We start from the raw sequence: 100917 nt of genomic DNA on the forward strand, positions 1-100917 counted from the left end.
CCGCGTCGTCCCGCACGACGGTGACGGGACGGGCGATGTGGAAACGCGCCGAGGCGTTCTCCCGGTACCGCCACAGGATCCGCGCCCCGGGGGTCCAGTACGCCGGGGGTGCCGGTTCCGATGCCGGTGCCGGCACCGCTCGTCTCGTCGCTCCGTCGTCCGCCATGGACAGATATTAGGTGCCGTAGGCACACGACGCTGCGGCGCCCGTCACGGTCCGCGCCCGTGCCGTCGTCACGGGCGGGTCATCCGCAGCACGTCCAGCGCCTCGTCGAGCTGCTCCAGGGTGAGGTCACCGCGCTCCACGTACCCGCCCTCCAGGACCACGTCGCGGATCGTCCTGCGCTCGGCCAGCGACCTCTTGGCGACCTTCGCGGCCTCCTCGTAGCCGATGTACTTGTTCAGCGGGGTCACCACCGAGGGCGACGACTCGGCGTACTCGCGGGCCCGTTCGCGGTCGGCGGTGATGCCGTCGACGGTCCGGTCGGCCAGCAGCCGGGAGACGGACGCGAGCAGCCGGACGGACTCCAGCACGTTCTTGGCGATGACCGGGAGCATGACGTTCAGCTCGAAGTTCCCGGAGGCGCCGGCGGTGGCGATGGTGGCGTCGTTGCCGATCACCTGGGCGGCCACCATGAGCACCGCCTCGGGGATCACCGGGTTGACCTTGCCGGGCATGATGGACGAGCCCGGCTGCAGGTCGGGCAGCCGGATCTCGGCCAGTCCGGTGCGCGGCCCGGACGCCATCCACCGCAGGTCGTTGGCGATCTTCGTCAGGCCCACCGCGATGGTCCTGAGCTGCCCGCTGGTCTCCACGATGCCGTCCCGGGCGCCCTGGGCCTCGAAGTGGTCCCGGGCCTCGGTGAGCGGCAGCCCCGTGGTCCGCGCGACCTCACGGATCACCGCGGCCGAGAACCCGGGCGGCGTGTTGATCCCGGTCCCCACGGCCGTCCCGCCCAGCGGCAGCTCGGCCAGCCGCGGCAGCGAGGCGCGCAGCCGCTCGACGCCGTGCCGCACCTGGGCGGCGTACCCGCCGAACTCCTGCCCCAGCGTCACCGGGGTGGCGTCCATCAGGTGCGTCCGCCCGGACTTCACCACGTCCGCGAACTCCTCAGCCTTGCGGCCGAGGGCGGCGGCGAGATGCTCGAGCGCCGGGATCAGGTCGTGGGTGACGGCGGCGGTCGCGGCGATGTGGATGGACGACGGGAAGACGTCGTTGGACGACTGCGAGGCGTTGACGTGGTCGTTGGGGTGCACGTCACGGCCGAGCCGCTCACCGGCGAGGGTCGCGACGACCTCGTTGGTGTTCATGTTGGACGAGGTCCCGGACCCGGTCTGGAACACGTCCACCGGGAAGTGCTCGTCCCACCTGCCCTCGGCGACCTCCCCGGCCGCCTCCTGGATCGCCTCGGCGACGTCCTTGTCCAGCACGCCCAGCTCGGCGTTCACCTTCGCGGCGGCCGCCTTGATCCGGGCCAGGGCCTCGATGTGGGCCCGCTCCAGCCGCTGCCCGGACACCGGGAAGTTCTCGACGGCACGCTGTGTCTGCGCCCGCCACTTGGCATGGGCGGGCACCCGCACCTCGCCCATGGAGTCGTGCTCGATCCGGTACCCGGCGCCGGTCTGGTCGTCTGTCATCTGCGACACCTCCCTGAAGGACAGCATCGCCGAGGCCCCGGGTGTTCCCGCGGCAGGCCGGATGCGCGAGTCGGGTGCGCGGGGGCCTGACGCCCGGTCACCTGCCCACCCGCCAAGGCCGGTTCGACGACCCCTCAGGCCGGTTCGACGACCCCTCAGGGCGGCTCGACGGCCGCTCAGGGCGGCTCCACGGCCCCTCAGGCCGGTTCGACAGCCCTTCAGGACGTCTCGGGCCGGTGGGCGAGGAAGAAGGCCTGCCGGCCCTGCCGCGGCCGCTCGTGCGCGTCGGGCTCACGGACGAGCCGCGCGTCCACGACGAGGCCGGCCTCGCCCAGCAGTCCTGCGACCAGCTCGGGGGGCGTCCAGTAGACGTCGAGCGAGACCTCGTGTCCGTACGCCCGCTCCAGGTGCCGGTGCCGTTCCCCGGCCTTGAAGGCCAGGAGCAGGTGACCGCCCGGGGCCAGCACCCGGTGGCACTCGGCGAACACGGCCGGCAGCGACTCCGGCGGGGTGTGCACGGTCGAGTACCAGGCGACGATCCCGCCGAGCGTGCCGCCCTCCAGGTCGAGGGCGGTCATCGACCCGACGCCGAACCGGAGACCCGGGTGCGTCCGGCGGGCCACCGCGATCATCTCCGGGGAGAGGTCGACGCCGAACACGTCCACCCCGAGCGCGTGCAGGTGCGCGGTGACGCGCCCGGGCCCGCACCCGAGGTCGGCGACCGGCCCGCCGCCCGGCGCCCGCACGAGCTCGGCGAACGCGGCGAGCATGGCGCGGTCCAGCGGCTTGCCGTCGAGGTCGTCGCGCGCGAGCTTCTCGTAGTCGACGGCGACGGTGTCGTAGGCGGTACGGACGCCGCGCAGGCGGTCGGCTTCGGTCATGGACGAGGACCCCGGCCCCGCGATCCGCTCCCTCGTGTCAGCAGGTCAGCCCAGGCCCGGGCCACGGACCGGGATGGACGTGAAGGTCGGCTGCGGCGCGGGATCCTGGAAGAAGTCGTTTCCCTTGTCGTCGACGACGATGAACGCCGGGAAGTCCTCGACCTCGATCTTCCAGACCGCCTCCATGCCGAGCTCCTCGTACTCGACGACCTCGACCTTCTTGATGCAGTCCTGGGCGAGGCGGGCGGCGGGGCCGCCGATGGAGCCGAGGTAGAAGCCGCCGTGCGCGTCGCACGCGTCGGTGACCTGCTTGGAGCGGTTGCCCTTGGCGAGCATCACCTTGGAGCCGCCCGCCGCCTGGAACTGCTCCACGTAGGAGTCCATGCGGCCGGCCGTCGTCGGGCCGAAGGAGCCGGAGGCGTAGCCCTCGGGGGTCTTCGCCGGGCCCGCGTAGTACACCGGATGGTCCTTCAGGTACTGCGGCATCTCCTCGCCCGCGTCCAGCCGCTCCTTGATCTTGGCGTGCGCGATGTCGCGGGCCACGACCAGCGGGCCGGTCAGCGACAGGCGGGTCTTGACCGGGTACTTCGTCAGCTCGGCCAGGATCGTGTCCATCGGCTGGTTCAGGTCGATCTTCACCACGTCGGACGCCTCGTCCAGGTGCTCGTCCGTGGTCTCCGGCAGGAACCGCGCCGGGTCCTTCTCCAGCTGCTCCAGGAAGACGCCCTCGGCCGTGATCTTCGCGACGGCCTGGCGGTCGGCCGAGCAGGAGACGGCGATGGCGACCGGGCAGGAGGCGCCGTGCCGGGGCAGGCGGACCACCCGCACGTCGTGGCAGAAGTACTTGCCGCCGAACTGGGCGCCGATGCCGATCTTCTGGGTCAGCTCGAAGACCTTCTCCTCCAGCTCCTTGTCCCGGAAGCCGTGGCCGAGCTCCGAGCCCTCGGCCGGGATCTCGTCAAGGTAGTGCGCGGAGGCGTACTTCGCGGTCTTCAGCGCGAACTCGGCGCTCGTGCCGCCGACGACGATCGCCAGGTGGTACGGCGGGCAGGCGGCCGTGCCGAGCGAACGGATCTTCTCCTCCAGGAACTTCATCATGGAGGCCTCGTTCAGGACGGCCTTCGTCTCCTGGTACAGGAAGGACTTGTTGGCCGAGCCGCCGCCCTTGGCCATGAACAGGAACTTGTAGGCGCCGCCGTCGGTGGCGTACAGCTCGATCTGGGCCGGCAGGTTGGAGCCGGTGTTCTTCTCCTCCCACATGGTGAGCGGAGCCATCTGCGAGTAGCGCAGGTTGAGGTTCAGGTACGCGTCGTAGATGCCGCGGCTCAGCGCCGCCTCGTCGCCGCCCTCGGTCAGCACGTTCTGGCCGCGCTTGCCCATGACGATCGCGGTGCCGGTGTCCTGGCACATGGGGAGCACGCCGGCGGCCGCGATGTTCGCGTTCTTCAGCAGGTCGAGCGCGACGAACTTGTCGTTGCTCGACGCCTCCGGGTCGTCGATGATCCGGCGGAGCTGGGCGAGGTGGGCGGGCCGCAGGTAGTGCTGGATGTCGTGGATGGCCTCCTCGGCCAGCTTGCGCAGCGCCTCCGGCTCCACCTTGAGGAACGTCCGGCCGTCCGGTCCCTCGACGGTGGACACGCCCTCCGAGGTCACCAGCCGGTACGGGGTGGTGTCCTCGCCCTGGGGGAGCAGATCGGTGTACGCGAACTCAGGCATCTCAGCCCATTCCTCACTCTGACGGACGGCTGCCCGTCGACGTCGGCGGGCCTCACCAGCCTAGAACCTGCCGTCGGCGCGGAACCTGTGAGGTAAGGCTCAGTTCCGGACGCATCGGTGACCGGGGGCGGGAGGGGGCGGGGCGGGGCTGCGGCGCGTGGCGGAAACGTGCGGTGGGGACACGCGGTTCACCCGGACCCCTAGTCGCGATCTATCGCGTTTCGGTACGCTGCTGTCGTGGACCTTCAGAAGCACGCCCCAGCCCAGGACACGGCACCGCGTCTCGCCGAGCTGCGCGCCTCCGACGCCGACCGCGACCGCGTCGCCGACATCCTCCGCGAGGCCCTGGCCGAGGGCCGGCTGACCGCCGACGAGCACGCCGAGCGGGTCGAGGCGGTGCTGCACGCCAAGACGGTCGGCGAGCTGGAGGTCTTCATCCGCGACCTGCCCGCGGCCCACCAGCGGGCCGCCGCCCCCGCGTACACGCCGGTGCCGGCGCGGCCCACGCCCGGCGCCGTCCCGGCCGAGGCCGACGCGAACGTGGTGGCCGTGCTCAGCGCGGCCTCGCGGCGGGGCCGCTGGCGTGCGGGGCGCCGGCTGCACGCCTACGCGGTGTTCGGCAGCGTCGAGATCGACCTCAGCGAGGCGATCTTCGAGTACCAGCAGGTGGTGATCAAGGCGGTCTCGGTCTTCGGGGACGTGCAGATCCGGGTCCCGGAGAACGTGTCGCTGCGCGGCACCGGCGGCGGGGTGCTGGGCAACTTCGAGGTGGACACGCTGGACTCGGTCGAGTCCGACGCGCCGGTGGTCTACGTCGACGGGTGGGCCGTGCTGGGCAACGTCGAGGCGCGTCCCCGGCGCGGCAAGCGGGTGGCGGACATCCTCGACCGGGTCCAGGACAAGGTCGACCGGAAGCTGCGCAAACACCTGGGCCGTTGACGGTCGCGAATCCGCCGGTGGCCGTGCGGGCCGCGCTCGGCGGCCACGAGCGCGCGGGGGCGTGAACAAGCCGCCGCGCGCCTGCGGTTGGGAACGCAGTGCATAGGCGCGCGCACAGCGGGTAGGCCTTGCTGCATCGTCGCTCACTCGCGAAGCCGTCGTCAGGAGTAGACCGTGCTGCAACCGCCGCATTCGTCCCTGCAGGTAGCTGCTGTTCCAGCCCAGCGGGTGCCAGCGCGCGACCGGGACCAAGACGCGCCCTGGCACACCGAGGCGGTGTGCCGGCGTGACGAGGCCGGATTGTTCTTCGCTCCGTCGAAGGAGCCGACGGCGGCCCGGCTGTCGCGTGAGGAGGCGGCCAAGCGCGTCTGCGCGCGCTGTCCCGTGATGGTCGAGTGCCGCGAGCACGCCCTGCTGCAGCCCGAGCCCTACGGGGTCTGGGGCGGTCTGACGGCGGCGGAGCGCCGGGTGGTCCTGGCGCGGCGGCGCAGGCGCGAGGTGGAGCTGAAGAAGGCGGCGCGGGCGACGGCGAACCGCATAGCCGGCTAGAGGCGACGGTGGGCGCCCTCCCCGCACGGAGGGCGCCCATCGGTCTGTCCGGGCCCGGCCCGGAGCCGGGTCCGGGTGCTACTTGGCCCGGTCGAAGTCGATCGCGCTGTAGGCCCGCAGCTTGCTCAGGCGGTGCTCGGAGTCGATGCGCCGTACCGTGCCGGACTTCGAGCGCATCACGATCGAGTCGGTGGTGGCGGTCTCGGACCGGTAGCGGACCCCACGCATCAGCTCGCCGTCCGTGATGCCGGTGGCGACGAAGAACACGTTCTCCCCGGTGACCAGGTCCTCCGTGGTCAGGACCTTGTCCAGGTCGTGCCCGGCGTCGACGGCCCGGGCGCGCTCCTCCTCGTCCTTCGGCCAGAGTTTGCCCTGGATGGTGCCGCCGAGGCACTTGACCGCGCAGGCCGAGATGATGCCCTCGGGCGTGCCGCCGATGCCGAGCAGCAGGTCGATGCCGGTGCCCTCGCGCAGCGCCAGGATGGAGCCGGCGACGTCGCCGTCGGAGATCAGCTTGATGCGGGCGCCGGTCTCCCGGATCTCCTTGATGATGCCCTCGTGCCGGGGGCGGTCGAGGATGACGACCGTGACGTCCTCGGGCGTGCGGCGCTTGGCCTTGGCGACCCGGCGGATGTTGACCGACACGGGGGCGTTGATGTCGACGAAGTCCGCGGCCTCGGGACCGGTGACCAGCTTGTCCATGTAGAACACGGCGGACGGGTCGAACATGGCGCCGCGCTCGGCGGCGGCCAGGACGGCGATGGCGTTGGGCATGCCCTTGGCGGTCAGGGTGGTGCCGTCGATCGGGTCGACGGCGATGTCCACCTCGGGGCCGGTGCCGTCGCCCACCTGCTCTCCGTTGAAGAGCATCGGGGCCTCGTCCTTCTCGCCTTCGCCGATGACGACGACGCCGTTCATCGAGACGGTGGAGACGAGGGTCCGCATGGCGCGCACGGCGGCGCCGTCGGCGCCGTTCTTGTCACCGCGCCCGACCCAGCGGCCTGCGGCCATCGCCGCGGCTTCGGTCACCCGGACGAGTTCCAGAGCGAGGTTGCGATCGGGGGCCTCGGAGGGGACGTCAAGCTCGGACGGCAAGTGATGATGCTCGGTCATCGGAGCGCACCTTTCTGATACGACGACGGCCGGATGAGGGTGTTGAGGCCGACTCTATCGCTGGGCAGACAAAATGAGCAGGGGACCCCACGGATGAGCGCTCTGGACACCTGCGACCATAGAGGGCGTGGCAGGTTCGAACGGCAGGCAGAAGACGGTCCGGGACATGATCCTTTCCCTGGCCCTCATCGGGTTGGCGGCGGGGTTCATCTATCTCCTCGTCCCGCACGACGATCACGCTCCCGACATCAAGCGGGTCGACTACCGGGTCGAGCTGCTCACGGCACGGCGTGCCGCGAGTTATCCGGTGGCGGCACCGGAAGGTCTGCCGAGTACCTGGAAAGCGACCTCCGTACGCTTCCAGGGCGAGGAGTCCGACCGCTGGCACCTGGGCTTCCAGGATCCCGAGGGTCAGTACGTGCAGGTCGAGCAGTCCGCTCAGAAGCGGTCCGACTTCATCGACCAGGCCAGCCAGGGCGGCTCGGCCACCGAGCGGACCGAGCGGATCGGCGGCCGCACCTGGACGCGCTGGACCGGCGGCCGGTACGACGCGCTGGTGCTGGAGGGCACCCCCGGTTCCACGACGGTGGTGTCCGGCACCGCCTCCTTCGACCGGCTGACGAAGATGGCGGCCGCGCTGAAGATGGGCTGACGCCCACGGACGACACGAAGAGGCCCCCGGCGGTGCCGGGGGCCTCTTCGTGTGCGCGGGGGGCTCAGACGGTCGTGACGACGTCGTCGTAGGCCAGGCGCGGGGAGCGTGCGTGCCAGGCGTCCGGGCCCGGACGGCCGATGTTGACGACCATCAGCGGGGTGTGGTCGTCGTCCAGGAACTCCTTCTGGACGCCGGCGAAGTCGAGACCGGTCATGGGGCCCGCGGCGAGGCCGGCGGCGCGGACGCCGATGATGAAGTACGCGGCCTGGAGGGCGGCGTTCATGCCGGCGGCGCTCTCCCGGACCGGACGCTCGGAGAAGAAGAGGTCCTTGGCGGCTGGGAAGTGCGGGAGCAGGGCCGGCAGCTCCTCGTGGAACTCGTTGTCCGCGGAGAGGATCGCGACCAGCGGGGCGGTGGCGGTCTTGGGCCGGTTGCCCTCGGCCATGTGCCGCACCAGGCGCTCGCGGGCCTCGGCGGAACGGACCAGGGTGATGCGCAGCGGCGACTGGTTGAAGGCGGTCGGGCCGTACTTGACCAGGTCGTAGATCGCCTGGACCTGCTCGTCGGTCACCGGCTCGTCGGTGAAGGTGTTCGCGGTGCGGGCCTCGCGGAACAGCAGGTCCTGGGCGGTGGGGTCAAGAACGAGAGACATGCGGGACTTCCTCGTACGCGCGGGGGGTCCGGGCAGCGCCGGACCGGCTTACGGCGACGACCTTACGCCAAGAATGTTCAACCTTCAACAAACACCCTCCGTGGCGGCTCACTCCCTCTTCTCGCCGGACTCCTCCTCGGCGAGCGCCGCGTCCAGCCGGGCCCGGGCACCCTCCAGCCACCGCCGGCACACCTTGGCCAGCTCCTCGCCGCGCTCCCACAGCGCCAAGGACTCCTCCAGCGTCGTACCGCCGGCCTCCAGCCGCCGCACGACCTCGATCAACTCGTCCCGCGCCTGCTCGTACGAGAGCGCCTCATCCACCTTGCTGGTCATTCGTCCCACCCTAGACATCAACGGCATCAACGGCACCGACGGCATCGGCGGCATCGACACGGACAGTGAACTCGCCCTCGGCGACCCGCGCGCGCAGCGTCTCGCCGGCCGCCACCCCGGCCGGGTCGCGCACCACGTGCCCGTCCGCCTGCTGCAGCACCGCGTAGCCGCGCCGCAGTGTGGCGGCGGGCGAGAGGGCCACCACGCGCGCGTGCGTGTGCGTCAGCTCCGAGTCGGCGCGGTCCAGCAGGTGCCCCAAGGTGCGCCGGCCACGGTCCAGCAGCGAGGCCACGTGGTCCGCGCGCTCGTCGAGCATCCGGTGCGGGTCCTCCATGGACGGCCGCGCCAGCGCGTGCGCCAGACCCCGCTCCTCCCGCTCCACGGCCGCGTGCACACACCGCCGGGCCCGGTCCCGGAGCATCCGCACCCGCTCGAACTCCTCGCCGACGTCCGGCACCACCTTCTTGGCCGCGTCGGTCGGCGTGGAGGCGCGCAGGTCGGCGACATGGTCGAGCAGCGGGTTGTCCGGTTCGTGCCCGATGGCCGAGACCACCGGCGTACGGCACTGCGCCACGGCCCGCACGAGCTGCTCGTCGGAGAAGGGCAGCAGATCCTCCACGCTGCCGCCGCCCCGGGCGACGACGATGACGTCCACGTCCTCCCGCGCGTCCAGCTCCTTGACTGCCTGGACGACCTGCGGGACGGCGTGCACGCCCTGCACGGCCACGTTGCGCACCTCGAAGCGGACGGCGGGCCAGCGGTGCCGGGCGTTCTCCAGCACGTCCCGCTCGGCCGCCGAGGCACGGCCGCACACCAGCCCGATGAGCTGCGGAAGGAACGGCAGCGGCTTCTTGCGCTCCGGCGCGAACAGCCCCTCGGCCGCCAGCGCCTTCTTGAGCTGCTCCAGGCGGGCCAGCAGCTCACCGACGCCCACCGGCCTTATCTCCGCGGCCCGCAGCGAGAGCTGCCCGCGCGGGGCGTACCACTCCGGTTTGGCCAGCACCACGACCCGGGCACCCTCGCCGACGACGTCGGCGACGGCGTCGAACACCTGCCGGTAACAGGTCACGCCGACGGAGATGTCGTGCGACGGGTCCCGCAGGGTCAGGAACACCACCCCCGCGCCCGGCCGCCGCGACAACTGCGTGATCTGCCCCTCGACCCACACCGCGCCGAGCCGGTCGATCCAGCCCCCGATCATCCGGGAGACCTCACCGACGGGCAGAGGTGTGTCGGGCGACGTGTTCACAGCCATGCCGCGAGCGTAGTGGGCGGTACCGACAAACGCCGGTGTCCTCAGCCGTCCGACGGGGCCGGGCGCCCGCGCTGTCCCAGCGGCACCAGCAGCCCCGCGGCCTGCCCGCCGCCCCCGCCGGCCGCGCGGCGCCGGACGCCGGTGCCGGGCCTGCGCACCGGACTCCCCACCCCCGCGGGGGCACGCGATCCGGAGGCCGCGCAGGCACCCTTACGATGGGTGGCATGACCGCTTCGTCTGGCCGCCGTGTCCTGCTCGCCGCCCCCCGGGGCTACTGCGCCGGTGTGGACCGCGCCGTGATCGCCGTCGAGAAGGCCCTGGAGCAGTACGGGGCCCCGATCTACGTCCGGCACGAGATCGTCCACAACAAGTACGTCGTGCAGACCCTGGAGAAGAAGGGCGCCGTCTTCGTCGAGCGGACGGAGGAGGTGCCGCCGGGGAACATCGTGATGTTCTCGGCGCACGGCGTCGCACCGGTGGTCCACGAGGAGGCCCGCCAGGGCCGGCTCGCCACCATCGACGCCACCTGCCCGCTGGTCACCAAGGTCCACAAGGAAGCCGTCCGGTACGCCGATGACGACTACGACATCCTGCTGATCGGGCACGAGGGTCACGAGGAGGTCATCGGCACCTCCGGCGAGGCCCCCGACCACATCCAGCTCGTGGACGGCCCCGAGGACGTCGCCAAGGTCGAGGTGCGCGACCCCTCGAAGGTCGTCTGGCTGTCCCAGACCACCCTGTCCGTGGACGAGACCATGGAGACCGTCGACGCCCTGAAGACGAAGTTCCCCGGCCTCGTCTCCCCGCCCAGCGACGACATCTGCTACGCCACCCAGAACCGCCAGCTCGCCGTGAAGCAGATGGGCGCCGAGGCCGAGCTGGTCATCGTGGTCGGCTCGCGCAACTCCTCCAACTCCAAGCGGCTGGTCGAGGTCGCCAAGCTCGCCGGTGCCCGCGCGGCCTACCTGGTGGACTTCGCCGACGAGATCGACGAGGCCTGGCTGGAGGGCGTCACCACGGTCGGCGTCACCTCCGGCGCCTCCGTCCCCGAGGTCCTGGTCGAGCAGGTCCTTCAGTGGCTCACCGAGCGCGGCTACGGCGACGTCGAGATCGTCAAGGCGGCCGAGGAGTCCATCACCTTCTCGCTGCCCAAGGAGCTCCGCCGCGACCTGCGCGACGAGGCCGCCGCCCTGGTCGCCGAGCGCGGCGGCTCGGGCGCCCGGGACACCGCCGCCGGCTGACCCGCGGGCGCCCGGGCTCCCGTACGCCGTAGTGACCGTCAGTCGTCCGTCGTAACGTGGGGCCATGCAGATCTTCGGCGTGGACATCGGTGGATCCGGGATCAAGGGCGCCCCTGTGGACCTGGACAAGGGCGACCTGGCCCAGGAGCGGTGCAAGGTGCTCACCCCGCACCCGGCGACGCCCGACGGCGTGGCCGACGGCGTGAAGCAGGTCGTGGACCATTTCGGCTGGTCGGGCCCGGTGGGCCTGACCTTCCCCGGCGTGGTCACCGGCGGCTCCACGGTCCGTACGGCGGCCAATGTCGACAAGAGCTGGATCGACACGGACGCGGCTGCCCTGTTCAGCGGCCGGCTGGGCGGCCTGCCGGTGACCGTGGTCAACGACGCGGACGCGGCGGGCGTCGCCGAGATGGAGTTCGGCGCCGGGCGCGGCCGCCGGGGCACGGTCGTCCTGCTCACCTTCGGCACCGGCATCGGCAGCGCCGTCTTCGTGGACGGCGTCCTGGTGCCCAACACCGAGCTGGGCCACCTGGAGCTGGACGGGCACGACGCGGAGAAGCGCGCCTCCAGCAAGGCCAAGGAGGACCACGACCTGAGCTGGGAGCGCTGGGCCCGGCGGGTCCAGAAGTACCTCGCCCACGTCGAGATGCTCTTCTCGCCCGAGCTGTTCATCGTCGGCGGCGGGGTCAGCCGCAAGGCGGACAAGTTCCTCCACCTCGTCGACGGCGTCCGGGCCGAGATCGTCCCGGCCCAGCTGCAGAACAACGCCGGGATCGTGGGAGCGGCGATGCGGGCGGCGCAGACCCGCCACGGCTAGGTCGTGTCCGCGAAGTTCCGTCGTCCGCCCGGAGGGGGGCGGGACTTCGCGGACACGACCCGGCGGAGCCCGTTCAGGCGCGGCGCCGGGCGCGCACCCACCGCACCCGGCGCGCGAGCACGATGGCCCCCGCGACCAGCGTCCCCCCGTAGAGCCAGCCCGCCTGGGTGGCGAGCCCGGTCACCAGCCCCATCATCCGTCCGGTCAGGCCGCCCCGGCCGTCGGCGACGGGGAAGAGGCCCGCCAGGAAGGCGATCGGCACCACGACGGGCGCGGTGAGCAGGTCGCCGCCGCGCACCCACAGGGCGGTCAGCACGCACACCGGCAGGAACAGCACGCCGTACAGCGTCAGGGACGCGCCGAACAGGAGCTGGTCCACGAAGCCGAGCAGCAGCATCGCGGCCGCGCAGAACAGCCCGCCGCCGAGCCCGGTCAGCCGGGGTCCCGGCACTCCGTCCCCGGCGGCCGGCCGGCTGCCGCGCACCGCCCGGGCGGTGCCGTCGGTGTCTTTGGCGTACCTGCCGTCCCTGCCCTCGCCCGCCCGCCAACGGGCCTGCGCCGGCAGCGACGCGGACCGGTCGCGGCGTCGCCGTGCGTCGTGCGGGGGTCGCCTCCTGTGTTGCTCCATTGGGCCAACTTAGGTCTGTTTATGTGTCGAATCGGCCCTCAGACACGCCGGTGAACACGGCTCGACCGGCCGTTCGACGCTCCCGGGACCCGGCCGCCGCGGACGCCGTAGACTGGTGGATCGGCCAGTGTCTCTGGCCCCTGGCAGCCCCTGGCCCCTCTCATCTACGGGAAGTCGCAACGTGTCGCTCACGATCGGAATCGTCGGCCTGCCGAATGTCGGCAAGTCGACCCTGTTCAACGCCCTGACCAAGAACGACGTGCTGGCGGCCAACTACCCGTTCGCCACGATCGAGCCGAACGTCGGCGTGGTCGGCGTCCCCGACGGCCGGCTGGCCAAGCTGGCCTCGATCTTCAGCTCCGAGCGCATCCTCCCGGCCACGGTGGACTTCGTCGACATCGCCGGCATCGTGCGCGGCGCCTCCGAGGGCGAGGGCCTGGGCAACAAGTTCCTCGCGAACATCCGTGAGTCCGACGCGATCTGCCAGGTCATCCGCGCCTTCAAGGACGAGAACGTCGTCCACGTCGACGGCAAGGTCTCGCCCAAGGACGACATCGAGACGATCAACACCGAGCTGATCCTCGCCGACCTCCAGACCATCGAGAAGGTCCTGCCGCGCCTCCAGAAGGAGTCGCGCATCAAGAAGGACATCGCGCCCAAGGTCAAGGCCGTCGAGGAGGCCAAGGAGATCCTGGAGAAGGGCGACACGCTCTTCGCGCACGGCATCGTCCAGGGCACCGAGCGCAACGAGCTGCTGCACGACCTGCACCTGCTCACCACCAAGCCCTTCCTCTACGTCTTCAACGTCGACGAGGACGAGCTGGTCGACGAGGACTTCAAGAACGAGCAGCGCGCCCTGGTCGCCCCGGCCGAGGCGATCTTCCTCAACGCCAAGCTGGAGCAGGACCTCGCCGAGCTGGACGAGGAGGAGGCCCTGGAGCTGCTGGAGTCCGTCGGGCAGCACGAGCCGGGCCTCGCCACGCTGGCCCGCGTCGGCTTCGACACCCTGGGCCTGCAGACCTACCTGACGGCGGGCCCCAAGGAGTCCCGCGCCTGGACGATCAAGAAGGGCGCCACGGCCCCCGAGGCGGCCGGTGTGATCCACACCGACTTCCAGAAGGGCTTCATCAAGGCCGAGGTCATCTCCTTCGGCGATCTCGTCGAGACCGGCTCGGTCACCGAGGCCCGCGCCAAGGGCAAGGCCCGCATGGAGGGCAAGGACTACGTGATGCAGGACGGCGACGTCGTGGAGTTCCGCTTCAACGTGTGACCGGTTAGTTACTGCATGTGAGGCGGTGCGTCAAGCGTGCAGGTCAGAAGGGGTCGACTCCTCCGGGAGTCGACCCCTTCGTCGTCACCGTGTTGGATGGGTGCTGGATATCCTGACGCCAGATCAGCTGGCGTCAGGTGTCATGAACGGTGGAGCGATGCCCGACGTGCACGACCCACACCACGAGCTCCCCGTTGTCGATCGTGTAGACGACGCGGTAGTCGCCGACTCGCAGCCGACGGCGTTCTGGCTGCGACACGAGCGCGGTGGTGTTGAAGCCGAGGGGGTCGCTCTCCAGCTCGGTCAGCTTGGCCAGGATGCGCAGCGCCATGTCACGAGGAATCTTCCGGAGCTCGGCCTGCGCCTCGGGTCGGAAGGTGGTGCGGTACTCACTCACTGCGCGCCAGCGTCTCCCTCATGATGTCCTCGATCGGGATGCCGGGTGCCGGATTGGCCATGCGCTCGTCGATGATCCGGTTGATCTCGCGCTCTTCCCACTCCTGGTACTTGCGCAGAACCTCGATGGAGACGACCGCGGCCACTTCCTTGCCTCGGCGCGTGATCACCGTGGGCACGTCGTCCCGATCGGCTCGCTCGACGACCTCGGCCAGGTGTGCGCGCACATCGCGGATGGACTCTATGGGCAGTGGCTGCGTCATGTGCCCAAGCGTACCGAGTGTGCCATGTGTACACCACCTTGGTCGGCCGCCTGGTGCTGGATGTGCTGGATGAACTCGCACTGTGCTGAATAGGTGCTGGATAGCCACTTCTGGAACCGTGTTCGCGCAGGTCGGAGCTCTGCACTGAACATTCCGCTTCAACGTCTGACCGGACGCGCGATCGGCCGCGCGGCCGAGGGGCCTGGCTCGGCCGAGCCAGGCCCCTTCGTCGGTTCATGCCGCTCCCCAGCGGGTCGGTCGTCAACTCGGTCAGCTTGGCCAGAATGCGCGGGGCCGTGTCCCGCGGGATCTCGCCGAACTCGGAAGCCGGTGCGGTCCGGTCGATCTCGTGCTCTTCCCACTCCTGGTACTTGCGCAGCGCCTCGATGGACACGACGGCGGCCCTACTTGATTTCGCGTGGACGTCATCGGGCACTCCGTGCCGCACTGCTGTGCGTAAGTGAACGCGTGTACGACAACGTCCGGCGGGTCAAGTGGTGGCACGGGGGAACCTGTGAGCGGGGTACGCACGTTCTGACAATGCGAGCCGAGTGGGGCGGGCGGAATCGAAACGGGGGAGGCAAGGGCGTGCGAATTCGCATTCCAGAAATCACTGCTCAGCACACATAAAAGGGGAATCGCAGATTTCGCAATGGGCGCACTCCGGGAAAGACGTGCGCGTCGGAAATCTGTGGGGGGCATGTTGGCTTTCTCGGGTATTGTCATCCGTTGGGCCACCTGGCGGGACGTAGGGATGGAAGTTCTGGGGGGAACATCCGTGGGCGAGCGGCTCAGGTTCGAGGTACTCGGGCCCGTGACGGTGACGTCGCAGGGCCGAAGTCTTCCGGTCGGCGGTGCGCGTCAGCGAACGGTGCTCGCTCTGCTGCTGCTCAACTCGGGCCGGATCGTCCCGGTCGACACCCTCGTCGACGCCGTGTGGAACGACCGGCCGCCGGCCACCGCGCGCACCCAGATCGCGATCGTGATCGCCGCGCTGCGCAAGACGTTCAAGAGCCAAGGCGCGGCCGAGGACATCATCCTCACCGCCCACCCCGGCTACGTGCTCAGACCCGACGGCCACTCGGTGGACGTGCTGGAGTTCACCCGCCTGGTGAAGACCGCCGAGACCGCCGTGCAGCAGGCCCGGCTCCCCGAGGCGGCCGGGGCCTACACCCAGGCCCTCGGGCTGTGGCGGGGCCCCGCCTTCGCCGGGATCTCCAGCGCCCTGGTCGAGGACGAGGCGGCCCGTCTCGAGGGCCACCGGCTCAACGCCTACGACGACGCCACCGCCGTCCAGCTGGAACTGGGCAACCACCACGACCTGGTGCCCGAACTCGTCTCCGTGGTCCGTGAGCACCCGCTGCGCGAGCGGACCCGGCACCATCTGATGCTCGCCCAGTACCGGTCGGGCCGGCGGGCCGAGGCGATGGCCACCTTCCGCGAGGCCCGCACCCAGTTCATCGAGGAACTGGGCATGGAGCCGGGCCCGGACCTGCAGGGACTGCACGACGCGATCCTGCGCGACGACCCCTCGCTGGCCCCCGCCCCGGCGGTGCCCGCCACCGACGCCCCGCGCGCCGACACCCTCGTCGTCCCCTCCGAACTCCCGCCGGACGTCCCCGGGTTCACCGGCCGCGCGCCCGAGCTCGCGTTACTGGACACGCTGGTCGCGAGCCGAGACCGGCAGCACGGGCCCGCCATCGGGCTGATCACCGGGATCGCCGGGGTCGGCAAGACCGGTCTCGCGGTGCGCTGGTCGCACCGGGCCGCCCAGCACTTCCCGGACGGCCGTCTCTTCGCGGACCTGCGCGGATACGACGAGAACCACGAGCCCACCCCGGCCTGGGAGGCGATGAGCAGGTTCCTGCGCTCGCTCGGGGTCTCCAGCGACCAGATCCCCACCCAGACGGAGGACCTGGTCGCGCTCTACCGCAGCGTGCTCGCGGAACGGCGGGTGCTGCTGGTCCTGGACAACGTTCGCTCCTTCGCCCAGATCCACCCCCTGCTGCCCGGCAGCGGCGGCTGCGCCGTGCTGGTCACCAGCCGGGAGCAGCTGGAGGAGCTGGTCACCTGGCCGCAGGACGCCCGGGTGCACCTCGGGGTGCTGCCCGGCGCCGACGCCGTGGAGCTGCTCGGGCGGATCGTCGGCGAGGAGCGCATCGACTCCGCCCGCGCCGACACCCGCCGCCTCGCCGACCTGTGCGACCGGCTGCCGCTGGCGCTGCGGATCGCCGCCGCCAGGCTCGCCTCCAAGCCGCACTGGACGGTGCGGCACCTGGTGACCCGGCTGGGCGACGAGCGGCGCCGGCTGGACGAGCTGAGCCAGGGCGCCGCACAGGTGCGGGCCAGCTTCGAGCTGTCGTACCGCTATCTGCCGGACGACGCGGCCCGGCTCTACCGGCGCCTGGGCCTGCTGGACGCGCCGGACTTCGCCGCCTGGGTGGGCGGCGCGCTGCTCGACGTCGACGTGCTGGACGCCGAACGGCTCATGGAGGACCTCGTCGACGCGCAGTTCCTGGAGGTCGTCGGCGTCGACGCGACCGGCCGGCTGCGCTACCGGCTGCAGAACCTGATGCGGCTCTACGCGCGCGAGCGCGCCCAGGCCGAGGAGCCCGAGCCGGACCAGCGGGCCGCCCGGGAGCGGGCCCTGCGGACCTGGCTGTCCCTCGCCGAGGAGGCCCACCGGCGGGAGTACGGCGGCCACTTCAGCGTGGTGCACAGCCCGGCCCCTCGCCGCCCCCTGGACCGCATCCACACCGACGAGCTGCTCTCCTCGCCGCTGGAGTGGCTGGAGGCCGAGCGGCTGTCGCTGGTGGCGGCCGTGGCGCAGGCGGCCGAACTGGGCCTGGACGACCTCGCGTGGGACCTGACGGTGTCCGCGGCCGTGCTCTTCGAGACCCGGCACTACCTGGAGGACTGGCGCGAGTGCGCCGAGGTGGCCCTCGAGGCGTCCCGGCGCTGCGGCAACCTGCGCGGCCAGGCGGCGATGCTGCACCAGCTCGGCGGGATCGCCCAGTCCTACCAGCGGCTGCCGGAGGCGCACGCCCGGTACAGCGAGGCGATGGAGCTGTTCGAGCGGGCCGGTGAGCCGCACGGACTGGCGCTGAACCTGCGCAACCTGTCCATCCTGGAGCGGTTCAGCGGCGACCTGGACCTCGCCATGGCCCGGCTGGAGCGGGCGGGCGAGATCTTCCGCACCGTGGGCGACGTCTCCTCCGAGGCGCACGCGCTGGACAACATGGCCCAGATCGAGCTGGAGCGGGGCAACACCGAGCTGGCGATGAAGCTGGGCGTCGAGGCCGTGCAGGTCATGGAGTCGATCGACCGCGGGAGCAAGCGGGGCGTCGCGCAGACCATCCACCGGCTGGGCCGGGTGCATCTGGCGCGGTCCGACTACCCGAAAGCGGAGGAAGCGTTTCTGCAGGTGATCGACCTGGTCCAGGCCAAATCCGACCTGGTCGGGCTCGCCTACGCCCTGCTGGGTCTGGGGGAGGCCCGGCTCGGCGCCGGTGACGTGGACGCCGCCGAGGCCACCCTGACGGAGGCCCTGGACGTCGTCGAACGCATCGACAGCCCCCTCGTCGACGGCCAGATCAACCTCGTCCTCGGCGAGGCCCGCAGCCGCCAGGGCCGGCTCGACTCCGCCCGCGAGCGGGCGAGCGCGGCCCACGCGGTATTCCTGCGGACCGGCTCACCCCGGTGGCGCGCGCAGGCCGAGGGCCTGCTGTCCCGGCTCGACGAGCGGCCGGCCCCGGGCACCGACGCCTCCGGCTGACCGCCGCCCCCACCCGGCACCTCCCGCACACCGCACCTCCCGCACGTCGCACGGCTCGCACCGCGCACGCCCGCACACCGCACGTCCCGTACCGCAGCACGCGATGTAGACGCCCAATACCCGGCCGATAAGGCACCTGCCTACTTTCGGCTGGGACAAACGTCAGCCCGAAGTGTGGAGTACAAGATGCCGCCCGTTCCCAAGGCGCCTTCCTTTGCGGTGATTTCCGGGGCTCAGGTCCACCGGGTGCTCGACGGCCGGCACCGGGAGGTGGTGGACCTCATCGAGCGGGCGTACCGCGTCCACGGCGCCGGTGACACCGTCAACCCGCCGTCCTACTTCCTGCGTTTCCCCGACCGTCCGTCCTCCCGCATCATCGCGCTGCCCGCGTCCGCCGGCGGCGACATCCGGGTCGACGGGCTGAAGTGGATCTCCAGCTTCCCCGAGAACGTGGCCGCCGGACTGCCGCGCGCCTCCGCCGTGCTGATCCTCAACGACCACGACACCGGCTATCCGCTGGCCTGCCTGGAGAGCTCCATCATCAGCGCGGCCCGCACGGCGGCCTCGGCGGCGCTGGCCGCGGACACACTGAGCCGGGGGCGCGGGGAACGGCCCCGACGGATCGGGTTCGTCGGCACCGGGCTCATCGCCCGCTACGTCCACCAGTACCTGGCCGGGACCGGCTGGGAGTTCGACGAGACCGGGGTGCACGACCTGTCGGCCGAGCACGCGGCGGGGTTCGCCGGCTACCTGGAGCGGGCGGGCGGCGGCGGGCGCGTCACCGTGCACGAGAAGGCCGAGGACCTGGTCCGCGGCAGCGACCTCGTCGTCTTCGCCACCATCGCCGGCACCCCGCACATCACCGACCCCGGCTGGTTCGGTCACCACCCGCTGGTGCTGCACGTCTCGCTGCGCGACCTGGCACCCGAGGTGATCCTCACCGGCGCCAACTTCGTCGACGACATCGAGCACTGCCTGAAGGCCGACACCTCCCCGCACCTGGCCGAACAGCTCACCGGCGGCCGGGACTTCATCGACGGCACGCTGTACGACGTGCTCACCGGCGCCCGCGCGGTGCCCGCCGACCGGCCCGTGTTCTTCTCCCCGTTCGGCCTCGGCGTCCTGGACCTCGCGCTCGGCAAGCACGTGTACGACGCCCTCGGCGCCTCGGGCGAACTCGCCGTCCAGCCCGACTTCTTCCATGAGCTGCGCCGCTACGGCTGAGCGCACACCCGACCGGTCCACCCCGAGGAAGGGGCCCCACCCGTGACCACCCTGCTCGACCCACCGCCTCCCGCGGCCGGCGCCCCGCGCCGGCCCGTTTCCGTCCGCGTCGACGAGACCCCGCTGCCCCCGCACGACCCGCTCGCCCTCTACGACGCCCTGCGCCGGCGCCTCGGCGACGCGGAGGTGTTCCTCCTGGAGAGCCTGGAGGCGCCCGAACACGAGGGCGGCGACTCCCTCGTCGGCCACGGCCGGCTCGCCGAACTCCAGGTGCACGCCGACCGGGTCACCGTCGAGGGCATCGCGCCGGTGGCGGCCGCGCTGCACACCGCCGCCGACGCCCTGGGCCTGGCCGCGCTGCCGGACGGGGCGCGCGCGCTCACCTCCGGCGACCAGGTGTGGGAGCTGCTGCGCGCCGCGCAGCGGGCGTTCTCCGTGGAGACCGCGGTGCCCGCGGACACCTACGCCTTCGGGTTCCTGGCCACCGTCGGCTACGGCGCAGCCTGGCACATGGAGCGGCTGCCGCGGCGAACCGCCGACGGCGGCCCCGACCTGGTGCTCGGTCTGTTCCGGGAGGTCGTCCACTACGACGGCGCCACCGGCACGGTCCGGCTGCGCACCGCGCACAGCGCGGACTTCCCGCCCGCCGGCGCCGGAACGGTCCCGGCGGCCGTGGCCCGGCTGAGCCCGTCGTCCCGCGCCGTGCCGGAGGCGCCGGTGCCGCGCGCGGTGCACGACAGCACCGACGAGGAAACGTTTCTGGGGCACGTCGAGCGCTGCCTCGGGCACATCGGGGTCGGCGACATCTACCAGATCCAGATCGGCCACCGCATCGACGTCACCACGGACCTCGCCCCGCTCGACGTCTACCGTCGGCTGCGGCACCGCAACCCCTCGCCGCACATGTACCTCGTGCCGCGCGCCGGGACCACGCTGATCGGCGCCAGCCCCGAGGTGCTGTTCGCCGCCCACGGGGACCGGATCGTGATGCGGCCCATCGCCGGCACCACCCCGAGGAGCGGGGAGGCGGCCGTCGACGGCCCCCGGATCGCGGCACTGCGGGCCAGCGAGAAGGAGCGCGCCGAGCACGTGATGCTGGTCGACCTGTGCCGCAACGACATCGGCCGCGTGTGCCGGCCCGGCACGCTGGCCGTCGAGCGGCTGATGACCGTCGAGACGTACTCGCACGTCTTCCACCTGGTCTCCGCCGTCGAGGGGCGGCTCGCGGCCGGTGAGGACACCTGGTCCGCGCTGCGCGCCACCTTCCCGGCGGGCACCGTCACCGGTGCGCCGAAGATCCGCGCCATGGAGATCATCGAGGAGCTGGAGAGCGAACCGCGCCGGATGTACGCCGGTGCCGTCGGCCTGGTGGACATGCGCGGCTGGTCCCGGCTCGCGCTGTGCATCCGCACCGTCTCCCACGACGGGACGACGTACTCCACCCAGGCGTGCGCGGGCATCGTCGCCGACTCCGACCCGCACGCCGAGTGGCGCGAGACGCTGCACAAGATGGGCGCCGCCTACTGGGCGCTGACCGGTGAGGAGCTGCTGTGAACGTCCTGCTCGTCGACGCCTATGACAGTTTCACCCACATCATCGACCAGTACCTGCGCACCCTCGGGGCGCGTACCGAGGTGGTGCGCTCGGGCACCCGGACCCCCGGGCAACTGCTGGCCGGGGAGCCGGACGCGGTGGTGCTCGGCCCCGGACCCGGACACCCGGCCGAATCCGGGCACGTGGAGCTGGTGCACGCCTTCGCCGGGCGCGTGCCGCTGCTCGGCATCTGCCTGGGCCACCAGGCCATCGGGCTCGCCTACGGGGCCGAGGTGGCCGTCGCCGGCCGGCTCAAGCACGGCAAGACCAGCCCGGTCTCGCACGACGGGACCGGGGTGTTCGCCGGGCTCGGCACCGAGGTGGTGGCCACCCGCTACCACTCGCTGATCGTCGCCGAACCGCTGCCCGAGGAGCTGGCGGTGACCGCGCGCGCGGTGGACGACGGCTACGTCATGGGGCTCCGGCACCGCGAACTGGCCGTGGAGGGCGTCCAGTTCCATCCGGAGTCGGTGACCACGGCCGGCGGCATGCGGCTGCTGGAGAACTTTCTGGCGGGCGCGGCGGCGATGGAGCGGGTCGCTTGAGCGGAATTGGTGGCACCGGGTGCGGAATTAACCGTACCGGTGCCGATTCGCCTCCCGGGGATATCGGAATTCATTGGTCCATATCCTCGAAAACACCCTCTGACCTGCAAGTATATCGTCGTTATCGTGGACGGTCGCAGGGCGAAGTTGGAGCGATAATAAAGCGAAGCGGCACCCCCATAGATTTCTTGCTGTCGGAACGAAACGCAGCAACGAAAAGCCAACGGGAGACGAAAATGCAGCTCGTCAGCACCGCTCGCCGCAACAAGCTCCAGGCTCTCGTCCTCGCCGCCCTGACCGCCGGGGCCGTGTTCACCGCCGTGGCGGGTGCCGACCACGCCGAGGCGCAGCCGCGGCCGGCCGCGGTGGCCGACGGGCCCGTCCAGGCCGGTGTCGTGGTCTCCGGCGACGGAGTGACCGTGACGCTGGGCACCGACGGTGTCGACCCCTGGAGCTAGGCCGCGGCGCGGCCGGCCACGGACCGAAGGAGAGCACCTGTGAAGACAGGCACCGAACGGGAGCGTACGGAGCGCTCCTGGCCCGTACTGCTCGGCTCCGTACTGAACGGCCGTGACCTCTCCGGTGCGGACACCGCGTGGGTCATGGACCAGGTGATGCGGGGCAACGCCCCGGACGCCCTGATCGCCGGCTTCCTGGTCGCCCTGCGCGCCAAGGGGGAGACCGTCGGCGAACTGGAGGGGCTGGTCAGGGGAATGATGGCGCACGCCGTGCGCATCGACGTGCCGGGGAGGACCGTCGATGTGGTGGGCACCGGAGGAGACGGGGCCAACACGGTCAACATCTCCACCATGGCCGCCGTCGTGGCGGCGGGCGCCGGAGCGCGGGTCGTCAAGCACGGCAACCGCGCGGCGAGTTCGGCCTCGGGCTCGGCCGACGTGCTGGAGCGGCTCGGGGTGAACCTCAGGATCCCGCCGGGGCAGGTCGCCGCGGTGGCCGAGGAGGCCGGCATCACCTTCTGCTTCGCCCCCGACTTCCACCCGGCGATGCGGCACGCGGCGGGGGCGCGCCGAGCACTGGGTATCCCGACCGTGTTCAACGCCCTGGGACCGCTGACCAATCCGGCGGCGCCCTCGGCGCACGCGGTCGGCGTCTCCGACCCGCGGCTGCTGCCGCTGGTCGCCGGGGTACTTGCGCGGCGGGGGGCCACCGCGCTGGTGTTCCGGGGCGACGACGGGCTGGACGAGCTGACCGTGACGACCACGTCCACCGTGTTCACGGTGGCCGGGGGCCAGCTCCGCCAGGAGACCTTCGACCCGCGGGACGTCGGTGTCGCCCTCGCGCCCGTCGAGGCGCTGCGCGGCGGCGACGCCGAGCACAACGCGGAGGTGGCGCGCCGGATGCTCGACGGCGAGCGGGGCCCGGTGCGCGACGCGGTGCTGCTGTCGGCGGCGGCGGCCCTGGCCGCCGAGAGCGCCGGCGGCCGCACGGTCACCGAGCGCATCGGCGCCGCGCTGGGCCGGGCCGCCGAGGCCGTCGACTCGGGAGCGGCCCGGGCGACGCTGGAGCGGTGGGTGGAGGTGACCACGGAGCGGGCACTGGCACCGGCCGCGTGAACGAGCGGGCCCCCGGAGGTGGAGGTGATCCGCCCCGGGGGCCGCGCCCCGTACTCGCCGCCGGCCCCGCGCGGGCCCCGGCCTCACACGCCGGACGGGCTGGGTTCGGTGGACCGCTGGACGGCGTCCGCCGTCTCCTGCGGGGGTTCGGCACGGGCCGGGGACGCGGGCAGCGGCTCCCGGCGGAACCAGGTGAGGGCGGGGGAGGTGACGGCGGTCGTGACGAGGGCCATGAGGACCAGGATGGTGAACAGCGACGGGCCGATCACCCCCAGCTGGAGGCCGAGGTTGAGGACGACCAGCTCGGTCAGGCCGCGGCAGTTCATCAGCGCGCCGATGGACATCGCCTCCCGCCACGGCTCGCCGGCCAGGCGGGCCACCGCCGTGCTGCCGCCCCACTTGCCGAAGGCGGCCACCACGAGCACCGCGCCCGCCCACAGCCACTGCGTCGGATCGCCGCCCAGCAGCCCGATGTCGGTCTTCAGGCCCGTGCTGACGAAGAACAGGGGCAGCAGCACCGGCACGGTGAACGCCCGCAGGCGTGCCGCGGAGATCTCGACCGTGCGGGAGCCGCGCGGGGTCATCACGCCGAACAGGAACGCGCCGAACAGCGCGTGGATTCCGATCCGGTCGGTGACGAAGGCCGACAGGCACAGACCGCAGAACAGAGCCACCAGCACGGTGGACTCCACCACCCGCCCCGCCCGTGCGGCGGCCCGGGCGAGCAGCGGCCGCACCACCCACAGCATCACCGCGAGGAACACCGCCGACCACAGCGCCGTGAACGCCGCGTCCTGCAGCGAGCCGCTCGCGCCGACCGCCGCGACCACCGCGAGCAGGCACCAGGCGGTCACGTCGTCGACGGCCGCGCAGGCCATCGCCAGCGAGCCGAGCCGGGTGGTGTACATGCCGCGGTCGGTGAGGATGCGGGCCAGCACCGGGAACGCGGTGATGCTCATGGACACCGCGATGAACAGGACGAACGGCAGCCGGCCCACGCCCTCGGGAGCGAACGTGCCGTACATGCCGAGCGCCAGCAGCGAGCCGAGCACCAGCGGCAGGGCGATGCTGACCTGAGAGACGGCCACCGCGGTACGGCTGTGCCCGCGCAGCGCCGACAGGTCCAGTTCGAGGCCGACCAAGAACATGAAGGCCAGCAGCCCCAGGTTGCCCAGCGCGCCGATGTACGGCAGCACCTCGGGCGGGAAGAGCCAGTGCTGGAGCGAGGGCGAGACCCAGCCGAGCAGGGACGGGCCGAGCAGGATGCCCAGGGTCATCTCGCCGATCACGGGCGGCTGGCCCATCCGCCGGAACAGGCCGGCGCCCGCGCGGCAGGCGGCGATCACCACCGGGACCGCGATCAGCAGGTCGGGCAACGGGTCAAAGGCGGGAGCCGACACGGGTGTCTCCTTCGAGTGCGGTGGACAGGGGGACCTCGGCGGCGGCCTCGGCCAGCGGGCTCGTCGCCACCGACCAGCGGGCGTACCGCCGGCGGCCGTACAGCAGGGGCTCTCCCGCGTCGGCCAGCGTGACGCCGGTGACCCGGCCGAAGACGGCCGTGTGGTCGCCGACCTCGACCGCCTGCGTGACCTCGCAGTCCGCCACGGCCAGCGCCGCCCCGGTGAGGTGGGGGCCGCCGGCGCCCAGCGGGAGCCGCCACTCGGCGCGCTCGAAGCGGTCGGTGGCGCCGGAGGCGAACAGGTCCGAGACGGCGCGGGCCCGCTCGTCCAGCAGGTTGACGGCGAACCGGCCGCTGTCCAGGGCCGCCCGCAGGGTGGGGCCCGCGGTGCGCAGGCAGACCACGAGGGTGGCCGGGTCGAGGGCCACGCTCGCCAGGGAGCTGCAGGTCATCCCGCGCGGCGCGGAGTCGGTGCCGAGTGCGGTCACGACGGAGACCCCGGACGGGAAGCAGGACATCAGCGGGCGTATGTCGGTGTTGTCGGACGACGTGCTCAGGGATGTGCTCATGCAGGAGGACTCCTGTCGGTGAGAGGCCGGCGGTGCCGCGCCGCGGGGAGCGGCGGGCACCGCCGTGCGGTGCTGTGCCGAGGGCCTACTTGCCGTGCAGTTGGCGCAGGTAGTCGTGGGCGCTGGGCAGCGTCTGCAGCAGGTGCTCCTGCTGCTGGCGCACCTGCTCGAAGAGCGGCTGGGCACCCGCCACGGACTCCGGCTTGTGGGCGAGCGCGGGCAGCGGGGTGTCCGGTTCCAGACCGAGGCCGGCGAAGATGCAGTAGTAACTTCCGTTGGTCCAGAAGTTGCGGAACTCCGCCTCGAAGTTGCCGTAGTACGTCGACTCGTCGGCGATCGGCGAATTGATCGGGAGGCCCGCCTTGTAGGCCTCGATCTTCTTCTGGATGTTCTCCGGGAGGACCAGTTCCTTCTGTGCGCGCCAGAACGGGCTGTCGTTCCGCGGGGCGTAGTAGAAGTGGGCCTGGATGAAGTCGCGGGTGTCGTCGAACATCACCTCGATCTCGTTGTTGAAGCTGTCGGCGAGCGCCGGGTTGAAAGAGCGGTCCGGGAAATGCTTCGCGAGCTGGTAGATGGCGGCCGTGATGAAGTAGATGCCGGTCGACTCCAGCGGCTCCAGGAAGCAGGAGGCGAGGCCGATGCTCACCACGTTGTTGACCCAGGCGCGACGGTTGCGGCCGACCCGGAAACGGACGTGGTTGAATTGCGTCTCGTTCGGGTCGAGACCCCACATCTCGCAGAATTCCGCGGTGGCCTCCTCCTGCGTGGTGAATTTGCTGGAGTAGACGTAACCGGAGCCGAAGCGGCCCGGCATCGGGATCTTCCAGCTCCAGCCGGACGACATCGCGATGGCCGAGGTGTACGGCTCCACGCCGTTCGCCTCGTCGTCGTGCGGGACGGCGGTGGCGACCGCGCGGTCGCACATGAGGTGGTCGCTCATGTCCAGGAACGGCTCGCCCAGGGCCTTGTTGATGAGCAGCCCGCGGAAGCCCGAGCAGTCCACGAACAGGTCGGCGTCCATGACCCGGCCGGACTTGCAGTGCAGCGCGGTCACGTATCCGCGTTCGTCCTGCTCGACCCGCACCATCTCGTCCTGGACGTGCTCCACACCCTGCTTCTCGACGGCGAACCGGCGCAGGAAGTCGGCGACCAGCGCGGCGTCGAAGTGCCAGGCGTAGCGGGTGGAGGGGGTGCCGTCGAGCCACTTCGGGGAGAGCTTCGCGTCCATCACCGGCGGCTCGCGGAAAACGGCGTAGTCGAACGGCTGGTCCGTGCGGCCCTCGTACTTGTTCTTGAACCAGTACTGCGACAGCGGGGTGTTGTCGTGGTCGGGCAGGATGCCGAACGGGTGGTAGAAGTGGTCCGGCCGGCCGTCCTCGAGCGTACGGGCCCCGGGCTCACCGCGGCCCGGCGTGCGCCAGTTGACGAATCGCACCGCCATCTTGAAACTGGCGTTGCACTCGCGCATCCACTCCTCCTCGGGTATCCCGAGGTAGTCGAAGAGCACGCGGTGCAGGTTCGGCACGGTCGCCTCGCCGACGCCGATTCTCGGAATGGCGGGCGCCTCGAGCACCTGGATGTCCACGGTGCCCTGAAGAGCCTTGCCGAGGTAGGCGGCGGTCATCCAGCCGGCCGTACCGCCGCCGAGAATGACTACCTTGCGGATACGCGAGTCGTTGTCGGTCATGTGCGGGGCTCTCTCTTCTGGTCGGGTGGGTCGGGAGCACATTCGTCCCGATGCTGTCGAGCGATTCCACGCCAGATTCGGAGGGCCGGCTATGCCGTTTCTATAGATGGCTGGAATCTCGGCTTGAGCAGCCTTGTATGGGTGAGGTATAGGCGGCCCGGCGATTGTCGGTGCGCATGGAAAACCGCCCCGCAACTCCCAGCAGAGGATGGCTGCATCAGATGCCGTACGAAGACGGGAATGCCGTTGTCCAGGGGCCGGGCGGACTCCCCGGAACTCCGCCGGCCGGACTCAAGGGAATCCTTTCCACGGTGGGGAGAACCCCGCTGATCGAGCTGGAACGCCTCGTCCCGGGATTCCCCGGCAGGCTGCTGGCCAAGGCCGAACGGTTCAACCCCGGCGGCAGTGTCAAGGACCGCTCCGCGCTCGGCATGGTGCTGGGCCGGATCCGTTCCGGGGAGCTCGTGCCCGGCCGCTCCACGGTGATCGAGTCCAGCTCCGGCAACCTCGCCATCGGGCTCGCCCAGATCTGCGGGTACTTCGGACTGCGCCTCGTCTGCGTGGTCGACGCCCGCACCACCCAGCAGAACATCGCGATCCTGCGCGCCTACGGCGCCGAGGTCGAGGTGGTCCGCGAACCGGACCCGGTCACCGGCGAACTGCTGCCCGCGCGGCTGCGCCGGGTGGCCGAGCTGCTGGCCACGACACCCGACTCGTACTGGCCCGACCAGTACGCCAACCCGCTCAACCGGCAGGCCCATCTGACCACCATGCGGGAGATCGCCGAGGAGCTCGACGGCCGGGTGGACCACCTGGTGCTGGCCGCCGGCACCGGCGGCACCCTCGGGGGCTGCGCCGAGTACATCCGGCAGGCCGGCCTGAGCACCACCGTGCACGCCGTCGACGCCGTCGGCAGCGTGCTGTTCGGCCCGACCGCGAGCTGCAAGCGGCTGGTGCCCGGGCACGGCGCCTCGGTACGGCCCAAACTGCTGCGTCCCGCGGACGCCGCGCACGTCGTCCACGTCACCGACCTGGACTGCGTGGTGGGCTGCCGGCGGCTGGTGCGGCGCGAGGCGATCCTCGCGGGCGGCTCCTCCGGAGCGGTCGTGTCCGCGCTGGACCGCGTCCTGCCGCGGGTCGAGCCGGGCGCCACCGTCGTGCTGATCCTGCCCGACGGCGGCGACCGCTACCTCGACACCATCTACGACGACGCCTGGGTCCGCCGGCACTTCGGTGCCGTCGCCCACCTCTGGGCGGAGACCGGAGACGCCGTATTCCCTCAACAGGTCGCGCACAGCGTCGAGTTGGCGGATATAGGCCATCGATAGCAAGTCCGCCCAGCATGGTCGGCATCGACCACGGAACCCCACCCGACCCTTTTCACGGAGGCACCCCATGACCACGCAGATCCCCGCCCTGGACGACGCGGCGCGCACCCAGATCAAGGACATCGTCTGCGACATCCTGGAGCTGGAGCTCGACGAGGTCTCCAACACCAGCCTGTTCAAGGAGGAGCACGACGCCGACTCGCTGCGCACCATCGAGATCCTCGCCTCCCTGGAGCGCACCTTCGGCATCACCCTGAAGCAGTCCGAGCTGAGCCGCATGGTCAACCTCGCCGGCGTCTACGCCGTGGTCGCCGAGGCCAAGGCCCAGTGACCGGCGCCCGGCACCGGGTGGTCGTCACCGGCCTCGGGGTGGTGACCAGCATCGGCACCGGAGTGGACGCGTTCGCCGCGGGCCTCAGGGCCGGGCGCAGCGGGGCGAAGCCGATCACCGCCTTCGACACCACCGGCTTCGCCTACTCCAACGCCTGCGAGATCACCGACTTCGACCCCGAGGCCTGGATCACCGAGCAGTCCCCGGACGACCTCGGCCGGGCCGCCCAGTTCGCGGTGGCCGCGAGCCGGATGGCGGTGGCCGACGCCGGCCTCACCGAGGAGCAGGTGCGCGCGGTCCGGTCGCTGGTCTCCGTCGGCACCACCGACGGGGAGTCCCGCGACCTGGACCACCTCACCGCACTCCAGGTCTCCGGCGGCGACGACGTGCTCGACGCCGTGGTGGCCCGCCGGGTCTGGCCGGGCCGGCTGTCCGCGGGGATCGTGCGCGAACTCGCCCTGGAGGACGTCGAGACGGTCACCGTCCCCACCGCGTGCGCGGCCGGCAACTACGCGGTCGGCTACGGCTACGACGCCATCAGCTCCGGCGACGTCGAGATGGCGCTGTGCGGCGGCGCGGACGCGCTGTGCCGCAAGACCTTCACCGGCTTCTACCGGCTCGGCACCATCGCACCCGACGTGTGCCGCCCCTTCGACGCCGACCGGCAGGGCATCCTGACCGGCGAGGGCGCCGGCATCCTGCTCATGGAGTCGCTGGAGTCGGCCCTGGCCCGCGGCGCCCGCATCTACGCCGAGGTGCTCGGCTACGGGCTGTCCTGCGACGCGAGCCACCCGGTCGCCCCGGACCGCGACTCGATCGCCCGCTGCATCACCGCGGCCCACCGCAACGCCGGGATCGAGGCGGCCGACGTCGACTTCATCTCGGCGCACGGCACCGGCACCAGGGCCAACGACGTCACCGAGGTCGGCGCGATCCGGCAGGTGTTCGGCGAGGAGCTGCCGCGCACCGTGTCGATCAAGTCGATGATCGGGCACACCATGGGCGCCGCCAGCGCCCTCGCCTCGGCGGCCTGCGCGCTCGCCCTGCGCGACGGCTTCATCCCGCCGACCGTCAACCACCGCACCACCGACCCCGAGTGCGCCGTCGACTGCGTGCCCAACGAGGCGGTCGAGGCCGAGCTGAAGGTCGTGCAGAACAACGGCCTCGCCTTCGGCGGGAACAACGCGGTACTGGTGCTCGGCCGGTGGGACACCGCGGCCTGACGACACCGCGGCCCGCGACGAAGACAACACACGAGTCACAGAGGGGAGTGGGACGCCATGGCAGCCGAAACGGGCGCGCCGCCGGCGGAGCTGGTGATATCGGGCTGGGCCGTGTCCTCGCCGTACGGACTGGGCAGGACCGCCTTCGCCGGGGGCCTCGCGTCCGGGCGGCGCGCGATCGCCCCGCTGGACGGCGCCGACTGGCCGGTGCCGTACGAGGAGGCCGGGCTGATCCCCGGCTTCGACATCAAGGCGGTGCTCGGCCGCAAGGGCACCCGTTCCATGGACCGGGTCACCGGCATCGCGGCCGCCACGGTCGGGATGCTCCTTCAGGAGTACGGGGCCGGCCTGGCCGCCGACGCGGAGTCGACCGGGCTGGTGCTCGGCACCTCCGGCAGCGTGCAGTCGATCATGGACTTCACCCGGGACGCGCTCACCGGCGACAAGCCCTACCTCGTGGACCCGGCGCGCTTCCCCAACACCGTCATGAACTGCCCCACCGGGCAGAGTGCCATCCGGCACACCCTCAAGGGCCCCAACGTCACCGTCTCCGGCGGCGCGGCGACCGCGCTGCTCTCCCTGCAGTACGCCTCCCGGCTGCTGCGCGGCGGGCACGGCAGGGCGCTGCTGGCCGGCGCCGCCGAGGAGTTCTCCGTGCAGCGCGCCCGCCTGGAGCGGGTGGCCGACCACGGCGGGGCGGCGCCGCAGCCGCTCGGCGAGGGTGCCGCGCTGTTCCTGCTGGAGGGTGCGGCCGACGCCCGCGAGTCCGGCCGCCCGGTGCTCGCCACCGTCCTCGGCTCCCGCTTCCGCGCCTTCCAGGACACCGCGCTGGCCGGTACCACGCTGGAGCGCTGCGTCGCCGACGTGCTGGCCGCCGCCGGCGCCGCGCCGGACGACGTGGAGCTGATCGCGCCCGGTACCCCGCCCGGACTGCTCGGCAAGCAGGAGGAGTCCGCCCTGGACGGACTCACCGGCAACCGGCTTCCGGTGCGCTCCCTGGTCGGCGACGCCGGGGCGGCCTCCGCCGCCTTCCAGCTCGCCGCCGTCCTCGCCGAGGCCGAGGCCGACCCGCGCCTGGTGGACCGGCTGACCCTGGTCACCGCCGTCGACCGGGACGGCACGGCGGGCGCGCTGCTGCTGCGGCCGGCCTGACCGACGTACCCGGTCCGTACCCCGCACCCCGTACCCCTCACCCAGCCCGTTTCCCACCGGTCGCGCTCCGGGCGGCCGGCGGTCCGAACGTCCAACGTCCCTAGGAGAGAGGCAAGTCCATGTCCGACACACCGAGGCCGGTGGCACTCGTCACCGGTGGATCGCGCGGGATCGGGCGGGCCGTCGTGGAGACGCTGGCCCGGGACGGTCACGACGTGGCGCTGTGTTTCCAGTCCAACGAGCAGGCCGGCGAGATCGCCGCCAAGGCGGCCGCCGCGCACGGCGCGCGGACCCTCGCCCGGCGGGTCGACGTCACCGACCGCGCCGCCGTGGCGGGCTTCGTACGGGAGACCGAGGACACGCTCGGCCCGGTGGAGGTGCTGGTCACCGCGGCCGGGATCGTCCGCGACGGCCACCTGGCGATGATGGCCGACGAGGACTGGGACGCCGTGCTGCGCACCAACCTCGACGGCACGTACAACTTCGTCAAGGCGCTCGCCTTCCCCATGATGAAGCAGCGCCGCGGCACCGTGATCACCCTCTCCTCGGTCGCGGCCGAGGGCCACGCCACCCAGACCAACTACTCCGCGTCCAAGGCCGGGATCATCGGCCTGACCAAGGCCTTCGCCAAGGAGGCGGGCCGGGCCGGCATCCGCGCCAACGTGGTCGCCCCCGGCTTCATCGGCACCGACATGACCGGCGGGCTCTCCGAGAAGCACGTCAGGGAGATGACCCGGCGCATCCCGCTGGCCCGCTTCGGCGAGCCGCAGGAGGTCGCCGAACTGGTGTCCTTCCTCGCGGGCCCGCGTGCCTCCTACATCACCGGACAGGTCTTCGCCATCGACGGCGGACTGGTCGTCTGACCCGGGCACCACGGAAGGAATCAGCCATGCCACGCGCCGCCCGGCCGCCGCGGTTCTACTTCAACCTGCGCAGCCCCTACAACTTCTTCGCCCTGCGCGCGCTGCGCGCCCACCGCCCCGAACTGCTCGACCGGCTCGAGTGGCGGCCCTTCTGGGAGCCCGACGAGACCAGCGGCAAGCTGCTCGCCGAGGCCGGGGCCGAGTTCCCGTACACGCCCATGTCCCGGGCCAAGCAGTTCTACATCCTGCGCGACGTGCGCCGGCTGGCCACCGCCCGCGGCCTCGACCTGACCTGGCCCGTGGACGCCACGCCCTGGTGGGAGCCGGCGCACCTGACCTGGTTCGTCGCCGAGCGGCACGGGCTCGGCCAGGCCTGGGTGGAACGGGCCGGCCGCGCCCGCTGGCTGGAGGGCCGCGACCTGTGCGACCCGGCCACCGTCGCGGAACTCGCCGCCGAACTCGGCTTCGAGGCCGCCGACACCGACGACCCCGACCTGCGCGCCCAGGGCGCCCGGGCCCTGCTGGACGTCGTGCGCGACGGCGTGTTCGGGGTGCCGTACTTCATCAACGGCTCGGAGCCCTACTGGGGCCTGGACCGGGTGGCCGACTTCGTCGCCTCCTTCGACGAGCCGGCCGACGGCTCGGGCGAGGGCCCCGGCCCCGACGCAGCCGACCTGTCCGTCGTCGCCGGCCGCGCCTCCGACCTGAGCCACGCGGGAGGCTGCGGATGAGCACCGCCGTACGAGCGCTGCCGCTCACCGCGATCCAGGAGTCGATGTGGACGGCGTACCGCATCGCGCCGGACAGCGCCGCCTACAACATCGTCATGCCGCTCAGGCTGCGCGGCCGGATCGACCCCGCCGCCATGGACGCGGCCGTCGCCTCGGTCGGCGAGCGCCAGGAGCTGCTGCGCTCCGTCTTCACCGAGCAGGACGGCCGCCCGGTCCGGGTGGTCTCCGAACAGCCGCTGGTGCGCCTGGAGTTCCGGGACCTCGACGGCACCGACGAGAGCCGGCTGTTCCAGGCCGCCGAGGAGGCCGGGGCGCGGCCGTTCCGCCTGGAGGCGGGCACCTTCCGGGTCGTCCTGCTGCGGCGCGCCGACGACGACTGGGCGCTGGTCACCTCCGCCCACCACATCGTCAGCGACTTCACCTCGCGCTGGCTGCTGGTCCGCGACGTCCTGGACGCCTACGCCGGGCACGCCGCCGGCACCGCGCCCGGCTGGCGCCCGCTGACCTCCTCGTACAGCGAGTACGCGGCCGAGGAACTGCGCTACACCGCCTCCGACGAGGGCCTGCGGGCCGCCGAGGAGTGGCGGGCCGCGATGAGCGGCTCGGCCCCCGCCGAACTGCCGCTGGACCGGCCCAGGCCGCGGGTGCGGTCGCTGCGCGGCGCCACCGTGGTGCGACGTCTCGCGGCGGAGTCGGCCGACGGGCTCGGCCCGGCCGCGCACACCGCGGGCGTGACCCCGTTCGCCTACCTGCTGTCCGTGTTCCAGGCCCTCACCCACCGCTGGAGCGGCCAGGACGACTTCCTGCTCGGCGTGCCCGCCTCCGCGCGCTCCGGGCGCGGGCAGCGGGACCTGATCGGCTGCTTCCTCAACACCATGCCGGTGCGCGCCGAGTTCGGCCCCGACACCACGTTCCGGTCGGCGGCCGCGCAGGCCGGCGAGCGGGTCATGCGGGGCATGCTCGGGGTGCGCCACCCCTGCGGGCTCGCCTTCCCGGACACCGTCCTGTTCCGGGCCGCGCTGTTCCTGGTCCAGATGGACCGGATGCAGCCGCCCGTGCCCAACGTGCCGCCGGGCGAGGCCGTCGGCCCGTCCGTCCCCTACGCCGGGCTCGACATCGCCCTGATCGACGTGCCCCAGCAGGAGGGACAGCTCGACCTGCTGCTGCGCATCGAGCAGACCCCGGACGGTGTCACCGCCGTCTTCTCCTACGACACCGACGTGCTGGACCGCGCGAGCGTGGAGCGGTTCGCGGACGGCTACGAGCGGCTGCTCGCGGCCGCCGTGCGGGACCCGGACACCCGCGTCGCGGACGTGGAACTGGCCGGCGCCGCCGACCTGGACGCCCTCCTCGCGCTCGGCGACTCCGGCACCTACGGCGACTTCGCCTTCGACGAGTCGTACGACGCCTTCGAATCCTTCGAGAACGCCTGGGACCACCGATGATGACGACCAACACGATCGCGGTGACCGGCGCCGGCATCGGCGGCCTGGCCGCCGCCGCGGCCCTGCACCGGCGGGGCATCGACGTACACGTCTACGAGCGCGGCGACAGCCTGCGCGAACAGGGCGTCGGCATGCACCTGGGGCCCAACGGCACCCGGCTGCTGCACCGGCTCGGCCTGGCCGATGAGCTGGAGCGGGTCGCGGTGCGGCCCGAGGCGCTGGAGGTGCGGGCCTTCCACGACGGCTCGCTGGTGACGCGGCAGGAGATGGGCGCGGCCTGGGAGCGGGCGTTCGGCGCGCCCTACCTCACCGTGCACCGCGGTGACCTGCACCGGATGCTGGCCGCCCTGCTGCCCGCCGCCCGGGTGCACACCGGGCGCGAACTGGTGGCGTACGAGGAGAGCCGCAAGGGCGTCACCCTGCGCTTCGCCGACGGCACCGCGACCCGGGCCTCGGCGCTGGTGGGCGCGGACGGCGTGCACTCGGTGGTGCGGCGCTCGCTCACCGGGGACGAGCGGCCGGTCTACTCGGGCAACAGCGCGCTGCGCGGCCTCGTGGACGCCGCCGACGTGCCCGAGCTGGACCCGACGGTGATGTACATGTTCGCCGGACCGGCGGCCCGGGTGCTGGTGTACCCGGTCAGCGGCGGACGGCAGTTCACCTACGTCGTGGTCGCGCCGGCGCCCGAGGGGATCGCCGAGTCCTGGACCAGCACGGCCGGCCGCGCCGACCTGGACGCCGCGCTCGGCGGCTGGGCGCCGCAGGTGCGCGCGCTCGTCGGGGCGGCCCGCGAGGTACGGCGCTGGGCGCTGTACGACCGGGCCCCGCTGCGGCGCTGGAGCACCGCCCGCACCACGCTGCTGGGCGACGCGGCCCACCCGATGCTGCCGCACCACGGCCAGGGCGCCAACCAGGCCGTCGAGGACGGCGTCGCGCTCGCCGTCTGCCTCGCCGAGGCCGGGCCGGGCGGCGACGGGATCGCCGCCGCGCTGGACCGGTACGAGGCGGTGCGCCGGCCGCACACCACACGGGTGCAGCTCGGTTCACGGGACGGGAAGGCCCCAGGCAAGGGCGTGCGGGAGCAGGCGGCCGACGTGTCCTGGATCCTCGCGCACGACGTCGAACGGAGCCTGTACGAGGAGGTGGCGGTGTCCGGGGACACCGCGGCCTGACCGCGTTCCCGCCCGACCGCGTTCCCCCCCCCGGGCCCTTTCCGTGCCGTTCGCCGTGCCCTCGCCGCGCCCGGGTCCGAGCCGCGCAAGGGGGCGTGCGCGCGGGCGTATAGAGGCCCGATACGTCACTGATAGCGCCGAGTTCAACCATGGGCCACACCTGACCGCACAGAAGGGACGTCCCATGGCCGAACAGACGACCGACGAGGCCGTGTACCGCGTGGTGCTCAACGACGAGGAGCAGTACTCGACCTGGTGGGCCGACCGTCCGCTGCCGGCCGGCTGGCACGCCGAGGGCACCGAGGGCTCCCGCGAGGACTGCCTGGCGCGGATCGACACCGTGTGGACCGACATGCGCCCGCTGAGCCTGCGCCTGCGGATGGCGCAGACCGGCCCCACGGCGGCCTGATCCGGCCGCCGGCCCCGCCGGGCCCCGTCCGCCCCTCCCGCGTGCTCCGCGCGCCCCCACCCCCGCACCGCACCACCCCGCACCATCCCGCCCCACACCGCACAGCCCCCGCACCCCGCCCCCGATGCCACCCCGGGTGCCCGGCCCCCAACCGACCGCCGATCCGGAAGATCCCGATGGAGGAGAGATCGTGAACGAGCCTGCGAAGTCGGGACGCGTCCCCGGCCGTCTGCTGCTCCCCGCGCTGTTCACGGCCCAGGCCGGGCGCACCCCCGACGCGCCCGCCCTGCTGCGCGCCGACGGCAGCGCCGTCCGTTACGCCGAACTGGCCGAGCTGGCCGGGCGCATCGCCGCCCGGCTGCGCGCGGCCGGGGTGCGGCCCGGCGACTTCGTCGGGGTGTGCCTGCGGCGCGGGCCCGAGCTGGTCGCCGCGTTCCTCGGGGTGTGGCAGGCGGGCGGCGCGTACGTGCCGCTGGACCCGCAGCACCCGGCGGCCCGCCTCGAAGCCGTGCTGGAGGACACCGCGCACCCCGTGGTGCTCACCGAGCGGGCCACCGAGGACCGGCTGCCCGGCAGCGCCCGGCACCGCATCACCGTGGAGTCCGTGGACCGTGAAGGGCCGTACGAGGAGGTCGAGTTCGCCGCCGACGGCGACCGCCCCGCCTACGTCCTGCACACCTCGGGATCCACCGGCCGCCCCAAGGGCGTCCTGGTGCCGCACGGCGGCATCGCCAACCGGGTGCGCTGGCTGGCCCACCGCCACCGGCTGGACGCCGGCGACCGCATGCTGCTCAAGACCACGGTCGGCTTCGACGCGGCCGGACTCGAACTGTTCGCCCCGCTGATCTCGGGTGGCGCGGTCGTGCTGGCCCCCGAGGGCGCCGAGCGCGACCCGGCGGCCCTGCTGCGCACCGCGGCCGACCGGGGCGTGACGATTCTGCAGGGCGTGCCCTCGCTGTACCGGCGGCTCGTCGAGGAGCCGGGCTGGGAGCGGGCCGGGGGTCTGCGCCTGCTGTTCAGCGCGGGCGAGCCGCTGCACGCCGACCTGTGCCGGGCGCTCGCCGAGCGCGCCCCCGGCGCCGAGATCTGGAACACCTACGGGCCCACCGAGGCGTCCGTCGACATCACCGAGCACCGCTGGGACCCCGCCCAGGACACCGGCGCGGTGCCGATCGGCCGCCCCATCGGCAACATGCGGGTGGTCGTGCTGGACACGGCGGGCCGCCCCGCCCCGGTCGGCGTCCCCGGCGAACTGCACGCCGGCGGCGTCGGGCTCGCCCTCGGCTACCTGGGCCGCCCCGGCCAGAGCGCCGAGCGCTTCGTGCCCGACCCGCACCGCCCCGGCGAACGCCTCTACCGCACCGGCGACCGGGTGCGCTGGCGGGCCGACGGCACCCTGGAGTACCTCGGCCGCCTCGACCACCAGGTCAAGGTCAACGGCGTGCGCATCGAGCCCGGCGAGGTCGAGGCCGCGCTCGCCGCCCACCCCTGGGTGCGGGCCGCCGTCGCCGCCGCCGTACCGGACGGCAGCGGCGGGTACCGACTTGTCGCCTGGGTGCAGTCCCGCGGCGAGGCGCTGCGCCCGCAGGAGCTGCGCGCCTTCCTGCGCGGCGCGCTGCCCGACCCGCTGGTGCCGACCGCCTACGTCCCGGTCACCGAGTTCCCGCTGACCCCCAACGGCAAGATCGACCGGTCCGCGCTGCCCGACCCCGCCGACGCCGGCGCCGACAGCGCGCACGTACCCGTGCGCACCCCCGCCGAGCGCGCGGTGGCCGAGGAGTGGGCCCGGCTGACCGGCACCCCGGCCGACGAGATCGGCGCCCTGCACGACTTCTTCCAGCTCGGCGGCTCCTCGCTGATGCTCAACAAGCTCGCCGCCGGACTGTCCCAGGCCGCGGGGCGCACCATCGCGGCGACGGCCCTGCTCACCGCCACCACCGTGGAGCAGCAGGCCGAGCTGCTCACCGCACGCGGCGCGGACACCGCACCGCCCGCCGACGAGCCCGTGGGCCCGGTGCCGCGCGACCCGCGCGGGCTGCCCCTGTCCCCGGGCCAGCAGGGCATGTGGCTGCTGGACCGGCTGCGCCCGGGCAGCGCCGAGTGGAACGCGCCGGTCTTCCTCACGCTGCCCGCCGTCTACACCGACGCCACCCTGCGCGGCGCCCTGACCGCGCTCGCCGAACGCCACGAGATCCTGCGCACCCGCTACGCCCTGCGAGGCGCCGAGCCGGTGCAGATCGCCGACCTGCCCGCCGAGTGGGAGCTGCGCACCGCGCGCGCCGACACCGCCGCGGAACTGAACGCCCTGGTCGCCGAGGAGTTCGCGCTCCCCTTCGACCTGGCGTACGGGCCGGTGCGCCGGGCCCTCGCGGTCCGCGGGCGCGGCACCCTCACCGTCGTCCTGAGCATCCACCACATCGCCTGCGACGGCTGGACCTCCGTGGTCCTCGAACGCGACCTCAAAGCACTCGCCGAGGCGGTCCACACCGGCACCGACGCCCGGCTGCCCGAGCTGCCCGTGCAGTACGCCGACCACGCCGCGCACCGGCGCCGCCGCCTCACCGACGCGTACGTGGCGACCGAACTGGACTACTGGAAGCGGAAGCTGGACGGCCTGGTGCCGGTCGAGCTGCCCGCCGACCGGCCCCGCCCCGCCACCCGGGACGCGGCCGGTGCCGCCCACGTGTTCACCGTGCCCGCCCCGCTCGCCGAGCGGGCCGCCGCCCTGGGCCGCAGCTGCGGGGCCACCCTCCAGCAGACGCTGCTCACCGCCTTCGCCGCGCTGGTCGCCCGGTTCACCGGAAGCTGGGACATCCCGGTCGGGGTGCCCGTCGCCGGCCGCTCGGGGGCCGAGGTCGCCGACGTGGCGGGCTACTTCCTCAACACGCTGGTGCTGCGCTGCGACGCGGGCCCCGGCACGCCGTTCCGGGACGCGCTGGTCCGGGTCCGGGACACCGCCCGCGAGGCGTTCGCCCACCAGGAACTGCCCTTCGACCGGCTCGTGGAGGAGCTGGACGACACCCGCGACCCGGCCCGCACCCCGCTGTACCAGGTGATGTTCGACGTGCACGAGGAGGGCCGCACCGGCACCGCGGTCGGCGCCGCCGACGCGGACGCCTTCCGCGACGCCTGGCGCACCGCACGCACCGACCTCACCCTGGTGCTCCAGCGCCAGGGCGACGGCTCCCTGCTCGGCCTCGCCGAGTACGCCACCTCGCTGTTCGACGCGGCCACCGTCGAGCGCCTGACCGCCTGCTGGGTCCGGCTGCTGGACTCGGTCACCGACGACCCGGCCCGGCGCCTGGAGGAGGCCGACATCCTGCCCCCGGCGCTGCGCGCCGAGCTCCTGGCGAGCGGTCTGGGCAGGCCGGAACCCGGCACCGGCACGGGCGCCGGCACCCCCGACGACACCACCGTGCACGCCGCGATCACGGCCGCCGCCCGCCGGGCACCCGACGACACCGCGCTGGTCTGCGGTGACGAGAACTGGAGCTACGCCCGACTGGAGCGCCGCGCCGGGCAGTTCGCCGCCCGGCTGCGCGGCCTCGGCGCCGGGCCCGGAGCGGTCGTCGCCGTCCAGCTCGGCCGTGGCCCCGATCTGCTCGCCGCGTTCCTGGGCGTGTGGCGGGCGGGCGCCGCCTATGTGCCGCTGGACCCGGCCGCGCCCGTCGAGCGCAGCACCCATGTGCTGGCCGACTCCGGGGCGCTGGCCCTGGTCACCGACGACGCGGGCGTGGAACGCCTCGCCGGCCGGTTCTCCGGCGCCGTGCTGACCACCGGCTTCGCCGAGGACCCGGCCGGGTCCGCGTCCGTGCCGGCGGCGCACGACGACCCCGACCGCCTCGCCTACGTGATGTACACCTCGGGCTCCACCGGCCGCCCCAAGGGCGTCGCCGTCGCCCACCGCTCGCTGCTCGCCATGCTGCGCGCCTCCCAGGCCCACCTGGACTTCGGGCAGGGGCCGGACGACGCCTGGCTGGCGCTCGCCCAGGTCACCTTCGACATCTCCGCCACCGAGCTGTTCATGCCGCTGGTGGCGGGCGGCCGGGTCGTGCTGGCCCGGGAGGCCGAGCAGCGGGACCACGCGGCGCAGCTGCGGCTCATGGACCTGCACGAGGTCAGCCACCTCCAGGTGGCCCCGCCGCACTGGCAGATGCTGATCGACGCGGGCCTCGGCCACCGCCCGGTGGTGGGCCAGACCGGCGGCGAGCCCTGCCCGCCCGTGCTCGCCCGCGACCTGTCCCGCCGTCTGATGCGGTTCATCAACGAGTACGGGCTCACCGAGACCACCATCGCCGCGACCCGCTGGGACGCCGACGACACGGCCGCCGCGGTGCCGGTCGGCCACCCCTATCCGCACGTCACCGCACGCGTCCTCGACGAGCGGCTGCGGCCCGTGCCGTACGGCGTCACCGGCGAGCTGTGCGTGGGCGGCACCGGGCTCGCCGTCGGCTACCACGGCAGGCCCGGCCAGACCGCCGCCGCGTTCGTGCCCGACCCGTACGGCGGTCCGGGCGCCCGGCTCTACCGCACCGGCGACCGGGCCCGGATGCGGCCCGACGGCACCCTGGAGTTCGCCGGCCGCGCCGACGGCCAGGTCAAGATCCGCGGCCGCCGGGTGGAGACCGGCGAGGTGCAGGCGGTGCTCACCGAGCACCCCGCGGTCGGCCAGGCCTTCGTCACCGTCCACACCGGCGGCTCCGAGGCCGCGCTGGTCGGCTACTTCACCCCCGCCGAGGGCACCGCCGGCCCCGCCGAGAGCGAGCTGCTCGACCACTGCACCGTGCGGCTGCCCGACTACATGCTGCCCGCGCTGCTGGTCCGCCTGGAACACCTGCCGCTCACCCGCCACAACAAGGTCGACACCGCCGCGCTGCCCGTGCCGGACCTGGCCGCCGCCCTCGCCGACGAGCCCTACACCGCGCCCGAGGGCCCGGTGGAGGAGGCGCTCGCCGAGATCTGGGCCGAGGAGCTGTACGGCCCCGGCGCCACCCGCCGGGTCGGCGCCCGCCAGGGCTTCTTCCGGATCGGCGGCAACTCCGTGAAGGCGGCCCGGGTGATCGCCCGGATCCAGGAGGAGTTCGACGTGGAGCTGCCGCTGCGGGCCGTGTTCGAGCGGCCCACCGTGCAGGGCCTCGCCACCGCCGTCGAGGACGCCGTACGTGCCGAGATCGAATCGCTCACCGAGGCCGAACTGGCCCACGCCCACCGGGAGTACCAGCCGTGACCGCACCCACCGCGCCCACCAAGGACGAGCTGCGGGCGGAACTGCTGCGCCGCCGGCTCGCCGCCCGCAAGGGCGCCACCCGGCCGCAGCCGGCCGCGATCCCGCCCGCCGACCGCACCCGGCCGCTCGTCCTGTCGTCCGGCCAGCGCCAGCTGTGGTTCCTGCACCAGCTCGACCCGGACAGCCCCGAGTACCTGCTGCCCATGGCGTACCGGCTGCGCGGCACCGTCGACCCGGACGCCCTGCGCCGGGCCGTCGACGCCCTCGCCGCCCGCCACGAGATCCTGCGCACCCGCTACGTCCTCGACGGCACCGAACCCCGCCAGGTCGTCGACCCGGCCGGGCCCGCGGACTTCGCCGTCGTGGACGCCCGGGACCACGCGCCCGCCGACCGGGACGCCGAGGCCGTCGCCCGCACCGAGGCGGAGGCCGGCCGCCCCATCGACCTCGCCACGGAACACCCGCTGCGCGTACGGCTGTTCCGGCTCGCCCCGGACGACCACGTGCTGGTCGCGGTGGTCCACCACATCGCCTGCGACGCGATGACCCGGCCGCTGCTCCTGGAGGACCTGTCCGCCTACTACACGGCCGCCACCCAGGGCCGCGACCCCGACGGACTGCTGCCCGAACTCCCCGTCCAGTACGCCGACTACGCGGCCTGGGCCACCGCACGGCACGAGGCGCCCGCCGGGCGCGCGGGCCTCACGTGGTGGCGGGAGCGGCTGGCCGGGACCGGTCCGCTGGGGCTGCCCACCGACCGGCCGCGGCCCGCCGTCCGCGACTGGGGCGGCGCCGTCGCCGACTTCGACGTGCCCGCGGACGTCGCCGGGCGGATCCGCGCCCTGGCGCAGGAGACCGGCGCAACCCCGTTCATGGCGCTGCTCGGCGCCTGGCAGCTGCTCCTGGGCCGGTACACCGGGAAGACCGACGTGTGCGTCGGCACCGCCTCCAGCGGCCGTACCCGGCCCGAGCTGCGCCGCATGGCCGGCTACGCCTACAACACGCTCGCCATGCGGGCGAGCTGGCGGCCCGGGACACCGTTCCGGGACTTCCTCGCCGACAGCCGGGGCGCCGTCCTGGACGCCTTCGACCACCAGGACACCCCGTTCGACCGGATCGCCGACGAACTGGAGCCCCAGCGCGACCTGTCCACCACGCCCGTCTTCCAGGTGATGTTCGACCTGGTCGCCGGCGAGGGCACCGACGGCCCCGCCCTGCCCGGCGTCACCGCCGCGCCGGTGCCCGCCGCCGGCCGCATCGCCCGCTTCGATCTCACCCTGCACCTCACCGAGCGCGCCGACGGCTCCCTGCACGGCAGCCTGGAGTACGCCACCGCCCTCTTCGACGGTGCCACCGCCGAGCGCGTCACCGCCCACTACACCGCACTGCTCGCCGCCGTCGCCGCCGCCCCGGACACCCCGGTCGCCGACCTGGACCTGCTGTCCGCCGCCGAGCGCGCCCTGCTGCTGGACGGCCCGGCCGAGCCCGTCGGCACCGACCGGCCCCTGGACCTCGCCGCCCTGCGCCCGGTACCCGACACCATCGCCGCGCAGATCGCCGCCACCCCGGACGCCGTGGCCCTGCGGCACGATGACACCACCGTCAGCTACGCCGAACTCGACGCCCTCGCCGACCGGTTCGCCCGCCGCCTGGCCCAGCTCGGCGCCGGGCCCGAGACCACCGTCGGCGTCCTGCTCGACCGCGGCCCCGACCTGGTCGCCGTGCTCCTCGGCGTCTGGCGCGCCGGAGCGGCCTACGTGCCGATCGACCCGGCCTACCCGGACCACCGCATCGCCTACATGCTCGACCAGACGGCCACCACGCTGGTGGTCACCGAGTCCCGGCACGCCGACCGCTTCCAGGGGGTACGCCGGATCGTCGTCGACGACGCCGCCGAACGGGCGGCGATCGGGACCGCCGACGCCCCGCTGCCGCGCGCCCACGACCTCGACCAGCTCGCCTACGTCATCTACACCTCCGGCTCCACCGGCCGGCCGAAGGGCGTGCAGATCACCCACCGCGGCCTCGCCAACTACCTGGGCTGGACCGTGCGGGCCTACGCGAGCGCAGGCACCGGGGGAGCGCCGCTGTTCTCGTCGGTCGCCTTCGACCTGGGCGTCCCCGACCTCTACGCGCCCCTGATGACCGGGCAGGCCGTGCACCTGCTGCCGCAGGACCTCGACACCGCCGACCTCGGCGCACTGCTCGCCGCGGGCGGCCCGTACGCCTTCATCAAGCTCACCCCGGGGCATCTGCACCTGCTCACACAGCAATTGAGCGACCAGCGGATCGCGGGGCTGGCCGGACTGGTCATCGCCGCCGGCGACTCCTTCACCGCCCGGCTCGCCGAGCGCTGGGCCGCCGCGGCCGGACCGGACGGCACCCGGCTCGCCGCCGAGTACGGGCCCACCGAGATCACCGTAGGCAACTCCGCGTACTTCCTCGACGGGCCCGTGGCCACCGAGCTCGTCTCCATCGGGCGCGCCATCCCGCACACCACCATGTACGTCCTCGACGAGCGGCTGCGCCCGCTCCCCGTCGGCGTGCCCGGCGAGGTGTGGGTCGGCGGCGTCGGCCTCGCCCGCGGCTACGCGGGCCGTCCCGGCCTCACCGCCGAGCGCTTCCTGCCCGACCCCTACGGCCCGCCCGGCGCCCGCCTCTACCGCACCGGCGACGTGGCCCGCGTCCTGCCCGACGGCAACCTCGACTTCCTGGCCCGCGTCGACCACCAGGTCAAACTGCGCGGCTACCGCATCGAGCCCGGCGAGATCGAGACCGCCCTCGCCGCGCACCCCGCCGTCGCCGAGGCCGTCGCCCTGGTCCGCGAGGACACCCCGGGCGACCAGCAGCTCGTCGCCTACCTGGTGCCCGCCGAGGGCGCCGACGAGGAGGCGCTCACCCCGGCCGCGCTGCGCGACCGGCTCGGCGAGACCCTGCCGCCGTACATGGTCCCCACCGCCTACCTGCACCTGGAGGCGCTGCCGCTGACCGGCAACGGCAAGCTCGACCGGCGCGCACTGCCCGCCCCGGGACGCGCCGCGACCGCCGTCGGCGAGCACGTCGAGGCCCGCGACGACGACGAGCGGGCCATGGCCACCGTGTGGGCCGAGGTGCTCGGCCTCGACACGGTCGGCGTGCACGACAACTTCTTCGACCTGGGCGGCGACTCGCTGCGCGCGGTCGCCCTGGTCGGCGCGCTCCGCGCGGCCGGCTGGGAGACCACCGTGCGGGACGTCTTCGAGCACCGCACCGTGGCCCGGCTGCGCGCCGCCGTGCCCCGCGACGGCGCCCCCGGCACCGGCGCCTTCGTGCCCGTCGAGCCGTTCGCGCTGATCGGCGCCGCCGACCGGGCCGCGCTGCCCGGCGACGTCACCGACGCCTACCCGCTCTCCCGCATCCAGGCCGGCATGCTCGTCGAGATGCACGGCGGCAGCGGCGAGAACCGCTACCACAACATCACCTCCTTCCGGATCCGCGACGACCTGCCCTTCGACCCGGACGCCTTCCGCCGCGCCACCGACCTGATCACCGAGCGGCACGAGGTCATGCGCACCTCCTTCGCGCTGGCCGGCTACTCCGAGCCGCTCCAGCTCGTGCACGCCGCCGCGACCATGCCCGTCGTCCACGAGGACCTGCGGCACCTGCCCGCCGAGCGCCGGCAGAGCGCCCTGTGGGAGTTCGCCGACCGCGACCGGGCCGAGCTGTTCGACCTCGCCCGCGGACCGCTGATGCGGATGGCGGTGCACGTGCTGGACGACGAGAGCTGGTGGCTGTCCATCACCGAGTGCCACCCCGTCATCGAGGGCTGGAGCTACCACTCCCAGCTGATGGAACTCCTGCGCGCCTACCACGAGCTGAGCCGCGGCCGCGAGCCCGCGCCCGCCCCGCCCCGGCCCGCCGTACGCTACGCCGACTTCATCGCCGCCGAGCTGCGCTCCCTGGCCGACCCGGCCGACCGGGAGTACTGGCGCGGGGTCGTCGAGGGCCACGAGAAGTTCACCGTGCCCGCGGGCTGGGCCGGCGACCCCGACGGGCCCGACGAGCGCTACCGCCTCGACCTCCCGCTCGACGAACTGGAGCCGGGCCTGCGGGCGCTGGCGACGGCCGCCGAGGTGCCGTACAAGAGCGTGCTGCACGCCGCGCACAGCAAGGTGCTGTCGCTGCTCACCCCGGCGCACGCCTTCCGCGGCGGCATGGTCGCCGACGCCCGGCCCGAGCAGGCCGGCGCCGAGACGGTCTCCGGCATGTACCTCAATTCGGTCCCGTTCCCCTACGAGCGGGGCGCCCGCACCTGGGGCGAGCTGGCCCGGCAGGTGTTCGGGCACGAGGTCGAGCTGTGGCCGCACCGCCGCTTCCCGATGCCCGCGATGCGGGTGCCCGGCGGCGAACGGCACCTGATCGACATCCTCTTCCACTACCTGGACTTCCACCAGGTCGACACCGAGCTGATCGACATCATGGCCAGCCGGGACGACAGCCCCAACGAGTTCCCGGTGGTCGTCGGCACCCCCGTGCGCGGCCACCTGTCGCTGGCCTCCCGCACCGGCACCCTCTCCCGCGCCGCCGCCGACCGGCTGCTGCGGCTCTACGCGGCCGTGCTCACCGAGATGGCCCGCGCGGGCGCCGAAGGCGACTGCACCGGCGCCTTCCCGGACGCCCACGAACGCGCCCGGCTCAAGGCCCCCGCGCTGCCGCACCCCGACACCCCGGCGGACACCCTCGCCGCCTTCGAGGCACAGGCCGCCCGCACCCCGTGGGCGACCGCCCTGAACGGCACCGGCTTCACCGTGACGTACGGCGACCTCGACGCACGCGCCAACCGCGTCGCCCGCCGGCTGCGCGCCCTCGGCGCCCGCGCCGAGACCCGGGTCGCGGTCCTCCTCGACCGCGGTCCCGACCTGGTCGCCGCCCTGCTCGGGGTGTGGAAGGCGGGCGCCGTCCAGGTGCCGGTCGACCCGTGCACCCCCGACGCGCGGATCGCCACGGCGCGGATCGAACTCGCCGTCACGCAGGCGTCGTACGCGGACCGGCTGACCGCCGCCGCCCTGGTGCTCGCCGAGGAGGCGGCCCACGAAGGCGACGGCTCGCCGCTCGGCCTGCGGCACGACCCGGACCGGCTCGCCTACGTCCTGCACACCTCCGGCTCGACCGGCACGCCCAAGGGCGTCGAGGTCTCCCACCGGGCGCTCGCCCACTACCTCGACTGGGCCGTGCGCGAGTACGCGGCCGCGGGCGGCGGCGGAGCACCCTGGTTCACCCCGGTCGGCTTCGACCTCGGGATGCCGGCGCTGTACGCGCCGCTGATGACCGGGCAGCCGGTGCACGTGCTGCCGCAGCTCTACGAGACCGGCGACTTCGGCCCGCTGCTGCTGAGCCGGGCACCGTACGCCTTCGTCGGCCTCACCCCCGGCCACCTCGCCCTGCTGGAGCACCAGTTGAGCGACCGCGAACTGGCCGGCCTGGCCGGTCTCGCGGTGTGCGCGGGCGACGCCTACCCGACCGCCCAGGCCGAGCGGGTGGCCGCGCGGATCGCCGCGGCCGGCGGCGGTCTGGAACTGGCCGCCGAGTACGGGCCCACCGAGGCCACCGTCGCCGCCACCTTCACCCGGGTGCGGCCCAGGACCGGGCGCACGCTGGTCCCGCTCGGCTCCGCGCTGCCCGGCGTCCTGGTCCGCGTCCTCGACGCCGGACTGCGGCCCGTGCCCGACGGCGTCACCGGCGAGGTCTGGCTCGGCGGCGAGGGACTCGCCCGCGGCTACACCGGCCGCCCCGGCCTCACCGCCCTCGCCTTCGTCCCCGACCCCTACGGCCTGCCCGGCACCCGCCTGTACCGCACCGGCGACCTGGCGCGCCGGCTCGCCGACGGCACCCTGGAGTTCGCCGGACGCGCCGACCAGCAGGTCAAGATCCGCGGCCACCGCGTCGAGCCCGGCGAGGCGGAGGCGGCGCTCACCGCCGACCCCGCCGTACGGGACGCGCTGGTCAGCGCGGTCCCCGCGGCCGACGGCGGCCGGCGCCTCGCCGCCTGGGTGGTCCCGGCGGACGGGCAGCCGGTGGAGGTCGCCGCGCTCCGCGACCGGCTGCGCGCGGTGCTGCCCGCCGCCCTCGTCCCGGCCACCGTCACCGTCGTCGCCGCACTGCCCCTCACCACCCATGGCAAGCGCGACCGCGACGCCCTCGCGGAGCGCGCGGCGACCGCGGCCGCCGCCCACCCCTACGCCCCGCCGCGCACCCCGACCGAACACCGGCTCGCCGCCGTGTGGGCCGAGGTGCTCGGCCTCGAACAGGTCGGCGTCCACGACGACTTCCGCGACCTGGGCGGCGACTCGCTGCTCGTGCCGCCCCTGCTGGTGGCCGCGCGGCGGGCCGGACTCGCGCTGGACCTGCACCTGGCACTGCGCCACCACACCATCGCCCGGGCGGCCGCCGCGCTGGACGAGCGCGCCGACGACCCGCACACGGAAGGCTGACCACCATGGACGTCCGCACGGACGGGCGCCGCGTGCGCCACCTCGTCTCCATCGACGACCTCACCGATCACGAACTGCACGACGTCGTGCGGCGCGGCGCCGAGTTCTCCGCCGGGATCGCCGGCCCGGCCCGGCCCCTGGACGGCCTGGTCGCCGGCGTCTACTTCGCCAAGACCTCCACCCGCACCCGCACCGCGTTCTCCTCGGGCGCGCTGCGGCTCGGCGCCTCCCTCATCGCCTACGGCCCCGGCGACCTCCAGCTCAACACCGGGGAGACCACCGAGGACACCGGCCGGGTGCTCTCCGGCATGCTCGACGTCCTCGTCGCCCGCACCGCGGGACCGGAGGCCGAGCTGCGCGGCTGGGCGAGCCAGCACCGCATGGCGGTGGTCAACGCCATGAGCGCCGAGGAGCACCCCACCCAGGCGCTCACCGACCTGACCACGCTGCTGCGGCACTTCGGCCGCGTCGAGGGTCTGCGCGTGCTGTACGTCGGCGAGGGCAACAACACCGCCGCCGCGCTCGCCCTCGCCCTCACCCGGTACCCGGCGGCCGACCTGGAACTGCGCACCCCGCCCGGCTACGGGCTCGCCCCCGGCGTCCTGGAGCGGGCCCGCGCCAACGCCGCCCGCACCGGCGCGCGGATCACCGAACGGCACGACATGACGGCACTCGACGGGGCGTACGACGTCGTCTACACCACCCGCTGGCAGACCACCGGCACCAGCAAGCCCGACGCCGACTGGCGGGAGATCTTCGCCCCGTTCCAGGTCACCCGGGACCTGTGGCGCACCAGCCCGCGCGCCGTCTTCATGCACGACCTGCCCGCGCACCGCGGCGAGGAGGTCACCGCCGAGATCCTGGACGGCCCGATGAGCATCGCCTTCGCCCAGGCCACCAACAAGATGCACAGCGCCATGGCCGTCCTGGAGCACGTCCACGCCCCGGCACCGGTGCCGCTGGCCGTCCGATGAGCGGCACGGCACGGCGGACCGCCGCCGACCCGGCGGAGGTGCCGTGGCTCATGGCCGACGACGAGCGGGCGACGGAAGGGCGGGACACCGTGACAGTGGTCGAGGACAGGCCGGCCGCACCCGAGGTCCCGCCGCTGCGCCGCAACCGGGACTTCCGGCTGCTGTGGGGCGGCGCGGGGCTCTCCCTGCTGGCCGGCCGGGCCACGGCCGTGGCCTACCCGCTGACCGTGCTGTGGGCCACCGGCTCACCGGGCGACGCCGGTCTCGTCGGCACCGCCCTGCTGCTGCCCCAGCTCGTGATGCAGCTCCCGGGCGGCGCCCTCGTGGACCGGTGGGACCGGCGGCGGGTCATGGTGGCCGCCGGGCTCGGTCAGACGCTGGTCGCCGGACTGGTGGTGGCGCTGCTGGTCAGCGGGCACACCTGGCTGTGGGCGCTGCTCGTCGCCGCGTTCGCCGAGGGCGCGCTCGGGGTGCTGCACCAGCTCGCCGAGCGGGCCGCCGTACCCAGCGTGGTCCCCGCCGAGCAGCTTCCGGCCGCGCTCACCGGCAACGAGGCCCGCACCCGCGGCGCCGCCATCGCCGGGCAGCCGCTGGGCAGCGGGCTGGTGGGACTGGCCGCGGCCCTGCCGTACGCGGCCGCCGCCGCCGCTCAACTGGCCTCTGTAATCTGCCTCTTCGGCATCAAGGGCAAGCTTCAGCAGCAGCGTGCCGCGCCGCCCGCCCGGCTCGGCACCGAGATCCGCGAGGGCCTGGTCTGGATGTGGCGACAGCCCTTCCTGCGGGCCGTGATGACGGCGGTCGCCGTCACCAACGTGCTGTTCCAGGGCCTCAACCTGGCCGTCATGTCCGGCATCCAGGACAACCACGGCACCCAGTTCGAGGTCGGCCTGGTGCTCTCGCTGAGCGGCGCCGGGGGACTGGTCGGCGCCCTCACCGGCGGCTGGTGGCAGCGCCGGCTGCGGTTGCGCCCCCTTGTCCTCGGCGGGCTGCTCGCCTGGACGGCGCTGATGGCCCCGGTCGCCGCCGCCCTGCACACCCCCGTCCTGCTCGGCGCGCTCTTCGCGGCCAGCGGCTACGTCGGCGGTGTCTTCAACGTGGCGGGCGGTGTCCTGCTGGTGCGGGCCGCCCCCGACCGGATGCGCGGCCGCGCCAACTCCCTCGCCAACCTGGTCGGTTCGGGCGCCATGGCGGCGGGGCCGGTCGCCGCCGGCTTCCTGCTGGAGGCCACCGGGGCGGTCCGCTCGGTGCTGGCGCTCAGCGCCGTCATGGCCCTCACGGCCCTGTGCGCCCTGCTCTCGCCCGGCCTGCGCAAGGCCCCCTACCCCGACTCCGAAAGCCCGGCCTGACCTGCCGCTTCCCGGTATAGGCCGCCCATAGGGCGGCACCGGAGAGTCGTAACCAGGAAAGGCTGCGCCCCTCCCGGAACGCACCGTTCCCCCGCACTTCGTTTGTCCGTGATCCCCCCGATCCCCCCGATCCACAGCAGATCGTAAGGAGAACCCATGTCGCTCAACACGATGGACCGGAGGGGCGCGCTGCGGGCCGCCCTCGGTGTGGCCGGCGCGGCCGCCGCGGCGACCCTGATCGGCGCGGCCCCGGCGGAGGCCCGGCCGGGCCGCTGCCACCCCTCCCTGCCGGACGTGCCGGGCATGGTCGGCGACCGCTGGGCCAACGAGTTCTGGTACCAGTACGACGAGATGTCCTACTACACCCCCTCGCAGGAGATGAAGGACGCCGTCGCCGCCATCACCACCCCGTTCGGCGGCTTCACCAAGACCTATGACGCCTGGGCCGCCACCCGCCAGGGCGGCCGCTACCCGCGCAGCTTCCTCGAACTGATCCAGCCCAACAAGGACGCCTTCGAGGTCCTCTCGCGCAACCAGCGCGCCGTCTACGACAAGTACTACGGCCGCGACCCGCACGGACTCGTCTTCGCCTTCCAGGAGTTCGGCCAGGGCGTCCTGTTCGACCCGCGCCGCCCGGCCGGCCAGAAGGTCCACATGATGAACTACACGCCGCCGGAGCCCACGCACGCCTACCACCGCTGGCACCCCTTCCTCGCCGGCTTCGTGCTGCTCGGCATCGAGCCCCGCTGGTGGACCCACGTCAACCGGCTCGCGGGCGTCGCCTGGGAGCTGCAGTCGCTGGCCCAGCCGATCACCGACCTCGACCACAACCCGCACCTGCCCCGGCACACCGTCCGGCACATCACCGCCAAGTGGCTGCGCCGTGACCGTGCCGAGCTGGACGCGGCGTTCGACGCCTCCCCCTTCCCGGCCGACCTCGGCAAGTAGCCCCCGACCCCGTACGGCACCACCAGCTGGAGGCTGGATCACCATGCAGGACACTGACCGCACCACCGGAAACTCCCCCCGCGTCGGCGTCTGGCTGGTCGGCGCCCGTGGCTCCGTCGCGACCACCGTGGTCGCCGGGACGGCCGCGATCGCCGCTGATCTGGCCCCCGCGACCGGATGCGTCACCGAATCCCCCGTCTTCCGTGACGCATCCCTGCCGGCCCTCGCCGACCTCGTGTTCGGCGGCCACGACATCGTCGGCGTGCCGCTGCCGGCGAGGGCCGGCCACCTCGCCGACGCGGGCGTGCTGCCCGCCCGCGTGGTCGCCGCCGTACGGCCCGCCCTGGAGGCGGCCGACCGCGAGATCCGCGACGGCTCCCCGCGCCAGGGCGAACCGCAGTACACGACCGCCCGCCGGCTCGCCGCCGACATCGCGGACTTCCGCGCCCGGCACGGCCTGGAGCAGGTCGTCGTCGTCAACGTCTCCTCCACCGAGGCGCTGCCCGAGCCCGACCCCGCCTTCCTCGACCTCGCCGACCTCGACAAGGCGCTGGCGACCAGCACCACCCTGCTGCCGCCCAGCTCCCTGTACGCGTACGCCGCCTTCCACGCCGGCTGCGCCTACGTCAACTTCACCCCGTCCGCCGGTGCCGCGCTGCCCGCCCTGGAGGAACTGGCCAGGCTGCGCGGGGTGCCGCACGCCGGACGCGACGGCAAGACCGGCGAGACGCTGGTCAAGAGCGCCCTGGCGCCGATGTTCGCGCAGCGCGCGCTGCGCGTCCGCTCCTGGTCCGGCACCAACCTGCTCGGCGGCGGCGACGGGGCGACCCTCGCCGACCCGGCGGCCGCGCGCAGCAAGACCGAGTCCAAGCAGCGCGCCCTGGAGGAGACCGTCGGGCACGCCGTCGAGGGCCAGGTGCACATCGACAACGTGCCCGAGATGGGCGAGTGGAAGACCGCCTGGGACCACATCTCCTTCGAGGGCTTCCTCGGAGTGCGCATGTCCCTGCAGTTCACCTGGCAGGGCTGCGACTCGGCGCTCGCCGCGCCCCTGGTCCTGGACCTGGTCCGGTTCGCCGCCCTGGCCCGGCGCCGCGGCGAGAGCGGCGCGCTGCCCGCCCTCGGCTTCTTCTTCAAGGACCCGGTGGCCTCCACCGAGCACAACCTGACCCTCCAGCACGCCCACCTCACCGCCTGGGCCGCGACCCCCGCCCGCGCGCCCCTGCCCGAGGCGGCACGGTGAACGGCCCGCGCACGACCGTGGGGACGGCCGCGCCGGCCGCGGCCGCCCTCGGGCGGACCCCGGCCGGCGCGGTGACGGCGACCGGCCCGGCCCGGGCCACCGCCACCGGACGGCCGCGGCCGTCCACCGCTGACGGCTCCGCCGTCGCCGCCTCGCACGCCTCCGTCCCGGCCGCCTCCACCACGTCCGCCCCGGCCGCCGACGCCACCGTCCCCTCCGCTTCGGACGCCTCCGCCACCTCTGCTTCCGCATCCGTGACGGCCGACGCTTCCACCGCCTCCGCCCCGGTCTCTTCGGCCGCCGCCTCCTCGCCCCGCGAGCCGGGCCGCCGCCTGAGCTCCTTGACCCGGGCGGCCCGGGAGACGGCCTTCGCCTGCCGGGAGGCTGCGCGTGCGGCCGGCGACGCGTTCCGCGCGGCCCGCCGCGGCGTGCGGCCCACGGCCGCCCCCGCCGGGAACACCGGGGTGCCCGCCTCCGAGCGCGGCGCCGACGGTTCCGCCGGTACCGGCACGGCCGCCTTCGGGGCCGCCGCCGAGGGTCCCACCGGCACCGGCGCCCCCGCCTCCGAGCCCCGCACCGACAGGTCCGCCGGAACCGGCACCCGCCCGGACCGCCCCTACGACACCGGATACCGCCCCCGCTCCCTGGTCCTGCGCCGCCGGGCCCGGGACGTCGCCGAGCTGGTGCGGGCGCCCGCCGCGCTCACCGTGCCCGGTGACGTGCTCGCCGGCGCGCTGGCCGCGGGCCGGCCCGCCGGCGGGCGGACGCTGCTGCTCGCCGCGTCCTCCGTCAGCCTGTACTGGGCGGGCATGGCGCTCAACGACTGGGCGGACCGCTGGGAGGACGCCGAGGAACGCCCGGAACGCCCGGTGCCGTCGGGGCGGATCCCCGCCGGTGCCGCGCTCGGCATCGCCGCCGGACTCAGCGCCGCGGGCCTCGGCCTGGGCGCGCTGGCCGGTGGACGCCGGGTGCTGCTGTGCCGCACGTTGCCGCTGGCGGCCGCCGTCTGGGCGTACGACCTCGGTCTGAAACGGACCCCGCTCGGCCCCCTGGCCATGGCGGCGGCCCGCGCCCTCGACGTGCTGCACGGCACGGGTACCGGACCGGCCGCGCCCGCGCTCGGCGCGGCCGCCACCGCCGGGCTGCACACCTGGGGAGTGACACGCCTCAGCCGTCACGAGGTGACCGGAGAGGCCGGCCGCGAGCCGCTGCTCGCCCTCGCCGTCACCGCGGCGACCGCGCTCGCCGCGAGCGGCGCGGTGACCGCGGCCCGTACCGGCCGGCTCACCGTGCCCGGCGCCCTGGACCCCCGCCTCGCCGTGCCCGTCCTCGCCTCGGTCCTCTACGCGACGTCCTGCGCCCGCCCCCAGTGGGTCGCCCTGCGCCACCCGGGGGACCCGGCCCGGGTCCGGACCGCCGTCGGCGCCGGCATCCACGCGCTGCTGCCCCTCCAGGCGGCCCTCGTGGCGCGCGCCGGAGCCCCGCGGCTCGCCGTGGCGCTCGCCGCCGGGCTCCCGCAGGCGGCCCGGCTCGCCAGAAAGGTGTCCCCGACATGACCGCCGCGGGCCTCCGCTTCGGCTACGGCACCAACGGCTTCGCCGACCACCGCCTCACCGACGCCCTCTCCGTCCTCGCCGGGTTCGGCTACGACGGGGTGGCCCTGACCCTGGACCACCAGCACCTCGACCCCTACGCCCGCGGCCTCGCGCCCCGCGTCCGCCGCGTCGCCCGCGACCTGCGCCGCACCGGCCTCGCCGTGGTCGTGGAGACCGGCGCGCGCTACCTCCTCGACCCGCTGCGCAAGCACCGGCCCACCCTGGTCGACGCCGAGCCGGAAGGCCGCGCCGCACGCCTCGACCTGCTGCGCCGCGCCATCCGTATCGGCGCCGAACTCGAGGCGGAGGCCGTGCACTTCTGGAGCGGCACGCCCGGCCCCGGCACCAGCCGGGAGCAGGCGTGGCAGCGCCTGGAGGAGGGCTGCGCGCAGGCGCTGGGCGAGGCCGAACGGGCCGGCGTCGACCTGGCCTTCGAACCCGAGCCCGGGATGCTCGTCGAGGACCTCGCCGGGTACCACAGGCTGCTGCGCTCCCTCGGCGGCCACGACCGGTTCCGGCTCACCCTCGACATCGGGCACTGCCGCTGCCTGGAGCCGTGGCCGGAGACGCGCTGCGTGGAGCTGGCCGCCGACCGGCTGGCCCACGTGCAGATCGAGGACATGCGGCGCGGGGTGCACGAGCACCTGCCGTTCGGCGCGGGCGAGATCGACTTCCCGCCGGTCCTGCGGGCACTGCGCGACGCCCGCTACACCGGCCTCGTTTCGGTGGAACTGCCCCGGCACAGCCACGCCGCCGCGGCGACGGCCCGCGACAGCATCGAGTTCCTGCACCGCACCGCCACCGCGCTCCCGCCTCAAGCCCCGCCCACCGGAGGCGGCGACGCACGTCCGGCCGGTGCCCGGGTATCCGCGCACCGATCCGCAACCGTCCCGAAGGAGGTAGCCCCCGTATGACCGCGTCCACGCTCACCCATGCCCCGGCGACCGTCCACGACGCCCTGACCGCCCGCACCCTCAAGGAGTCCCTCGTCTCCGTCCTGGGGGAGCCCCAGCGCACCCGGCTGGCCCAGGACCTCGCCGCGGTCGAGACGCAGGGCCCCGCCGCCCTCGACGCCCGCTTCCCCGCGGCCGGCCGTCACTACGGCCGTGGCCCCCTGCCGGGCTGGGCCGACTGGCACGTGGAGGACGGCGTCCGCACCCTGCTGCTCACCAGGCTCCCGCTCCAGGGCGAGGAACTGGCAGCGGAGGCCGCGGCCCGCTACGGGGACGGCGACGCCGCCGAGCGCCGCGGCGTGCTGCGCGCCCTGCCGTTCCTCGCGATCGGCGCCGCGGGCGTGCCCCTCACCGACGACGCCCTGCGCACCAACGACACCCGGCTCATCGCGGCCGCCCTCGGCCCCTACGCCCGTACCCACCTGGACCAGTACCGCTGGCGCCAGGCCGTCCTGAAGTGCCTGTTCACCGGCATCCCGCTGCGCACGGTCGCCGGCCTGCGCGACCGCCGCGACGCCGAACTGGCCCGCATGGCCCTGGGGTTCGCCGCCGAGCGGCGCGCGGCCTCCCGCACCGTGCCCGCCGACCTCTGGCTGGTCGCCACCCCCGAGCACTGACCGACCCCGAACCCACTCCCGAGCGGAAAGCCCCCGGCCATGCGCATCTTCGACCCTCACATCCACATGACGTCCCGAACCACGGACGACTACAAGGCGATGCACGCCGCGGGCGTCCGTGCCCTGGTGGAGCCCGCGTTCTGGCTCGGCCAGCCGCGCACCTCCCCGGCCAGCTTCACCGACTACTTCGACTCCCTGCTGGGCTGGGAGCCCTACCGCGCCGCCCAGTTCGGCATCCACCACTACTGCACCATCGGCCTCAACCCGAAGGAGGCCAACGACCCGCGCTGCACGCCCGTCCTCGACCGGCTGCCCCGCTACCTCGCCAAGGACGGCGTGGTCGCCGTCGGCGAGATCGGCTACGACACCGTCACCGAGGCCGAGGACCACGCCTTCGCGACCCAGCTCGCCCTCGCCGTCGAGTTCGGCCTGCCCGCGCTCGTGCACACCCCGCACCGTGACAAGGCCGGCGGCACCCGCCGTTCCCTGGACGTCGTGCGCGAGTCCGGCATCGACCCCGCGCACGTGGTCCTGGACCACCTCAACGAGGTCACCGTGGACGAGGTGGCCGACAGCGGCTGCTGGATGGGCTTCTCCATCTACCCCGACACCAAGATGACCCCCGAGCGCATGGTCGCCATCCTGAAGCGGCACGGCACCGAGCGCGTGCTGGTCAACTCGGCCGCCGACTGGGGCCACAGCGACCCGCTGCTCACCCGGGCCACCGCCGAGGCCATGCTCGCCGCCGGGTTCGACGAGGACGACGTGGACCGTGTGCTGTGGCGCAACCCGGTCGCGTTCTACGGCCAGTCCGGCCGGCTCGACCTCGACGGCTACAACGACACCCAGGCGGCGGGCCTGTTCGCGGGCAACTCCATCGCCCGCGGCGGGAGCTGAGGAGCAGTCATGCGTGTGCGACACCCCGACGGCAGCACCGTCCACCTGGCGTACTGCACCAACGTGCACCCCGCCGAGACGCTCGACGGCATCATCGGCCAGCTCGCCGCCTACGCCGAACCGGTGCGGGTGGCGGCCGGCGCCGAGCGGATCGGCGTCGGCCTGTGGCTGCCCGCCGAGACCGCGGGACAGCTCGCCGCCGACCCGGCGGCCGTGGCCCGGCTGCGCCGCGAACTGACCGCGCGCGGCCTGGAGACGGTCACCCTCAACGGCTTCCCGTACCGCGGCTTCCACGCCCGGGTCGTCAAGCGTGCCGTGTACTACCCGGACTGGTCGGAACCGGCCCGCCTGGAGTACACCCTGGACCTCGCCCGGGTGCTGGCCGGGCTGCTGCCGGAGGGGGCCCGCGGCTCCATCTCCACCCTGCCGCTGGCCTGGCGCACCGTGTGGACGTCCGCCCAGCGCGCCATGGCCGCCCGCCAGCTCGACGCGCTCGCCGAGGGGCTGAAGCAGATCGCCGCCGACACCGGCCGCACCATCCGGGTCGGTGTCGAGCCGGAGCCCGGCTGCGTCGTGGAGCGCACCGACCAGGCCGTGGACGCGCTGGCCGGCACCGACTCCGAGTGGATCGGCCTGTGCCTGGACGCCTGCCACCTCGCCGTCGCCCACGAGGACCCGGTCGAGGTGCTGGGCCGGCTGCGCGAGGCGGGCATCCCGGTGGTCAAGCTCCAGGCGTCCACCGCGCTGCAGGTCGCCGACCCCGCCGACCCGGCCGTACGGGAACTGCTCGCGGACTTCGCCGAACCCCGCTTCCTGCACCAGACCCGCGAGCCGTCCCCGGGCGGCCGGCTGCTCGGCACCGACGACCTGGGGCCCGCGCTCTCCGGCGCGCTGCCCGGTGACCGGCCCTGGCGCATCCACTACCACGTGCCCCTGCACGAGGACCCGCGCCCGCCGCTGGCGAGCACCCGGCCCCTGCTCCGCGAGACCCTGCGCGCCCTGCTGGGCGGGGAGCGGGCGGTCACCGACCACATCGAGGTCGAGACCTACACCTGGTCCGTGCTGCCCGGCCACCGCGAGGACACCCTCGCCCACGGTCTGGCCGCCGAACTGATCTGGCTGCGCGACGAGTTGCTGGACCTCGGACTGCGGCAGGAGACGTCATGAGCGGCGGACGCACGAAGTCGAGCACGGCGGTGCTGTGCACGGTCGGCCTCACCCCGCGGCTGCTGGAGCACATGCCGCACGTGCGGGCGGTCGGCGAGCAGGGCTTCACCGCCCCGCTGGACACGGTGTTCCCCGCCGTCACCGCCACCGTGCAGGCCACCCTCACCACCGGGCTGCGGCCGAGCGAGCACGGGGCGGTGGCCAACGGCTGGTACCACCGCGACCACGGCGAGGTCATGATGTGGCGCCAGCACAACGCGCTGGTGCGGGGCGAGAAGGTCTGGCAGGCGGCCCGCCGCCGCGACCCCGGCCACTCCACCGCCTACCTGTGCTGGTGGTGGGCGATGGGCGCGGACGTGGACACGGTCCTCACCCCGCGGCCGGTCTACCACCACGACGGCCGCAAGGCCCCGGACTGCTACACCGTGCCCGCCGGGCTGCGCGACGAACTCTCCGCCGCACAGGGTGAGTTCCCGCTGTTCCAGTACTGGGGCCCGACGGCCTCGATCGCCTCCACCCGGTGGATCGCGGGCGCCGCGCGCTACGTCGTCGACCGCCGCCGCCCCGACCTGACCTTCGTCTACGTGCCGCACCTGGACTACGACCTCCAGCGCTACGGCCCCGACAGCCCGCAGGCGGTCCGCGCCGCCCGCGAGACGGACGCCGCGCTCGCCCCCCTGCTCGCCGACCTGCGCGAGCGGGGCACCACCGTGGTGGCGCTCAGCGAGTACGGCATCTCCCCGGTGAGCCGGCCCGTGGACGTCAACCGCGCGCTGCGCCGGGCGGGACTGCTGGAGGTGTACACCCAGCGCGGCATGGAGTACCTCGACCCGCACACCTCCCGGGCGTTCGCCGTCGCCGACCACCAGGCCGCGCACGTGTACGTCGCCGACCCCGCCGACGTCCCGCGGGTGCGGGACGTGCTGAAGGCGGTGGAGGGCGTCGACGAGATCTGGGACCGCACCGAGCAGGCGGCCTACGGCATCGACCACCCCAACGCGGGCGAACTGGTCCTGGTGTCGGAACCGGACGCCTGGTTCACCTACTACTACTGGCTCGACGACGACCGCGCTCCCGACTTCGCGCGGGGCGTCGAGATCCACCGCAAGCCGGGCTACGACCCCGCCGAGCTGTTCTTCGACCCGTCGATCCCGGCGGTGAAGGCCAAGGCGGCGTGGACCGTGCTGCGCAAGAAGGCCGGGATGCGCGCACCGCTGACCGTGGTGCCGCTCGACCCCGGCCTGGTCAGGGGCAGCCACGGACGGCTGCCCTCCGACGACCGGGACGGGCCGCTGCTGCTGTGCTCGGACCCGGCTCAGGAACGGGACCGCTACCACGCCACCGAGGTCAAGGACCTGATCCTGCGCCTCAACGGACTGGCCTGAGACCGGCCGTGACGAGGAGAGAGGAGGACGGATGGCTACGCGACCGGCCCAGGCCGACGCGCACATCGACCACGCGGCGGACGTCGGTGAGGTGTACGTACCCGACACGGCACGCGCGGTGGTGGAGCGGCTGCGGCGCAGCGGCGAGACCCACGTGTGGTGGTGGCCGCTCGGCGAGGCGACGGATCCGGCGGACTTCGTGCTGCTGGACGAACAGGAACGGGCGCGCATGCGGCGCTTCCACGCGCCACGGGACGCGGCCGCGTTCACGACCACCCGCGCGGGCGCGCGGCGCGCGGTGGCCGGGCTGCTGGGCGTGCCGGCCCACACCGTGCGTTTCGGCCGGCGCATCTGCCCCGGCTGCGGCGACGCGGACCACGGCCCGCCCGCCGTGGTCCGGCCCCCGGTCCCGCTGGCCATCAGTCTCTCCCGCACCGACGGGTGCGGGGTACTGGCGGTCCGGGCGGGCGACTGGGTGGGGGTGGACGTGGAGGCGTACCGCCCGATGGAGTCGGAGGCGCTGGCGCAGCTCGTGCTGACGCCGGACGAGGCCGAGCGGATCCTGGCGCTGCCCGACGGGCCGTCCCGCACGGCCCTCTTCCACCGGGCGTGGACCCGCAAGGAGGCGGTGGTGAAGGCGGTGGGCCTCGGTCTGCTGGGCATGCCGCTGAACACCCTGGACGTCGGTCCCGGGCAGGAGGGCCCGCTGACCGTGACCCACGTCCACGACGGCCGTACGACGACCTGGCACGTGGAGGACCTGGACCTGAACGGTCCGTGGTCGGCGTCCCTGGCCCGCCCGTCGACGGCGACCCCCCTGGGCCCGGTCCGCCCGCACGCCCCGGCCTGACGACCAGGGCTCCGCGCACCCCCTCCGGCGCGGAGCCCGCCAGACCCCCGGTGCCGATCCCCCCTCGGTCACCGGGAGACGCGGTCCCCGGCCCCCGGCCCTCCCCGGCGGGGGCCGGGGACCGCCTCACATCCGGCCCGACCAGCCTGGGAGCCCCGATGCCCCGACCCACCCACGGCACCCTCACCACCGTGCCCGTGCCCGCGCCCGCATCCGAACCCGGCACCACGACAACGACCACCGCCCCCACGGGGACGAGACCCCCGGCCGGAACCGTGCCCGCGGCGGGCGCGGCGGTCGGCGGAAGACCAGCGGTGGTGGTGCCGCCGGTCAGGAAGGGGCCGCCGCACACGCCTCCGCCGCGGGCCGTCGCGGTGGTGGCCGGAGTGGTCGTCGCCGCGGGGGTGCTCGGGGGTGGTGGCCTCGTGGGTGGGGCGCTGCGCGGGTTCCTCGACCGGATGGCCGGGGTGGTGGCGCTCGTCGCGCTGTCGCTGGCCGTGATGGCGGGTCTCGCGACCGCGCTGCGCGGGCTGCTGCCGCCCCGGGCCCGGACCGCGGCCCAGCACCTGCACCGGGCCCTGGGCGTGCTCGGCGTCGGGTTCCTGCTGCTGCACATCGGCGTCAAGGTCGCCGGCGGCCGGGTCGCCGCGGGGGCCGCGGCGCTCGGCTGGGGCAGTGGCGACGCGCTGGTCGGCCTCGGCACCCTGGCCTGCTACCTCTTCCTCCTCGCGGTCGCCACCGGCGTCTGGCGCGGCGTCTTCGCCACCCGCCGCTGGATCCGCCCCTTCCGCGTCCTCCACGGCGCCTCGTACGCCGGCTGGCTCGCCGCCGTGGTCCACGGCCTCACCGCCGGCCGCGCCCCCGCCCCCTGGGTCGTCGCCTCCTACGCCCTCTGCCTCGCGGCGACCGCGGCCACCCTCGCCCTCCGCCACCTCCGTAACCGCTCCGCGTAGTGCGACGGCGCCCGCCCTTCGGTCCGCCCAGCCCGGCGGATCCGTCCGGCGGGCGGATCCGTCCCGCGGAAACGGGGTGCCTGCCCTCCAACTCCCGGCTCGCGGGCGCCGCCAGAGTTCCGAGCGGCGTCAACCGGGCCTGACAGAAGGGCAGGTGACAGGGGCGCGGCGCAGGCGAAACGTTCACTCCGGGGCCTGCCCGACCGCGCCCCGGCCGAAAATCGTCCGCCTACTCCTCGTCGCCTCCGGGACCATAGCCCCGATATAGATCGCCCGGCCACGTTCGTCCCGATGCTCCTCCGCAGCCGGCGGAGGTCGCTGACGACCCCCACGACGATGGATGGAGAGGACTGGTCACGCATGAGGACCGAGAGGACCAACACCCAGCCGCGCGGCGGCACGGGAGCCCGGAGCCAAGCCGCGCTGCGACTGGAGGAGGTCACCAAGGTCTACGGCCGCGGCGGCCGCGGTGTCCGGGCCCTCGACGGGGTCACCGTGGACATCGCCCGCGGCTCCTTCACCGCCGTCATGGGGCCGTCCGGCTCCGGCAAGTCGACCTTCCTGCACTGCGCGGCCGGCCTGGACAAGCCGTCGTCCGGCCGTGCCTACATCGGCGAGACAGAACTCGGCGGGATGAACGAGACCCAGCTGACCAAGCTGCGCCGCGAGCGCATCGGCTTCGTCTTCCAGGCGTTCAACCTCGTACCCGCCCTGTCCGTCCGGCAGAACGTGGAGCTGCCGCTGCGCCTGTCCGGCTCCCGCCTGGACGCACAGTGGCTCGAGGAGATCCTGGTGCGCGTCGGCCTCGGCGGCCGCGCGTCCCACCGCCCCGCCGAACTCTCCGGCGGCCAGCAGCAGCGCGTGGCCATCGCGCGCGCCCTGATCACCCGTCCCGACGTCATCTTCGGCGACGAGCCCACCGGCGCCCTCGACACCGTCACCGCGAAGGAGATCCTCTCCCTGCTGCGCAACTGCGTCGACGAGACCGGCCAGACCGTCGTCATGGTCACCCACGACCCGGTCGCCGCGTCCTACGCCGACACCGTGCTGTTCCTGGCCGACGGACGCATCGCCGACCGCATGCACGCCCCGACCGCCGAGCGCGTCGCCGACCGGATGACACACCTGGGAGCGTGGGCCTGATGCTGCGCTACGCCTTCCAGACCCTCAAGGCCCGCAAAGGCGGCTTCATCGGCGCGTTCCTCGCGCTGATGTGCGCCGCCGCGCTGGTCACCGCGTGCGGCATCCTGCTGGAGACCGGCCTGCGCGGCACCATCGGCACCGAGCGGTACTCCGGCGCGCCGGTCATCGTCGGCGGCGACCAGAACGTCCACCAGACCACGATCAAGCACAAGAAGGGCAAGACCAAGGTCAAGCACAAGGCCAAGCCGCTCGCCGAACGCGTGTGGCTGCCCGCCGACACGGTCGACAAGCTCCGCTCCGTGCCCGGCGCCCGGTCCGTCGTGCCCGAACTGACCTTCCCCGCCTACGCGGTGACCCCCCAGGGGCAGGTCGTCCCCGGCGTCGACGGCAAGCCCTCCTACGGGCACGCCTGGGCCTCGGCCACCCTCACCCCGTTCAAGCTCGTCGCCGGACACGCGCCCAGCGCCGCCGGCGACGTCGTCGTGGACCGTGAACTCGCCACCCGTACCGGCCTGAAGCCCGGCGCCAAGCTCACCGTGCAGTCCACCGACGCCCCGCGCTCCTACACCGTGACCGGCGTCGCGGCCCCGGCCGACGGCGACCTGAAGCAGCAGACCTCGTTGTTCTTCTCCGCCGACGAGGCCACCCGGCTGTCCGGCCACGACGGACAGGTGTCCGCGATCGGCGTGCTGCCCAAGCAGGGCGTCTCGGCCGGACAGCTCGCCGACCAGGTGCGCAAGGCGCTCAGCGGCACCACCGCCCAGGTGGCCACCGGCGGCGACCGCGGACCGGTCGAGTTCCTGGACGCCGCCAAGGCCCGGATCAAGCTGGTGTCCATGGGCGGAGCCATCGGCGGCACCTCGCTGCTCGTGGCCGTCCTCGTCGTCGTCGGCACCTTCGCGCTCTCCATCCAGCAGCGCTACCGGGAGCTGGCGCTGCTGCGCGCCATCGCCGCCACCCCCAAGCAGATCCGGCAGCTGATCGGCCGGGAGGCGCTCATCGTCGGCCTGCTCGCCGGCGTCACCGGCTCCGTGCTGGGCCTGCCCATCGCGTACTGGCTGCACGCCAAGTTCGTCGACTTCAAGGCGATCCCGGACACCCTCCAGGTGACCTTCAGCGTCTTCCCGTTCTTCGCCGCCGTGGGAGCCGCGCTGCTCGGCGCGTGGGCCGCGGCCCGCATCTCCGCCCGGCGCACCGCCCGTATCCGGCCCGCCGAGGCGCTCGCCGAGTCCGCGGTCGAGCGGCCGGGCTTCGCCTGGGGCCGCACCCTGTCCGGCGTCCTCACGCTGGCCGGCGGCATCGTGCTGCTCGTGGTGCTCAGCGTGCTCGACACCGAACCCGCCTCCACCCCCGTGACCTTCCTGACGGTCGTGGTGCTCGCGGTCGCGGTGTCGCTGCTCGGCCCGCTCATCGCCCGCGTCGCCGTCGCCCTGCTCGGGGTGCCGCTGCGCGCCTCCCGGGTGGCCGGCCACCTCGCCACCGCCAACGTCCGCGCCAACACCAAGCGGATGGCCTCCGCGATCACCCCGCTGGCGCTGCTGATCGGCATGGCCTGCACGGTGTTCTTCGTGCAGACCACGATGGGCGACGCCGCCACCGCCCAGGCCCGCGACGGCAACAAGGCGGACTGGGTGGTGGCCTCGGCCGGACCCGGCGTGCCGGAGCAGGCGACCGCCGCGCTGCGGCAGACACCCGGCGTCACCGCCGTCACCGAGGTCGTACGGACCTCCGTGCGGATCGGGCTCGACAAGTACCCGGCGCAGGGACTCTCCGCCCAGGGGCTGCGCCAGACCTGGGACCCGGACGTCACCAAGGGCACGCTGAACGGCTTCGGCGACGGCAGCGTGGCCGTCAGCGAGGTCGCCGCCGACCACCTCGGCAAGAAGCCCGGCGACACCATGAAGGTGACCCTCGGCGACGGGACCGCCGTCAATCTGAGGGTCGCCGCCGTCTACGCCCGCGGCCTCGGCTTCGGCGACCTGACCATGAGCCACGCGCTGGTCGCCCGGCACGTCGACAACCCGCTCGCCTCCTCCGTCCTGGTGCGCACCAGCGGTGACGGCAAGGCGGGGCGCGAGCAGCTGCAGAAGGCCGTCGGGCACTTCCCCGGCGTGGGCGTGCTCGACCGCGCCCAGGTCGAGGACCTCCAGGCCGAGGTGCAGCAGAACAACGCCGAGGTCAACTACGTCGCGATGGGCCTGATCATCGCGTTCACGGCGATCGCCGTCGTCAACACGCTCGCCATGTCGGTCTCCGACCGGCTGCGCGAGTTCGCCCTGCTGCGGCTGGTCGGCACCACCCGGCGCCAGGTCATGGGCATGCTGCGGATCGAGGCCGGCATCGTCGTCCTCGTCGCCGCCGCTCTCGGCACCGGCATCGCCTACGCCGTGCTCACCGCGTTCAGCATCGGCATGACCGGCGCGGCGGCGCCCTCCGTGGCCCCGCTGACCTATCTCGCCGTCCTCGGCTTCGGCGGTGTGCTGGCCCTGCTGGCCACCGTGATCCCGGGCCGGCTGGCGCTGACCGGGCGGCCCGCGGACGTCATCGGCGCCCGGCAGTGACCGGTGACCACGCCTGAAGGGCCGGCCCCTCGTGGGGGCCGGCCCTTCAACCGGTCTGGGGTGTGCGTCAGTTGAGCACAGCGCCGCCGTGCAGCCGGTCCACCCGGCTGCGCCGGTTGTCCAGGTGGGCGTAGACCCGCTCCAGCCAGCGGTCCTCACCGTCGTAGCGCGGGGTGAAGGAGGTACGGCCGTGCACCGCCACCCGGTTGTCGACCACGGCGAGGTCACCGACCCGCAGCCGGTGCGCGGCCATCGACGCCACGAACGCCTCGCGCAGCTCCGTCATCGCCTCCTTGGCCTGCTCGTCCAGCGGGTGCGTGGCGGCGAAGTCCACCAGCACGTTGGGGTCGTCCAGGTCACCCAGCAGCACCGGGTGCGCCGACCGCACCCCGCCGAGGGCCCCGAACGAGGGCGGCGGCTCGGTCAGGAACCGCGGCTCGCCCAGCACGCGCCGCGTCCGCCCGGTCAGCAGCGGCAGCGCCCGGCGGATCGACGACGTGCACAGCTTGGCGTCGCCCGTCGGGTCCTCGCGCATGCACAGAAGACCCACGTAATCCGGACGGTTGTCGTGGAAGGCGTTCTCCACATGCAGTTCGAGCAGCACCGAACCGGCATTGCTCTGTGAATCCTCCTTTCCGGGAACGGGCACCACGTTCTGCACCAGGGCGCCGCTCTTCTCGTTCCGGAACGCGATGACCTCACCGAGTTGCAGCATCACGGAGACGATGGCGGCGGCCGCCGCGGTCGGCACATGCTCGACGGAATTCGGCACGCCCGGTGTCGGCCGCAGCGGTTCGCCTGCCGTCACCGGCACGCCGCGCAGCAGCAGCACCCCGTCCGGACCCGGGTCGTGACGGAACGCGCGCAGCGTCGCGAGCAGCCGCCGGGGCAGCAGCGAGGTGGCCTCGCGGGCCGCGGCCAGCCAGTCCGGGGAGTCGATGAGCGGGTGCTGCGGGCCGGTCAGCCGGCCGGCCAGCGCGATCAGTCCGGTCTGCTCCGCTGCGGTGAGTTCATGTGCGGTCACCGTGCTTTCCGCGGCCGGAGCCAGAATCTCTATCTGCGTCACAGCGTTGTCCTCAGGTCGACGGCATTGCTCGGAAAAGTTTCCGGGCAGCGCCTATCGCGACCCTATGGAAAAGGGTCGTCAACGCCGTATAGGGGGGAAATAGCGGGCGGGCGGAACCTGGCCTCGCAGAAGTCCGGTGAAAAGTCCGGACGGTTCCGTCCGACGTCTCCAGGAAACGCGAGAGTGGTAGCCGATGCGTCAAAGAGGCGAGGAAACAGTGTTCCCCGAGGTGGACCGGCTCATCGCCCGCGGGGAGGCCCACGTGTGGTGGTGGCGCTCACCCGGCCGGGTCGACCCGGCCGACCTGCGGCTGCTGGCCACCGGGGAGTTCCGGCGTGCGCTCGGCATGCTCTCCGAGCGGGACGCGGCCGAGTTCGTGCACACCCGGGCCGGTGCCCGGCGCGCGCTCGGTCAGCTCCTCGGCACCACCGCCGCCGACGTCGACCTGGGCCGCCGGCGCTGCCCGGGCTGCGGCTCGGACGGCCACGGGCCGCCGCAGGTGCTGCGCCCGCCCGTGCCGCTCGCGATCAGCCTGAGCCGGACGGCCGGCTGGGGCGTCTTCGCCGTCGGCGCCGGCACCGCCATAGGCGTCGACGCGGAGGCGCTGCGGCCGGTGCGGGAGGCTCTGCTGTCCGACACCGTGCTCACCACCGCCGAGCGCGGCCATCTGCACGCGCTCGGGGACGACACGGACCGGCAGCGCGCCTTCCACAGGGTGTGGACGCGCAAGGAGGCCGTGGTCAAGGCGGTCGGCGTGGGCCTGGCCGGCACCGACCTCGGCCGCCTGGAGACCCTCCCGGAGCGGACCGGCCCGGTCCGCGTCACCCACCTCGCCGACGGCCGCGCCACCGCCTGGACCGTGCAGGACCTGCACCTGTCCGACCGCCTCGCGGTCGCCCTGGCCCGCCCGGCGGGGCCGGCCGCCCGCGGCGCGGTGCACCTGCACCCGCCGGTCTGAGCACCCGCACCCGGCATCCGCGCCGACCCACCGACCAGGAAAGGAAGCGGCCCACCATGACCGCCATGACCACACACACCGTCCCCGCTCCCGCGGCGCCGCTGACGGCGCGCGAGCTGACCGCCTACTTCGAGACCCTCGCCGACGCCGTCGACCGCATCGACCCCGGTCCCTCCGCGCCCGGCGGCTGGGAGGCCCGCGAGCGGCTGCGGATCGGCACCTGGGTCCGCCAGGTCTACGAACACCCGCTGTCGCCCGAGGTGTTCGCCCACCCCGACGCCCGGGTCGCCCGCGGTGTGCGCGAGGCCACGGCGGCCGCGCTCGGCCTGCGCCTGGAGGTCTGCGGCAACGGCATCCGCCCCGCCCGGCCCACCACGCACGTCCGCGCGACCGCCGCCGTCGCCGCCGTCTGGGCGGTCACCGCACAGGCCGTCGCCCAGTCCCCGCGCCCCCCGCGCGAACGCGTCGTCTCCGACGCCTGGGCGGTGGCCCAGGAGATCATCGCCCCCGCCCGCCAGGACTACGCCCGCGCCCGCGGCTCCTGGTGACGCCGCCGTCACCGACCCTGCCTCCGTCACCGCAGCCGACACAGACACCGCCGTCGTCACCGACCCTGCCTCCGTCACCGCCGCCGCAGCCACCGCCGCCGGTCCCGACGCAGCCACCGCCGTCGTCACCGACCCTGCCTCCGTCACCGCCGACGCAGCCACCCCCGCCGGTCCCGACGCAGCCACCGCCGCCGGTCCCGACGCAGCCACCGCCGCCGACCGCGATGCAGCCACCGCCGCCGACACAGCCACCGCCGCCGACACAGCCACCCGCACCGACCCCGTCCCCGTCACCGACGGCGTCGCCCTCACCGACTCCGACCCCGTCACCCTCTTCGCGCCCGTGCCCGGCCCGGCCCGTCGCCCGTCCACCCCGGACGGCCGGCGGGCCGGCGTCGTCCGGGGCGGGGGGCAGGGGGTACGGGCGGGCACGGCCGGCTCACCGGCCCGCGCCGACGGACGGCAGGTCCGAGGAGTCGAGCGTGGCCGCCAGCAGGCGCACCAGCTCGTGGCACCGGTACAGCGGGCGCCCCAGGTCGTCCAGTCCCGACAGGTCGAGCAGCGCGGTGTCGACCAGCGCCTCCAGGGCGTTCTCCGCCGCGTCCTCGGTCAGGCCGAGCCGCTCGCCCGCCCGCCTGGCGCAGAACGGCTCGTCGCCCAGGTACGGGTCCGCGAGCCCGGCCAGCACGTCGTGCACGGCGGGCGGCAGCAGCTCGACCGAGGAGCGCAGCACCCGGCTCAGGTCCAGGTCGCCGAAGGAGAGTTCGGCGAGGCGCGCGGCCGGGTCGGCCAGCCGGGCCGCCAGCCGGGCCGCGGTCCAGTGCGGGCGGGCGGCCAGCCGGGCACCGGCGATGGACAGCGCGAGCGGCAGGCCCCCGCAGTACGCCACCAGGTCGTCGGCCGCGTCCGGATCGTCGTCCAGGCGCTGCCGGCCCGCCCGGGCGGCGAGCAGCTCCAGCGCCGCCCCGTCGTCCAGCAGCGGCAGCGCCAGCGTGTCCCCGCCGGGCACCCGCGCCAGCCGGCTCCGGCTGGTGATCAGCACGGCCGAGTCGCCGGCCGGCAGCAGCGGGGTGAGCTGCCGGTCGCCGCTGACGTTGTCGAGCACCAGCAGCAGCCGCCGCTCGGCCGTACGCGCCCGGTACAGCCGTACCAGCTCGTCCAGGTCGCCCGCGGGCAGCGCGTGGTCGCTCTCACCGAGGGCCCGCAGCAACTGCGCGAGCACCGCGCGCGGAGCCCGCGGGGCGCCGTCCAGGCCGCACAGCTCGGCGAAGAGCAGCCCGTCGGGGAACAGCCCGCCGCTCTCGGCCGCGGCCCGTACCGCCAGCGCCGTCTTGCCGAGGCCGGCCATGCCGGTCACCAGGATCCGCCGCGGCGCGCCGCCGCTGTGGCCGAGACGCCCCCGCAGCGCCTCGAGCTCGCGCTCCCGGCCGACCAGTTCGCCGTCCGTGGCGGGCAGCATCGACGGCACCGGCCGTACCCCGGTCGGCACGCCGCGCCGCGGCCCGAGCGCCAGCTCGCCGCCCAGCACGGCCTGGTACGTGGAGCCCAGCGCCTCGCCGGGGTCGATGCCGAGCTGGTCGGCCAGCACCTTGCGGCCCTCGTAGTAGGTGTGCAGCGCGTCGGCCTGCCGCCCGCAGCGGTACAGCGCCGTCATCAGCTGGGCGCGCAGCCGCTCGCGTACCGGGAACTCCGCGACCAGCGCGGTCAGTTCGGCCATGACCTGCTCGTGCCGGCCGAGCTCCAGGTCGGCCTCGATGCGGGACTCGAGGGCCAGCATCCGCTCCTCCTCCAGCGGTGCCGGCTCGGCGTCCAGCATGTGCTCGGTGACGTTCGCCAGCGCGGCCCCCCGCCACTGCCCGAGCGCCTCGCGCAGCAGGTCGGCGGCCTCCTCGAAGCGGCGCTCCGCGAGCGCCCGCCGTCCGTCGCGCTCCAGCCTGCGGAACTCCACCAGGTCGGTGACGGAACCGGGGGCGCGCAGCACGTACCCCGGCGGCCGCCGCACGATCTCGACCTCCGCGCCGAGCTGCTTGCGCAGCCGCGACATGTAGGTATAGATCTGCGCGCTCGCCGTCGCCGGCGGTTCCCACCCCCACAGCAGGGCGCTCAGCCGGCTGTCCGACACCACCCGCTCCTGTGCGAGCAGCATGGTCGCCAGCACCGTGTGCATCTTCGAACCGGAGAGGGCGACCCGCTCACCCCCTCGCCACGCCTCCACTGGCCCAAGGAGCCGGAACTCCATGGGACACCACCCCCTTCTGGTGCGACCAGCCATCTCTACGGTTTCCGAAGGTAGGGAGGCGCGTTATTGGCGGGTTATCGCTCACGGGACGGGGGCGCGCGGCGCGGGGGCGTACGGGGGCGCAGCGGAGAAATATAGGCAGCTCGGTCACGGTGTGAGCGCCGCCCGCCCTTCACAGAGAGGCCTCACCGTGTCGCGCGACCTCGACCTGCAACCGGACACCTCCCAACGCCTGTTGTCGCTGCTGGACGACGCCCGAGCCCCGTACCGCCTGATCCGGCACGCGCCCGAGGGCCGTACCGACCGCGCCTCCGAGCTGCGCGGCCACCCCCTCGACCAGGCGGCCAAGTGCCTGGTGGTGCGGGTGGGCACCGGCCGCCGCAGCCGCCGTTACGTCCTGGCCGTCGTGCCCGGCGACCGCCGCCTTGACATGTCCCGGGTACGGGAGCTGTACGGCGGCACGGACGCCGCCTTCGCCGCGCGCGAGGTGGCCGAAAGCCTGTCGGGCTGCGTGAGCGGCTGTGTCGTGCCGTTCACGTTCCGGCCGGACCTGGACCTGGTGGTCGACCCCGCTCTGCTGGTCCAGGACCGGATCTATTTCAACGCGGCCCGGCTCGACCTGTCCGTCGCCCTGCCCGTGTCCGCCTACGTGTCCCTGGCCCGCCCCCGCACGGCCCCCCTGACCGTGCCCCCCACCGGGACCCGCCCACTGGCAGGCGCCGTGGGCACGATCGGCGCGGCGGCGGGGAACCAGCGGGTCTGACGCCCCGCCGTACGACCGGTGTCCCGTGGCGGTAGCCCGGGACACCGGCGCCGTACCCCGCCGTCCCCGCCGCCCAGGGCGTCGAGCCCGTCTCCGCCCCCGTCCCCGCCCCCGTTCCGCCGGCGCACGTGTCCCGCTTACCATGCGCGCAGTCGTACGTCAGTCCGGTCGGCGGTGGCCGCCCATTCCGCGCCGGCGCCGCCCCACCCAGGAGCACGTTCACCGGTGTCCATACCCCCGCCGCCCGGCCCCCAGCAGCCGCCCACGCCGTACCCGCACGGCGCGTACGGTCCGCAGGCGCCCGACGGGCAGCCGTACCGACCGTGGACGCAGGGGTACAGCCCGTACAACCGGCCGGCCCCGGTCAACGGCCTCGCCATCGCCTCCCTGGTGTTCGGCGTGCTGTGCTGTGTGCCGGGCGTGGGGCTGGTGCTCGGGCCGCTCGCGCTGCGGCAGATCCGGCGGCGGGGCGAGCGTGGTACGGGGCTCGCGGTAGGCGGGACGGTGCTGTCCGCGATCGGGCTCCTGTTGTGGGGGCTGATGCTCGCCTCGGGCGGCGCCTCCGCCTTCTGGCAGGGCGTCAAGGAGGGCGCGCGCGACGGCGCGAGCGTCACCCTGGTCAAGGGCGAGTGCTTCGACGCGCCCGGCGGACGGCTGGCCGGCGAGACGCGCGACGTCGACGTGGTGCCGTGCTCGGGCGGGCACGACGGCGAGGTGTTCGCCTCGTTCCGGCTTCAGGACGGGGACTACCCGGGTGACGCGTCGGTCGGCGAGACCGCCGGCGCGCGCTGCTACGGCCTGCGGGACGGCTACGCGATGGACGGCTGGGCGGTGCCCGACGACGTCGACGTGTACTACCTGACGCCCACCGAGGAGAGCTGGTCGGCCGGGGACCGGGCGGTCACGTGCCTGTTCGGCAGCGTCACCGAGGGCGCCGACCTCACCGGCTCGCTGCGCAACGACGAGACCGTCCTCGACGCCGACCAGGTCACCTATCTGAAAGCCGCTCACCTCCTCGACGCGGCCCTGGCCACCGCCCCGGACTCCGCGCACGTCGAGGACGACCTGCCGGGCCACAAGGCGTGGGCGGGCCGGATGTCGGCCGCTCTCGACCGGCAGGCCCGGCTGCTGCGCGGCCGCACCTGGCCGGCCGCCGCCCGCCGTCCGGTCCGGTCGCTCGCGGCCGCCGCGGACCGGGCGCGCGCCGAGTGGACGAAGGCCGCGCGGGCGAAGGACGCGGACGCCTTCCACGAGCACTACGACGCGGGCCTCGGACTGCTCGACCCGGAGGCGGCGGTCCCCGCGCGCACGGCCCTCGGCCTGGCGGCCACCCCGCCGACGGCGCGACACGGCGAGGGCGGCGCCCCGGACGCCCCCGACGGCCCGCACGCCACGGACGCCCCGGGCGGGGCGGCCACGGAGGAGCACGCCACGGACGCCCCGGGCGGGGCGGCCACGGAGGTGTGATCGCCGCCATAGCGGGGAGAAAGTGCCTGGGTAAAGCCCTCCCCGGCACGATGTCATCACATCGAGTGATTCTCTGGCCTTTGCTTGCACGGATCAACCCACGGTTGCCACGCTGTTGCTGTCTGTACAACCTGATGGGAGCGGCCAGTGACTTTCGGTGAGCAGCCGGCGTATCTGCGTGTCGCGGGTGATCTCCGCAAGAAGATCGTCGACGGTTCGCTTCCCCCCCACACCCGGCTCCCCTCACAGGCCCGTATCCGCGAGGAGTACGGCGTCTCGGACACCGTCGCGCTGGAGGCACGCAAGGTGCTCATGGCCGAGGGACTGGTAGAGGGCCGCTCCGGATCGGGGACGTACGTGCGCGAGCGGCCGGTGCCCCGGCGCGTGGCCCGCTCCGGGTTCCGCCCCTCCGGCGGCGCCACGCCGTTCCGGCAGGAGCAGGCGGACGCCTCGGTGCGGGGCAGCTGGGAGTCGAGCAGCGAACAGGCCGAAGCCGGCGCCGCCATCGCCGACCGGCTCGCCATCGAACCGGGCCAGCGGGTCATGCGCACCAAGTACCTCTTCCGGGACGCCGGGGAGCCGATGATGCTCTCCACCTCCTGGGAACCCCTCACCGTCACCGGCCGCACCCCCGTGATGCTGCCCGAGGAGGGCCCGCTCGGCGGCATGGGCGTGGTCGAGCGCATGCGCGCCATCGACGTCATCGTGGACAACGTCACCGAGGAGGTCGGCGCCCGCCCCGGCCTCGCCGAGGAACTGAACGTCCTGGGCGGCGTCCCGGGCCATGTGGTCATCGTCGTCCAGCGCACCTACTACGCCTCCGGCCGTCCGGTGGAGACCGCCGACGTCGTGATCCCTGCCGACCGCTACCGGGTGGCGTACCACCTGCCCGTGAAGTAGCGCACACCCCGGCACGCCCCTCGGGCGCGCGTTCCCGTCACGCGACCGGGCCGCGCCCGCCGGGCGCCCGCTGCAATCCGGCCGTTCTCCCAGGTGGCCCCGGCTGCGCCCGCAGGGCGTCCGGCGCACGACACCGGCAGGGCCGACGGCGCGTTCGGCATCGTGCGCCCCCTGCGTTCTGGCTGGTTGCGTACCTCTTTGTGAAAAGGCGTGTTCGCTGCGTGAAGGTAGGGCGTACGCTCGGGCATATGCGGACTGCGGTTTCCTTAGGCGGGGCACGGCGGGTGCCCGGGACGGAACGCTCGTCCCCTCGCGGCGGGTTCTCGACCCGCGCGAGTGCCGCCGAGCGTGGGGGAGGGCGGGGCGGTGCGAGAAGGAACGGTGGGGGCGATGAGTGAGGGCACGGTCTCCCTGCCCTGGATCGTGATACGACAGGACGACAACGGCAATCGCTACCGCGTGGGACGGTACGCGACCCGGGCCGAGGCCCAGAAGATCGCCGACAGCCTCGACGACCGCGGCCACAAGCAGCTCTACTGGGTCGAGCGCATCGGCCAGAACGGGGACGGCGCCCACAACTGACCACCGGCGCCCTCACGTAGGCTCCGCCCCATGACCGAACGGATCGTGGTGGTGGGGGCCGCCCTGCTCGACGACGGCCGGCTGCTGGCCGCCCGCCGCAGCGCGCCCGCCGAGCTGGCCGGGCGCTGGGAACTGCCCGGTGGCAAGGTCGAGACCGGCGAGCGGCCCGAGGACGCCCTGGTGCGCGAACTGCGCGAGGAACTCGGCGTGGACGCCGAACCGGTCGAGCGGGTCCCGGGGGAGTGGTCCCTGAGACCGCCCTACGTCCTGCGGGTGTGGACCGCCCGGCTGCGTCCCGGTTCCGCCGCCCCCCGGCCCCTCCAGGACCACGACCGGCTGCGCTGGCTGACCCCCGCCGAGCTCTGGGACGTGCCGTGGCTGGACCAGGACGTGGACGCGGTGCGCGAGGCCGGCGCGCTGGCCGGCTTCCCGGCGGCGCCCGGCGGCGGCAGGCCGTAGCGCCCGCGGTGGCCGGACCCGGCGGGTCCGGGGTGCGCGCGGTCACCCGGGGCACCCGGTACGCCGTTCGTGCCACAGTGCGCCCGTTCACGCGGTAAGGCCCCTCGGATACCGGGTATGTCCCCATTAACCCCACGAAACCGGACATGGGTGGGCTCGCTGGCCTGGGAAGTGATCGGCGTGATCGACACCGAAGGCGACTGCGCCGAGTGGACGTTTCCCGCGGAACCGGGCGCCGTGCGCACCGCCCGTGCCGCGGTCCGCGGCCAGTTGCACGGCTGGCACCTGGACTGCCTCGCCGACCTCGCCGCCCTGCTGGTCAGCGAGTTGGTGACGAACTCCCTGCGGCACGCCACGGGCCCCATCGGCGTACGGCTGGTCCGCGAGGCCCGGCGCGAGGGCGCGCTGCTGGTCGAGGTCTCCGACCCGCTCCCGGACCCGCCGCGCGAACGCGTCGCCCAGGCCGAGGACGAGAACGGCCGCGGTCTGCAACTCGTCGCGGGCTCCTCGCTGCGCTGGGGCACCCGGCCCGGCGGCACCGGAAAGACCGTCTGGTTCGAACTGGCGCTGCCCGGGTGAACCCGGTGTACAGCCCACCGCGCGCCGTCCACCCCGCGGCCCGGCTGCGGGACCGGGTCGAGAGCGCGTGATTCGAGGGCGTGTTCCCTGGTTAGAAGACTGGAAGTGTTGTCGCGGTCCGGTCCGGAAAACGCCTGGACCGACCTGTGATCGTGAACACCGTGTCGCGCGGCACCGTAGTGCTGGATACTGCGGGCAGCCGCCCCCGGTGACCGGTGCCGGACGCGGTGAGCTGGAGGGGACGGTTCGCGTGAGCGAGATACCAGCGAAGGCCACGGAGTCCGAGGACCCGTCGGACGGCGCGAGGAGCCAGGCCGCCGAAGCGGGCGTGGCACCCGGCGACGCCATGTGGCAGAGCAGTCCGCCCGGCTCGATCTACGACTACATCCGGGTCGCCTCCTTCTCCATCAACCCCGGCGGTCTGGTCGACCAGTGGAGCCTGCGCGCCGAGCAGCTCTTCGGCATCCCCGCCGAACGCGCCGTCGGCATGGACCCGATCGAGGCCTTCGTCGACTCCGACCTGCGCGAGCGCGGCCAGCGCAAGATGGCCGAGATCCTCGACGGGCGGGAGTGGACCGGGGTCGTCCCCTTCCGGATGCCGGACGAGCCGGACGGCAGCCGCGGTGAGGAGGGACTCGCCGAGGTCTACGTCATGCCGACCCGGACCGCCGAGGGCGACAAGGCCGCCGTCTGCATCGTCGTGGACGTCCGCACCCTGCGCAGCATCGAGACCGACCTCGCCGCCTCACAGGCGATATTCGGTCAATCCCCGTTCGGCTTCCTGCTGATCGACGCCGACCTGCGGGTGCGCCGCGCCAACATGCGTTTCGCCTCCATCTTCGGCGGATCACCGGACGACCACCGTGGCAAGGGAGTTCACGACTACCTGGCCCGCGGCGAGGCGGAACGGGTTTCGGCCACCCTGCGCCGGGTGCTGGAGAGCGGCGACTCCATCACCGACATGCACGTCACGGGCTACGTCCCGGGTTCCGACGAACGCCGCCACTGGTCCGTCAACCTCTACCGCGTGCACAGCGGCAGCGGGCGGCCCATCGGCATCGCCTGGCTCGGCACCGACATCACCGCCCGCCGCGCCGCCGCCCGCGAGGCCGCGGCCGCCCGCCGCAACCTCGCCCTGCTCAACGAGGCCGGCGCCCGCATAGGGAACTCGCTCGACCTGGAGACCACGGCACGCGAACTCCTCGACGTGGTCGTCCCCGGCTTCTGCGACCTCGCCACCGTCGACCTCTACCAGGGCCTGCTCGCCGGCGACGAGGCCCCGCCCGGGCTCGCCGACGGCAGCGCCGAACTGCGCCGGGTCGCCTTCGCGAGCGCCGTCTCGGACGCCCCCTTCACCGGCACCGGGGACGGTGTCGCGGTCGGCGCGGTCCACCACTTCCCGTTCAACTCGCCGTGCGCGGACGCGCTGCGCACCGCCCGGCCGCAGCATGTGCCCGCCGAGGACGGCGGCCTCGTGCAGTCCACGCTGGCCGTGCCGATGGTCGCCCACGACACCGTCGTGGGACTCGCGCGGTTCTCCCGCACCAAGGGCAGCGAGCCGTTCGGCGACCGCGACCGCGACCTCGCGGTCGAACTCGCCGCGCGCGCCGCCGTCTGCATCGACAACGCCCGCCTGTACCGCCGCGAACACGAACGCGCGCTGATACTGCAGCGGTCCCTGCTCCCGCCCGGCGACCCCGAGGCGTCCGGCCTCGACATCGCCTGCCGCTACCTGCCCGGCAACGCGGCCACCGAGGTCGGCGGCGACTGGTTCGACGTCATCGAACTCCCCGGCCACCGCACCGCCCTGGTGGTGGGCGACGTCATGGGCCGCGGGCTCCGCGCCGCCGTCGCCATGGGCGAACTGCGCACCGCCGTACGCACGCTGGCCCTGCTCGACCTCGAACCCGCCGAGGTGCTCTCCGCGCTGGACGAGATCGCCCGCGGCCTCGGCACACCCGGCGGGGTCCAGCAGGCCACCCGCGCGGCCCGCCAGCCCCGCGACGCCGACCTCTCCGAGGTCTACCTGGCGACCTGCGTGTACGCCGTCTACGACTCCGTCACCCGCCGATGTACGTTCGCCAACGCCGGCCATCTGCCCCCGGTCCTGGTGGAGCCCGGCGAGGCGGCCCTCATGCTCGACGTCCCGCCGGGGATGCCGCTGGGCGTCGGCGGCGAGCCCTTCGAGGAGGTCGAGGTCGAACTCCCGGAGGGCGCCCTGCTCGCCCTCTACACCGACGGCCTGGTCGAATCCCGCGACCATCCGCTGGACGAGGGCCTCCAGGCGTTCGTGGGGGCGCTCACCGATCCCTCCCGCCCCCTGGAGGACGTCTGCGACCACGTCCTCAGCACCCTCGACACCCACCACGGCGAGGACGACATCGCCCTGTTGATGGCCCGGGTCCAGGGCCTGCCCGCGGACTCCGTCGGCGACTGGACGCTGCCGCGCGAGCCGCGCAGCGTGGGCCGGGCACGTGAGTACGCCCGCGCCCAGCTCGTCGCCTGGGACCTGGAACCCCTGGTCGACACAACGGAGTTGCTGGTCAGCGAGCTGGTGACCAACGCGCTGCGGTACGGGGAGGGCGAGATACGGCTGCGGCTGCTGCTGGACCGCACCCTGGTCTGCGAGGTCTGGGACTCCGGCCTGGTGCAGCCCCGCCGGCGGCGCGCCCGGGACACGGACGAGGGCGGCCGGGGCCTGCAACTGGTCGGCCTGCTCAGCGCGGCCTGGGGCTCGCGCCGTACCCCGCGCGGCAAGACCGTCTGGTTCGAACTCCCGCTGCCCGGCGGCGAGCACGGCCTCACGGACCCGGCGGAGGCACTGCTCAGCCTCTTCTGATCAGTCCCTACCGGCCCGCGGACCCCCGGGCGGCGGCCCCGCGGGTTCGGCCGGTTCAGCCGGTTCGGCGGCTTCGGCCGGTTCCGGAAGACGGCGGCGGCCCCGTGTCCCCGGGCCGCCGAAGCTCACCGGCGGGCCCGCCTCGGGCTCCTCGGTCAGCAGGATCCCGCCGAGGACGGCCCCCGGCAGACCGACCGCCTGCCCGGCCGCCTCGGCCCAGGGGCTGCCGTGCGCCCGCACATCCCGCTCGGCCAGGTCACGCGCCTGTCCGGCGAGGCGGTCGGCCTCGTCGGCGCGGCCCCCGCCCGCCGGCTCCAGCACCCGCACCGCCTCCGCCAGCACCGCCCGCGCCTCGGCACCCACCGCGCCGCGATGCACGGCGACGAAGTCCTCCGCCACGCCCACCTGACCGCGCGCCACCAGCAGCGCGGCCGCCGCCACCGCCCCGGACCGCCCCACCTCCAGCCGCTCCACGGCCCGTGCGACCCGGCGCAGGGCGTCCAGCGGGTCGTACGGCCCACGGGTCAGCTCCGCGCGCACGGCGGCCAGCACCCCGTCGGCGTGCGCGAGGCGGGCGTGCAGTTCACCGGTGGCCAGGGAGGTGCGCCCGCCGTTCTTCCGCGCCTCGGCGATCTCCGCCTCCCCGCCGGTCAGCGCGGCCGGCACCAGCGCGGCCGCGTCCGCCAGCTCCGCCGCGAGCCGCTCCACCCCGCCCACCAGGACACCGGCCTGGAACACCCCGCCCTCGGCCGCGCGCAACTGCCGGACGGCACGCGCCATGTCACCCGAATCGGCCGCCTGACGCGTCTCGTTGAGCCGCGAGGTGGCGAACACCAACCGGTCCTTGGCCTGTTCGACGTGACCGGCGACGGCGGCGCCGGCCGAGAGCGCGTACCACTCGCGCAGCCCCGCCGCGGTGTGCTGGGCCGCCGCCGTGCGCGCGGTCAGCTCCCGGAAACGGCGCTCGGCGACCGCCAGCGCCTCACCCACCCCCTGCTCGAGCGCCCGCAGCCGGTCCAGCTCCGCCGCCTCGGCGTCCAGCCGTCTGCCCGCCTCCGCGCACCGCCCGATCACCCCCACCAGCGCCTGCCGCCCGGCGCCCGCGTCCCCCGGTACGCCCGCCTCGTACCGCCGCCATATCGCGAACGCGGCCGACAGTTCGGTGCGCGCGGCCAGCAGGGCCCGGATGAACGGCTCGGTCCGCTGCTCCCCGAACAGCTCCCGGACGAAGGAGAGTTCCTCCTCGCTGCCGCGTACGCAGTCGTCGGCCAGCACCAGCGCGGCCCTGGCCTGCCGCTCGGACTCCAGCGGGGTCGCCGCGGGCGGCGCCGCCGGCACCACGCCGGGCGTGGTCCGGGTCCGGGCCCGCCGGGTGCGCCGCAGATACCCGTACCCGGCCAGCACGCCGGCCGCGCCGACGGCGACGAGGGGCAGCACGAGGTCAGGGGTGGACGTCTCGTCCTGGTGCGGCGCGGCGGCGCCGGCCACGGGCTGCGGGGAGGCGGGAACCGGGGCGTCACCACCGGCCGTCATCACCGGCAACAGCAGCCACCCGGCCCCCGCGAACGCGCCCACGACGGCGTGCGCCACCCGCACCCGTATGTGCGCCGTGGCACACCGGGGCCGGCCCCGAAACAGGGAGGACGTCACATTTCGGAGCGTATGGGCAGGTAGTCGCGCACGCGAGTGGGGCGGACACAACTGGGCGAACAAAGCCGCGAGGGGTCGGGATGCACACGGAACGGAACGGCACGGGCGACGAGACGGGAGTGACGGACGGGGCGGAGGATTCGGCCCGTCCGAAGAGCGACGCGGGTCCGCCGGGGGACACCGGTCCGCGCGGCCACGCCACCCCGGGGGGAGACGCCGCCCCGGAGGGTGACGCCGCCCCGGGGCCGCCCCGCCGCTCCCGGTGGCGGCGCCGGCGCACCTGGGTCGCGGTGGGGCTGGTGCTGCTGCTGTTCCTTCCGCCGGCCGTCGCCGAGGCGGCGCTGCGGGTCAACTACGCGGGCGATCCCGCGCCGGGCACCCGCACCCGGCACCGGGACGCCCTCTGGCTGGGGCACGCCTGGGTCGACGGACGCAAGACCGACGCGGACGTGACCGCCCTCGCGGACCGCCTGAAGGACACCGGCATCCGCGACCTGTACGTGCACGCCGGCCCACTGGAGCACGACGGGACCCTTCCGCCGTCGGACCACCCGCGGGCCCGCCGGCTGATCTCGGCCCTGCACCGGGCGGCCCCCGGGATCCGCGTCCAGGCCTGGCTCGGCGACAAGCTGGCCACCGAGAGCCCGGACGGACTGCGTCCGGAGCGCGCCGCGACCCGAGCGGCCGTCGTGGCCTCCACCCGGCAGATCCTCGCCGCCGGCTTCGACGGCGCCCACTTCGACCTGGAGCCCCTGCACTCCGGCGACCGCGACTACCTCGCGCTCCTCGACGACCTGCGCGCCCTCACCCACGCCCACCACGCCGTGCTCTCCGTCGCCGCCCACCAGATCGACCCGCTGCCCGCGTTCCACTCCTTCTGGGGCACGACCACCGGTCACCCCAAGTGGTGGTCGCAGTCCTACTTCGGGCAGGTGGCCCGCCGCGTGGACCAGATCGCCGTCATGTCGTACGACACCATGCAGCCGCTGCAGAGCCTGTACGGCGGCTACGTGGCCCAGCAGACCAGCCTCGCCCTGGAGGTCACCCCGGCCACGACCGACCTCCTGATGGGCCTGCCCTTCTACCACGAGAACCGCTTCGGCCACTGGGCGCACGCGGAGACCGTGCCGGCCGCCGTGCGCGGCGTCCGCCTGGGCCTGTCCCGCACCGACGCCGACCGCTCCCGCTTCGGCGTCGCCCTGTACGTGGACTTCGCGGCGACGGAGGCGGACTGGCGGGCGTACCGGGACGGCTGGGTGAGATGACTTCCCGCGCGCCCCGTCCGGTGGGACGATGATCGTCATGCACATGTTGCTCGTGGTGGGCGCCTGGCTGGCCGTCGCCCTGTTCGTGGCCGCCGGCGTCGCGTCGGTCGTGACGGGCTGGGTGCCGTGGCCCGCCCGCCGCCGGGTGGTCCGGCCGCGGCTGTGGGGCTACGGCACCCTGCTCACGTCGCTCGGTCTGAGCCTGCTCCTGCTGCTGGGCCCGCTGGAGGACGCCGGGGCCGGCATCGTCGCCTTCGGCGGGTACTGCGCGCTGTTCCTGGCCGGCTTCGTCGTGCAGGCCCTCGCCCAGCGCCCCGGCCGGGACACTACGAAGACCGCCTCCTGATCTTCGAGCCCAGCCACACCAGCGGGTCGTACTTGCGGTCGACGGCCCGCTCCTTCAGGGGGATCAGCGCGTTGTCGGTGATCCTGATGCCCTCGGGACAGACCTCCGTGCAGCACTTGGTGATGTTGCAGTAGCCGAGGCCGTGCTCGTCCTGGGCGGTGCGCCGGCGGTCCAGGCCCGTCTCGGCGGCCGCGTCCAGCGGATGCATGTCCAGCTCCGCGACCCGCATCAGGAACCGTGGACCGGCGAACGCCGGCTTGTTCTCCTCGTGGTCACGCACGACGTGGCAGGTGTCCTGGCACAGGAAGCACTCGATGCACTTGCGGAACTCCTGCGAGCGGTCCACGTCCTCCTGCATCATCCGGTACTCGCCGGGACCGACCCCGGCCGGCGGCACGAACGCCGGGATCTCCCTGGCCTTCTGGTAGTTGAAGCCGACGTCGGTCACCAGGTCCCGGATCACCGGGAAGGCGCGCAGCGGGGTGACGGTGATGGTCTCGCCGGGGTCGAAGACCGACATGCGGGTCATGCACAACAGCCGCGGCCGTCCGTTGATCTCCGCCGAGCACGAGCCGCACTTGCCCGCCTTGCAGTTCCAGCGCACGGCGAGGTCGGGCGCCTGGGTCGCCTGGAGCCGGTGGACGATGTCCAGCACCACCTCGCCGTCGTTGACCTCGACCGTGAAGTCCTCGAGGCCACCGCCCTGCACATCACCCCGCCACACCTTGAAGCGGGCCTCGTAGCTGCTCACTCGTACAGCTCCTCTTCGGCGAGGTACTTGACCAGCTCCTCCTTCTCGAAGAGGGCGAGCAGGTCCGGGCGGATGGGTTCGGTGGTCTCCCGGGTGAGCCGGATCTGGCCGTGCCCGGGGTCGGCCGCCGCGAGGTGGCCGGTGGGGTCGGCGAGGGTGCACAGCAGGTTCACGTTGCGCCAGGCGCGGTCCATCGCCGGACAGTCCTCGCGGGTGTGGCCGCCGCGCGACTCGGTGCGCTCCAGCGCGGCCCGCGCCACGCACTCGCTGACCAGCAGCATGTTCCTGAGGTCCAGGGCGAGGTGCCAGCCGGGGTTGAACTGGCGGTGCCCCTCCACCCCGGCCCGGCGGGCCCGGGTCCGCAGCCCGGCCAGCCGCTGCAGGGCCTGCTCCATCTCGCCCTCCCGGCGGATGATGCCGACCAGGTCGTTCATGGTCTGCTGGAGTTCCTGGTGCAGGGTGTACGGGTTCTCCGGCGGTCCGGCCTCGCCTTCCGTCTCGGCGGAGAAGGGCCGCAGGGCCTCCGCCGACGCCGTGTTGACCTGGGCGTCGTCGACCCGGGGACGCCGCTCGGCCGCCTGGCGCGCGTACTCGGCGGCGTGCCAGCCCGCCCGGCGCCCGAACACCAGCAGGTCGGACAGCGAGTTGCCGCCGAGCCGGTTGGAGCCGTGCATGCCGCCGGCGACCTCACCGGCCGCGTACAGCCCCGGCACCCCGCGCGCGGCCGCGGTGTCGGAGTCGACCGCGACCCCGCCCATCACGTAGTGGCAGGTGGGCCCGACCTCCATGGCCTCCGCCGTGATGTCGACGTCGGCCAGTTCCTTGAACTGGTGGTACATGGAGGGCAGCCGACGCCGGATCACCTCCGCCGGCATCCGGGTCGACACGTCCAGGAAGACCCCTCCGTGCGGTGAGCCGCGGCCCGCCTTCACCTCGGCGTTGATCGCCCGGGCCACCTCGTCGCGCGGGAGCAGTTCGGGGGGCCGCCGGTTGCTCTCGGGGTCGTCGTACCAGCGGTCGGCCTCGTCCTCGGACTCGGCGTACTTCTCCTTGAAGACGTCGGGGACGTAGTCGAACATGAACCGCTTGCCCTCGGAGTTCCTGAGCACCCCGCCGTCGCCGCGGACCGACTCGGTGACGAGGATGCCCTTGACCGACGGCGGCCAGACCATGCCCGTCGGGTGGAACTGCACGAACTCCATGTTGAGCAGGGGAGCGCCGGCGAGCAGCGCGAGCGCGTGCCCGTCGCCGGTGTACTCCCAGGAGTTCGAGGTGACCTTGAAGGACTTGCCGATGCCGCCGGTCGCCACGACCACCGCCGGGGCCTCCAGCACGAAGAACCGGCCGGTCTCACGGTCGTAGGCGAAGACGCCCGAGACGCGTTCGCCGTCCTTCAGGACGCGGGTGACCGTGCACTCCTGGAAGACCTTCAGCCGGGACTCGTAGTCCCCGGTCTCCTTCTCGTCCTCCTGCTGGAGCGCGACGATCCGCTGCTGGAGGGTGCGGATCAGCTCCAGGCCGGTGCGGTCGCCGACATGGGCCAGGCGCGGGTACTCGTGGCCGCCGAAGTTGCGCTGGGAGATCCGGCCGTCCTTGGTCCGGTCGAACAGCGCGCCCCACGTCTCCAGTTCCCACACCCGCTCCGGCGCCTCGCGGGCGTGCAGTTCGGCCATCCGCCACTGGTTGAGGAACTTGCCGCCGCGCAGGGTGTCGCGGAAGTGGACCTGCCAGTTGTCGTGCTCGTTGGCGTTGGCCATGGCGGCCGCGATGCCGCCCTCGGCCATCACCGTGTGCGCCTTGCCGAACAGCGACTTGCAGATCACGGCCGTACGGGCGCCCCGCTCGCGCGCCTCGATCGCGGCCCGCAGCCCCGCGCCGCCCGCGCCGACCACGACGACGTCCCACTCCTGCCGGTCCACCACGGACATCAGAAAGCCCCACTCATCTAGAAGAACCGCGGATCGTCGAAGACGCCGGACGCGACCAGGTACACGTAGAAGTCGGCCAGCGCCACGCTCAGCAGGGACGCCCAGGCGAGCTGCATGTGCCGGGCGTTCAGCCGCCCGACGAACTGCCACGCCCGGTAGCGCACGGGATGCCGGGAGAAGTGCTTGAGCTTGCCGCCGACGATGTGTCTGCAGGAGTGGCAGGAGATCGTGTAGGCCCAGATCAGCACGATGTTGACCAGGAACACGAGGGTGCCCAGGCCCATGTGGCCCCAGCGGTAGTGCGTGTCGCGGAAGGACAGCACCGTGTCGTAGGTCAGCACGCCGGCCACCAGCAGGGCGGCGTAGAAGAAGTACCGGTGGACGTTCTGCAGGATGAGCGGGAACCGGGTCTCGCCGGTGTACCGGCGGTGCGGTTCGGCCACCGCGCAGGCGGGCGGGGACGCCCAGAAGCTGCGGTAGTACGCCTTGCGGTAGTAGTAGCAGGTCAGCCGGAAGCCGAGCGGGAAGATCAGGATGATGATCGCGGGGGAGATGCCCCACCAGCTGCCGAAGAGGTCGGCGTTGGGCCCCGCGCGCATGGTCCGGCACTTGTCCGCCAGGCACGGCGAGTAGAACGGGGAGACGTACGGCGCCGCGTAGTAGTGCGCGTTCGCGAACGCCCGCCAGGTCGAGTAGACGACGAAGGCGAACAGACCGGCCGCGGTGACGGCGGGCGCCAGCCACCAGCGGTCGGTCCGCAGATGCGGTGCGTCGATCGCGGCGCGCGTACCGGCGCGTACGCCGCCGCTGTTCTGTTGGGGTTCCGTACCAGTGGCCAAGACAGCACTCCGGTCGGCTCAGGGATGGGGGGTGCGGGCCGGTCGCGGCTCAGGGCGCGTGCCGGTCGCGGGCGCCCAGCCCCTCGTCGTCCGAGTCCGTCCACAGGGTGATGTCGTACGGCGTGTCGGAGATGGTGACGAGGTCGGGCCGGTGCGGGGCGGCCGGGGTGCTGGCGGCTTCCCGCAGCAGGCCCAGGCTCTCGCGCAGATGGTCGGCGTCCATACGGACCCGGCGCATCTCCAGGCCCCCGCCGCCGACCTGCTTCTCCAGCCGCCCGAGCGACCGGTACAGGTCGTCGAGGCAGCGCTGGACGGACGTCAGTTCGTCGTGCACGGACATGACTTGCCCTCACTTCCACGGGTCCTGCGGGCCCTGGGCGGCAACGTTCAGGCGCCTTGGAGTGTTGCGCCTCACACCGGGTGCTGTGAAGAGATGTGCACCGATTGGCCGAGGCGTACGGATGCACATTCGGTGTGTTGCGCCGCACGGGTGGGCTTACCGTCCGTCGTCGCCGTGTCGCCCGTTGTTGCCGGATCCTTTCCTCTTCAGTGGGCGCATAGATCTGATCAGCTCCATATACAGCCAAAAGTGATCAGCTCCATATATCGCCCCATGTGAGCATAAAGCCCGCGGCTTCCCGGAGGTAGCAGAGATGTCCCACGACGGCGTCGGCCTGCGCGCGGTCCTGCGCTCGGCCGCCTTCCTCACCGCGGGCGCCCTCGCGGTGCCCCTGCTCGCCGGCTGCGGCTCCGACGAGAAGCCCAGCCGTCCGCCGGCCGCGCAGGACATCGCCCTGGCCGCCCGCGACAAGGTCGCCGAGGGCGGCACGCTGAAGTGGGCCGTGGACGCCGTACCGGAGACCCTGAACACCTTCCAGGCCGACGCCGACGCGGGCACCACCCGCGTCGCCCAGGCCGTGCTGCCCTCGATGTTCCGGCTGGACGCCACCGGCCGCCCGGTGGCCAACCCCGCCTACCTGGAATCCGCCAAGGTCATCGAGACCGAGCCGCGGCAGGTCGTGCTGTACAAGCTGAACCAGCAGGCGGTCTGGAGCGACGGGCGGGAGATCGGCGCCGCCGACTTCGTCGCCCAGTGGCGCGCCCTGTCCGGCAGGAACAGCGCCTTCTGGACCGCCCGCAACGCCGGTTACGACCGCATCGCCAAGATCGAGCGCGGCGCGAGCGACCTCCAGGTCCGGGTCACCTTCTCGCGCCCCTACGCCGACTGGAGGTCGCTGTTCTCCCCGCTGTACCCCAAGGACGTCATGGGCACCCCGGACGCCTTCAACGACGGCGCCCGGCGCAAGCTGAACGTCACCGCGGGCCCCTTCAAGGTCGAGAAGGTCGACACCGCCAAGAAGGACGTCGTCCTCACCCGTAACCCGCGCTGGTGGGGCAAGCCCGCCAAGCTGAACGAGATCGTGCTGCACGCCGTCGACCGCGACAAGCGGGCCGCCGCGCTCGCCGACGGCAGCGCGGACCTCGCCGACGTCGACCCGGCCGAGGCCGACCGGATCGCCCTCGCCTCCCGCGGGCAGGGCACCGGCTCCCCGCTGCAGGGCTCCGGGAAGACCTCGGCGAAGAAGATGCGCTCCTGGGCGCTGGCCCACGGCTTCGACTCCGACGAGGTCAAGGTCGGGCAGAAGAAGCTGCGCAAGGCCATCACCCGGTACCTCAAGCAGCAGGACGAACTGCGCGCCTTCGTCGTCCGCAAGTCGCTGGAGCCCGCCTACACCCAGCTCGCCCTCAACGGCGCCGGCGGTCCCCTCGCCGACCAGCGGGTCCGCCAGGCCGTCGCCCGCGCGCTCGACCGCCGGGAGCTGGCCAAGCTCGTGCTGACCCCGCTCGGCCTGCCCGCCGACCCGGTCGGCAGCCACCTCGCGCTGGCCGGGCAGGACGCCTACACCGACAGCAGCGGCGTGCTCGGCAGCCAGGACACCAAGGAGGCCCAGGCCCTGCTCGCGGACGCCGGCTGGGTGCCCGGGGGACCGGTGAAGGAGCCGAAGAAGGCCGAGAAGGCGGCCGGCGCCGAGAACGACCGCGGCGACCAGGACAAGAAGTCCGACGGCGGCAAGGAAGGCGAGTACGTCGTCGGCGAGGACGACAAGGGCACCCGCCACGAGAAGCACGAGAAGGGCGACGAGGGCGGCAAGCACCTCGCCCAGGACGGCCGGCAGTACACCGGCAGCGGCGGCGCGCCGGGCGCCTACGCCCCGCAGGGCACCGCGGCCCCGGCCGGCGCGGTCACCGCCCCGCTCGCCAAGGACGGCAAGGCGCTCGCCCTGCGCTTCGTGCTGCCCTCCGGCCCCGGCTCCGACACCCTGAACACGGTCGCGCTGCGGATCTCGGCGATGCTGGAGAAGGTCGGCATCCGCACGATGATCACCAAGGTCTCGGACGAGAGCTACTTCAAGGACCACATCGCCTCCGGCGACTACGACCTCGCCCTCTACTCCTGGCCCTCCTCCGCCTTCCCGGCGACCGACGCCCGGCCCATCTACGCCAAGCCCGTCGCGGCGGCCGACGGCTCGGTGAACGTCGAGCAGAACTTCACCCGGGTCGGCACCGACCAGGTCGACCAGCTGTTCGACGAGGCGGCGGCGGCGCTGGACCAGGACGAGGAGCGCGACCTCATCCGCAAGGCGGACTCCCGCATCTGGGCCGTGGCCGGCTCCATCCCGCTCTACCAGCGGCCCCAGCTCGTCGGCGTCCGGAAATCCCTGGTCAACGCGGGCGCGTTCGGATTCCAGACGCCCGTCTACGAGGACATGGGCTTCCTGAAGAAGGGCGTCACGGCCGGGGCGAGCCCGTCCGGACACTGAGGGCCGCGTGGCCCCGAGGAGGCCGACCCCCTCGGGGCCACGTACCATGGGGTGAGGCCGTGGCGTGTCAAGCCCGGCAGGCCCGCGTCACACGGACGTACGCAGCAGGGCCTTCTCACCACTCTGGGAGTTCGCCGCACTATGGCTGTGACTGCTACACGTCACGACATCCGCAACGTCGCCATCGTCGCCCACGTCGACCACGGCAAGACGACCATCGTCGACGGCATGCTGAAGCAGGCCGGCGCCTTCGCCGCCCACCAGCTCGACTCGGTCGACGACCGCATGATGGACTCGAACGACCTGGAGCGTGAGAAGGGCATCACGATCCTCGCCAAGAACACGGCGGTCAAGTACCACCCGAAGGACGGCGGGGACCCGATCACGATCAACATCATCGACACCCCCGGCCACGCCGACTTCGGTGGCGAGGTCGAGCGTGGTCTGTCGATGGTCGACGGTGTCGTCCTGCTGGTCGACGCGTCCGAGGGCCCGCTCCCGCAGACCCGCTTCGTGCTGCGCAAGGCCCTCCAGCAGCGCCTGCCCGTCATCCTGTGCATCAACAAGACGGACCGCCCGGACTCCCGGATCGACGAGGTCGTCAACGAGACCTACGACCTCTTCCTCGACCTGGACGCGGACGAGGACCAGATCGAGTTCCCGATCGTCTACGCCTGCGGCCGTGACGGCGTCGCCTCGCTGACCAAGCCGGCCGACGGCACGGTCCCGACCGACAGCGACAGCCTGGAGCCGTTCTTCTCCACCATCCTGGAGCACATCCCGGCCCCGACCTACGACGAGGAGGCCCCGCTCCAGGCCCACGTCACCAACCTGGACGCCGACAACTTCCTCGGCCGCATCGCGCTGCTCCGCGTCGAGCAGGGCGAGCTGCGCAAGGGCCAGACGGTCGCCTGGATCAAGCGCGACGGGTCGATCAGCAACGTCCGCATCACCGAGCTGATGATGACCGAGGCGCTCACCCGCAAGCCCGCCGAGAAGGCCGGCCCCGGTGACATCTGCGCCGTCGCCGGTATCCCGGACATCATGATCGGCGAGACCCTGGCCGACACCGAGAACCCGGTCGCCCTCCCGCTGATCACGGTCGACGAGCCCGCGATCTCCATGGTCATCGGCACCAACACCTCCCCGCTGGTCGGCCGCGGCGGCACCGGCAAGGGCGCGGACGCCAAGGCGGTCGTGAAGGACCGCAAGGTCACCGCCCGCCAGGTCAAGGACCGCCTGGACCGCGAGCTGATCGGTAACGTCTCGCTGCGCGTGCTGGACACCGAGCGCCCCGACGCCTGGGAGGTCCAGGGCCGTGGTGAGCTGGCGCTCGCCATCCTGGTCGAGCAGATGCGCCGCGAGGGCTTCGAGCTGACCATCGGCAAGCCCCAGGTCGTCACCAAGCAGGTCGACGGCAAGACCTACGAGCCCGTCGAGCGCATGACGATCGACGTGCCCGAGGAGCACATGGGCGCCGTCACCCAGCTCATGGGCGTCCGCAAGGGCCGGATGGACAACATGTCCAACCACGGCTCGGGCTGGGTCCGCATGGAGTTCGTCGTGCCCTCCCGCGGCCTCATCGGCTTCCGTACCGAGTTCCTGACGCAGACCCGCGGCACGGGTATCGGCCACTCCATCCACGAGGGCTTCGAGCCGTGGTTCGGCACCCTGCAGACCCGTAACAACGGCTCGCTGGTCGCCGACCGCTCCGGTGCCGTCACCGCGTTCGCGATGACGAACCTCCAGGAGCGCGGCGTGCTGTTCACCGAGCCGGGCACCGAGGTCTACGAGGGCATGATCGTCGGCGAGAACTCGCGCTCCGACGACATGGACGTGAACATCACCAAGGAGAAGAAGCTCACGAACATGCGGTCGTCCTCGGCCGACTCGTTCGAGGCGATCGTGCCGCCGCGCAAGCTGTCGCTGGAGCAGTCCCTGGAGTTCTGCCGCGACGACGAGTGCGTGGAAGTCACCCCGGAGGCCGTCCGCATCCGTAAGGTGAACCTGGACGCCCGCGAGCGCGCCCGCGCCGCGAGCCGCGCCAAGCACGGCTGAGGCCGCTTCCGGCCAACGTAGGACCCGGTTCTCCAGAGCTGTCGGGAGAGCCGGGCCTTCGGCATGCCCGGGTCATGCCCGCACGTCGCACGACTGCCGCCGGCCTGACCGTGCGTCGGGGAACGGCCGCGCGGCGAGTGTTCGGATAGCGGCGACCCGCCCCTCACGTTTCGGACATGTAACGCTAAAAAATATAACGCTCTGTCCGATTTGCCGAGATCTTGATGTTCGTGTCAAGCGCGCACAGGTGTCGATCTTTGCAATTTTTGCTCAAAAAATTGAAGGTAGGGAGATCCCTATGTCTTCCGCCCTTGACGCGCGTTGAACACATTGGCGAAAGTTCCCCCAAACCGCAGAACTCTCCGGTATCTGCGCTGCGCTCAGCTCTCCAACCCCCCGGGGGAAGAACACACATGACCAGTCCAGCCAAGGCTGAAGGCTCCGGGCCGTCGGTTGCCTTGGAGCCCGAACTCGAGTCGAAGCCCGAGCCTGTCAAGGTCGAGAAGACGCTCGAGGGTCGCTCTCCCGGCCAGCTGATGTGGCAGCGCTTCAAGCGTGACCGTACCGGTGTCATCTGTGCCGCGATAGTGATTTTCTACTTCGTCGTGGCGCTCGCCGCGCCGCTCCTGGCGAAGCTCAGCGGGACGGACCCGTACACGCTGTACGGGCAGGACCCGTCCTACCAGGACACGCCTGTCCTCGACGACTTCGGCCTGCCGCTGGGCTACTTCGGCGGTCTGTCCGGAACCCACTGGTTCGGTGTCGAGCCGCAGTACGGCCGCGACATCTTCGCCATGCTGGTCTACGGCATGCGGACCTCGCTGTTCATGGCGCTCGGCGTGACCGTCCTGATGATGGTCACGGGCATCATCCTCGGCCTGATCGGCGGCTACTTCGGTGGCCGTACGGACTACTGGATCGGCCGGGTCACCGACTTCTTCCTCGCCTTCCCGCAGCAGCTCTTCTTCATCGCCTTCATGCCCGTGGTGACCGCGTTCTTCGTGGACCCGCGGGAGGAGACGCCGACGTACTTCCGCGCCGTGGCGATGCTGATCGTGCTGTGGGTGCTGGGCTGGATGGGTATGGCCCGACTGGTCCGCTCCACGGTGCTGTCCCTGCGTGAGCGTGAGTTCGTGGAGGCCGCCAAGGTCTCCGGAGCCTCGCCCTGGCGGATCGTCCGCAAGGAGATCCTGCCGAACGTGGTGACGCCCATCCTGGTGCAGTTCACGTACACGCTGCCCAGCACCATCCTCACCATCGCCTTCCTCTCCTTCGCGGGTGTCGGCTTCGTCGAGCCGACTCCGGACTGGGGACGACTGTTCGCCAACGGCGCCAAGTACGCCGAGCAGGACCCGTCGTTCATCTTCTTCCCCGGTGTGGCGCTGGTGATCTTCGTCCTGGCCTTCAACCTCCTCGGAGACTCGGTCCGGGACGCCTTCGACCCCAAGTCCGGGCGGTAGATCGTCCATCTGGTGGGGGATCGCTGCCACCCCCGCGTCGGCCTGCCAGCCGCGTCAGGCAGTACTCATGGATAACAACCGACAGGTAGGTGCATTCGCCTCATGAAGTCGTTCAGCTCGCGCAGAGCGCAGGCCATCGTCGTCGCGTTCGCGGCCGGTTCCCTCGTGCTCACCGGATGCTCCGAGAACAAGGGCTCCGACACCGGTGCGAACTCCAAGAAGGACCAGAAGGAAGCCTCGGTCCAGTCGAAGGCGGTCACCTACGCCGACGCCGCCGGTTCCACCGGTCCGGCGAAGGACGTCGCCGGTGCCCAGAGCGGCGGCACCATCACGGTCTACCAGGAGGCGGGCCTCTCGCACCTGGACCCGGGTCAGACCTACGTCTCCGACGCCGGTCAGGTCGCCAACCTGCTCTTCCGTCGCCTGACCCAGTTCCAGGAGGACGACAAGGGCAACATCTCGGTCGCGGGTGACCTCGCCACCGACGCCGGCAAGTCCTCGGACGGCGGCAAGACCTGGACGTTCACCCTCAAGGACGGCATCAAGGACGCCAAGGGCAACGCCATCACGTCCGCCGACGTCCGCCACACCGTCGAGCGCCTGTACGCGAAGTTCATCTTCGACGGCCCGACCTACCTGCAGACCTGGCTGAGCGGCGCCGACTACCGCAAGGCGCTGCCGGACGGCGGCTTCGGCAAGAAGCACCTGCCGAAGTCGGTCCTGGACACGCCGGACGACAAGACGGTCGTCTTCCACTTCGACCAGCCGCGTCCTGACCTGCCGCAGACGCTGGCCATGGCCGGCTACGCCATCGTCCCGACGAAGGACGACACCAAGGAGAAGTACGACAAGGCCCCGGTCGCGACCGGCCCGTACAAGATCCAGTCGTACAAGAACGGCAAGTCCCTGGTGCTCGTCAAGAACACCAACTGGGACCCGAAGACCGACTCCGTGCGCCACCAGTACGTGGACGGCTTCAACTTCCAGTTCGGCGTCACCGAGTCGACCCAGACCAAGCGTCTGATCGCCGACCAGGGCGAGGACAAGAACGCCATCCAGCTCACCGGCGGCGTCGAGGCCACGCAGATCCAGGACGTCATCAAGAACCCGTCCGTCAACAAGCGCACGGTCAAGGGCTACCAGCCCTACGTCATGCAGCTCACGTTCAACCTGGACCGCGTGAAGGACCTCAAGGTCCGCCAGGCCATCACCTACGCGGTGAACTCCAAGTCGCTCATCGCCGGTGAGGGCGGTGTCTACGGCGGCGACGTGGCCCCGAACTACTTCGCCCCGACCCTGCCGGGCTACGAGGCCAAGTACGACCCGTACGGCCGCCTGGCGACCCCGCAGGGCAACATCGCCAAGGCCAAGGAGCTCCTGAAGAGCGTCCCGGCGTCTGAGAAGAAGGTCGTCTTCGCGTACGGCAACAGCGAGAACGGCCAGAAGCGCAAGGTCGCCATCGAGGACGCCCTCACCAAGGCCGGCTTCAACGTCGTCTCCAAGGAGGTCGACGCGGCGAGCTACTACGAGCAGATCGGCAAGCTCGACAACCCGTACGACATGTACATCACGGGCTGGGGCCAGGACTGGCCGGCTCCGTCCACCGTCGTCACCCCGATCTACGACGGCACGCAGGTCGCCGACGGTGCGCCGAACTACTCGCACGTGAAGGACCCGAAGGTCGACGCCCTCATCAAGAAGGCGCTGACCCAGCAGCCGACCCAGGCCGCGAAGACCTGGAAGGAAGCCCAGCACTACCTGCTGGAGAAGGTCGTCCCGGCGGCTCCGCTGTGGTACACCAAGCAGTTCCAGCTCTCCGGGTCGAACGTGGGCGGCGCCCGCTACGGGTCGGTGTCGAGCCTCATCGACATCACCCAGCTGTACCTGAAGAAGTCGTAACTCTCTACGGCTGATCGCGGGGACGCGCACCAGGCGGAGCGCGTCCCCGCACCTCCGTGAAACCTCCCACTCGTCTCCGCAGAGAGCAGCCCTCCCGCCATGCTTCAGTTCATCATCCGGCGCACGGTCGGTGCCCTGGTCACCCTGTTCCTCATCAGCGCCGCGACCTTCTTCCTGTTCGTCGCCGCGCCTTCCGATTACGCCTCCCTGGCCTGTGGCAAGGACTGCTCTCCCCAGAGGCTGGAGGACATCCGCCAGGCCCTCGGTCTCAACCTGCCCATCGTCCAGCAGTTCTGGGACTTCATGACCGGCATCGTGATGGGCCGTGACTTCCCGACCGGACACTGCAACGCCCCCTGCCTCGGCCAGTCGTTCTACTCGGGCGACATGGTCTGGGGCACGATCATGGACCGCTTCCCGACCACCCTGACCCTCACCCTCGGCGGTGCGGTCGTCTTCCTCGTGCTCGGTGTGGGCGCCGGCATGGTCGCCGCCTTCCGGCGGGGCTCCATGGTCGACAAGGTCGCCACCGGCGCGTCGATGGTCCTCAGCTCGTTCCAGATCTACTTCCTGGGTCCGATCGTCCTGATCATCTTCGTCTACAGCACGGGCTGGATGGAGAACCCCCAGTACGTGCCGATCACCGAGGACCCGTGGGGCTGGTTCACGGGCATGCTCCTGCCCACCCTGGTGATGGCCACCATCTTCACCGCGCAGTACACCCGTATGGCCCGCTCGTCGATGATCGAGCAGCTTGCCGAGGAGCACGTGCGCACCGCCCGCGCGAAGGGCATGTCGCGCAAGTACGTCTTCTTCCGCTACGCCTGGCGCGGCTCGATGATCCCGATCGTCACCGTGCTCGGTATCGACCTCAGCAGCATGCTCGGCGGTGCCGTCGTCACCGAGATCACCTTCTCCCTCCAGGGAATCGGTCGGCTCGCCGTGGACGGTGCGGTCCACAAGGACCTCCCGCTGACCATGGGCGTCATGTTGTTCGGTGCCTTCTTCATCCTGCTCTTCAACATCCTCACCGACATCGCGTACGCCTGGATCGACCCGCGCGTCCGGCTCTCCTAGGAAGAACGAACCACCGTGACCACACTGACCAAGACCGAGGGCACTCCGGCCCCGACCGGTGCGGAGAGCTTCCTCTCGGTGCGCGATCTGAAGGTGCAGTTCTCCACCGAGGACGGCATCGTCAAGGCGGTCGACGGCCTCTCCTTCGACGTCGAGCGCGGCAAGACCCTGGGCATCGTCGGCGAGTCCGGCTCCGGGAAGTCCGTCACCAACCTGACGATCCTGGGCCTGCACAACCCGCGCACCTCCACCATCGACGGCGAGATCGTCCTCGACGGCAAGGAACTCGTCACCGCCAAGGAAAAGGAGCTGGAGCAGCTCCGCGGCAACAAGATGGCGATGATCTTCCAGGACCCGCTGACCGCGCTGTCGCCGTTCTACACGGTGGGCCGGCAGCTGTCCGAGCCGTTCATGAAGCACCGCGGCGCCTCCAAGAAGGAGGCGAAGGACCGGGCCATCCAGATGCTGGAGAAGGTCGGCATCCCGCAGCCCAAGGTCCGCTTCGACGACTACCCGCACCAGTTCTCCGGCGGTATGCGCCAGCGCGCGATGATCGCCATGGCGCTGATGTGCGACCCCGACCTGCTGATCGCCGACGAGCCGACCACCGCGCTCGACGTGACCGTGCAGGCCCAGATCCTGGACCTGCTCAAGGACCTCCAGCAGGAGTTCGGCTCCGCGATCATCTTCATCACCCACGACCTCGGCGTCATCTCGCACATGGCGGACGACCTGCTGGTGATGTACGCGGGCCGGGCCGTGGAGCGCGGCAGCACCAAGGAGGTGCTGCACGAGCCGAAGCACCCCTACACCTGGGGCCTGCTCAGCTCGATGCCGCGTCTGGACAGCGACATCCACACCGCGCTGACGCCGATCCCCGGCAGCCCGCCCTCGCTGCTCAACCCGCCCTCGGGCTGCCGCTTCCACCCGCGCTGCGCGTTCAAGGACGAGGTGCAGGGCAACCTGTGCTCCGAGGTCCGGCCGGCGCTGGGCGAGGGGCGTGCCTCGGCGTGCCACCTGACGCCGGAGCAGAAGCAGACCATCTTCATCGACAAGATCCAGCCCCGGCTGCGCTAGGGAGAACCGAGACATGAGCGAGAACCTCACCCTCCCCGCACAGCAGGGCACCACCGGCACCGCGCCCGAGGCGCTGCTGGAGGTCAAGGGCCTGACCAAGCACTTCCCGATCTACGGCGGCTTCCCGATCAAGCGCAAGGTCGGCGCGGTCCAGGCGGTCGACGGCATCGACCTCAGCGTCGGCGTCGCCGAGAGCGTCGGCCTGGTCGGCGAGTCCGGCTGCGGCAAGTCGACCACCGGCCGGCTCATCACCCGGCTGCTGGAGCCGACCGCCGGCTCGATCACCTACGCGGGGCAGGACATCACGCACGCCTCGCGCCGGCAGATCGCGCCCGTCCGGTCCGAGATCCAGATGATCTTCCAGGACCCGTACTCCTCGCTGAACCCGCGGCAGACCGTCGGCAGCATCATCAAGTCGCCGATGGAGGTCAACGGGATCGAGCCGCAGGGCGGCCGGGAGAAGAAGGTCCGGGAGCTGCTGGAGCTCGTCGGCCTGAACCCGGAGCACTACAACCGCTTCCCGCACGAGTTCTCCGGCGGTCAGCGCCAGCGCATCGGCGTCGCCCGCGCCCTGGCGCTGAACCCGAAGCTGATCGTGGCCGACGAGCCGGTCTCCGCGCTGGACGTCTCCATCCAGGCGCAGGTGGTGAACCTGCTCCAGCAGGTCCAGGCGGAACTGGGCATCGCGTTCCTGTTCATCGCCCACGACCTCGCCATCGTCCGGCACTTCTCGCAGCGCGTCGCGGTCATGTACCTCGGCAAGGTGGTCGAGGTCGGCGACCGGGACTCGATATACAACCGGCCCCGCCACCCCTACACGCACGCCCTGCTGTCGGCGGTGCCGGAGGTCGGCGTCGACGAGGAGACCGCGGACCGTGAGCGGATCCGTCTCTCCGGCGACGTCCCCTCGCCGATCAACCCGCCGTCCGGCTGCCGCTTCCGCACCCGCTGCTGGAAGGCGCAGGACAAGTGCGCGACCGACGAGCCGCCGCTGGTCCAGATCTCCGGCAACCGTGACGGCCACCTGACGGCCTGCCACTTCCCGGAGGACCCCACGACCGAGGCCCGTGACGAGGACATCGTCATGGACCCGGCCCTGGCGGCGCTGGAGGAGGGCGCCGCTCCGCAGGCCTAGGCCCGCGGAGCGGCGACGGTGATGATCTCGGGGCTGGCGGGGGTCACGGGCCCCCGCCCCCAGTCCCCGTAGCGCTCGGCGACGGCAAGACCGGCCTCGCCGAGGAAGCCGTCGAGGGCGGTGGTGCCGAGGAACCGCAGGGTGCTCCGGCACACCCGCGGCCGCGGCCAGCGCGCCCCGGCGTACGTCTCCGTGAACGTGACCCGGTCCCCGGTGGGGGCCGGGTCCGCGTCGTGCCAGACCCGTACCGGCCCGTCGTCGCCGGTGAACTCGTGCACCCGGTCCGGGGTCCAGCGCTCCCAGGCGCGGGCGGCCGGGTTCCGGGTCTCGAAGACGAACCGGCCGCCGCCCGCGAGCGCGCGGCGCACCCCGCCCAGCAGTCCGCGCACCTGCTCGTCGCGCAGCAGTTCCTGGAACGCGTGGCCGGTCATCACGACCAGGTCGAACGCCTTGTCCCAGGTGTGCGAGAGCAGGTCCCCGAGCACCCACTCGACGCCCGGCTCCGCTCGGCGGGCCTGCACGAGCATGGCGGCCGCCGGGTCGAGGCCGGTGAGCCGGCCCCGGTGCCCGGCCTCCCGGGCTCCGCGCAGCAGCCGGCCGGTGCCGCAGCCGACGTCGAGGACCGAACCGGCGGCGAGGACGAGCTCCAGGTAGAAGTCGTCACCGGGGCCCCAGGGGTTCAACTTGTCGTAGAGCGAGGCGAGTTCGAAGTCGCCGAAGGCGCGATCGACCATGTCCGAAGTCTGCCTTCCGGCCGGGCACCGGTGTGCGGGAACGGCAGGACCGGGCGCTCAGCCCTCGGCCGCCTCGGTGGCCCCGGTGACGGCGTCCGGCTCCGGGAGGTCGTCCAGCGCGCGCCTGGGCAGCAGCGGCACCGCGACCAGGGTGCACAGGAGCAGCAGTCCGGCGGCGAGGAAGAACGGCGCCCGCAGCCCGAACCGGTCGGCGACGAGCCCGCCGGCGAGGCCGCCGAGCGGCGTCAGACCGTTGATCACCAGTCGGTAGGCGCCGTTGACCTGGCCGAAGCGCTCCTTCGGGATCAGGGTCTGGCGCAGTGTCGCGGTGAGGACGTTGCCCAGGGTGATGGCGGCGCCGACGAAGGTCAGCGCGAGTGCGGCCACCAGCGGGTGCGAGGTCCAGCCGGCGACGGCGAAGGACGCCGGGCACAGGGCGAAGGAGAGCTGCAGGGCCCGGCCCCGGCCCAGCGCGGAGACCACCAGCGGCGCGGTCACCACGCCGATCAGACCGCCGCCGGCGATGACCAGCATCAGCAGCCCGTACATGGTCTGGCTGAGCTTCAGCGTGTCCAGGGCGTAGAGCACGGCGACCCCGAGCACCGCCAGCACGGCGAAGTTGAACAGGGCCACCAGCAGGCACACCGTCCGCAGCAGCCGGTGCCGCCACAGCCACACCACCCCGGCCGCGGTGTGCGCCCCGAGCGACCGCGGCGTCAGCGGCGTGCCCCGGACGGCCGCACCCTTCGGGCGGACCCTGAGGACGAGCAGCGCGGACACCGCGAAGCAGGCGGTGGAGAGCCCGAACGGCAGCGCGTGCGCCACCGCGAACAGGGCCGTGCCCAGCGGCGGGCCGAGGAACTCCATCGTGACCAACTGGCCGGTCAGCAGCCTGCTGTTGGCCGAGTCGAGGGCGTCGGCGGCGGCCATGTCGGGCACCACGGCCTGCGCCAGGTTCTCCGCCATCGTCTCCACCGAGCTGAGCAGGAACGCGACCACCACCAGAGCGGTCAGACTCGCCCGGCCGGTGAGGAGCACCATGACCAGGCCCGCGAGGACGGCGGTCCTGGCCGCGTCGCACAGCCACAGCAGCCGGTAGCGGTCCCAGTGGTCGATGAGGGTCCCGCTGAACGGGCCCACCAGGACCCAGGGCAACTGGCCGGCCACCGTCACCAGCGACACCTTCAGCGGATCGGCGGTGATCGTGGACGCCAGGACGGCCAGCGCGATCATCCGCACCCCGTCGCCCAGGCCGGAGAAGGTCGTCGCGGCCCACAGCCGGCGGAACCCCGGGCCGAAACGGCGCCGCGCGGACGGCAGGGCGGGGGCGGTCAGGGCGTGTTCGGCCACCTCGGGAGGTTCCCTTCTGATCAGGGCTGCGCCCGGGCCGTGATCCGGCCGGCGACCGGGCCGCCGGCAGCCCCGGCCGGGGTACGGGCACCCGATGCTGCCCGGACCCGGCGCCCCGGGACAGTCGGGGACTTACCCGACTGCCGGACGCCACCGCACCGGGGGAGCATCCCGTGCAGTGCCATGCATGCGGAGCAGCGCAGTCACCGGGAGGCGCGCGGCCGCCCGGTCGGCGCGACGGAGGAGAGACGGACGCCGATGACCGAAGAGAGCCTTGTGGCCGACACATCGTTCGCGCAGCAGAGCCTGTGGCTGCAGAACGAGATAACCCCGGGCCAGTCCGCGTACAACGTGACGGCGGCGGTACGGCTGCGCGGCCCGCTGGACGTCCCGGTGCTGCGGCGCGCCCTCGGCCTCGTCGTGGACCGGCACGAGGTCCTGCGCACCACCTTCGACCTCGACGACGGCGACCCGGTACAGGTGATCCACCCGTCGGCGCCGGTCGACATCACGGTGCTGGACACCACGGAGGAGGAGTTCGAGGAGACCGCGCGCCGGGAACTGGAGACGCCCTTCGACCTGCGGCAGGGCCCGCTCATACGGTTCCGGCTGCTGCGTCTGGCGCCCGACCACCATGTGGCGCTGCTCGCCATCCACCACATCGTCACCGACGGGCTCTCCTCGGGCATCCTCTTCGGTGAGCTGACCGCCGCCTACGCGGACCTGCGCGCGGGCCGGGAGCCACGGTTGCCCGAACTGCCCATCCAGTACGCGGACTTCGCTGCCTGGCAGCGTGAACGGCTGACCGGTGAGCACCTCGACGGGCTGCGCGCCCACTGGGCCCGCGAGCTGTCCGGCGCCCGGCCCCCCGAGCTGCCGACCGACCGGCCCCGGCCCGCCGTCGCCAGCGGACGGGGCGCCGCCCACCACTTCACCCTGCCGCGCGCCCTGGTGCAGCGCGTGGAGGCGCTCGCCCGCCGGCGCACCGCGACTCCGTTCATGGTGCTGCTCGCCGCGTTCAACGTGCTGCTCGCCCGCTACGGAGGCCAGGACGACATCACCGTCGTCTCCCCGACGGCCGGCCGCACCCGGCCCGAACTCGAAGGCCTCATCGGCTACTTCGTCAACCCGCTGTTCCTGCGTACCGACCTGTCCGGCGACCCCGACTTCCTCGACCTGCTCGACCGGGTGCGGACCGCCTTCCAGGGCGCCGTCGCCCATGAGGAACTGCCCTTCGAGCAGGCCGCCGACCTGCTGCGCCAGCACGCCGCCCCGGGGGCCGGCGAGGACCCTGCCCGGGTGCTGATGGTGCTCCAGGCCAAGGCCCCCGAGCGGTGGACCGCCGCCGGGCTCACCTTCGAGATGGCGCACGTCGGCACCGGTACCGCCAAGATGGACCTGGCCATGGACGTCCGGCCGGCCGACGACGGCCACCGGGTGGTGCTGGAGTACAGCACCGACGTGTTCGACGACGCCACGGTAGTGCGCCTGGCCGGGCACTACGTCGCCCTGCTCGAAGCGATCGCCGAGCAGCCGGACCGACCGCTGTCCCGGCTGCCGCTGCTGGACGCCGAGGAGCGCCGGACCGTGCTGGCCGCCGCGCCCGGCGCGCGCACCGGGCCCGCCACCGGCCCGGTCCACGCGGCGGTGGAGGAGTGGGCCGCCCGGACCCCGGATGCGCCCGCGCTCACCACACCGGAGACCGGGCTGACGTACCGGCAGCTCGACCGGCGGGCCGGGGAACTGGCACAACGGCTGCGCACCCACGGCGTGCGCCCGGGCACCCCGGTGGCCCTGCGCGCCATGCCCTCGGCCGACCTCGCGGTCACGGCGTACGCCGTCCTCAAGGCGGGCGGCGCCTGCTTCCCGCTCCACCCGGACCTGCCCGAGCACCTGGAGCGGACCCTCCTCACCGAGTCGGGGGCACTGGTCCTCCCGGACGTCTCCGCCCCCTCCGGTCGGCCCCCGGCCCCCGCCGGCTCCGCGCCGCTGTCGGCTTCCGCCGAGACCGTGCCGCCGTCGGGTTCCGGTGACTCCGTGCCGCTGTCGGCTTCCGCCGAGACCGTGCCGCCGTCGGGTTCCGGTGACTCCGTGCCACCGTCGGCTTCCGCCGAGACCGTGCCGCCGTCGGGTTCCGTCGAAGTCGTGCCGTCGCCGGACGGCACGCCTGCCCTGCTGGCCTGGACGGTCACCGGTGAGGGTGCCGTCGGCGTCGTCCCGCTGAGCCACACGGCGGTGCTCACCGCCGCCCGGGGCGCCGCGGCCGCGCTGGACCTGGCACCGGGCGGCGTCCACCGGTGCGCGCCGGACAGCCCCGAGCAGTTCCTGCGCGAGCTGCCGGCGGCGCTGGCCCGCGGCGCCACCCTCGAACTCGCCCCGCCGGAACAGGCCGGTGCCCCCGAGGCGGACCGGCCCGCGCCACGGCTCCGGTTCCTGCCCGGCACCGCCGGCGCGTACGCCGTGGCCACCCCGGCCGCCGGCCAGGACCCGGTGGTGCTCCGGCCCGCGGGCTACGATCTGCACGTCCTCGACGAGCACCTGGAACCCGTGCCCTTCGGAGCCGTCGGCGACCTCCACCTCGGCGGCCCCGCCGTCGGCACCGCGCCGGACGGTGCCCCCGGTACGACGGCCGCGGCTCGGCTGCCCGGCGGACGGCTGTTCAGGACCGGCGAGCGGGCCCGGCTGCGCCCCGACGGCACCGTCCTGCCGCTCGGCCGCACCGACGGCACGTACGGTCACCAGGCCCTGCCGGTGGACCCGGCCGCGGTCGAGTCCGTGCTGGCGGGACTGCCCGGCGTCGCCGACTGCGCCGTCGTCGTGCGCCCCGTGCTCCCGGGCGGCCCGGGCCTCGTCGCCTACGTCGTGCCCCCGCCCGGTGAACACACGGACGCCGACGCGCTGTTGAAACTGCTCGGCGACCGGGTCCCCGGCCCCTGGCTGCCCGCGGCCGTCGTCGGGACCACGTCCCTGCCCCGGACCGCGTCCGGCGCTCTCGCCGTCGACGAACTGCCGCCGCCGCCCGCCCCGGACGGCCCCGCCGCGGACGGCGACGGCGCCCCCCGCACCCCGTTCGAGGAGGAAGTCGCCCGGATCTGGGCGGAGGTGCTGGAGGTGGACGCCGTGGGCATCCACGACAACTTCTTCGATCTGGGCGGGCAGTCGCTGACCGCCGTACGGCTGGCGGCCCGGCTGCGCGACACCTTCGCCGTCGAACTCGCCCTGAGCGACCTCTACGCGGACTTCACGGTCGCCGAGGTCGCCTGGACGATCCTGCGGCGGCTGACCGGGGACGACCCGGCGGACCACTGAACCACCGGCGCACGGCCGCGGACGGACCACGAGAAGCGAGGAAAGACATGTCTGGCACCACTCTGCTGTGCCTGCCCCCGGCCGGCGCGGGCGCCGCGTTCTTCCGGCCCTGGGTGGGCAGCCACCCCGGTCTGCGCGTCGTCCCGGTGCAACTGCCCGGCCGCGAGAAGCGGTTCGCCGAGCCGGAGTGCCGGGACGTCGGCACGCTGCTCGACCTGATCGTGCCCGAACTGCTGCGGGAGACCGAGGGCGCCGACCGGGTCGCCGTCTTCGGCCACAGCTTCGGCGCCTTCCTGGCGCACGAGACCGCCCGCGCGCTCGCCCGCGAGGCACCCCATCTGGACCTGGTGCTGGTCCCGAGCGGCGCCACCCCGCCCGGCACCCCGCGCGCCGAGCGCATCACCGGGCTGCCCGACGACGCCTTCATCGCCGGTGTCCGCCGGATCGCCGGCTACCACCACCCGGCGCTGGACGACCCCGAACTGCGCGAACTGCTGCTGCCGCCGCTGCGCACCGACATCGCGATGCAGGAGGACCACCGGCCGGACCAGGCCGGGCCGTCGCGGTTCCCGGTGCTGAGCGTGCGCGGCGCCGACGACGACGTGGTCTCCGCGGCGGCGGCCGGTGCCTGGCGGGACACGACGACCGGGCCCTTCCGGCTCGTCGAGCTGCCCGGTGGCCACATGTACCTGGTCGACTCCTGGCGCCCGCTGCTCGACCTCCTCGCGCACGAACTGGGCGGTCTGCCGGCCGGCGCCCACTGAGCCCCCCGCACTGGAGACCTCATGTCGGATCACGCAACCGCACCCGCCGCGCCCCCGGCCCACGCCGGCCTCCGCGCGCGCATGGCCGCCGTCTGGGAGGAGGCGCTCGGCTGGGGCGTCACCGACACCGCGGCGAGCCTGTTCGACCTGGGCGGCAGCAGCCTCACCGCGGCACGGATCGCCAAGCTCAGCCGCGCGGAGTTCGGCGTGGACATCCCCGTACGCGCGCTCTACGAGCACCAGTCGCTCGACGCGTTCACCCGCCACGTGGCCGGTGCGGCCCCGGCGCTCACCGGGCCCGCGCGACCGCGCCCGGCCACGCCCGTCAGCGGGCCGGCCGCCCAGGGCCGGGCGGGCG

Annotated in this window: 81 protein-coding genes (1 of these 81 cut by a window edge); 58 read left to right on the plus strand and 23 right to left on the minus strand. The window is 73.3% G+C overall.

Annotated features, from left to right (window positions below; all coding sequences use genetic code 11):
* The 4 genes from PV343_RS16895 to PV343_RS16910 form a co-directional block, all read right to left on the minus strand.
* Positions 1–166 carry the 5' portion of a DUF402 domain-containing protein gene (locus PV343_RS16895; RefSeq protein WP_319147740.1) on the minus strand. It extends 542 nt beyond the left edge of the window, so the window shows 166 of its 708 coding nt (coding positions 1–166); its start codon is at positions 164–166; its stop codon lies beyond the left edge, outside the window.
* Positions 167–234: 68 nt separating this feature from the next.
* Positions 235–1638: a class II fumarate hydratase gene (locus tag PV343_RS16900; RefSeq protein ID WP_319147741.1), complete on the minus strand. Its 1404-nt coding sequence runs from the start codon at positions 1636–1638 to the stop codon at positions 235–237.
* A 218-nt stretch (positions 1639–1856) separates the two neighbouring features.
* Positions 1857–2519, minus strand: coding sequence for a class I SAM-dependent DNA methyltransferase (locus tag PV343_RS16905; RefSeq protein WP_319147742.1), 663 nt, complete (start codon positions 2517–2519; stop codon positions 1857–1859).
* A 45-nt stretch (positions 2520–2564) separates the two neighbouring features.
* A complete protein-coding gene (locus tag PV343_RS16910) occupies positions 2565–4235 on the minus strand; it encodes a fumarate hydratase (RefSeq protein ID WP_319147743.1) in 1671 nt (556 codons plus the stop codon).
* Positions 4236–4472: 237 nt separating this feature from the next.
* Between PV343_RS16910 and PV343_RS16915 the strand changes: the two genes are divergently transcribed.
* Both PV343_RS16915 and PV343_RS16920 read left to right on the plus strand, forming a co-directional pair.
* Positions 4473–5174 (plus strand): DUF1707 domain-containing protein, encoded by a 702-nt coding sequence (locus tag PV343_RS16915; protein WP_319147744.1) that lies wholly within the window; start codon positions 4473–4475, stop codon positions 5172–5174.
* Positions 5175–5348: 174 nt separating this feature from the next.
* Entirely contained in the window at positions 5349–5723 is a 375-nt protein-coding gene (locus tag PV343_RS16920) for a WhiB family transcriptional regulator (protein ID WP_319147745.1), read from the plus strand.
* Between the two features lie 78 nt (positions 5724–5801).
* Here the strand turns inward: PV343_RS16920 and glpX are convergent, their stop codons facing one another.
* Positions 5802–6836 carry a class II fructose-bisphosphatase gene (gene glpX, locus PV343_RS16925; protein WP_317445151.1) on the minus strand — a complete coding sequence of 345 codons (1035 nt, stop codon included), beginning with the start codon at positions 6834–6836 and terminating at the stop codon, positions 5802–5804.
* A 127-nt stretch (positions 6837–6963) separates the two neighbouring features.
* On the opposite strand from glpX, the gene PV343_RS16930 reads away from it, so the two are divergent.
* Positions 6964–7488: a DUF4245 domain-containing protein gene (locus tag PV343_RS16930; RefSeq protein ID WP_319147746.1), complete on the plus strand. Its 525-nt coding sequence runs from the start codon at positions 6964–6966 to the stop codon at positions 7486–7488.
* 64 nt (positions 7489–7552) lie between these two features.
* On the opposite strand, the gene PV343_RS16935 is transcribed toward PV343_RS16930, so the two are convergent.
* From PV343_RS16935 to xseA, 3 genes are all read right to left on the minus strand, one after another.
* Positions 7553–8143 (minus strand): malonic semialdehyde reductase, encoded by a 591-nt coding sequence (locus PV343_RS16935; RefSeq protein WP_319147747.1) that lies wholly within the window; start codon positions 8141–8143, stop codon positions 7553–7555.
* A 108-nt stretch (positions 8144–8251) separates the two neighbouring features.
* Positions 8252–8476: an exodeoxyribonuclease VII small subunit gene (locus tag PV343_RS16940; RefSeq protein WP_319147748.1), complete on the minus strand. Its 225-nt coding sequence runs from the start codon at positions 8474–8476 to the stop codon at positions 8252–8254.
* Positions 8477–8486: 10 nt separating this feature from the next.
* Positions 8487–9731: an exodeoxyribonuclease VII large subunit gene (xseA, locus tag PV343_RS16945; protein ID WP_319147749.1), complete on the minus strand. Its 1245-nt coding sequence runs from the start codon at positions 9729–9731 to the stop codon at positions 8487–8489.
* 215 nt (positions 9732–9946) lie between these two features.
* Here xseA and PV343_RS16950 point away from each other — a divergent pair, with 215 nt between their 5' ends.
* Both PV343_RS16950 and ppgK read left to right on the plus strand, forming a co-directional pair.
* A complete protein-coding gene (locus tag PV343_RS16950; RefSeq protein ID WP_319147750.1) occupies positions 9947–10972 on the plus strand; it encodes a 4-hydroxy-3-methylbut-2-enyl diphosphate reductase in 1026 nt (341 codons plus the stop codon).
* Positions 10973–11036: 64 nt separating this feature from the next.
* On the plus strand, positions 11037–11789 hold the full coding sequence (gene ppgK / locus PV343_RS16955) for a polyphosphate--glucose phosphotransferase (protein WP_319147751.1): 753 nt from the start codon (positions 11037–11039) through the stop codon (positions 11787–11789).
* A 73-nt stretch (positions 11790–11862) separates the two neighbouring features.
* On the opposite strand, the gene PV343_RS16960 is transcribed toward ppgK, so the two are convergent.
* Positions 11863–12417, minus strand: coding sequence for a DUF6542 domain-containing protein (locus PV343_RS16960; RefSeq protein ID WP_319147752.1), 555 nt, complete (start codon positions 12415–12417; stop codon positions 11863–11865).
* Between the two features lie 181 nt (positions 12418–12598).
* Here PV343_RS16960 and ychF point away from each other — a divergent pair, with 181 nt between their 5' ends.
* The gene (gene ychF, locus PV343_RS16965; protein ID WP_020941978.1) at positions 12599–13687 is read left to right on the plus strand and encodes a redox-regulated ATPase YchF; all 1089 of its coding nucleotides are present in this window, start codon (positions 12599–12601) and stop codon (positions 13685–13687) included.
* Positions 13688–13820: 133 nt separating this feature from the next.
* Here ychF and PV343_RS16970 read toward each other — a convergent pair whose 3' ends face one another.
* Together PV343_RS16970 and PV343_RS16975 are read right to left on the minus strand one after the other, a co-directional pair.
* The gene (locus PV343_RS16970) at positions 13821–14084 is read right to left on the minus strand and encodes a type II toxin-antitoxin system RelE/ParE family toxin (RefSeq protein WP_319147753.1); all 264 of its coding nucleotides are present in this window, start codon (positions 14082–14084) and stop codon (positions 13821–13823) included.
* A complete protein-coding gene (locus PV343_RS16975; RefSeq protein ID WP_007266282.1) occupies positions 14077–14346 on the minus strand; it encodes a type II toxin-antitoxin system Phd/YefM family antitoxin in 270 nt (89 codons plus the stop codon). Before PV343_RS16975 ends, PV343_RS16970 begins: the two co-directional genes overlap by 8 nt.
* Positions 14347–15100: 754 nt before the next feature.
* Between PV343_RS16975 and PV343_RS16980 the strand changes: the two genes are divergently transcribed.
* The 6 genes from PV343_RS16980 to trpD all read left to right on the plus strand — a co-directional run bounded on the left by PV343_RS16980 (position 15101) and on the right by trpD (position 23057).
* Entirely contained in the window at positions 15101–18121 is a 3021-nt protein-coding gene (locus PV343_RS16980) for an AfsR/SARP family transcriptional regulator (protein ID WP_319147754.1), read from the plus strand.
* Between the two features lie 186 nt (positions 18122–18307).
* A complete protein-coding gene (sbnB, locus tag PV343_RS16985; protein ID WP_319147755.1) occupies positions 18308–19345 on the plus strand; it encodes a 2,3-diaminopropionate biosynthesis protein SbnB in 1038 nt (345 codons plus the stop codon).
* A 42-nt stretch (positions 19346–19387) separates the two neighbouring features.
* A complete protein-coding gene (locus PV343_RS16990) occupies positions 19388–20899 on the plus strand; it encodes an anthranilate synthase component I family protein (RefSeq protein ID WP_319147756.1) in 1512 nt (503 codons plus the stop codon).
* Complete coding sequence (locus PV343_RS16995; RefSeq protein WP_319147757.1) at positions 20896–21483, plus strand: anthranilate synthase component II; 588 nt, start codon at positions 20896–20898, stop codon at positions 21481–21483. Before PV343_RS16990 ends, PV343_RS16995 begins: the two co-directional genes overlap by 4 nt.
* Positions 21484–21719: 236 nt before the next feature.
* Positions 21720–21941, plus strand: a complete 222-nt coding sequence (locus tag PV343_RS17000) for a hypothetical protein (protein ID WP_319147758.1) — start codon at positions 21720–21722, stop codon at positions 21939–21941.
* A 39-nt stretch (positions 21942–21980) separates the two neighbouring features.
* A complete protein-coding gene (gene trpD / locus PV343_RS17005; RefSeq protein WP_319147759.1) occupies positions 21981–23057 on the plus strand; it encodes an anthranilate phosphoribosyltransferase in 1077 nt (358 codons plus the stop codon).
* Between the two features lie 83 nt (positions 23058–23140).
* Here the strand turns inward: trpD and PV343_RS17010 are convergent, their stop codons facing one another.
* The 3 genes from PV343_RS17010 to PV343_RS17020 form a co-directional block, all read right to left on the minus strand.
* Positions 23141–24457: a cation:proton antiporter gene (locus tag PV343_RS17010; RefSeq protein WP_319147760.1), complete on the minus strand. Its 1317-nt coding sequence runs from the start codon at positions 24455–24457 to the stop codon at positions 23141–23143.
* Complete coding sequence (locus PV343_RS17015) at positions 24438–25025, minus strand: flavin reductase family protein (protein ID WP_319147761.1); 588 nt, start codon at positions 25023–25025, stop codon at positions 24438–24440. The genes PV343_RS17010 and PV343_RS17015 overlap by 20 nt, the downstream gene beginning before the upstream one ends.
* A gap of 85 nt (positions 25026–25110) precedes the next feature.
* The gene (locus tag PV343_RS17020) at positions 25111–26712 is read right to left on the minus strand and encodes a tryptophan halogenase family protein (RefSeq protein ID WP_319147762.1); all 1602 of its coding nucleotides are present in this window, start codon (positions 26710–26712) and stop codon (positions 25111–25113) included.
* A gap of 311 nt (positions 26713–27023) precedes the next feature.
* Here PV343_RS17020 and sbnA point away from each other — a divergent pair, with 311 nt between their 5' ends.
* The 25 genes from sbnA to PV343_RS17145 all read left to right on the plus strand — a co-directional run bounded on the left by sbnA (position 27024) and on the right by PV343_RS17145 (position 63695).
* Positions 27024–28040, plus strand: a complete 1017-nt coding sequence (sbnA, locus tag PV343_RS17025) for a 2,3-diaminopropionate biosynthesis protein SbnA (RefSeq protein ID WP_319147763.1) — start codon at positions 27024–27026, stop codon at positions 28038–28040.
* Between the two features lie 67 nt (positions 28041–28107).
* Positions 28108–28371 (plus strand): acyl carrier protein, encoded by a 264-nt coding sequence (locus tag PV343_RS17030; RefSeq protein ID WP_319147764.1) that lies wholly within the window; start codon positions 28108–28110, stop codon positions 28369–28371.
* Positions 28368–29594: a beta-ketoacyl-[acyl-carrier-protein] synthase family protein gene (locus PV343_RS17035; RefSeq protein ID WP_319147765.1), complete on the plus strand. Its 1227-nt coding sequence runs from the start codon at positions 28368–28370 to the stop codon at positions 29592–29594. Before PV343_RS17030 ends, PV343_RS17035 begins: the two co-directional genes overlap by 4 nt.
* Before the next feature lie 57 nt (positions 29595–29651).
* Complete coding sequence (locus PV343_RS17040) at positions 29652–30746, plus strand: beta-ketoacyl synthase N-terminal-like domain-containing protein (protein ID WP_319147766.1); 1095 nt, start codon at positions 29652–29654, stop codon at positions 30744–30746.
* 119 nt (positions 30747–30865) lie between these two features.
* Positions 30866–31609 carry a 3-oxoacyl-ACP reductase FabG gene (gene fabG / locus PV343_RS17045; protein WP_319147767.1) on the plus strand — a complete coding sequence of 248 codons (744 nt, stop codon included), beginning with the start codon at positions 30866–30868 and terminating at the stop codon, positions 31607–31609.
* Positions 31610–31635: 26 nt separating this feature from the next.
* Positions 31636–32340, plus strand: a complete 705-nt coding sequence (locus PV343_RS17050) for a 2-hydroxychromene-2-carboxylate isomerase (RefSeq protein ID WP_319147768.1) — start codon at positions 31636–31638, stop codon at positions 32338–32340.
* A complete protein-coding gene (locus PV343_RS17055; protein ID WP_319147769.1) occupies positions 32337–33785 on the plus strand; it encodes a condensation domain-containing protein in 1449 nt (482 codons plus the stop codon). Before PV343_RS17050 ends, PV343_RS17055 begins: the two co-directional genes overlap by 4 nt.
* Positions 33782–34957 carry an FAD-dependent monooxygenase gene (locus tag PV343_RS17060; RefSeq protein ID WP_319147770.1) on the plus strand — a complete coding sequence of 392 codons (1176 nt, stop codon included), beginning with the start codon at positions 33782–33784 and terminating at the stop codon, positions 34955–34957. Before PV343_RS17055 ends, PV343_RS17060 begins: the two co-directional genes overlap by 4 nt.
* 184 nt (positions 34958–35141) lie before the next feature.
* The gene (locus tag PV343_RS17065) at positions 35142–35366 is read left to right on the plus strand and encodes an MbtH family protein (protein ID WP_319147771.1); all 225 of its coding nucleotides are present in this window, start codon (positions 35142–35144) and stop codon (positions 35364–35366) included.
* Positions 35367–35556: 190 nt separating this feature from the next.
* Positions 35557–40593: a non-ribosomal peptide synthetase gene (locus PV343_RS17070; RefSeq protein ID WP_319147772.1), complete on the plus strand. Its 5037-nt coding sequence runs from the start codon at positions 35557–35559 to the stop codon at positions 40591–40593.
* Entirely contained in the window at positions 40590–47063 is a 6474-nt protein-coding gene (locus PV343_RS17075) for a non-ribosomal peptide synthetase (protein WP_319147773.1), read from the plus strand. Before PV343_RS17070 ends, PV343_RS17075 begins: the two co-directional genes overlap by 4 nt.
* Before the next feature lie 5 nt (positions 47064–47068).
* The gene (locus PV343_RS17080; protein ID WP_319147774.1) at positions 47069–48037 is read left to right on the plus strand and encodes an ornithine carbamoyltransferase; all 969 of its coding nucleotides are present in this window, start codon (positions 47069–47071) and stop codon (positions 48035–48037) included.
* The gene (locus tag PV343_RS17085) at positions 48034–49383 is read left to right on the plus strand and encodes an MFS transporter (RefSeq protein ID WP_319147775.1); all 1350 of its coding nucleotides are present in this window, start codon (positions 48034–48036) and stop codon (positions 49381–49383) included. The genes PV343_RS17080 and PV343_RS17085 overlap by 4 nt, the downstream gene beginning before the upstream one ends.
* A gap of 156 nt (positions 49384–49539) precedes the next feature.
* A complete protein-coding gene (locus PV343_RS17090) occupies positions 49540–50331 on the plus strand; it encodes a Tat pathway signal sequence domain protein (protein WP_319147776.1) in 792 nt (263 codons plus the stop codon).
* A 43-nt stretch (positions 50332–50374) separates the two neighbouring features.
* Positions 50375–51574, plus strand: a complete 1200-nt coding sequence (locus PV343_RS17095) for an inositol-3-phosphate synthase (RefSeq protein ID WP_319147777.1) — start codon at positions 50375–50377, stop codon at positions 51572–51574.
* The gene (locus PV343_RS17100; RefSeq protein ID WP_319147778.1) at positions 51571–53130 is read left to right on the plus strand and encodes an SCO3242 family prenyltransferase; all 1560 of its coding nucleotides are present in this window, start codon (positions 51571–51573) and stop codon (positions 53128–53130) included. The genes PV343_RS17095 and PV343_RS17100 overlap by 4 nt, the downstream gene beginning before the upstream one ends.
* A complete protein-coding gene (locus PV343_RS17105; protein WP_319147779.1) occupies positions 53127–54083 on the plus strand; it encodes a sugar phosphate isomerase/epimerase family protein in 957 nt (318 codons plus the stop codon). Before PV343_RS17100 ends, PV343_RS17105 begins: the two co-directional genes overlap by 4 nt.
* Positions 54080–54739, plus strand: coding sequence for an EboA domain-containing protein (locus PV343_RS17110; RefSeq protein ID WP_319147780.1), 660 nt, complete (start codon positions 54080–54082; stop codon positions 54737–54739). Before PV343_RS17105 ends, PV343_RS17110 begins: the two co-directional genes overlap by 4 nt.
* Positions 54740–54778: 39 nt before the next feature.
* Positions 54779–55636, plus strand: a complete 858-nt coding sequence (locus tag PV343_RS17115) for a TatD family hydrolase (RefSeq protein WP_319147781.1) — start codon at positions 54779–54781, stop codon at positions 55634–55636.
* Between the two features lie 9 nt (positions 55637–55645).
* Complete coding sequence (gene eboE, locus PV343_RS17120; RefSeq protein WP_319147782.1) at positions 55646–56803, plus strand: metabolite traffic protein EboE; 1158 nt, start codon at positions 55646–55648, stop codon at positions 56801–56803.
* Positions 56800–58188, plus strand: a complete 1389-nt coding sequence (locus PV343_RS17125; protein WP_319147783.1) for an alkaline phosphatase family protein — start codon at positions 56800–56802, stop codon at positions 58186–58188. Before eboE ends, PV343_RS17125 begins: the two co-directional genes overlap by 4 nt.
* Before the next feature lie 31 nt (positions 58189–58219).
* A complete protein-coding gene (locus tag PV343_RS17130; protein WP_319147784.1) occupies positions 58220–59038 on the plus strand; it encodes a 4'-phosphopantetheinyl transferase family protein in 819 nt (272 codons plus the stop codon).
* Positions 59039–59196: 158 nt separating this feature from the next.
* On the plus strand, positions 59197–59991 hold the full coding sequence (locus PV343_RS17135; RefSeq protein WP_319147785.1) for a ferric reductase-like transmembrane domain-containing protein: 795 nt from the start codon (positions 59197–59199) through the stop codon (positions 59989–59991).
* Between the two features lie 360 nt (positions 59992–60351).
* The gene (locus tag PV343_RS17140; RefSeq protein WP_133920110.1) at positions 60352–61134 is read left to right on the plus strand and encodes an ABC transporter ATP-binding protein; all 783 of its coding nucleotides are present in this window, start codon (positions 60352–60354) and stop codon (positions 61132–61134) included.
* Entirely contained in the window at positions 61134–63695 is a 2562-nt protein-coding gene (locus tag PV343_RS17145) for an ABC transporter permease (RefSeq protein WP_319147786.1), read from the plus strand. Before PV343_RS17140 ends, PV343_RS17145 begins: the two co-directional genes overlap by 1 nt.
* 67 nt (positions 63696–63762) lie before the next feature.
* Here the strand turns inward: PV343_RS17145 and PV343_RS17150 are convergent, their stop codons facing one another.
* Positions 63763–64761, minus strand: coding sequence for a TauD/TfdA family dioxygenase (locus PV343_RS17150; protein WP_415923496.1), 999 nt, complete (start codon positions 64759–64761; stop codon positions 63763–63765).
* A gap of 193 nt (positions 64762–64954) precedes the next feature.
* Here PV343_RS17150 and PV343_RS17155 point away from each other — a divergent pair, with 193 nt between their 5' ends.
* Positions 64955–65719, plus strand: a complete 765-nt coding sequence (locus tag PV343_RS17155; protein ID WP_319147788.1) for a 4'-phosphopantetheinyl transferase family protein — start codon at positions 64955–64957, stop codon at positions 65717–65719.
* A gap of 65 nt (positions 65720–65784) precedes the next feature.
* A complete protein-coding gene (locus PV343_RS17160; RefSeq protein ID WP_319147789.1) occupies positions 65785–66267 on the plus strand; it encodes a hypothetical protein in 483 nt (160 codons plus the stop codon).
* A gap of 439 nt (positions 66268–66706) precedes the next feature.
* Here PV343_RS17160 and PV343_RS17165 read toward each other — a convergent pair whose 3' ends face one another.
* A complete protein-coding gene (locus PV343_RS17165) occupies positions 66707–68434 on the minus strand; it encodes a BTAD domain-containing putative transcriptional regulator (protein WP_319147790.1) in 1728 nt (575 codons plus the stop codon).
* A gap of 262 nt (positions 68435–68696) precedes the next feature.
* On the opposite strand from PV343_RS17165, the gene PV343_RS17170 reads away from it, so the two are divergent.
* The 7 genes from PV343_RS17170 (at position 68697) to PV343_RS17200 (ending at position 76095) form a co-directional block, all read left to right on the plus strand.
* Complete coding sequence (locus PV343_RS17170; RefSeq protein ID WP_319147791.1) at positions 68697–69269, plus strand: YbaK/EbsC family protein; 573 nt, start codon at positions 68697–68699, stop codon at positions 69267–69269.
* Between the two features lie 225 nt (positions 69270–69494).
* Positions 69495–70736, plus strand: a complete 1242-nt coding sequence (locus PV343_RS17175) for a DUF4190 domain-containing protein (RefSeq protein WP_319147792.1) — start codon at positions 69495–69497, stop codon at positions 70734–70736.
* Positions 70737–70883: 147 nt separating this feature from the next.
* The gene (locus PV343_RS17180; protein WP_319147793.1) at positions 70884–71636 is read left to right on the plus strand and encodes a GntR family transcriptional regulator; all 753 of its coding nucleotides are present in this window, start codon (positions 70884–70886) and stop codon (positions 71634–71636) included.
* A 390-nt stretch (positions 71637–72026) separates the two neighbouring features.
* The gene (locus PV343_RS17185; RefSeq protein WP_020942024.1) at positions 72027–72218 is read left to right on the plus strand and encodes an SPOR domain-containing protein; all 192 of its coding nucleotides are present in this window, start codon (positions 72027–72029) and stop codon (positions 72216–72218) included.
* Between the two features lie 30 nt (positions 72219–72248).
* The gene (locus PV343_RS17190; protein WP_319147794.1) at positions 72249–72677 is read left to right on the plus strand and encodes a (deoxy)nucleoside triphosphate pyrophosphohydrolase; all 429 of its coding nucleotides are present in this window, start codon (positions 72249–72251) and stop codon (positions 72675–72677) included.
* Between the two features lie 150 nt (positions 72678–72827).
* On the plus strand, positions 72828–73256 hold the full coding sequence (locus PV343_RS17195; protein ID WP_319147795.1) for an ATP-binding protein: 429 nt from the start codon (positions 72828–72830) through the stop codon (positions 73254–73256).
* Between the two features lie 250 nt (positions 73257–73506).
* Complete coding sequence (locus PV343_RS17200) at positions 73507–76095, plus strand: SpoIIE family protein phosphatase (protein ID WP_319147796.1); 2589 nt, start codon at positions 73507–73509, stop codon at positions 76093–76095.
* Here PV343_RS17200 and PV343_RS17205 read toward each other — a convergent pair whose 3' ends face one another.
* Positions 76096–77685 carry a hypothetical protein gene (locus PV343_RS17205; protein ID WP_319147797.1) on the minus strand — a complete coding sequence of 530 codons (1590 nt, stop codon included), beginning with the start codon at positions 77683–77685 and terminating at the stop codon, positions 76096–76098.
* A gap of 140 nt (positions 77686–77825) precedes the next feature.
* Here PV343_RS17205 and PV343_RS17210 point away from each other — a divergent pair, with 140 nt between their 5' ends.
* The gene (locus PV343_RS17210; protein WP_319147798.1) at positions 77826–79010 is read left to right on the plus strand and encodes a glycosyl hydrolase family 18 protein; all 1185 of its coding nucleotides are present in this window, start codon (positions 77826–77828) and stop codon (positions 79008–79010) included.
* Positions 79011–79047: 37 nt separating this feature from the next.
* Positions 79048–79356, plus strand: coding sequence for a hypothetical protein (locus PV343_RS17215; RefSeq protein WP_319147799.1), 309 nt, complete (start codon positions 79048–79050; stop codon positions 79354–79356).
* Here PV343_RS17215 and PV343_RS17220 read toward each other — a convergent pair.
* Genes PV343_RS17220 through PV343_RS17235 form a run of 4 tightly spaced genes read right to left on the minus strand, consistent with a single transcriptional unit; the run spans position 79337 to position 83214 of the window.
* On the minus strand, positions 79337–80107 hold the full coding sequence (locus PV343_RS17220; RefSeq protein ID WP_319147800.1) for a succinate dehydrogenase/fumarate reductase iron-sulfur subunit: 771 nt from the start codon (positions 80105–80107) through the stop codon (positions 79337–79339). The two genes, PV343_RS17215 and PV343_RS17220, sit on opposite strands and share 20 nt — an antisense overlap.
* On the minus strand, positions 80104–82035 hold the full coding sequence (locus PV343_RS17225; RefSeq protein ID WP_319147801.1) for a fumarate reductase/succinate dehydrogenase flavoprotein subunit: 1932 nt from the start codon (positions 82033–82035) through the stop codon (positions 80104–80106). The genes PV343_RS17220 and PV343_RS17225 overlap by 4 nt, the downstream gene beginning before the upstream one ends.
* Before the next feature lie 17 nt (positions 82036–82052).
* Positions 82053–82874 carry a hypothetical protein gene (locus tag PV343_RS17230; RefSeq protein ID WP_319147802.1) on the minus strand — a complete coding sequence of 274 codons (822 nt, stop codon included), beginning with the start codon at positions 82872–82874 and terminating at the stop codon, positions 82053–82055.
* A gap of 49 nt (positions 82875–82923) precedes the next feature.
* Positions 82924–83214 carry a hypothetical protein gene (locus PV343_RS17235; RefSeq protein ID WP_020942034.1) on the minus strand — a complete coding sequence of 97 codons (291 nt, stop codon included), beginning with the start codon at positions 83212–83214 and terminating at the stop codon, positions 82924–82926.
* Positions 83215–83527: 313 nt separating this feature from the next.
* On the opposite strand from PV343_RS17235, the gene PV343_RS17240 reads away from it, so the two are divergent.
* From PV343_RS17240 to PV343_RS17270, 7 genes are all read left to right on the plus strand, one after another.
* Complete coding sequence (locus PV343_RS17240; RefSeq protein WP_319147803.1) at positions 83528–85696, plus strand: ABC transporter family substrate-binding protein; 2169 nt, start codon at positions 83528–83530, stop codon at positions 85694–85696.
* A gap of 141 nt (positions 85697–85837) precedes the next feature.
* A complete protein-coding gene (gene typA / locus PV343_RS17245) occupies positions 85838–87754 on the plus strand; it encodes a translational GTPase TypA (protein ID WP_319147804.1) in 1917 nt (638 codons plus the stop codon).
* A gap of 413 nt (positions 87755–88167) precedes the next feature.
* Entirely contained in the window at positions 88168–89214 is a 1047-nt protein-coding gene (locus PV343_RS17250; RefSeq protein ID WP_319147805.1) for an ABC transporter permease, read from the plus strand.
* 102 nt (positions 89215–89316) lie between these two features.
* Positions 89317–91113 carry an ABC transporter substrate-binding protein gene (locus PV343_RS17255; protein ID WP_319147806.1) on the plus strand — a complete coding sequence of 599 codons (1797 nt, stop codon included), beginning with the start codon at positions 89317–89319 and terminating at the stop codon, positions 91111–91113.
* Between the two features lie 99 nt (positions 91114–91212).
* Positions 91213–92190: an ABC transporter permease gene (locus PV343_RS17260; RefSeq protein ID WP_319147807.1), complete on the plus strand. Its 978-nt coding sequence runs from the start codon at positions 91213–91215 to the stop codon at positions 92188–92190.
* A 15-nt stretch (positions 92191–92205) separates the two neighbouring features.
* Positions 92206–93267, plus strand: a complete 1062-nt coding sequence (locus PV343_RS17265; RefSeq protein WP_319147808.1) for an ABC transporter ATP-binding protein — start codon at positions 92206–92208, stop codon at positions 93265–93267.
* A 13-nt stretch (positions 93268–93280) separates the two neighbouring features.
* Entirely contained in the window at positions 93281–94402 is a 1122-nt protein-coding gene (locus PV343_RS17270; RefSeq protein WP_319147809.1) for an ABC transporter ATP-binding protein, read from the plus strand.
* On the opposite strand, the gene PV343_RS17275 is transcribed toward PV343_RS17270, so the two are convergent.
* Both PV343_RS17275 and PV343_RS17280 read right to left on the minus strand, forming a co-directional pair.
* Positions 94399–95136, minus strand: coding sequence for a class I SAM-dependent methyltransferase (locus PV343_RS17275; protein WP_319147810.1), 738 nt, complete (start codon positions 95134–95136; stop codon positions 94399–94401). The two genes, PV343_RS17270 and PV343_RS17275, sit on opposite strands and share 4 nt — an antisense overlap.
* A gap of 57 nt (positions 95137–95193) precedes the next feature.
* The gene (locus PV343_RS17280) at positions 95194–96486 is read right to left on the minus strand and encodes an MFS transporter (protein WP_319147811.1); all 1293 of its coding nucleotides are present in this window, start codon (positions 96484–96486) and stop codon (positions 95194–95196) included.
* A 258-nt stretch (positions 96487–96744) separates the two neighbouring features.
* Between PV343_RS17280 and PV343_RS17285 the strand changes: the two genes are divergently transcribed.
* The 3 genes from PV343_RS17285 to PV343_RS17295 form a co-directional block, all read left to right on the plus strand.
* Positions 96745–99795: a condensation domain-containing protein gene (locus PV343_RS17285; protein WP_319147812.1), complete on the plus strand. Its 3051-nt coding sequence runs from the start codon at positions 96745–96747 to the stop codon at positions 99793–99795.
* Between the two features lie 47 nt (positions 99796–99842).
* A complete protein-coding gene (locus PV343_RS17290) occupies positions 99843–100559 on the plus strand; it encodes a thioesterase II family protein (protein WP_319147813.1) in 717 nt (238 codons plus the stop codon).
* Positions 100560–100580: 21 nt separating this feature from the next.
* On the plus strand, positions 100581–100917 hold a 337-nt coding region (locus PV343_RS17295; protein WP_319147815.1), incomplete at its 3' end, for an acyl carrier protein.

This window comes from Streptomyces sp. WI03-4A (genome assembly GCF_033792105.1).
In the GTDB taxonomy this organism is placed as follows: Bacteria; Actinomycetota; Actinomycetes; order Streptomycetales; family Streptomycetaceae; genus Streptomyces; species Streptomyces collinus_A.

Excerpts from the sequence above, each read along its gene's own strand:
- glpX (WP_317445151.1), bottom strand. The coding sequence starts at position 6,836 with ATGACCGAGCATCATCACTTGCCGTCCGAGCTTGACGTCCCCTCCGAG.
- PV343_RS17215 (WP_319147799.1), top strand. The coding sequence starts at position 79,048 with ATGCACATGTTGCTCGTGGTGGGCGCCTGGCTGGCCGTCGCCCTGTTC.
- PV343_RS17160 (WP_319147789.1), top strand. The coding sequence starts at position 65,785 with ATGACCACACACACCGTCCCCGCTCCCGCGGCGCCGCTGACGGCGCGC.
- PV343_RS17090 (WP_319147776.1), top strand. The coding sequence starts at position 49,540 with ATGTCGCTCAACACGATGGACCGGAGGGGCGCGCTGCGGGCCGCCCTC.
- PV343_RS17095 (WP_319147777.1), top strand. The coding sequence starts at position 50,375 with ATGCAGGACACTGACCGCACCACCGGAAACTCCCCCCGCGTCGGCGTC.
- PV343_RS17115 (WP_319147781.1), top strand. The coding sequence starts at position 54,779 with ATGCGCATCTTCGACCCTCACATCCACATGACGTCCCGAACCACGGAC.
- PV343_RS17085 (WP_319147775.1), top strand. The coding sequence starts at position 48,034 with ATGAGCGGCACGGCACGGCGGACCGCCGCCGACCCGGCGGAGGTGCCG.
- ppgK (WP_319147751.1), top strand. The coding sequence starts at position 11,037 with ATGCAGATCTTCGGCGTGGACATCGGTGGATCCGGGATCAAGGGCGCC.
- PV343_RS16905 (WP_319147742.1), bottom strand. The coding sequence starts at position 2,519 with ATGACCGAAGCCGACCGCCTGCGCGGCGTCCGTACCGCCTACGACACC.
- PV343_RS17190 (WP_319147794.1), top strand. The coding sequence starts at position 72,249 with ATGACCGAACGGATCGTGGTGGTGGGGGCCGCCCTGCTCGACGACGGC.
- xseA (WP_319147749.1), bottom strand. The coding sequence starts at position 9,731 with ATGGCTGTGAACACGTCGCCCGACACACCTCTGCCCGTCGGTGAGGTC.
- PV343_RS17240 (WP_319147803.1), top strand. The coding sequence starts at position 83,528 with ATGTCCCACGACGGCGTCGGCCTGCGCGCGGTCCTGCGCTCGGCCGCC.
- PV343_RS16960 (WP_319147752.1), bottom strand. The coding sequence starts at position 12,417 with ATGGAGCAACACAGGAGGCGACCCCCGCACGACGCACGGCGACGCCGC.
- PV343_RS17235 (WP_020942034.1), bottom strand. The coding sequence starts at position 83,214 with ATGTCCGTGCACGACGAACTGACGTCCGTCCAGCGCTGCCTCGACGAC.
- PV343_RS17080 (WP_319147774.1), top strand. The coding sequence starts at position 47,069 with ATGGACGTCCGCACGGACGGGCGCCGCGTGCGCCACCTCGTCTCCATC.
- PV343_RS17250 (WP_319147805.1), top strand. The coding sequence starts at position 88,168 with ATGACCAGTCCAGCCAAGGCTGAAGGCTCCGGGCCGTCGGTTGCCTTG.
- PV343_RS17040 (WP_319147766.1), top strand. The coding sequence starts at position 29,652 with ATGGCAGCCGAAACGGGCGCGCCGCCGGCGGAGCTGGTGATATCGGGC.
- PV343_RS17275 (WP_319147810.1), bottom strand. The coding sequence starts at position 95,136 with ATGGTCGATCGCGCCTTCGGCGACTTCGAACTCGCCTCGCTCTACGAC.
- PV343_RS17210 (WP_319147798.1), top strand. The coding sequence starts at position 77,826 with ATGCACACGGAACGGAACGGCACGGGCGACGAGACGGGAGTGACGGAC.
- PV343_RS17020 (WP_319147762.1), bottom strand. The coding sequence starts at position 26,712 with ATGACCGACAACGACTCGCGTATCCGCAAGGTAGTCATTCTCGGCGGC.
- PV343_RS17135 (WP_319147785.1), top strand. The coding sequence starts at position 59,197 with ATGCCCCGACCCACCCACGGCACCCTCACCACCGTGCCCGTGCCCGCG.
- PV343_RS16940 (WP_319147748.1), bottom strand. The coding sequence starts at position 8,476 with ATGACCAGCAAGGTGGATGAGGCGCTCTCGTACGAGCAGGCGCGGGAC.
- PV343_RS17185 (WP_020942024.1), top strand. The coding sequence starts at position 72,027 with ATGAGTGAGGGCACGGTCTCCCTGCCCTGGATCGTGATACGACAGGAC.
- PV343_RS17130 (WP_319147784.1), top strand. The coding sequence starts at position 58,220 with ATGGCTACGCGACCGGCCCAGGCCGACGCGCACATCGACCACGCGGCG.
- PV343_RS17270 (WP_319147809.1), top strand. The coding sequence starts at position 93,281 with ATGAGCGAGAACCTCACCCTCCCCGCACAGCAGGGCACCACCGGCACC.
- PV343_RS17290 (WP_319147813.1), top strand. The coding sequence starts at position 99,843 with ATGTCTGGCACCACTCTGCTGTGCCTGCCCCCGGCCGGCGCGGGCGCC.
- sbnB (WP_319147755.1), top strand. The coding sequence starts at position 18,308 with ATGCCGCCCGTTCCCAAGGCGCCTTCCTTTGCGGTGATTTCCGGGGCT.
- PV343_RS17285 (WP_319147812.1), top strand. The coding sequence starts at position 96,745 with ATGACCGAAGAGAGCCTTGTGGCCGACACATCGTTCGCGCAGCAGAGC.
- PV343_RS16935 (WP_319147747.1), bottom strand. The coding sequence starts at position 8,143 with ATGTCTCTCGTTCTTGACCCCACCGCCCAGGACCTGCTGTTCCGCGAG.
- PV343_RS17260 (WP_319147807.1), top strand. The coding sequence starts at position 91,213 with ATGCTTCAGTTCATCATCCGGCGCACGGTCGGTGCCCTGGTCACCCTG.
- PV343_RS17110 (WP_319147780.1), top strand. The coding sequence starts at position 54,080 with ATGACCGCGTCCACGCTCACCCATGCCCCGGCGACCGTCCACGACGCC.
- PV343_RS17000 (WP_319147758.1), top strand. The coding sequence starts at position 21,720 with ATGCAGCTCGTCAGCACCGCTCGCCGCAACAAGCTCCAGGCTCTCGTC.
- fabG (WP_319147767.1), top strand. The coding sequence starts at position 30,866 with ATGTCCGACACACCGAGGCCGGTGGCACTCGTCACCGGTGGATCGCGC.
- PV343_RS17165 (WP_319147790.1), bottom strand. The coding sequence starts at position 68,434 with ATGCACACGGTGCTGGCGACCATGCTGCTCGCACAGGAGCGGGTGGTG.
- PV343_RS16980 (WP_319147754.1), top strand. The coding sequence starts at position 15,101 with ATGGAAGTTCTGGGGGGAACATCCGTGGGCGAGCGGCTCAGGTTCGAG.
- PV343_RS16975 (WP_007266282.1), bottom strand. The coding sequence starts at position 14,346 with ATGACGCAGCCACTGCCCATAGAGTCCATCCGCGATGTGCGCGCACAC.
- PV343_RS16900 (WP_319147741.1), bottom strand. The coding sequence starts at position 1,638 with ATGACAGACGACCAGACCGGCGCCGGGTACCGGATCGAGCACGACTCC.
- PV343_RS17050 (WP_319147768.1), top strand. The coding sequence starts at position 31,636 with ATGCCACGCGCCGCCCGGCCGCCGCGGTTCTACTTCAACCTGCGCAGC.
- PV343_RS17065 (WP_319147771.1), top strand. The coding sequence starts at position 35,142 with ATGGCCGAACAGACGACCGACGAGGCCGTGTACCGCGTGGTGCTCAAC.
- PV343_RS17255 (WP_319147806.1), top strand. The coding sequence starts at position 89,317 with ATGAAGTCGTTCAGCTCGCGCAGAGCGCAGGCCATCGTCGTCGCGTTC.
- PV343_RS17105 (WP_319147779.1), top strand. The coding sequence starts at position 53,127 with ATGACCGCCGCGGGCCTCCGCTTCGGCTACGGCACCAACGGCTTCGCC.
- PV343_RS16950 (WP_319147750.1), top strand. The coding sequence starts at position 9,947 with ATGGGTGGCATGACCGCTTCGTCTGGCCGCCGTGTCCTGCTCGCCGCC.
- PV343_RS17140 (WP_133920110.1), top strand. The coding sequence starts at position 60,352 with ATGAGGACCGAGAGGACCAACACCCAGCCGCGCGGCGGCACGGGAGCC.
- PV343_RS17125 (WP_319147783.1), top strand. The coding sequence starts at position 56,800 with ATGAGCGGCGGACGCACGAAGTCGAGCACGGCGGTGCTGTGCACGGTC.
- PV343_RS17145 (WP_319147786.1), top strand. The coding sequence starts at position 61,134 with ATGCTGCGCTACGCCTTCCAGACCCTCAAGGCCCGCAAAGGCGGCTTC.
- PV343_RS17015 (WP_319147761.1), bottom strand. The coding sequence starts at position 25,025 with ATGAGCACATCCCTGAGCACGTCGTCCGACAACACCGACATACGCCCG.
- PV343_RS16910 (WP_319147743.1), bottom strand. The coding sequence starts at position 4,235 with ATGCCTGAGTTCGCGTACACCGATCTGCTCCCCCAGGGCGAGGACACC.
- eboE (WP_319147782.1), top strand. The coding sequence starts at position 55,646 with ATGCGTGTGCGACACCCCGACGGCAGCACCGTCCACCTGGCGTACTGC.
- PV343_RS17060 (WP_319147770.1), top strand. The coding sequence starts at position 33,782 with ATGATGACGACCAACACGATCGCGGTGACCGGCGCCGGCATCGGCGGC.
- PV343_RS17155 (WP_319147788.1), top strand. The coding sequence starts at position 64,955 with ATGCGTCAAAGAGGCGAGGAAACAGTGTTCCCCGAGGTGGACCGGCTC.
- PV343_RS17030 (WP_319147764.1), top strand. The coding sequence starts at position 28,108 with ATGACCACGCAGATCCCCGCCCTGGACGACGCGGCGCGCACCCAGATC.
- typA (WP_319147804.1), top strand. The coding sequence starts at position 85,838 with ATGGCTGTGACTGCTACACGTCACGACATCCGCAACGTCGCCATCGTC.
- PV343_RS17225 (WP_319147801.1), bottom strand. The coding sequence starts at position 82,035 with ATGTCCGTGGTGGACCGGCAGGAGTGGGACGTCGTCGTGGTCGGCGCG.
- PV343_RS17055 (WP_319147769.1), top strand. The coding sequence starts at position 32,337 with ATGAGCACCGCCGTACGAGCGCTGCCGCTCACCGCGATCCAGGAGTCG.